Source organism: Streptomyces sp. NBC_00316 (assembly GCF_036158715.1).
Taxonomy (GTDB): Bacteria; Actinomycetota; Actinomycetes; order Streptomycetales; family Streptomycetaceae; genus Streptomyces.
Genome location: NZ_CP108023.1, coordinates 1,376,479 through 1,491,821 on the forward strand (window position 1 = coordinate 1,376,479; position 115,343 = coordinate 1,491,821).

Annotated in this window: 95 protein-coding genes, 2 pseudogenes and 1 riboswitch (2 of these 98 only partly in view); of the genes and pseudogenes, 30 read left to right on the top strand and 67 right to left on the bottom strand. The window is 70.1% G+C overall.

All coding sequences use genetic code 11. The annotated features are described in order from the left end of the window. Window positions 1-46, bottom strand: partial view of a M23 family metallopeptidase gene (locus OG878_RS06205; RefSeq protein ID WP_328885830.1) — the start only. 824 nt of this gene lie to the left of the window's left edge; only the first 46 of its 870 coding nucleotides appear in the window; the start codon lies at window positions 44-46; its stop codon lies beyond the left edge, outside the window. A 3-nt stretch (window positions 47-49) separates the two neighbouring features. Next, window positions 50-209, bottom strand: a riboswitch (cyclic di-AMP (ydaO/yuaA leader). A gap of 282 nt (window positions 210-491) precedes the next feature. After that, window positions 492-2,597 carry an alpha-galactosidase gene (locus tag OG878_RS06210; RefSeq protein ID WP_328885831.1) on the bottom strand — a complete coding sequence of 702 codons (2,106 nt, stop codon included), beginning with the start codon at window positions 2,595-2,597 and terminating at the stop codon, window positions 492-494. A 194-nt stretch (window positions 2,598-2,791) separates the two neighbouring features. Here OG878_RS06210 and OG878_RS06215 point away from each other — a divergent pair, with 194 nt between their 5' ends. Then, a complete protein-coding gene (locus tag OG878_RS06215) occupies window positions 2,792-3,604 on the top strand; it encodes a tyrosine-protein phosphatase (protein ID WP_328885832.1) in 813 nt (270 codons plus the stop codon). Between the two features lie 32 nt (window positions 3,605-3,636). Here OG878_RS06215 and OG878_RS06220 read toward each other — a convergent pair whose 3' ends face one another. The 19 genes from OG878_RS06220 to OG878_RS06310 all read right to left on the bottom strand — a co-directional run bounded on the left by OG878_RS06220 (window position 3,637) and on the right by OG878_RS06310 (window position 24,765). Beyond that, on the bottom strand, window positions 3,637-3,807 hold the full coding sequence (locus OG878_RS06220; protein ID WP_328885833.1) for a DUF6126 family protein: 171 nt from the start codon (window positions 3,805-3,807) through the stop codon (window positions 3,637-3,639). A gap of 41 nt (window positions 3,808-3,848) precedes the next feature. Beyond that, window positions 3,849-4,457, bottom strand: coding sequence for an XRE family transcriptional regulator (locus tag OG878_RS06225; RefSeq protein WP_328885834.1), 609 nt, complete (start codon window positions 4,455-4,457; stop codon window positions 3,849-3,851). 66 nt (window positions 4,458-4,523) lie between these two features. Next, window positions 4,524-5,921: an aspartate aminotransferase family protein gene (locus OG878_RS06230; RefSeq protein ID WP_328885835.1), complete on the bottom strand. Its 1,398-nt coding sequence runs from the start codon at window positions 5,919-5,921 to the stop codon at window positions 4,524-4,526. Then, complete coding sequence (gene dxs, locus OG878_RS06235; protein ID WP_328885836.1) at window positions 5,918-7,819, bottom strand: 1-deoxy-D-xylulose-5-phosphate synthase; 1,902 nt, start codon at window positions 7,817-7,819, stop codon at window positions 5,918-5,920. The genes OG878_RS06230 and dxs overlap by 4 nt, the downstream gene beginning before the upstream one ends. A 25-nt stretch (window positions 7,820-7,844) precedes the next feature. Further along, window positions 7,845-9,008, bottom strand: coding sequence for a flavodoxin-dependent (E)-4-hydroxy-3-methylbut-2-enyl-diphosphate synthase (ispG, locus tag OG878_RS06240; RefSeq protein WP_328885837.1), 1,164 nt, complete (start codon window positions 9,006-9,008; stop codon window positions 7,845-7,847). 4 nt (window positions 9,009-9,012) lie between these two features. Beyond that, a complete protein-coding gene (gene hpnH / locus OG878_RS06245; protein ID WP_328885838.1) occupies window positions 9,013-10,032 on the bottom strand; it encodes an adenosyl-hopene transferase HpnH in 1,020 nt (339 codons plus the stop codon). Window positions 10,033-10,037: 5 nt separating this feature from the next. After that, window positions 10,038-10,697 carry a phosphorylase family protein gene (locus OG878_RS06250; protein WP_328885839.1) on the bottom strand — a complete coding sequence of 220 codons (660 nt, stop codon included), beginning with the start codon at window positions 10,695-10,697 and terminating at the stop codon, window positions 10,038-10,040. Continuing rightward, the gene (gene shc / locus OG878_RS06255) at window positions 10,697-12,697 is read right to left on the bottom strand and encodes a squalene--hopene cyclase (protein WP_328885840.1); all 2,001 of its coding nucleotides are present in this window, start codon (window positions 12,695-12,697) and stop codon (window positions 10,697-10,699) included. The genes OG878_RS06250 and shc overlap by 1 nt, the downstream gene beginning before the upstream one ends. A 104-nt stretch (window positions 12,698-12,801) precedes the next feature. Continuing rightward, window positions 12,802-13,905, bottom strand: coding sequence for a polyprenyl synthetase family protein (locus tag OG878_RS06260; RefSeq protein WP_328885841.1), 1,104 nt, complete (start codon window positions 13,903-13,905; stop codon window positions 12,802-12,804). Further along, the gene (hpnE, locus tag OG878_RS06265) at window positions 13,902-15,290 is read right to left on the bottom strand and encodes a hydroxysqualene dehydroxylase HpnE (protein ID WP_328885842.1); all 1,389 of its coding nucleotides are present in this window, start codon (window positions 15,288-15,290) and stop codon (window positions 13,902-13,904) included. Before hpnE ends, OG878_RS06260 begins: the two co-directional genes overlap by 4 nt. 154 nt (window positions 15,291-15,444) lie before the next feature. Continuing rightward, window positions 15,445-16,365 carry a presqualene diphosphate synthase HpnD gene (gene hpnD / locus OG878_RS06270; protein WP_328885843.1) on the bottom strand — a complete coding sequence of 307 codons (921 nt, stop codon included), beginning with the start codon at window positions 16,363-16,365 and terminating at the stop codon, window positions 15,445-15,447. A 29-nt stretch (window positions 16,366-16,394) separates the two neighbouring features. Beyond that, window positions 16,395-17,315 (bottom strand): squalene synthase HpnC, encoded by a 921-nt coding sequence (gene hpnC, locus OG878_RS06275; protein WP_328885844.1) that lies wholly within the window; start codon window positions 17,313-17,315, stop codon window positions 16,395-16,397. A gap of 435 nt (window positions 17,316-17,750) precedes the next feature. Continuing rightward, the gene (locus tag OG878_RS06280) at window positions 17,751-18,536 is read right to left on the bottom strand and encodes an ABC transporter ATP-binding protein (RefSeq protein WP_277329998.1); all 786 of its coding nucleotides are present in this window, start codon (window positions 18,534-18,536) and stop codon (window positions 17,751-17,753) included. Further along, entirely contained in the window at window positions 18,529-19,458 is a 930-nt protein-coding gene (locus OG878_RS06285) for an ABC transporter permease (protein ID WP_328885845.1), read from the bottom strand. Before OG878_RS06285 ends, OG878_RS06280 begins: the two co-directional genes overlap by 8 nt. Before the next feature lie 104 nt (window positions 19,459-19,562). After that, entirely contained in the window at window positions 19,563-20,447 is an 885-nt protein-coding gene (locus OG878_RS06290) for a glycosyltransferase family 2 protein (protein ID WP_328885846.1), read from the bottom strand. Continuing rightward, window positions 20,444-21,223 carry a CDP-alcohol phosphatidyltransferase family protein gene (locus tag OG878_RS06295; RefSeq protein ID WP_328885847.1) on the bottom strand — a complete coding sequence of 260 codons (780 nt, stop codon included), beginning with the start codon at window positions 21,221-21,223 and terminating at the stop codon, window positions 20,444-20,446. Before OG878_RS06295 ends, OG878_RS06290 begins: the two co-directional genes overlap by 4 nt. After that, the gene (locus OG878_RS06300; protein WP_328885848.1) at window positions 21,201-22,262 is read right to left on the bottom strand and encodes an iron-containing alcohol dehydrogenase family protein; all 1,062 of its coding nucleotides are present in this window, start codon (window positions 22,260-22,262) and stop codon (window positions 21,201-21,203) included. The genes OG878_RS06295 and OG878_RS06300 overlap by 23 nt, the downstream gene beginning before the upstream one ends. Beyond that, window positions 22,250-22,987: a phosphocholine cytidylyltransferase family protein gene (locus tag OG878_RS06305; protein ID WP_328885849.1), complete on the bottom strand. Its 738-nt coding sequence runs from the start codon at window positions 22,985-22,987 to the stop codon at window positions 22,250-22,252. Before OG878_RS06305 ends, OG878_RS06300 begins: the two co-directional genes overlap by 13 nt. Beyond that, the gene (locus OG878_RS06310) at window positions 22,984-24,765 is read right to left on the bottom strand and encodes a DUF5941 domain-containing protein (RefSeq protein ID WP_443049239.1); all 1,782 of its coding nucleotides are present in this window, start codon (window positions 24,763-24,765) and stop codon (window positions 22,984-22,986) included. The genes OG878_RS06305 and OG878_RS06310 overlap by 4 nt, the downstream gene beginning before the upstream one ends. 751 nt (window positions 24,766-25,516) lie before the next feature. On the opposite strand from OG878_RS06310, the gene OG878_RS06315 reads away from it, so the two are divergent. The 3 genes from OG878_RS06315 (at window position 25,517) to idi (ending at window position 28,736) form a co-directional block, all read left to right on the top strand. Next, complete coding sequence (locus OG878_RS06315; RefSeq protein ID WP_328885850.1) at window positions 25,517-26,458, top strand: cation diffusion facilitator family transporter; 942 nt, start codon at window positions 25,517-25,519, stop codon at window positions 26,456-26,458. Window positions 26,459-26,697: 239 nt separating this feature from the next. Next, complete coding sequence (locus OG878_RS06320; protein ID WP_328885851.1) at window positions 26,698-27,993, top strand: bifunctional class I SAM-dependent methyltransferase/N-acetyltransferase; 1,296 nt, start codon at window positions 26,698-26,700, stop codon at window positions 27,991-27,993. Window positions 27,994-28,142: 149 nt separating this feature from the next. After that, on the top strand, window positions 28,143-28,736 hold the full coding sequence (gene idi, locus OG878_RS06325; protein ID WP_328885852.1) for an isopentenyl-diphosphate Delta-isomerase: 594 nt from the start codon (window positions 28,143-28,145) through the stop codon (window positions 28,734-28,736). A gap of 33 nt (window positions 28,737-28,769) precedes the next feature. Here idi and OG878_RS06330 read toward each other — a convergent pair whose 3' ends face one another. Continuing rightward, the gene (locus OG878_RS06330) at window positions 28,770-29,225 is read right to left on the bottom strand and encodes an ATP-binding protein (RefSeq protein ID WP_328885853.1); all 456 of its coding nucleotides are present in this window, start codon (window positions 29,223-29,225) and stop codon (window positions 28,770-28,772) included. A 134-nt stretch (window positions 29,226-29,359) separates the two neighbouring features. Next, window positions 29,360-29,932 carry an HdeD family acid-resistance protein gene (locus OG878_RS06335; RefSeq protein ID WP_328885854.1) on the bottom strand — a complete coding sequence of 191 codons (573 nt, stop codon included), beginning with the start codon at window positions 29,930-29,932 and terminating at the stop codon, window positions 29,360-29,362. A gap of 81 nt (window positions 29,933-30,013) precedes the next feature. On the opposite strand from OG878_RS06335, the gene OG878_RS06340 reads away from it, so the two are divergent. From OG878_RS06340 to OG878_RS06350, 3 genes are all read left to right on the top strand, one after another. Next, window positions 30,014-30,778 carry an enoyl-CoA hydratase/isomerase family protein gene (locus OG878_RS06340; protein ID WP_328885855.1) on the top strand — a complete coding sequence of 255 codons (765 nt, stop codon included), beginning with the start codon at window positions 30,014-30,016 and terminating at the stop codon, window positions 30,776-30,778. A 96-nt stretch (window positions 30,779-30,874) separates the two neighbouring features. Then, entirely contained in the window at window positions 30,875-31,738 is an 864-nt protein-coding gene (locus tag OG878_RS06345; protein WP_328885856.1) for an SCO6745 family protein, read from the top strand. 137 nt (window positions 31,739-31,875) lie between these two features. Next, a complete protein-coding gene (locus OG878_RS06350; RefSeq protein WP_328885857.1) occupies window positions 31,876-34,260 on the top strand; it encodes a Tex family protein in 2,385 nt (794 codons plus the stop codon). Window positions 34,261-34,472: 212 nt separating this feature from the next. Here the strand turns inward: OG878_RS06350 and OG878_RS06355 are convergent, their stop codons facing one another. Continuing rightward, window positions 34,473-35,924 (bottom strand): MFS transporter, encoded by a 1,452-nt coding sequence (locus OG878_RS06355; RefSeq protein WP_328885858.1) that lies wholly within the window; start codon window positions 35,922-35,924, stop codon window positions 34,473-34,475. Between the two features lie 245 nt (window positions 35,925-36,169). Here OG878_RS06355 and OG878_RS06360 point away from each other — a divergent pair, with 245 nt between their 5' ends. Then, entirely contained in the window at window positions 36,170-36,739 is a 570-nt protein-coding gene (locus tag OG878_RS06360) for a TetR/AcrR family transcriptional regulator (RefSeq protein ID WP_328885859.1), read from the top strand. 4 nt (window positions 36,740-36,743) lie between these two features. Here OG878_RS06360 and OG878_RS06365 read toward each other — a convergent pair whose 3' ends face one another. Both OG878_RS06365 and OG878_RS06370 read right to left on the bottom strand, forming a co-directional pair. Continuing rightward, window positions 36,744-38,381, bottom strand: coding sequence for an ABC-F family ATP-binding cassette domain-containing protein (locus OG878_RS06365; protein ID WP_328885860.1), 1,638 nt, complete (start codon window positions 38,379-38,381; stop codon window positions 36,744-36,746). Between the two features lie 53 nt (window positions 38,382-38,434). Then, complete coding sequence (locus OG878_RS06370; protein ID WP_328885861.1) at window positions 38,435-39,490, bottom strand: oxidoreductase; 1,056 nt, start codon at window positions 39,488-39,490, stop codon at window positions 38,435-38,437. Window positions 39,491-39,557: 67 nt separating this feature from the next. Here OG878_RS06370 and OG878_RS06375 point away from each other — a divergent pair. After that, window positions 39,558-40,521 (top strand): annotated as a pseudogene (locus OG878_RS06375) (FAD-dependent oxidoreductase). Window positions 40,522-40,580: 59 nt separating this feature from the next. Here the strand turns inward: OG878_RS06375 and OG878_RS06380 are convergent. From OG878_RS06380 to OG878_RS06390, 3 genes are all read right to left on the bottom strand, one after another. After that, window positions 40,581-41,915, bottom strand: a complete 1,335-nt coding sequence (locus OG878_RS06380; RefSeq protein WP_328885862.1) for a M14 family metallopeptidase — start codon at window positions 41,913-41,915, stop codon at window positions 40,581-40,583. Then, window positions 41,912-43,891 (bottom strand): Xaa-Pro dipeptidyl-peptidase, encoded by a 1,980-nt coding sequence (locus OG878_RS06385; protein ID WP_328885863.1) that lies wholly within the window; start codon window positions 43,889-43,891, stop codon window positions 41,912-41,914. Before OG878_RS06385 ends, OG878_RS06380 begins: the two co-directional genes overlap by 4 nt. 356 nt (window positions 43,892-44,247) lie before the next feature. Next, window positions 44,248-45,525, bottom strand: a complete 1,278-nt coding sequence (locus OG878_RS06390; protein ID WP_328885864.1) for an MFS transporter — start codon at window positions 45,523-45,525, stop codon at window positions 44,248-44,250. A gap of 310 nt (window positions 45,526-45,835) precedes the next feature. Between OG878_RS06390 and OG878_RS06395 the strand changes: the two genes are divergently transcribed. Next, window positions 45,836-46,879 (top strand): LacI family DNA-binding transcriptional regulator, encoded by a 1,044-nt coding sequence (locus tag OG878_RS06395; RefSeq protein WP_328885865.1) that lies wholly within the window; start codon window positions 45,836-45,838, stop codon window positions 46,877-46,879. A gap of 30 nt (window positions 46,880-46,909) precedes the next feature. After that, window positions 46,910-47,716: an SAM-dependent methyltransferase gene (locus OG878_RS06400; RefSeq protein WP_328885866.1), complete on the top strand. Its 807-nt coding sequence runs from the start codon at window positions 46,910-46,912 to the stop codon at window positions 47,714-47,716. Between the two features lie 120 nt (window positions 47,717-47,836). Here the strand turns inward: OG878_RS06400 and OG878_RS06405 are convergent, their stop codons facing one another. Next, window positions 47,837-48,742: an oxygenase MpaB family protein gene (locus OG878_RS06405; protein WP_328885867.1), complete on the bottom strand. Its 906-nt coding sequence runs from the start codon at window positions 48,740-48,742 to the stop codon at window positions 47,837-47,839. A 239-nt stretch (window positions 48,743-48,981) separates the two neighbouring features. On the opposite strand from OG878_RS06405, the gene OG878_RS06410 reads away from it, so the two are divergent. Next, window positions 48,982-49,713, top strand: coding sequence for a MerR family transcriptional regulator (locus tag OG878_RS06410; protein WP_328885868.1), 732 nt, complete (start codon window positions 48,982-48,984; stop codon window positions 49,711-49,713). 42 nt (window positions 49,714-49,755) lie between these two features. Here OG878_RS06410 and thrS read toward each other — a convergent pair whose 3' ends face one another. The 6 genes from thrS to OG878_RS06440 form a co-directional block, all read right to left on the bottom strand. After that, a complete protein-coding gene (gene thrS, locus OG878_RS06415; RefSeq protein ID WP_328885869.1) occupies window positions 49,756-51,084 on the bottom strand; it encodes a threonine--tRNA ligase in 1,329 nt (442 codons plus the stop codon). A gap of 137 nt (window positions 51,085-51,221) precedes the next feature. Next, window positions 51,222-53,393 (bottom strand): 3-hydroxyacyl-CoA dehydrogenase NAD-binding domain-containing protein, encoded by a 2,172-nt coding sequence (locus OG878_RS06420; protein WP_328885870.1) that lies wholly within the window; start codon window positions 53,391-53,393, stop codon window positions 51,222-51,224. A gap of 37 nt (window positions 53,394-53,430) precedes the next feature. Then, complete coding sequence (locus tag OG878_RS06425) at window positions 53,431-54,645, bottom strand: acetyl-CoA C-acetyltransferase (RefSeq protein WP_328885871.1); 1,215 nt, start codon at window positions 54,643-54,645, stop codon at window positions 53,431-53,433. 35 nt (window positions 54,646-54,680) lie between these two features. After that, on the bottom strand, window positions 54,681-55,823 hold the full coding sequence (locus OG878_RS06430; RefSeq protein ID WP_328885872.1) for an acyl-CoA dehydrogenase family protein: 1,143 nt from the start codon (window positions 55,821-55,823) through the stop codon (window positions 54,681-54,683). 10 nt (window positions 55,824-55,833) lie between these two features. Continuing rightward, a complete protein-coding gene (locus OG878_RS06435; protein WP_328885873.1) occupies window positions 55,834-56,859 on the bottom strand; it encodes an LLM class F420-dependent oxidoreductase in 1,026 nt (341 codons plus the stop codon). After that, entirely contained in the window at window positions 56,859-58,001 is a 1,143-nt protein-coding gene (locus OG878_RS06440; protein ID WP_328885874.1) for a CaiB/BaiF CoA transferase family protein, read from the bottom strand. The genes OG878_RS06435 and OG878_RS06440 overlap by 1 nt, the downstream gene beginning before the upstream one ends. A 204-nt stretch (window positions 58,002-58,205) precedes the next feature. On the opposite strand from OG878_RS06440, the gene OG878_RS06445 reads away from it, so the two are divergent. Beyond that, on the top strand, window positions 58,206-59,396 hold the full coding sequence (locus OG878_RS06445) for a saccharopine dehydrogenase family protein (protein WP_328885875.1): 1,191 nt from the start codon (window positions 58,206-58,208) through the stop codon (window positions 59,394-59,396). A gap of 37 nt (window positions 59,397-59,433) precedes the next feature. On the opposite strand, the gene mmpA is transcribed toward OG878_RS06445, so the two are convergent. Next, complete coding sequence (gene mmpA / locus OG878_RS06450) at window positions 59,434-59,577, bottom strand: morphogenic membrane protein MmpA (RefSeq protein WP_328885876.1); 144 nt, start codon at window positions 59,575-59,577, stop codon at window positions 59,434-59,436. A gap of 95 nt (window positions 59,578-59,672) precedes the next feature. Continuing rightward, window positions 59,673-60,350 carry an endonuclease V gene (locus OG878_RS06455; protein ID WP_328885877.1) on the bottom strand — a complete coding sequence of 226 codons (678 nt, stop codon included), beginning with the start codon at window positions 60,348-60,350 and terminating at the stop codon, window positions 59,673-59,675. 55 nt (window positions 60,351-60,405) lie between these two features. On the opposite strand from OG878_RS06455, the pseudogene OG878_RS06460 reads away from it, so the two are divergent. Beyond that, a pseudogene (locus OG878_RS06460) lies at window positions 60,406-60,561 on the top strand (YciI family protein); the annotation flags it as partial. Between the two features lie 167 nt (window positions 60,562-60,728). Here the strand turns inward: OG878_RS06460 and OG878_RS06465 are convergent. Further along, on the bottom strand, window positions 60,729-61,826 hold the full coding sequence (locus tag OG878_RS06465) for a WD40/YVTN/BNR-like repeat-containing protein (protein ID WP_328885878.1): 1,098 nt from the start codon (window positions 61,824-61,826) through the stop codon (window positions 60,729-60,731). 179 nt (window positions 61,827-62,005) lie between these two features. Here OG878_RS06465 and OG878_RS06470 point away from each other — a divergent pair, with 179 nt between their 5' ends. Next, the gene (locus OG878_RS06470) at window positions 62,006-62,422 is read left to right on the top strand and encodes an SsgA family sporulation/cell division regulator (protein ID WP_328885879.1); all 417 of its coding nucleotides are present in this window, start codon (window positions 62,006-62,008) and stop codon (window positions 62,420-62,422) included. A 43-nt stretch (window positions 62,423-62,465) separates the two neighbouring features. Here OG878_RS06470 and OG878_RS06475 read toward each other — a convergent pair whose 3' ends face one another. Continuing rightward, on the bottom strand, window positions 62,466-63,794 hold the full coding sequence (locus tag OG878_RS06475) for a hypothetical protein (protein WP_328885880.1): 1,329 nt from the start codon (window positions 63,792-63,794) through the stop codon (window positions 62,466-62,468). A gap of 396 nt (window positions 63,795-64,190) precedes the next feature. Between OG878_RS06475 and OG878_RS06480 the strand changes: the two genes are divergently transcribed. Beyond that, window positions 64,191-65,822: an ABC-F family ATP-binding cassette domain-containing protein gene (locus tag OG878_RS06480; RefSeq protein WP_328885881.1), complete on the top strand. Its 1,632-nt coding sequence runs from the start codon at window positions 64,191-64,193 to the stop codon at window positions 65,820-65,822. A 240-nt stretch (window positions 65,823-66,062) separates the two neighbouring features. Continuing rightward, window positions 66,063-67,037 carry an acyl-ACP desaturase gene (locus OG878_RS06485; RefSeq protein ID WP_277330037.1) on the top strand — a complete coding sequence of 325 codons (975 nt, stop codon included), beginning with the start codon at window positions 66,063-66,065 and terminating at the stop codon, window positions 67,035-67,037. A gap of 40 nt (window positions 67,038-67,077) precedes the next feature. Here OG878_RS06485 and OG878_RS06490 read toward each other — a convergent pair whose 3' ends face one another. Both OG878_RS06490 and OG878_RS06495 read right to left on the bottom strand, forming a co-directional pair. Beyond that, a complete protein-coding gene (locus OG878_RS06490; RefSeq protein WP_328885882.1) occupies window positions 67,078-68,688 on the bottom strand; it encodes a GMC family oxidoreductase in 1,611 nt (536 codons plus the stop codon). 68 nt (window positions 68,689-68,756) lie between these two features. After that, window positions 68,757-69,011 (bottom strand): WhiB family transcriptional regulator, encoded by a 255-nt coding sequence (locus OG878_RS06495; RefSeq protein ID WP_277330039.1) that lies wholly within the window; start codon window positions 69,009-69,011, stop codon window positions 68,757-68,759. Between the two features lie 451 nt (window positions 69,012-69,462). On the opposite strand from OG878_RS06495, the gene OG878_RS06500 reads away from it, so the two are divergent. Then, a complete protein-coding gene (locus tag OG878_RS06500; protein ID WP_328885883.1) occupies window positions 69,463-71,655 on the top strand; it encodes a DEAD/DEAH box helicase in 2,193 nt (730 codons plus the stop codon). A 3-nt stretch (window positions 71,656-71,658) separates the two neighbouring features. Here the strand turns inward: OG878_RS06500 and OG878_RS06505 are convergent, their stop codons facing one another. Then, window positions 71,659-72,666 (bottom strand): multicopper oxidase domain-containing protein, encoded by a 1,008-nt coding sequence (locus OG878_RS06505; RefSeq protein WP_328885884.1) that lies wholly within the window; start codon window positions 72,664-72,666, stop codon window positions 71,659-71,661. A 290-nt stretch (window positions 72,667-72,956) separates the two neighbouring features. Here OG878_RS06505 and OG878_RS06510 point away from each other — a divergent pair, with 290 nt between their 5' ends. Both OG878_RS06510 and OG878_RS06515 read left to right on the top strand, forming a co-directional pair. After that, window positions 72,957-75,395 (top strand): ThuA domain-containing protein, encoded by a 2,439-nt coding sequence (locus tag OG878_RS06510; protein WP_328891148.1) that lies wholly within the window; start codon window positions 72,957-72,959, stop codon window positions 75,393-75,395. Next, window positions 75,392-77,626: an OmpL47-type beta-barrel domain-containing protein gene (locus tag OG878_RS06515; RefSeq protein ID WP_328885885.1), complete on the top strand. Its 2,235-nt coding sequence runs from the start codon at window positions 75,392-75,394 to the stop codon at window positions 77,624-77,626. Before OG878_RS06510 ends, OG878_RS06515 begins: the two co-directional genes overlap by 4 nt. Window positions 77,627-77,641: 15 nt before the next feature. Here OG878_RS06515 and OG878_RS06520 read toward each other — a convergent pair whose 3' ends face one another. Both OG878_RS06520 and ligD read right to left on the bottom strand, forming a co-directional pair. After that, window positions 77,642-78,721, bottom strand: a complete 1,080-nt coding sequence (locus OG878_RS06520; protein ID WP_328885886.1) for an ABC transporter permease — start codon at window positions 78,719-78,721, stop codon at window positions 77,642-77,644. Then, window positions 78,718-79,728 (bottom strand): non-homologous end-joining DNA ligase, encoded by a 1,011-nt coding sequence (gene ligD, locus OG878_RS06525; RefSeq protein ID WP_328891149.1) that lies wholly within the window; start codon window positions 79,726-79,728, stop codon window positions 78,718-78,720. Before ligD ends, OG878_RS06520 begins: the two co-directional genes overlap by 4 nt. 96 nt (window positions 79,729-79,824) lie before the next feature. Here ligD and OG878_RS06530 point away from each other — a divergent pair, with 96 nt between their 5' ends. Next, on the top strand, window positions 79,825-80,886 hold the full coding sequence (locus OG878_RS06530) for an ATP-dependent DNA ligase (protein WP_328885887.1): 1,062 nt from the start codon (window positions 79,825-79,827) through the stop codon (window positions 80,884-80,886). Here OG878_RS06530 and OG878_RS06535 read toward each other — a convergent pair. The 14 genes from OG878_RS06535 to OG878_RS06600 are packed head-to-tail and all read right to left on the bottom strand — an operon-like array spanning window position 80,875 to window position 94,113. After that, entirely contained in the window at window positions 80,875-82,095 is a 1,221-nt protein-coding gene (locus OG878_RS06535; RefSeq protein WP_328885888.1) for a lytic transglycosylase domain-containing protein, read from the bottom strand. The two genes, OG878_RS06530 and OG878_RS06535, sit on opposite strands and share 12 nt — an antisense overlap. A 22-nt stretch (window positions 82,096-82,117) precedes the next feature. Next, window positions 82,118-82,837, bottom strand: coding sequence for a hypothetical protein (locus tag OG878_RS06540; protein ID WP_328885889.1), 720 nt, complete (start codon window positions 82,835-82,837; stop codon window positions 82,118-82,120). 60 nt (window positions 82,838-82,897) lie between these two features. After that, on the bottom strand, window positions 82,898-83,428 hold the full coding sequence (locus tag OG878_RS06545) for a hypothetical protein (RefSeq protein WP_328885890.1): 531 nt from the start codon (window positions 83,426-83,428) through the stop codon (window positions 82,898-82,900). 16 nt (window positions 83,429-83,444) lie between these two features. Beyond that, window positions 83,445-84,041, bottom strand: a complete 597-nt coding sequence (locus tag OG878_RS06550; protein WP_328885891.1) for a hypothetical protein — start codon at window positions 84,039-84,041, stop codon at window positions 83,445-83,447. 19 nt (window positions 84,042-84,060) lie between these two features. After that, the gene (locus OG878_RS06555) at window positions 84,061-84,579 is read right to left on the bottom strand and encodes a hypothetical protein (protein WP_328885892.1); all 519 of its coding nucleotides are present in this window, start codon (window positions 84,577-84,579) and stop codon (window positions 84,061-84,063) included. Continuing rightward, complete coding sequence (locus tag OG878_RS06560; RefSeq protein WP_328885893.1) at window positions 84,576-85,832, bottom strand: MlaD family protein; 1,257 nt, start codon at window positions 85,830-85,832, stop codon at window positions 84,576-84,578. The genes OG878_RS06555 and OG878_RS06560 overlap by 4 nt, the downstream gene beginning before the upstream one ends. Further along, window positions 85,829-86,974, bottom strand: coding sequence for an MCE family protein (locus OG878_RS06565; protein WP_328885894.1), 1,146 nt, complete (start codon window positions 86,972-86,974; stop codon window positions 85,829-85,831). Before OG878_RS06565 ends, OG878_RS06560 begins: the two co-directional genes overlap by 4 nt. Next, window positions 86,971-88,125, bottom strand: a complete 1,155-nt coding sequence (locus tag OG878_RS06570) for an MCE family protein (protein WP_328885895.1) — start codon at window positions 88,123-88,125, stop codon at window positions 86,971-86,973. Before OG878_RS06570 ends, OG878_RS06565 begins: the two co-directional genes overlap by 4 nt. A 1-nt stretch (window position 88,126) precedes the next feature. Continuing rightward, complete coding sequence (locus OG878_RS06575) at window positions 88,127-89,146, bottom strand: MCE family protein (RefSeq protein WP_328885896.1); 1,020 nt, start codon at window positions 89,144-89,146, stop codon at window positions 88,127-88,129. Further along, window positions 89,143-90,174 (bottom strand): MCE family protein, encoded by a 1,032-nt coding sequence (locus OG878_RS06580; RefSeq protein WP_328885897.1) that lies wholly within the window; start codon window positions 90,172-90,174, stop codon window positions 89,143-89,145. The genes OG878_RS06575 and OG878_RS06580 overlap by 4 nt, the downstream gene beginning before the upstream one ends. Further along, window positions 90,171-91,472: an MCE family protein gene (locus OG878_RS06585; protein WP_328885898.1), complete on the bottom strand. Its 1,302-nt coding sequence runs from the start codon at window positions 91,470-91,472 to the stop codon at window positions 90,171-90,173. The genes OG878_RS06580 and OG878_RS06585 overlap by 4 nt, the downstream gene beginning before the upstream one ends. After that, window positions 91,469-92,272 carry an MlaE family ABC transporter permease gene (locus OG878_RS06590; protein ID WP_328885899.1) on the bottom strand — a complete coding sequence of 268 codons (804 nt, stop codon included), beginning with the start codon at window positions 92,270-92,272 and terminating at the stop codon, window positions 91,469-91,471. Before OG878_RS06590 ends, OG878_RS06585 begins: the two co-directional genes overlap by 4 nt. 3 nt (window positions 92,273-92,275) lie before the next feature. Beyond that, window positions 92,276-93,127, bottom strand: coding sequence for an MlaE family ABC transporter permease (locus tag OG878_RS06595; RefSeq protein WP_328885900.1), 852 nt, complete (start codon window positions 93,125-93,127; stop codon window positions 92,276-92,278). Next, window positions 93,124-94,113: an ABC transporter ATP-binding protein gene (locus OG878_RS06600; RefSeq protein ID WP_328885901.1), complete on the bottom strand. Its 990-nt coding sequence runs from the start codon at window positions 94,111-94,113 to the stop codon at window positions 93,124-93,126. The genes OG878_RS06595 and OG878_RS06600 overlap by 4 nt, the downstream gene beginning before the upstream one ends. Window positions 94,114-94,983: 870 nt before the next feature. Between OG878_RS06600 and OG878_RS06605 the strand changes: the two genes are divergently transcribed. After that, window positions 94,984-95,916: a hypothetical protein gene (locus OG878_RS06605; protein ID WP_328885902.1), complete on the top strand. Its 933-nt coding sequence runs from the start codon at window positions 94,984-94,986 to the stop codon at window positions 95,914-95,916. A gap of 115 nt (window positions 95,917-96,031) precedes the next feature. Here the strand turns inward: OG878_RS06605 and OG878_RS06610 are convergent, their stop codons facing one another. The 4 genes from OG878_RS06610 to OG878_RS06625 form a co-directional block, all read right to left on the bottom strand. Then, complete coding sequence (locus OG878_RS06610; protein WP_328885903.1) at window positions 96,032-97,057, bottom strand: MASE1 domain-containing protein; 1,026 nt, start codon at window positions 97,055-97,057, stop codon at window positions 96,032-96,034. A gap of 57 nt (window positions 97,058-97,114) precedes the next feature. Beyond that, window positions 97,115-97,951: a PP2C family protein-serine/threonine phosphatase gene (locus tag OG878_RS06615; RefSeq protein WP_328885904.1), complete on the bottom strand. Its 837-nt coding sequence runs from the start codon at window positions 97,949-97,951 to the stop codon at window positions 97,115-97,117. A gap of 217 nt (window positions 97,952-98,168) precedes the next feature. Beyond that, complete coding sequence (locus tag OG878_RS06620; protein WP_328885905.1) at window positions 98,169-99,719, bottom strand: DUF6801 domain-containing protein; 1,551 nt, start codon at window positions 99,717-99,719, stop codon at window positions 98,169-98,171. Between the two features lie 299 nt (window positions 99,720-100,018). Further along, on the bottom strand, window positions 100,019-100,633 hold the full coding sequence (locus tag OG878_RS06625; RefSeq protein ID WP_328885906.1) for a hypothetical protein: 615 nt from the start codon (window positions 100,631-100,633) through the stop codon (window positions 100,019-100,021). A gap of 1,321 nt (window positions 100,634-101,954) precedes the next feature. Between OG878_RS06625 and OG878_RS06630 the strand changes: the two genes are divergently transcribed. The 4 genes from OG878_RS06630 to OG878_RS06645 all read left to right on the top strand — a co-directional run bounded on the left by OG878_RS06630 (window position 101,955) and on the right by OG878_RS06645 (window position 106,738). Continuing rightward, complete coding sequence (locus OG878_RS06630) at window positions 101,955-103,169, top strand: helix-turn-helix domain-containing protein (RefSeq protein WP_328885907.1); 1,215 nt, start codon at window positions 101,955-101,957, stop codon at window positions 103,167-103,169. A 222-nt stretch (window positions 103,170-103,391) separates the two neighbouring features. Further along, window positions 103,392-103,655, top strand: a complete 264-nt coding sequence (locus OG878_RS06635; RefSeq protein WP_328885908.1) for a hypothetical protein — start codon at window positions 103,392-103,394, stop codon at window positions 103,653-103,655. Window positions 103,656-103,755: 100 nt separating this feature from the next. Then, window positions 103,756-104,595: a hypothetical protein gene (locus OG878_RS06640; RefSeq protein ID WP_328885909.1), complete on the top strand. Its 840-nt coding sequence runs from the start codon at window positions 103,756-103,758 to the stop codon at window positions 104,593-104,595. A 55-nt stretch (window positions 104,596-104,650) separates the two neighbouring features. Next, window positions 104,651-106,738 carry an MDR family MFS transporter gene (locus OG878_RS06645; protein WP_328885910.1) on the top strand — a complete coding sequence of 696 codons (2,088 nt, stop codon included), beginning with the start codon at window positions 104,651-104,653 and terminating at the stop codon, window positions 106,736-106,738. Window positions 106,739-106,760: 22 nt separating this feature from the next. Here OG878_RS06645 and OG878_RS06650 read toward each other — a convergent pair whose 3' ends face one another. Continuing rightward, window positions 106,761-107,219: a YchJ family protein gene (locus OG878_RS06650; protein WP_328885911.1), complete on the bottom strand. Its 459-nt coding sequence runs from the start codon at window positions 107,217-107,219 to the stop codon at window positions 106,761-106,763. Between the two features lie 203 nt (window positions 107,220-107,422). Here OG878_RS06650 and OG878_RS06655 point away from each other — a divergent pair, with 203 nt between their 5' ends. Next, window positions 107,423-108,910, top strand: coding sequence for a membrane-associated oxidoreductase (locus OG878_RS06655; RefSeq protein WP_328885912.1), 1,488 nt, complete (start codon window positions 107,423-107,425; stop codon window positions 108,908-108,910). Between the two features lie 27 nt (window positions 108,911-108,937). Here OG878_RS06655 and OG878_RS06660 read toward each other — a convergent pair whose 3' ends face one another. The 3 genes from OG878_RS06660 to OG878_RS06670 all read right to left on the bottom strand — a co-directional run bounded on the left by OG878_RS06660 (window position 108,938) and on the right by OG878_RS06670 (window position 110,936). After that, on the bottom strand, window positions 108,938-109,747 hold the full coding sequence (locus OG878_RS06660) for an SAM-dependent methyltransferase (protein ID WP_328885913.1): 810 nt from the start codon (window positions 109,745-109,747) through the stop codon (window positions 108,938-108,940). 83 nt (window positions 109,748-109,830) lie between these two features. After that, window positions 109,831-110,073: a DUF397 domain-containing protein gene (locus OG878_RS06665; RefSeq protein WP_277330172.1), complete on the bottom strand. Its 243-nt coding sequence runs from the start codon at window positions 110,071-110,073 to the stop codon at window positions 109,831-109,833. Between the two features lie 2 nt (window positions 110,074-110,075). After that, on the bottom strand, window positions 110,076-110,936 hold the full coding sequence (locus OG878_RS06670; RefSeq protein WP_328885914.1) for a helix-turn-helix domain-containing protein: 861 nt from the start codon (window positions 110,934-110,936) through the stop codon (window positions 110,076-110,078). A 204-nt stretch (window positions 110,937-111,140) separates the two neighbouring features. Here OG878_RS06670 and OG878_RS06675 point away from each other — a divergent pair, with 204 nt between their 5' ends. The 3 genes from OG878_RS06675 to OG878_RS06685 all read left to right on the top strand — a co-directional run. Next, window positions 111,141-111,599, top strand: a complete 459-nt coding sequence (locus OG878_RS06675) for an ATP-binding protein (RefSeq protein ID WP_328885915.1) — start codon at window positions 111,141-111,143, stop codon at window positions 111,597-111,599. After that, the gene (locus OG878_RS06680) at window positions 111,593-112,039 is read left to right on the top strand and encodes a hypothetical protein (RefSeq protein ID WP_328885916.1); all 447 of its coding nucleotides are present in this window, start codon (window positions 111,593-111,595) and stop codon (window positions 112,037-112,039) included. The genes OG878_RS06675 and OG878_RS06680 overlap by 7 nt, the downstream gene beginning before the upstream one ends. Before the next feature lie 151 nt (window positions 112,040-112,190). Continuing rightward, a protein-coding gene (locus tag OG878_RS06685; RefSeq protein WP_328885917.1) for a DUF4132 domain-containing protein crosses the window boundary here: on the top strand, window positions 112,191-115,343 show its 5' portion. Its footprint extends 501 nt past the window's final position; only the first 3,153 of its 3,654 coding nucleotides appear in the window; its start codon is at window positions 112,191-112,193; the stop codon falls past the right edge of the window.

Genomic DNA, 115,343 nt, shown 5'->3' on the forward strand with positions numbered 1-115,343 from the left:
CGATGGTGCTGGACTTCGGACGGCGGTGCTTACCCGATATGGGCATGAAGTATTTCCTCTCCGGCGCCTGCGAGGTGAGCTGTCGGGTTAGGGCTGGAGATGCCCGGTCGCAGGTCGTGCGACTTCACCCCGAGCCGGCCGGATTTCCCGATCGGCGGCTTACCTGGTTCCCCCGCTCCTGCCACGCGATGAGTGGGTGTGAATTCCGGACGGCGGCAGGATTTGGCGGTCCATCCGGATTGACGGTGACCGTAAACGAGCGAGGACGGGCATAACAAGCCTCCGGTTCCGCAACGGAATCGACGCCGGGAAATCGGCGCGGAATTCCGGTCACACTCCGTGGATCAGGGATCTTGGAATTCCGCGCGGCAGACGGATTACCCACCCGCCGCGCCGCCACACACCGTCACGGATATGATCCCGCTCACGAGTCGCCGATCATCTCCCGTTTAAATGGGGCATGTTCCGCTAAATGCACCAATACGGACATGTCATGAACATTCTCCGCGGCGGAGTCTCAGCACCCGCGCGTCCAGGTCCCCCCGCAGCCCCGTGCGGAGCCCCTGATGAAGGAGCACGGAGCCGTGGTGGACCACCCCGGTGTCCACGCAGGTGTACGTCGCCGCGGCGTCGAGTCCGCGCAGCCGCAGGGCCGGTGGGCGCTCCCCGTACCTCTGCGCCTCCAGCCACATGAGCACCACCGTCTCGTCACCGTGCGTGTACTGCACCGCACTGAGACCGCCGCGCGGCGCACGCAGCCGGTACAGCGCCCCGTGCTGCACCACCGGGCGGATCTCCTTGTAGAGGTCCACCCAGCTCCGGGCCTCGGCCAGCTCCTCGTCGCTCCACTCGGTGAGATCCCCGCCGACTCCGAGCACCCCGACCATCGCGCTCACGAAACGGAAGCGCAGCGAGCTGACCCGGTTGTTGAGCTGGACGTTCGGGCTGTCGGTGACCCAGGCGGCCATCACCCGCGCCGGATGGATCTGCCCGAAGCCCTCCTGGATGGCGAGCCGGTCGAGCGGGTCGGTGTTGTCGGAGGTCCACACCTGGTCGGTACGGGCGAGGATCCCCAGGTCGATCCGGCCGCCGCCGCCCGAACAGGACTCGAAGGCGACACCGGGGTGGGCGGCCCGCAATCGGTCGATCAACGCGTACAACGCATCCACATGTGCGGTCCAGAGCCTTTGCGGATACTCCTCGCCCGGCCAGCCCGCATCGGAGAAACAGCGGTTGAAGTCCCATTTCACATAGTCGACCGGGGCACTGGAGAGCAGCGTGTCGAGCTGTTCCCACAGATAGGCCTGCACATCGCTCCGGGCGAGATTGAGCACCAGCTGATGACGGAACTCCGTCCGGGTCCGCCCGGGGAAGTGCTGCACCCAATCGGGGTGCGCGCGATACAGATCACTGTCGGCGTTGACCATTTCCGGTTCGACCCAGATACCGAACTGCATGCCGAGCGCGTGCACTTCGTCGGCGAGGGGCTTCAGCCCACCGGGGAACCGTTCGGGGTTCGGGGTCCAGTCCCCGAGTCCGGCCCGGTCGCTGGTGCGCCGCCCGAACCACGCGTCGTCCACCACGAACAGTTCGACGCCCATGGCCGCTGCACGGACTGCGAGGGCGCGCTGCTGGTCCTCCGCGATGTCGAAGCCGGTCGCCTCCCAGGAGTTGTAGAGCACCGGCCGCAGGCTCGCGGCATCCGGGACGACGTGGGCCAGCTGCCAGGCGTGCCAGGCCCGGCTCGCCCCGCCGAATCCTTCGGGGCTCCACAGGCCGGCGAACACGGGCGTGGTGTACGTCTCCCCCGGTGCGAGCCGCAGCAGCCCGGACTCGTCGTATCCGGCCCCGCCGGTGATCTGCACGAGCCCGTCGGGCAGCTGCTGCACGGCGATCCGCCACGACCCGGACCAGGCGAGCGCACAGCCGTACACCTCGCCGTGCTCCTCGGTGGCGGCTGCGTCCGCGTCGAGCGCCACCCAGGGCAGGGCCTGGTGCCCGGTGTGGCCGCGCCTGCTGGAGAGGACCTTCTCGCCGTAGGTCAGCTCCGATCGCACGAGCTGCGTCTCCGCCGCCCAGCGCCCGTGCAGATGGCTGAGGCGCCAGCCGTCGCGCGCGGGCAGGGTCCAGGCGGCCGCGTCGGCGCGCAGCAGCTCCAGCGGCGGCCCGTCGGGGCCGGCATGGGTGACGGTGGCCCAGCGCTCGATCACATCGGAGTCGTCCCGCATCCGGTAGTGGAGCGTGAGATCGAGCCGCTGCACGGAGTCCGAGAACGCGATACGGAGCTCTTCGCCGTCCACCACGGCCCCGGCGAAGGCCCATTCGGTACCGCGGACCGCGGGGGTGCGTACGGAGAGGGCGGGCCGGACGAACCGGGGGCCGCCCTCCACCGGATACTCCTCACGGCCGTCCAGCGGCGACTCGAAGCCCCGCGCGGGCGGCTCCGGCGCGGCGGCGAGGGTCTCGGCGGCCGCGAGCGAGATGCGAGGCCCCCAGTGCAGATGCAGCAGTTCGTCCCGGTCGGTCAGATGCAGTGCGTAGCTGCCCGCCGCCCCGGTCAGCAGCCAGGTCCGGCCCGTGCCACCCGTCTCGATCATCCCGCCCCCACATTCACACAGTTCCGCACATCATCGAGCGCCTGCAGGTGGCCGGGCAACGCCTGCGCAGTGGGAATTCAGCGGCGTCCCGGCGGAGAACAGCCAAGATGATTGGCTGAGGAATCGATGTCGTATCGTCGCGGGAGTGACCTCGCCGGCGAGCCGCGCCGACGTCAGACACTCCAGGAGCCACCGTGACGCAGCAGGTGCCGCAGGTCCCGTCGACGGAACCCGAACTGGCAGGCGTGCGCAACTTCCGCGACGTGGGCGGACTGCCGACCGTGGACGGCCGCCGGGTGCGGTACGGACGGCTCTTCCGCAGCGGCCACCTCGCGCACGCCACCGACGAGGACGCGGCTTTCCTCGCCGGCCTCGGGCTGCACACGATCTTCGACTTCCGCAATGCGGCGGACCACCGGCTCGACGGCCTGGACGTGGAGCTGCCGGGCGTGCGGAACGTGAGCATCCCGCTCTCGGACCCGGCCGACGGCGCCGAGTTCTGGCGGATGGTCCGCGACGGCGACATCGCGCAGCTGCGCACGATCCTCGGCGACGGCAAGGGCGCGGCCCGGATGACCGCCTCGTACAGGTCGATCGTCAGGGACCGCACCGCCGAGCACAGCCGGGTGCTGCACGCCCTGGCCGAGGACAGTGTCCCCGCGCTGATGCACTGCGCGGCGGGCAAGGACCGGGCAGGTATCTCCATCGCGGTGTCGCTGCTCGCGGTCGGTGTCGAGCGCGAGGCCATCGAGGCGGACTACCTCAAGTCCAACGACCCGCACCGCCGGTACAAGGTGCGCCGCACCGACACCTCGGCGACCGGGATGTCACCCGAGGTGATGGAGCTGCTCAGCCCTCTCTTCGACGCCCGCGCCGAATATCTGGCCCAGGCGTTCACCACCATCGAGGAGACCTGGGGCAGCACCGACCGCTATCTCGCCGAGGGGCTGAAGCTCACTCCGCAGATGCTGGAGCAGCTGCGCGGCCGCCTCCTCGACGAGGCGTAGCCGGACCACCGTCCGGCGGCGGTGGCCGGCGGTCAGCCCTTGCCGGCCACCGCGAAGAGCAGGTAGAGGAAGGCCGCGAAGACATGTCCGGCGACGAGATAGGCGATCAGCCGGATCACCAGGCCGCGCGGGAACTTCCCGTCCTGCGGGCCGTGGTCCTTCCCGGACGGGGTGAGCGGGTCGAAGTTCTCCGAATCGGACATGACAGTCCTCTCTGACGGCTGGACGGCCGGACGGGCCGGTCTCAGCGGCGGTGGATCGCGCTGCCGAGACACAGCTCGACAGTGGGGCTCTGCAGCAGGGTGTGGACGAAGAGGAGCTCGGATCCCTCGCGGTCGACGGCGGTGATCCGGTGCGGGGTGAGCGAGTCGAAGTGGGCGCTGTCCCCGGGGTCGAGATCGTGCACGGTGTCGCCGAGGCTCACCCGCAGTCGTCCGGCAAGGACGTACAGCCACTCCTCGCCGGGATGGACGCGCACGAGTTCGCCCTGGGTGCCGTACGGAACCCGGACGCGCAGCGCCTGCATCGCCCGGCCGGAGCCGCCCGCCTGCTGGTACATCCAGCCGTCGGCAGCGGCACCTTCGAACCTGGCGCCGCGGACGATCGCGTCACGTTCCGGGGACATCTCGCCGAGCAGCTCGGAGACCGTCGTACCGTAGATCCTGGCAAGTGCGAGGAGCATCGGCAGCGACGGCTGCCGGCGGCCCGTTTCGAGCCGGGAGAGATGGGCGGGGGAAAGCCCCGCGCGCTGGGCGGCCGCCTCGAGGGTGAGACCACGGCGGCGGCGCAGATCGCGCAGACGTGGCGCGACCTCGGGCAGCTCGTCGGCCACCCCTCCATCGGGAGGATTCATACGTCCATTGGGCCAGGATCCTGCCTCAGAGGCAATTTTCTTGCCTCTGAGGCAAATCCCGTGGACTCAGCGGTGGGCGACGGCCTGTTTCACCAGTGTCCTGCCGAAGTCCCACATCAGCCCGCCGCCGCTGTGCGCGTCATCCATCACCGAGGTGAACGCGGTCACGAACCGGTCCACCTCCGGCTCGCCGATGATCAGTGGCGGAATCAGCTTGATCACTTCCAGATGGTCGCCGGACACCTGGGTGAGGATCCGGTGCTTCTGCAGCAATGGCACGACCACCATCTGCGCGAAGAGACCCTTGCGGGCCGCCTGGAGCATCGTCCAGCGGCTGCGCAGCTTCAGCGAGGACGGCCGGCCGAACTCGATTCCGACCATCAGCCCGCGGCCACGGACGTCGTGCAGCAGCTCGTACCGGCCGATCAGCGCGGCAAGCCGCTCGCGCAGCAGATCGCCGGTACGGCGGGCGTGCGCGACCGTCTCCTCGTCCTCCATCGCCGAGAGGACCGCGAGCCCCGCCGCCATCGCCTGCGCGTTGGAGCCGAAGCTCGCCGAGTGGACCAGCACCCGGTCCATCGACGAGTAGACGCGTCTGAAGATCCAGTCCTTTCCCAGGGTCGCGCCGACCGGCACATAGCCGCCCGAGAGCGCCTTGGCGACACAGACCAGATCGGGTTCGACGCCTGCCTCGTGCTGGTACGCGTAGAAGTCACCGGTCCTGCCGAGACCGGTCTGCACCTCGTCGGCGATGAGCAGGGCCTTGTGCCGGTGCAGCAGCTCCTGCGCGGCGCGCAGAAAGCCGGGCGGCGCCTCGTGGACGCCCTTGCCCTGGATCGGCTCGACGACGAGCGCCGCCACATCGCCGCGCTTCAGTTCGCGGCGCAGTGCGTCGAGGTCGCCGAGTCCGATGGCGGTGTCGGGCAACAACGGTGCGAAGCCGTCCCGGAAGCCGGACTCCCCGTTGACCGAGAGCGAGCCGGTCGTCAGGCCGTGGAAGGCGTGGGTGCAGTAGAGCACGCGCGGCTTCCCGGTGGCGTACCGGGCGAACTTCAGCGCGGTCTCGACGGCTTCGGTACCGCTGTTGCCGAAGAAGACCCGGTCCAGGTGCGGGCTGTGCGAGAGCAGCTTCTCGGCCAGCAGTCCGGGCAGCGGCTGGCAGTCGAAACGGGTGAGGTCGGCGAGCGAGGCGTCCATGACGTCGTGCAGTGCCTTGCGGACGACGGGGTGGTGGCGGCCCAGGCCCATCACGCCGAAGCCGGCGAGCATGTCGAGGTAGTCGTTGCCGTCCGCGTCCCAGAAGTACGCGCCCTCGGCCCGCTCGTAGACCTTGTCGAAGCCGATGGTGTGCAGCATCCGCGGCAGCTGGTGATTGAGGTACTTCGTGTGCAGTTCGTAGCGTTCGGCGCCGCGTTCCGCGAGGAGCTGCGCCAGATCGAAGCCCTTGGGCCCGCCGTCCTTCATGCCCCGCTCTCCTCCGTCCTGTCGACCGCGTTCTTGACGGCGAGCGCGGCACTGATCCGGCCGGCGATCTCGACCGGTGTGAGCCCGATGTCGGCCAGCACCTCGGCGCGCTTGCCGTGCGCGAGGAACTGCTCGGGGATGCCGAACGTCCGCAGCGGTACGTCGACACCCGCGTCCCGCAACGCCTGTCCGACCGCCGAACCGACCCCGCCCGCACGGCTGTTGTCCTCGACGACGGCGACCAGGCGGTGCTGTCCGGCGAGCGGGGCGAGCTGTTCGTCGACCGGCTTGACCCAGCGGGGGTCGATGACCGTGCAGCGGATTCCGCCGCCCGCGAGGAGGTCAGCGGCCTGCAGACAGACGGAGGCGAGCACGCCCACCGCCACGATGAGCACCTCGGGGTCGTCGGCGCGGTGGAGCAGGTCCATGGCACCGACCCGGCCGATCGCCGGGACGGGCTCCCCCACCGACTCCTTCGGGAAGCGCAGCACGGTGGGCGCGTCGTCGACCGTGACGGCTTCGCGCAGCTCCTCCCTGAGCCGGTCGGCGTCGCGCGGGGCTGCGATCCGCAGCCCGGGCACCACCTGGAGGACGGACATGTCCCACATGCCGTTGTGCGAGGGGCCGTCGGGGCCGGTGACCCCGGCCCGGTCGAGGACGAACGTCACTCCGCACCGGTGCAGGGCGACGTCCATCAGCAATTGATCGAAGGCCCGGTTGAGGAAGGTGGCGTAGACGGCGACGACCGGGTGCAGCCCACCGGTGGCGAGTCCCGCCGCGGAGACCGCCGCGTGCTGCTCGGCGATCCCGACGTCCCAGACCCGGTCAGGAAACGCCTCGGCGAACTTCGTCAGACCAACGGGGTGCAGCATCGCCGCGGTGATGGCGACGACGTCCGGACGCTCCGCGCCGATCAGGGCGATCTCGTCCCCGAACACCGAGGTCCAGGACGGGCTCTCGGCCAGGACGAGCGGTGCGCAGGTCAGCGGGTCCATGGCGCCGACGGTGTGGAACCGGTCGGCCTCGTCCTCCAGCGCGGGCGCATAGCCGCGGCCCTTTTCGGTGAGGCAGTGCACCAGCACCGGGCCGTGGAAGCGTTTCGCCCGGCTGAGCGCGGACTCGACGGCCGCGATGTCGTGCCCGTCGATCGGCCCGACGTACTTGAGCCCCAGGTCCTCGAACATTCCCTGCGGGGCGAAGGCGTCCTTGAACCCCTTCTTCGCGCCGTGCAGCGACTCGTACAGCGGCTGTCCGACGACGGGTGTGCGCTGCAGGACGTCCTTGCCCCATGACAGGAAGCGCTCGTATCCGTCGGTGGTCCGCAGGGTGGCGAGGTGGTTGGCGAGGCCGCCTATCGTCGGAGCGTACGAGCGCTCGTTGTCGTTCACCACGATGATCAGCGGCCGGTCCCTGGCCGCCGCGATGTTGTTGAGCGCCTCCCACGCCATGCCGCCGGTGAGCGCCCCGTCCCCGATCACGGCGACGACATGGTCGGGGCGGCCGAGCACCTCGTTCGCCTTGGCCAGGCCGTCCGCCCAGCCGAGGACGGTCGAGGCGTGCGAGTTCTCGATGACGTCGTGCGCGGACTCCTCGCGGGAGGGGTAGCCGGAGAGGCCGCCCTTCCCGCGCAGCTTGGAGAAGTCCTGCCGCCCGGTGAGCAGTTTGTGTACGTAGCTCTGGTGCCCGGTGTCCCACAGGATGCGGTCCACGGGCGAGTCGAAGGCCCGGTGCAGAGCGATGGACAGCTCCACCACCCCCAGATTGGGCCCCAGATGGCCGCCGGTCCTGGCCACCGCCTCGACCAGGAACTTCCTGATGTCCGCGGCGAGTTCGTCGAGTTCCGGTTCGCTCAGTGCCTTCAGGTCGTGCGGCCCCCTGATGGTCTCCAGAATGGTCACGCTCGGGCCCCCTCTCGGTCCTGTTTCAGCTCACGGTGACGGCGGGGACCCCCGATGGCGTCCCTGCGTCCATGCCCTCGGCGATCTTCAGGGCTTCCTCGATGAGTGTCTCGACGATCTTCGACTCGGGAACCGTCTTGATGACCTCGCCCTTGACGAAGATCTGCCCCTTGCCGTTCCCGGACGCCACACCCAGATCCGCCTCACGGGCCTCACCCGGACCATTGACGACACAGCCCATCACGGCCACCCGCAACGGCACCTCCATGCCCTCAAGACCCGCGGCCACCTGATCCGCCAGCTTGTACACATCCACCTGCGCCCGACCGCACGACGGACACGACACGATCTCCAACCGCCGCTGCTTCAGATTCAACGACTCCAGAATCTGCAGACCGACCTTGACCTCCTCGGCCGGCGGCGCCGACAACGACACCCGGATCGTGTCCCCGATCCCCTCCGACAGCAACGCACCGAACGCCACCGCCGACTTGATCGTCCCCTGGAACGCAGGCCCCGCCTCCGTCACCCCCAGATGCAACGGGTAATCACACTGCGCCGCCAGCAGACGGTACGCATTGACCATCACCACCGGATCGTTGTGCTTCACCGAGATCTTGATGTCCCGGAACCCGTGCTCCTCGAACAGCGACGCCTCCCACAACGCCGACTCCACCAGAGCCTCAGGCGTCGCCTTCCCGTACTTCTTCAGCAACCGCGCATCCAGCGAACCCGCGTTCACACCGATCCGGATCGGCGTCCCCGCATCACTCGCCGCCCGCGCGATCTCCTTCACCTTGTCGTCGAACTGCTTGATGTTCCCCGGATTCACCCGCACCGCCGCACAGCCCGCATCGATCGCCGCGAACACATACTTCGGCTGGAAATGAATATCCGCGATCACCGGAATCTGCGACTTCCGCGCAATCGTCGCCAACGCATCCGCATCATCCTGCGTCGGACACGCCACCCGCACGATCTGACAGCCCGACGCCGTCAGCTCCGCAATCTGCTGCAACGTCGCACCGATGTCCGACGTCCGCGTCGTGGTCATCGACTGCACCGACACCGGTGCATCCCCACCGACCGCCACCGACCCGACCTGGATGCGCCGCGAGGGGCGGCGCACCGCGAGCGGCCGGGCCGGTAGCTCGGGGAGACCCAGTGCGACCGGCTCTCCAGTGGACATCGCGTCACCCGTTCCCGGAGACGGTCTCGCGCACGGCGCGCAGGGACTCCTTGAGGGAGCCCATCGTGGCGAGCACGGCGGTGGGCTCGTAGCCGCAGTGCGCCATGCAGTTGGCGCAGCGCGGGTCCTTGCCCCGGCCGTACTTGTCCCAGTCGGTGTCCTCGATGAGCTCCCGGTACGTCGGGACGTAGCCGTCGCTCATCAGGTAGCAGGGCCGCTGCCAGCCGAAGAGCGAGTAGTTCGGGATCGCCCAGGCCGTGCACGGGAAGTCCGCCTTGCCCTCCAGGAAGTCCAGGAAGAGCGGCGAGTGGTTCAGCCGCCAGCGGTTCCGGTTGCCGCCCGCGAAGGACTTCTTGAAGAGCTCGCGGGTCTGCTCGACGCCGAGGAAGTGCTCCTGGTCGGGTGCCTTCTCGTACGCGTAGGCGGGCGAGATCATCATCTCGTCGACCTTCAGGTCGTCGTTGAGGTAGTTCAGGACCTCGATGACGGTCTGAGGGGTGTCGGTGTTGAAGAACGTCGAGTTCGTGGTGACCCGGAAGCCGCGCCGCTTGGCCTCCTTGATCGCCTCCACCGCCTCATCGAAGACGCCTTCCTTGGCAACCGACTCGTCGTGCCGCTCACGCAGGCCGTCGATGTGCACGGCGAACGCGAAAAACGGTGACGGGGTGAATTTCTCGATCTTCTTGCGCAGCAGCATCGCGTTCGTGCAGAGGAAGACGTATTTCTTCCGTGCGACCAGCTGCCGCACGATTTCGTCGATCTGCGGGTGCATCAGGGGTTCACCGCCCGCGATGGAAACCATCGGGGCACCCGATTCCAGCACCGCGCCGACGGCCTGGGCCACCGGCATACGCTGCTTGAGGACTCCGGCCGGATGCTGGATCTTCCCGCAGCCCTCGCACGCCAGATTGCAGGCGAACAACGGCTCCAGCTCCACAATGAGCGGGAATTTCTCTCGCTTGCGGAGCTTTTGTTCAATGAGGTACGTCGCAACCTTGATGGACTGACGGAGCGGCATGGCCATCTAGCTCACCTCCTGGGGAGCAGCAAAGATCGGTGCCATTCATAGAAAGCCGGCAGGACGGCACGGAGAACACGGAAAGCCGATATTCCACCGCGTACCGTGCCGATACGGACGAGCTCATGCTCTGGAGCGTCCACGACCACCCGTACGGCCGCAACCGGGCGCATTCCGGTCCGCAGGGCGGTGCGGAGAGTGGCGGCGGACTCCATGTCCACGGCAATCGCCCCGGTGGCCCGCAGCTCGGCCCGCTCATGTCCGCGTACGACATGACCGGAGCCGATCAGCGGACCGGTGTGGACGGTGCGGCCCGGCACCGTCCTGGCGAGGACCTCGGCCAGCAGACCCGCGCCGGTGCAGGGCGTCGAGTCCCCGGCCTCCCGGGTCTCGTCGGCGACCACCAGGTCCCCGGGGTGCATGCCGGGTGCCAGCCCGGCACAGAACCCGGAGGCGATGACCGCCGCACCGTGCGCCCGGTCCTCGCCGAGCGCACGTTCCACTGCCGTCTCGGCGGCCTTCGGACCCATGCCCGTACGGAGCACGGTCACCGGGCCCGGGGCGTCGCCCGCCCTTCCTCTGCCGCTGCGCAGGGCGAGTTGCTCGATCCCGAGAGCGCAGGCGATGAGCAGCGGCGCCGCGGGGCCGTGCGGCCCCGGTGCATCGCCCATCAGGCTCCCTCCCGGGTGGCCGTGCGGTCGGCGAACGGGTCGCCGTACACGTACCGCCCAAGCGCGGTGAGCGGGAAGACCTGCCGGTAGAGGTGGTAGTTGATGGAGAAGTCCCAGGGGAACCCGGTGCCGGTGAAGTACGGCTCGTCCCAGGAACCGTCGGCCTGCTGGGCCTCGTTCAGCCAGACGATGCCACGGGTCACCGCCGTGCTGTCGTGCCGGCCGGCGGCGAGGAGTGCGAGGAGCGCCCAGGCGGTCTGGGATGCGGTCGACGCGCCGTGCCCGATCCACTTCTCCTCCCGGTACGAGCGCAGGTCCTCGCCCCAGCCACCGTCGTCGTTCTGCACGGACTCCAGCCAGTCGACCGCCCGGCGGATCGCCGGATGGGTTCCGGGCAGTCCCGCGGCGACCAGAGCGGGCACCACCGCCCCTGTTCCGTATACGTAGTTGACGCCCCAGCGGCCGAACCAGGCGCCGCACACGTCCTGTTCGGCGAGCAGCCACTCGATGCCGCGCCGGGCGGCGGGGTGGTCGGCGCGCCCCTCCATGGCGAGCATCTCCACCACATGTCCGGTGACATCGGCGGACGGCGGGTCGATGACCTCACCGAAGTCGCAGAACGGCAGCCTGTTGGGGAACGGGCTGGTGTTGTCCGCGTCGAACGCGCCCCAGGCCCCGTTGCGGGACTGCATGCCGACATTCCAGCGCACCCCGCGCTCGATGGCGGCCTCGACCCGGGCCGGGTCGGGGTGCCGGACACGGCGCAGCGCGAGGACTACCTCGGCGGTGTCGTCGATGTCCGGGTAGTTGTCGTTGTGGAACTCGAACGCCCAGCCGCCGGGGGCCAGTTGAGGCCTGCGCACGGCCCAGTCCCCGGGCCTGACGATCTCCTCGGCGAGCATCCAGTCGGCGGCCTTCACGAGCGCCGGATGGTCGGGGCTCACTCCTGCGTCGGCGAGCGCGACGGTGGCAAGACAGGTGTCCCAGACCGGTGACTGGCAGGCCTCGATCATGCGGGCACCGTCCTCGCGCCACACCGCGAACCGGTCGAGCGAGGCGAGTCCGGCCCGCATCACCGGGTGGTCGAGGTCGTAACCGAGCAGGTGCAGGGCGATGACGGAGTACACCGCAGGCGGCTGGATACCGCCCCAGCAGCCGTCGTTCTCCTGGCGTTCGATGATCCAGCGGGCCGCCGCGTTCATGGCGATACGGCGCAGCCTGCGCGGCGCCACCTTGTGGTAGGCGTGCAGCGCCTTGTCCAGGCGCTGGAAGACACCGTCCCAACTGGCCATCGCCGCAGGGAGCTTGGGCGGATTCGGGACGTGCGGGTCGGTGTGCAGTTCGTCGAGGGCGAAGGGTGCGGGTCGCACCGGCCGCTTCGCCGAGACGACGGTCAGCGGCACGATCGTCTGCCGGGCCCAGCAGCCGAAGTCGTAGATGTTGAGCGGGACCCACTTCGGGAAGAACATCAGCTCCGGTGGGAGCTCGGGCAGGTCGTCCCATTTCCACCAGCCGAAGAGGGCCAGCCAGATCCGGGTGAAGACGCGGCTCTTCGCGATGCCGCCCTCTTCCCTGATCCACCGTGCGGCGCGGGCCATGTGCGGGTCGTCCGGCAGGTCTCCGGCCAGCCGCAGCGCTACATACGCCTCGATGGTGGCGGAGAGCTCGCCCGGGCCGCCGTAGAACGTGGCCCAGGTGCCGTCGCCGAGTTGTTCGCCGCGGATGAAGCGGGCGGCCGCCTCGACGGTGGCCGGGTCCTGGATGCCGAGGAACTGGCGGAGCAGCAGATCCTCTGCGTCCATGGTGACGTTGGTGGCGAGGTCACCCTTCCACCAGCCCTGGTCGTCCTGCCTGCCGAGGAGGTGCTCCACCGAGCGTTCCGCGGCCCGCCGCGCGGCGGCGAGCACGTCGTCCGCGGCGATGGTCGATTCGGTCGTTTCGCTGGCCGAGGCTGCGCGGGGGTTCAGAGCCCCGGTGCTTCCGTCGGTCGTCGCTGTCATGGCTTCCCCTTCGTGCAGTTGGTCCTCTGCTGTGCTGGGGTCTCCGTCGGCCGGCGCCCTGTTCGGACGCCGGCCGGCGACTGCGAGTCATATGCGGATGGTGATCATCTCTTTCGTACGACGACGAAGTCCGCGAGCGCTGTGAGCTGCTCGCGGACGGTTTCCGGCATGTCGACACCGTGCAGCGCCTCGATGGCGACCGCGTGCTGCCGACGTGCCTCCTGGGCGGTCCACTCGCGGCCGCCCGCCTCCTCGATCAATGCCGCCCGGACGGCGAACTCCTCCTCGGAGAAGCTGTCGAATTCGCTGCTCTTGGCGTCCGCGGCGAGCAGCTCGCCGAGGCGTTCCGAGGCCGGTCCGCCCGCGGCGAGCGCGGCGACGACCGGCAGGGACTTCTTGCGCTGACGCAGATCGCTCCAGGTCTGCTTGCCGGTGGACTCCGGGTCGCCCCAGATGCCGAGCAGATCGTCGACGGCCTGGAAGGCGAGGCCGAGGTGGTAGCCGTACGCCTCCAGGATGTCGGCGGTGCGGTCGTCGGCGCCGCCGAGCACCGCGCCGATGGAGACGGCGCAGGCGAGCAGGGCGCCGGTCTTGTTGCCCTCCATCTCCAGGCACTCCTCGACGGTGACCCGCTCGCGGTGCTCGTAGGAGATGTCCTGGGCCTGCCCGTCGATGAGCTTGCGGGTGGCGGTGGTCAGCCGGCGGGCCGCGCGGCCCGCCTCGGCCGTGCCGAGCTCCAGCAGGATCTCGTTGGCCAGCGCGAACAGCGCGTCGCCGACCAGGATCGCCTGGGCGGGGCCGTGCACTTTCCATACGGTGTCGCGGTGGCGGCGCTGCTCGTCGCCGTCCATCAGGTCGTCGTGCAGCAACGAGAAGTTGTGCACGAGTTCGACGGCGACAGCGCCGGGGATGCCGGCCTCGGCGGCGGCTCCGGCCGCCTCCGCGGACAGCAGGGCGAGCGCCGGGCGGACGGCCTTGCCGCCGTCGCCGTCCGCGGGCCGGCCCTGGGCGTCGATCCAGCCGAAGTGATAGGCGGCGACGGTGTCCATGGGCGGTGCGAGCCGGTCAACGGCAGCCCGGAGCACCGGCGCGGACAGGGCCCGTCCGCGCTCCAGAAGCGCGGTGACGTCCGCGGTGTCTGCCACGGTGTCGAAAGCCGGATTCGCCGGGGTCACTGACTCTCCTCTTGTTCCGGTGGTACTGCTCATGCCGCCTCCTGCAGCGGATGTTCATGGATGCGGCCGAGCGCGCGCAGCGCTGCGTCCGCGGCGCTGTTCCCGCTGCGCACCGCGCCCTCCATCGTCGCGGGCCAGCCGGTGGCGGTCCATGCTCCGGCCAGATAGAGACCGGCGGCACGGGTACGGGTTCCGGGACGCAGCCGCCCGACGCCGGGTGCGGGGGCGAAGGTCGCCGTACGTTCCCGGGTGACGAAGAAGTCCCTGATGCCGGCCCCGCGGGCGGCCGGGAGGAGCCGCTCGAGCTCGGGCAGGTAGCGGCTGCGCAGTTCGGCGACGGGCAGGTCGATCTCGTCGTCGGCCGCGGACTGGGAGAGCGCGAGGTACTGCCCGGGACCGGTCAGTCCGGAGGCGTCCGTACGGTCGAAGACCCACTGGACCGGCGAGCCGAGAGCGGCGAAGAACGGGCGGCGCAGCACCTTGCGGTCGTAGACGACGTGCACATTGAGGATCGGCGAGGTGCCGATGTCGAGCAGCCGGTCCGGCTCGTCGAGTGCGCCTTCGGGCAGCAGGCCGTGGGTCTCGCGCTGCGGCGCGGCGAGGACGACGGTGTGCGCCTCGATGCGTTCGGCGCCCGTGTCGACGATCCAGCGTCCGTCGGCGGTGCGGCTGACGGCATCGGCCTTGGTGCGCAGCTCTGTCCGTACGCCCGCGGCGTCGAGCGCCTTGCGGGCGAGCGTGTCGTGCACCTCGCCGAGCGGCACACATGCCCAGCCGATGTCTGCGGCGCCGGGCTCGGACAGGAGTCCGGTCTTGAAGACCTTCGCTGCAAGGGCCAGCGAGGAGTTCGGGGCGGTGGCGTTGAGTGTGGCGACGCCGACGAGGTCCCAGAGTGCCTCGATGGTGCGCGGGGACTGGCCGTGACGGGTCAGCCAGCTGCCGAAGTCGATGGTGTCGAGTGCCGGGTCGTCCGGGTCGAGACGGCCGAGCGCGAGCGCAGCGCGCCCGACACCCGCCCGCTCGGCGAGCGAGAGATGCGGATACGCGGCGAGGCCGGCGGCGAGGTGGAACGGCACCGGGAGCGCGTTGCGGCGCAGCCGTCCGAGCCGGGGCCCCGAGGGGCGGCCGACATCGAGAACGGGCACGTCCAAACGGTTTTGCAGGGGTGCCAGGCGGGTGCCGCCGACCCGGTCGAGGAACCCGCGGTAGGCGGTGCAGCAGCGCAGATAGACGTGCTGGCCGTTGTCGACCGTCAGCTCGCCGCGCCGGAAGGAGAAGGCGAGTCCGCCGAGCCGGGGCCGCCCTTCGAGCAGGGTCACGTCAAGCCCGGCGTCGGCGAGACGCAGGGCCGCGGTGATGCCGGCGAGTCCGCCGCCGATCACGACCGCGCGGGAGGAACGCAGGGCTCCGTCGGTCATGCGCCCCCCTCCCCCCGGGTCGTTCCGGCCGGCCGGGCCGTCTCGGCCGGGCTCGTCGCCTCAGTGAGGGACGCAGTGGACCACGGAAGGGTTGCCCACGGCGTGGACCGACGGTCGGTGGTCTGCACGGTGCACGGGACATCTGCAGGACGCATCAGACACGCCCCCGGGCGGTCCGGCGCGAGATGTAGCGCGCATCCAGACCCGACAGACCACGCACCGCGACGTAGGCCTTCTCGTGGCCCGGCAGCGAGACCCGGCCGCGCAGCACCGCCTCGGGGTCGCGCTCGATCCGGTCGAGCAGCCGGCGGTAGATGCCGGCCATGGCGGCCACACAGGCGCCGCTGCGGCGGTCCAGCATCGGCAGCAGCCGGTAGCCCTCGGCGAACAGGGCGCGGGCCCGCCGCACCTCGAAGTGGACCAGGCCCGCGAAGTCGGAGCCGGGCGGCGGGGTGGCCCGGTCGAAGCCGACGGAGCAGCCGAACTTGGCAAGGTCGTCGGCGGGCAGATAGGTACGCCCGTTGGCGGCGTCCTCGCGGACGTCACGCAGGATGTTGGTCAGCTGCAGGGCGAGGCCGAGCGTGTCGGCGTACTCCGGGGCACGGTCGGCGCCGGGTGCGCCCGGTTCCGTACCGAAAACGCCCAGGCTGAGCCGGCCGATGGCACCGGCGACACACCGGCAGTAGACCTTGAGGTCGTCCCACGTCTCGTACGTGGCGCCGCGCACGTCCATCAGCACCCCGTCGATCAGCTCGTCGAGCCCGCCGAGCGGGAGCGGGAACCTGCGTGCGGCGTCGGCGAGCGCGACGGCCACCGGATCGGTGTCGTCCTCGTCGACCGCACCGTTCCGGATCCGGTCCAGCAGCGTGCGGGTGCTCTCCAGCCGGATCCGCTTGGTCTGCGCGTCCAGCTCGCCGTCGCCGATGTCGTCGACCCGGCGGGAGAAGGCGTACAGCGCCGACATGGCCTGCCGCTTCTCGGCGGGCAGCAGCCTGATTCCGTACGCGAAGTTACGCGCCTGCTGTCCGGTGACGGCCTCGCAGTAACTGTATGCGGCCTGTACTTGCGCCGACATGTATGTCGTCTGTCCCTCCACGGTCCGGCTCACCCCTCTCTACGCGCTCTTCGCAAGACAACTCCCACCTCGCGCAGCAAGCTGGGCTTGGTGGGCCTGGGCGGTCCGGGCAGTACGTCGAACCCGGCGGCCGCGATCGCGGTGAGGGCGGCACGCCCCCCTCCCACAAATCCGGCGAGAAGCAGCTTGAGCCTGCCGTGGACGCTACCCACCAGAGGGGCACCTTCATTCAGCAGGTTTCGGGCGCGTTCTGCTTCGTATGCAACCAGCGCGCGCACCGATGCGCCCCCCGAGGCGGTTGCGAGGTCGGCCTCGGTGACATGGAACCGGGCCATGTCGTCGGCCGGCAGATAGATCCGGTCGCGGCCGAGGTCCTCGGTGACGTCCTGGAGGTGCTCGACGATCTGCAGCGCGGTACACACGGCGTCGGAGCGGCGGATCCGCTCGGGGTTCGCGGTGCCGGTGATCTGGAGGACCAGCCGGCCGACGGGGTTGGCGGAGAGTTCGCAGTAGGCGAGCAGTTCCTCGTACGTCCCGTACCGCCGGACCTTCTGGTCCTGCCGGTTGGCCTCGATGAGCCCCAGGAACGGCTCGGGGTCGAGTGAGCAGCGCCGCACGGTGGGGCGCAGCGCACGCAGCAGCGGATGGCGCGGGCCGTCGCCCGCGGGGTCGAAGACGCGGTGCAGATCGGCCTCGAAGGCGTCGAGCATCGCAAGCCGGTCGTCGGTCTGCGCCGGGTCCAGTCCGAGGTGGCGTGCGTCCGCTCCGCCGGGGGCGAGATCGCCGTCGCCGATGTCGTCGACAAGGCGTGCGTAGCCGTACACGGCCATCAGATCGTCACGCCAGGCGCGCGGCAGGAAGAACGGGGCCACGGGGAAGTTCTCGTCCGCGGCCTTGTCGAGCGTGGCGGGTACGGCGGCGTCCCGGCGCGCCTGCCGGGTACGCGTCACCTCGGACCGCCCGGTGCGGGGACGGCATATACACCTCGGAGCTGGAGATTTTCCGTCATTGCCGTCACATCTCCCGTTCTACACTGCTGACCCAAAACATCTCATTCCGGACACGCCGCCCGCTCTTTCCAGTGCGGAGGACCGCCTACGGGCGGTGCTCCCAGGCGGTATGGCCCCACTTGCCACGAATCAGCACCGGTACAGCTTACGTTGTACAACGCCCAGTCATACGCCCGGGTGTGGCGCGTATGACAACAACGTCGCATTCTGCGCCAACCTTCCCCGTGCGCAAGGAGATTGACGTCATCCGGCGGGAGGAGATCCTTCCCGGGATGTGGCGCGGACACGCTCGGCGCCCGTGCTCCGGACATGCAGCGGCCTCCGCCGGAGTGCTCCGGCGGAGGCCGCTGCCAGGTCGGGCATCGCTGCGCGGGGCTACTTCCCGGTCTCCCGCTCGTACGCCTTGAGCACCTCGTCGGTCGGGCCGTCCATCAGCAGCTCGCCCTTTTCCAGCCACAGCACCCGGTCGCAGGTGTCCCTGATGGACTTGTTGCTGTGGCTGACCAGGAAGACCGTGCCGGCCTCCTTGCGCAGCTCACGGATGCGCTCCTCGGAACGGATCTGGAACTTGCGGTCACCCGTGGCCAGCGCCTCGTCGATCATGAGGACGTCGTGGTTCTTGGCGGCGGCGATGGAGAAACGCAGCCGGGCGGCCATGCCGGAGGAGTACGTCCGCATCGGCAGGGTGATGAAGTCGCCCTTCTCGTTGATGCCCGAGAAGTCGACGATCCCCTGGTAGCGCTCGCGGATCTCCTCGCGCGTCATGCCCATCGCGAGCCCGCCGAGGATGACGTTGCGCTCGCCGGTCAGATCGCTCATCAGCGCCGCGTTCACCCCGAGCAGCGACGGCTGGCCGTCGGTGTACACCTTGCCGTGCTCGGTCGGCAGCAGACCGGCGATGGCCCGCAGCAGGGTCGACTTGCCGGAGCCGTTGGTACCGATGAGGCCGATGGCCTCGCCCCGGTAGGCGGTGAAGGTGACACCGCGTACCGCGTGCACCTTCCGGACTCCGCGTGCCTCGCCCTTGCCGCGGCGCAGTATCCGGCTCAGCGCGGCGGTGGCGCTGCCCTTGCCTCCGCCGGCACCGTTGACCCGGTACACGATGTGCACATCGTCGGCGATGACGGTGGGGACACGCCCCGAAGTGTTGTCCTCAGCCACGGCCGTACCGTTCCTCTGCCTTCCAGAAGTACACAAAGCCCGCGAGGCCGATGAAGGCCGCCCAGGCGAGCCCGACGATCCACACGTGCGGCGGCAGGTTCTCGGAGCCGTAGCCGTCGATCAGCGCGTAGCGGATCAGGTCCATGTAGATGGCCGCCGGGTTGTACTGCAGCACCCTGCCGACCCAGTCCGGCTGGTCCTCGAGCATCACCGTGATGGAGAACATGACACCGGACGCGTACATCCAGGTGCGCATGACGAACGGCATCAGCTGGGCCAGGTCCGGGGTCTTGCTGCCGAGCCTGGCCATGATCAGGGCGAGACCGGTGTTGAAGACGAACTGCATGATCAGCGCGGGCACCACCAGCAGCCAGGACAGCGTCGGGTAGCTGCCGAAGCCGACGACCACGATCACCAGCACGATCATCGAGTACAGCAGCTGCTGTAGCTGCTGCAGCGAGAACGAGACGGGCAGCGAGGCACGTGGGAAGTGGAGTGCGCGCACCAGGCCGAGGTTGCCGGAGATCGCCCGCACACCCGCCATCACCGAGCTCTGCGTGAAGGTGAAGACAAAGACACCGGTCACGAGGAACGGGATGAAGACCTCTTTGCTCATTCCCCTGCTGGTGCCGAGGATCAGCCCGAAGATCAAGTAGTAGACGAGCGCATTGAGCAGCGGTGTGGCCACCTGCCACAGCTGGCCGAGCTTGGCCTGGCTGTACTGGGCGGTCAGCTTCGCCCGGGAGAACGCCGTGATGAAGTGGCGGCGGCCCCAGAGCTGGCGCACGTACTCGAACAGCCCGGGCCGGGCGCCGCTCACCGTCAGGCCGTACTTGGCGGCCAGCTCGGCGGCGCTCAGGCCGGCGTCGGCGGATGGCGGGGTGCTCAACGCGACCGCACCATCATGGGTTGTGTCACTCACCAGATGAAACTCTCGTATTCAAGATGCGCTGCCAGTCGCGTGCGCGGTTCAGGCGGACAGGTCCCGTAGGAAAAATACGTCTCATGCTCTCAGAGGAGAGCTTCTCAGATCACGGGAGGTCGGCCGAGTCTGGTCAGCCGCCATACCGTACGCCACTTCATCGGACGGCGCGGTCCGCACGGCTTCGCCCAGCCTTCCCGGAAGCCGCCGAACCATGCCTTCAGTGCCGGACCCGAGGGCTTGCGGAGCAGGGTCAGGAGCAGCCAGACACCGAGGTAGACGGGGACGAGCAGCGCGGGCAGATTGCGGCGCGCCAGCCAGACCCGGTTGCGGGCCACCATGCGGTGGTAGACCGCGTGCCGCGAGGGGGCGGTGGTCGGGTGGTGGAGCACCATGTCGGCGCGGTAGTCGATCATCCAGCCGGCGTCCAGTGCCCGCCAGGCGAGATCGGTCTCCTCGTGCGCGTAGAAGAAGTCGCCCGGCAGCCCGCCGACCTCGGCGAGGACCCGGGTACGGACGGCATTGGCGCCGCCGAGGAAGGTCGTCACCCGCGACGAGCGCATCGGGTCGGCGGCGCGCAGCCGCGGGACGTGGCGGCGCTGGGTGACACCGGTGTCCGGATCGGCGATCCGGAAACTGATGATCCCCAGCTTCGGGTCCTGCTCGAACGCCTGCCGGCACAGCTCGGCGGTGTCGGTCAGCGGCAGCAGTCCGTCATCGTCAAGGAAGAGCAGGACGTCGACGTCGGCGCCGGACGGGCCGAAGGCCTCGATGCCGACGTTGCGGCCGCCGGGGATGCCCAGGTTCTCGGGGAGCTCGACCGTCCGGACGCCCGCGGGAACGTCCGGAACCGGGGCGCCGTTGCCTACGACGACCGCCTCGATCCGGTCGCCGTCCTGCTTGGCGACCGAATCGAGGAGGGCGCGCAGCTCGTCAGGACGGTTGCCCATCGTGATGATGACCGCGCCGAGCTTCATGGGAGTGCTCACTTCAGCCTGCTCGATGCCAGCACCGAGACCAGGTGCAGCAGCGTCTGTACGAGGGCGATGCCGGCCAGCACGGCGAGGCCGAGCCGGGAGAAGAACAGGTCGTCCCTGACCGCGTCCAGGACCGCCAGGACCAGGATCAGCAGCGATGCCTCGATCCCGAGCACCAGGCGGTGGAACTTCAGCGCAGCGGCGGCCTTGCGGGCCAGCGCCATGCCGGACGAGCGCGGCTCCGACGCAGCCTCCTTGACCGGCGGCAGTCCGGCCTGGTGGCGGGCCACGCCGACGAGGTCGGTCTCGGCCTTGATCAGGACGGCGCCGAGCGCCGCGAGGGTGCCGAGGAAGGCCCACAGCCAGTCGATCCGCCCGGAGCCCCACAGGTCGGCCGCGCGCAGACCGAAGCCGACCAGCACCGCGGCGTCGCACAGGTAGGCACCGACGCGGTCCAGGTAGACGCCGCCGAGCGAAAACTGCTTCCTCCAGCGGGCGATCTCGCCGTCGACGCAGTCGAGCAGCAGATAGAGCTGGACCATCACCACCCCGAGGACGGCGCCCGCGATCCCGGGCACCAGCAGGGCCGGCGCGGCGAGGACGCCGCAGACCGTCATCAGGTAGGTCAGTTGGTTCGGCGTGATCTTGGTGTTCACCAGGTACGGGTCTATGTGCAGCGAGATCTCCCGCATGTACATGCGCCCGGCCCAGTGCTCACCGCTCCGCCGGTCCTTCACGCCCTCCGGGTGAACGACCGGACGGAGTTCAGCTACTGATGGTCTTGGCATAGTCGGCGTACGCGTCCCTGATCTGGTCGGTGGACAGGTTGAGGTGTTCCAGGATCGTGAAGCGCCCGGGGCGCGTCTGCGGCGCATAGTCGACGGCCCGGACGAACTCTTCCGCGGTGAAGCCGATCTCCTCGGGCAGGACCGGCAGCTCATGACGGCGCAGGGCGGCCGCCATGAGCAGCGACTCCTCCTTCGCGCCTCGCAGGTGCATGGCGAAGCAGGCGCCGAGGCCTACCTGCTCGCCGTGGCTGGCCGCACGCTTGGGGTAGAGCAGGTCGAACGCGTGGTTGATCTCGTGGCAGGCCCCGGAGGCCGGCCGGGAGTCCCCCGCGACCGACATGGAGATGCCGGTCAGCACCAGCCCCTCGGCGAGCACCTTCAGGAAGCCGTCGTCGCCGACCCCGCCGGGGTGACGCAGCACGGCCTCACCGGCCTGCCGGGCCATGGCGGCCGCGAGTCCGTCGATGTCCTCGCCGTTGACCCGGTGGGCGAGCTCCCAGTCGGCCACGCAGGAGATGTTGGAGACCGCGTCGCCGATACCGGAACGCACATAGCGGGCGGGCGCCTGGCGGACGATGTCGAGGTCGATGACGACGGCGATCGGCGTGGGGACTCCGTACGAGCCCCGGCCGTTGTCGTTGTCCAGCGTCGCCACGGGCGAGCAGAGCCCGTCGTGCGCGAGGTTCGTCGCGACCGCGACCATCGGCAGGCCGACGCGCGCCGCGGCGTACTTCGTCACGTCGATGATCTTGCCGCCGCCGAGGCCGACGACGGCGTCGTACCGGCTGCCCTTGATCGCGTCCGCGAGCCTGACCGCCGAGTCGATGGTGCCGTCGGTCACGGAGTACCAGTCGGCGCCGGGCAGCACCGGTGCGAGCCGCTCGCGCAGCGCCCGGCCGGAGCCCTCGCTGATCGCGACGGCGAGCTTGCCGGATGCGGAGATCCGCTGGTCGGCCAGGAGGCCGCCGAGATCGTCCAGGGCGCCGCGGCGGATGTCGACGACGACCGGGGAGGGGATCAGCCTGCTCAGTACTGGCACGCGATCTCACGCCCCTTCGCGAGGTCGTCGTGGTTGTCGATCTCGACCCACGTCACGTCGCCGATGGGAGCCACGTCGACGGTGAAGCCACGGTTCACGAGCTCCTGGTAGCCGTCCTCATAGTAGAGGTCGGGGTCGCGCTCGAACGTCGCCTTCAGGGCGTCGGCGAGGGCCTCGGCGGCCTCGGGCTCGATCAGGGTGACGCCGATGTACTCGCCGGTCGCGGTGGCCGGGTCCATCAGCTTGGTGATCCGCTGCACGCCCTTGTCACCGTCGGTGATGACCTTCATCTCCTCGTCGGCGAGGTTCTTCACCGTGTCGAGGGCGAGGATGATCTTCTGACCGTTGCCGCGGGCGGCGAGGAGGGTCTTCTCGACGGAGACCGGGTGCACGGTGTCACCGTTGGCGAGGATCACACCGCGTCGCAGCACCTCACGCGCGCACCACAGGGAGTAGGCGTTGTTCCACTCCTCGGCCTTGTCGTTGTCGACGAGGGTGAGCGTCAGGCCGTACTTCGCCTCGAGTGCGGCCTTGCGCTCGTAGACGGCCTCCTTGCGGTAGCCGACGACGATCGCGACCTCGGTGAGGCCGATCTCCGCGAAGTTGGCCAGCGTCAGGTCGAGCACGGTCCTGTCGCCGTCGACCGGCACGAGCGCCTTCGGAAGCGTGTCGGTGTAGGGGCGCAGACGCCGTCCGGCACCGGCGGCGAGTACGAGGCCGATCATGCGGGTTCTCCTTCGTCGTGAACGGCAGGTGCTCCGGAGGAGACCCAGAAACGGATGGACTCGACAAGCACCACCAGCGCCACGGCCACCGCGAGAGCGGTGAGTGCCACGGTGAAGCCCGAATGCTGAGTGAATACGGCGGCGAATACGGCCACCACCAAGGTCCGGCCCTCGTGCCCACCGATCGTCCGCACCAGCCACCGGGGCGGCGCGCCGGTGCCCCCGCGAATGCGGTACACCGTGTCGTAGTGATGGTAGGCGACGGCCGAAACCAGCCCGAAAGCCGCGGGAAGGGCGTGGTCGACCTCACTGCGGGCGGCCAGAGCGAGGATCGTGCCGTACTCCGCCGCCCTGAATATCGGGGGCACGAGCCAGTCGAGTGCGCCCTTGAGGGGGCGGGCCACGGCGACGCCCGAGCAGACCGCGTAGAAGACCGCGGCGACGATCATCTGCCGGCTGCCGAACGGCTGTGACACGGCGGCGGCGACCAGGGCGAGGGCGCCGACGAGGGCTGCCGCCGGAGCGGCCCAGCCGCCCCCGACACGGGGCCCCCGCGCCGCCACGAACTGCGCGAGGGGCCCGGAGTCCGCGAGGTCGGCGAGCGCCTGGGCGGCGCGGTCGGTGCGCTGCGCCTTGCGGGTCAGCGAACGCAGGAGGCGGCCGGCCGTGGTGTAGCAGGCGGCGACGGCGCAGCCGATCAGCAGGGCGTAGAAAACGATCCGCGGGGTGGTCACCGCGGTCAGCACCGCGATCATCGCCCACCGCTCGCCGATCGGCAGCACGATCATCCGGCGCAGCCAGACCGTCCAGCCGACACTGTCGAGCTTGTCGGAGAGGGCCGCCGTCGGACTCGAATTGGCGACCGCGTCGTGGTTGGCCTCGTTGAACGAGAAGTCGACGACGTGGCGGCAGGTCTGCAGGACCATCGCTCCGAGCGCGAGCGCCCATACGTCGTCGCCGTTGCGGGCGGCGCCGAGGGCGAGGCCCGCGTAGTACGCGTACTCCTTGGCCCGGTCAAACGTGGCGTCCAGCCAGGCGCCCATCGTCGAGTACTGCAGCGAGTAGCGGGCGAGCTGCCCGTCGGTGCAGTCGAGGACGAACGAGAGGAGCAGCAGCAGCCCTGCGGCGACGTAGCCGCCGCGGCTGCCGGTGGCCGCGCAGCCCGCCGCGATCAGCGCGGTGAGCAGGGAGGCGGTGGTGACCTGGTTCGGGGTGAGGCCGCGGCGTGCGCACCAGCGCGCGAGGTAGCGCGAGTACGGGCTGATGAAGTACGTGGTGAAGAACCCGTCACGGGCCTTCACCGCGCTCCGCAGCCGTACCGCCTCGTCGTCGACCGCCGCCATGGCGGACTGCGCGGTGGCGCGGGCGGCCTGGTCGACGGGGACGGCGGCGACGAGCGAGCCGAGCTCGGGGCGCTGCACGACGGCGCCCTCGGCCTCCAGCGCGACGGCGAGGCGGCCGGGCACGGTGCGGTCGGTGACGGGCACGGTGTCCGCGTGGCCGGCCGGCCCCACGGGGACGCCGGCGCCCACCGCCGCAGTGGTGCTGCGCAGGGCCCGGACGAGCGCAGGGCGTGTCTCCGGCTGCACGGTGAGCGCACCGGGGACGGTGGCGGCCGGGAATCGAGGGTCGGTCAGTCCGAGCCGGAGGGCGTGGACGTGCCCGACGAAGCGGGGGTCGACGAGGGCGACGCGGACGTCGGCGGGAGCCGCGGAGAGCAGCTCCGCGGCTTCGGTGACATCAGCGGCGGCCTGTACGTCGAAGCCCAGCGACCTCAGATCGTCCGCGAGCGGCGATCCGGGTACCGGCGCACCGGTGAGGATGGCGGTCGACAGACGAACTCACTCCTTGGTGCTGACGGGGTCGGCGCGCGACAGCGCGGCCCTGATGCGGGCCGGCGGCACGTCGGCAGAGGCTATCGGATGAACGGAAGCGGGAATTCATCGCCCGTTTGTGCTCCGTTCGGGGTGGACCGGCAGCATGCGATGCCGCCCGCGATCATCATCGTGGATGCCCGGCTCGGCCCACAAACCGCAGTGGCCGTGGTCCCGGCCCCGGATTACGGACCGCAGTGGTATAGACCTGGGCCGAGGGGCATGACCTGCCCGTTCACGGGCGTACCAGGACGAACCGGGGCGGGCGTGATACGCACCTCGACGGGTACCAGGGAGCGATGACCGCCCCCGACGACTCACGACCGGCGTTGCCGGCCGGCGCCGGACCGGCGGTCCTCCGAGGCGCGCCCGTGCCGGGTGGCGGCCGGACACACGGGGACGGGTGTGGTGCATCTCGCAGCGAGAGGGCAGGATGCCGGCCGGCCCGGCACGGGCGGGCACCCACGCCACCACGAAGCGCTCGGCCGCGATCTACACATGATCACGCCACCTCTCTGACCTGCGACCATTTCCCCAGGTCAGAGCAGTTGGCAACGGTGTTCAGTGCCGTGTTGCCGGATACCCCCCACCCGTAGTTGACTGGCTTTCCCAGGCCGATACGGGCCCGGGTCCGCAAGACGACCGGAGGCGACCCATGGGGGCTGGGCACGATCACGGGCACACGCACGGCGGGCCTCCTCCGACCGGCACCGCTGCCGCCGCGTACCGGGGACGGCTGCGGGTCGCGCTCGGCATCACGCTCACCGTGATGGTCCTGGAGATCATCGGCGGTCTGCTCTCGGGCTCGCTCGCGCTGATCGCCGACGCCGCCCACATGGCGACCGACGCGCTCGGGCTCGGCATGGCGCTGCTGGCGATCCACTTCGCCAACAAGCCGGCCGGGCTCAACCTCACCTTCGGCTATGCCCGCGCCGAGATCCTCGCCGCCCTGGCCAACTGTCTCCTGCTGCTCGGGGTGGGCGGCTATCTGCTCTTCGAGGCGATCGAGCGCTTCATCTCACCGGCCGAGACCCGGGGCGGCCTGACGATCGTCTTCGCCCTGGTCGGCCTCGTCGCCAACATGATCTCGCTGTCGCTGCTGATGCGCGGACAGAGGGACAGTCTCAATGTGCGCGGCGCCTACCTGGAGGTGCTGGCGGACGCGCTCGGCTCAGTGGCCGTGATCGTCTCGGCGGGCGTCATCCTGGCCACCGGCTGGCAGGCCGCCGACCCGATCGCCTCGCTGCTGATCGGCCTGATGATCGTCCCCCGCACGGTGAGGCTGCTCCGGGAGACGCTCAATGTGCTGCTGGAGTCGGCCCCGAAGGGCGTCGACATGGCAGAGGTACGGGCCCACATGACGGCGCTGCCCGGGGTGCTGGACGTCCACGACCTGCACGCCTGGACCATCACGTCGGGCATGCCGGTGCTCTCCGCCCATGTGGTGGTGCACCAGGAGCTGCTCGACTCGGTGGGGCACGAGAAGCTGCTGCATGAGCTGCAGGGCTGTCTCGGTGTTCATTTCGATGTCGAGCACTGCACATTCCAGCTCGAACCGATCGGTCACGCGGAGCACGAGGCCAGGCTCTGTCACTGAACTGCCCCTCGGTGCGCGGGTGTAGGGTCCCCGCAGAGGTGTGTGAGCCTCGCCCGTGTCCACGAGAGGAGCTGAGGTCGATGACCGTCACGACGGCGCCTGCCCGGCGCAGTGTCCGGTCCTTCTTCACCTCCCGGGTTCCCGGCTGACGCCCCGGCTCACACCGAGAGAATCGGCACCCCGGCTCGCACCGGGTCGCCGCGTTCGGCCGGAACCCTCTCATTCAAGGGTTTCCCACGTTGACCGACAGCACTCACACCGTCCGTGACGATCACGCCGCACGTCACGAGGCGTTCTTCTCCCTGCACCACGGCCTCCCCCGGCAGAGCCCGGGCTCCGACGCGACCACCCGGCAGCTGCTCGCCCTCACCGGCCCGCTGCCGCACCGTCCGCGCGTCCTCGACCTGGGCTGCGGTCCCGGCAGGGCCGCACTGCTGCTCGCCGCCGAGGCGGGCGCCGAGGTGACCGCCGTCGACACCCACCAGCCGTTCCTCGACGAGCTGCGCACAGCCGCCGAGGCACGCGGGCTGGGCGACCGGATCCGTACCGTCCGGGCCGACATGGGCCGACTCCGCGGACCCGGCACCCCGGACCTCCCGGACGGGTCGTTCGATCTGGTCTGGGCCGAGGGGTCCGCGTACATCATCGGTTTCGACACCGCACTGCGGGACTGGAAGCGGCTGCTCGCCCCGGGCGGCTCCCTGGTCGTCAGCCAGTGCGTCTGGACGACGGACGAGCCGTCGGACGAGGCGCGCGCCTTCTGGGACCAGGACGGCCCGATGCTCCCGGTGGCCGGGCGGACGGCTGCGGCCGTCGCGGCCGGCTATCACGTCCTCGGGGTGCGGGTGCAGCCGGAGAGCGACTGGGACGAGTACTACGTACCGCTCGCCCGGCATGCCGAGGCCGCGGATCCGTCGGCGCCCGGCATGGCGTGGGCGCTCGCGTCCACGCACACGGAACTGGCCATGCGCCGCGACCACGGCGGGGAGTACGGCTACGCCGCGTACGCCCTGCGCCCCGCCGACCCCCGCTGGACCACCCGGCCGGAGACTGCGGCGGACACCGGGGCCGTGCACGCGGTCAACGCCGCCGCGTTCCCCACACCCGACGAGGCCCGTCTCGTCGACGCACTGCGGGCCGATCCCCGGGCCTGGCTCCCCGGCCTGTCGTACGTGGCGCAGGACGGACCCGACGGTGACATCGCCGCGTACGCGCTGCTGACCCGGTGCCGGGTCGGCGACACGCCGGCACTGGCGCTGGCTCCCGTGGCGACCGTCCCCGACCGGCAGCGCGAGGGCGCCGGCCAGGCGGTGGTTCGGGCGGCGCTGGATGCGGCCCGGCTGCGGGGTGAACGGCTCGTGCTGGTGCTCGGGCATCCCGGGTACTACCCGAGGTTCGGATTCGTGCCGGCGTCCCGGTTCGGGATCAGGCCGGGCTTCGACGTACCGGACGACGCGATGATGGCTCTCGTTCTCGACGATTCCGCGCCGGTGCCGCAGGGCACGATCCAGTATCCGGCGGCATTCGGGGTCTGACGTGTGGTCCGGTCCCACCGCATCCGTGCAGTGCGGTGGGACCGGACATGCCAGGACCCGAAGTACGGACAAGCCGCTTTTGTACGGCAGACTTGAGCAGACTCGAGGGGACCGGCGCACGGTGCCGGGGACCATAGCGAAGGATGGGTATGCCGACCACACCAGCCACTGCGGCGAACAGCTCGTCGAACGGCACAGCAGAAGCGATCATGCTCGAACTGGTCGACGAGAACGGCACCACCATCGGCACGGCGGAGAAGCTCGCCGCCCACCAGGCGCCCGGTCAACTGCACCGTGCGTTCTCCGTGTTCCTCTTCGACGAGCAGGGCCGGCTGCTGCTGCAGCGCCGTGCGCTCGGCAAGTACCACTCCCCCGGTGTCTGGTCGAACACCTGCTGCGGTCACCCGTATCCGGGCGAGGCGCCCTTCGCCGCAGCCGCCCGGCGTACGTACGAGGAGCTCGGGATCTCGCCGTCGCTGCTCGCCGAAGCCGGCACCGTCCGTTACAACCACCCCGACCCGGCGTCCGGTCTGGTGGAGCAGGAGTTCAACCATCTCTTCGTCGGGCTGGCACAGGCGCAGCTTCGGCCGGACCCCGAGGAGATCGGCGAGACGGCGTTCGTGGCCGCCGACGACCTGGCGAAGCGGCATGCCGAGGCACCGTTCTCGGCCTGGTTCATGACGGTGCTCGATGCGGCACGCCCGGCGATCAGGGAGCTCACCGGCCCGTCCGCGGGCTGGTGACAACGGGACAGGAAGGGACGAGGGAGCGGGCGGTCAGAGAAACGGCTTCAGCGGCAGCGCCGCCCAGATGATCTTTCCGCCGCCCGCGGTGTGCTCCACGTCGCAGGTGCCGCCCGCTTCACGGGTGATCTCCCGGACCAGCAACAGCCCGCGTCCGCCCGTCTGCGCATAGTCCGTCTCCAGGGCCGTCGGCCGGTACGGATGATTGTCCTCCACGGACACTCTGACCCATTCGGCGCCGACGGCCACCTCCACTGCGAGCTCCGGGGAGAGCAGCGCGGCGTGCTTCACCGCGTTGGTGACGAGCTCGGAGACGATCAGCAGCAGACCCTGGGTGATGTCCTCGTCCATCGGGACGCCCTGGCGGTTCAGCAGATCACGTACGGCGTGCCGGGCCTGTGGTACGGAGACGTCGAGGGCCGGCGCGGTGAACCGCCAGACCCCTTCGTACGACACGGGCCGGGCCGGGACACTCCCGCGGCTCTCCATAATTCCGGCACCCGCTCTCGCCTCGTGGTCACTGCACGTCGAGTACAGAGTGCGGGGAGTGGTTGGTCCGGACCGTACTACTGAACAAAAGTCGACTCCTATCGACAGAATTTGATCGAATGGGTATGACAGCGTCAGTTCTCGGACTGCTTCTGATCTTCTTCTGATGGCATGTCCGTCGGCTCCCCGGTCACTGTCTGTTCCGACACCAGCGAGACGATGCGGCGGCCGCCGATCCCGATCGCGATCAGCCCGAGGCCGTCGAAGAGCAGCATGAGCGAGAAGAAGAGGCCGAGCACATAGAGGCTGCTGTGCGGCCAGTCGAAGAGCACGAGCAGCCCCAGCAGCAGACCGAAGGCGCCCTGCAGCAGCGTCCAGCCCATCTGCGGTCCGCGCACCACGACGCTGCCCACCAGACGGAACAGCCCGCCGGTCAGGAAGAGCAGCGCGGCGAACAGGGTGAGCGCCTCGGCCGAGCCGTGGGGGTGGCGGATGACGACGACTCCGGCGGCGATGTTGAGTGCGGCGACCACGACACTCAGCCAGAAGTAGTTGGTGCCACGGGACTCGACCGCGTGCAGCAGACCCACCACGCCGCCGATCAGCAGCAGCCAGCCGAAGAGGACCACGACGAGCAGGGCACCGAGCAGGGCGAGCCGGCCCAGGCTGCGGCTCAGTTCTCTGCCCTGGACTGCGGGATCGGCCATCGGACAGCTCCTCACGGTGCGTGCCTGCTTCGCGACCCCTTCTTGATCATAGATTCGAACAGGGTGGATAGCATCCGGCACATGGACCGCAAGGAACCGCAGCTGGAGCACGCCGTCGCGGACGGCGTCGCCACCGTCGTGATCAGCAACCCGGCCAAACGCAATGCGATGACGGCCGCCATGTGGCGGGCACTGCCCGTACTGCTGGAGCGGCTGGCCGCCGACCCCGCCGTGCGCGCCCTGGTCCTGACCGGCGCCGGGGACACCTTCTGTGCCGGTGCGGACATCTCCTCGCTGCGCGACCGGGCGCACGATCCGGCGTTCGACCCTCAGGCACTCGCGGTGGCGGCCGAGGAGGCGCTCGCCGCCTTTCCCCGGCCGACGCTCGCCGCCGTGCGCGGCTACTGCGTGGGCGGCGGCAGCCAGCTGGCGGCCGCCTGCGATCTGCGGTTCGCCGAGGAGGGCGCGGCCTTCGGCGTCACTCCGGCCAAACTGGGGATCGTCTACGCCGGGTCGTCGACCCGCCGGCTGGTCGCGCTCGTCGGACCCGCCACGGCGAAGCATCTGCTGTTCTCCGGCGAACTGATCGGTACGGAGCGGGCGCTGCGGGCCGGCCTGGTGGACGAGGTGCTGCCGGCCGGTGAGCTGGACAAGCGGGTGGAGTCGTACGTACGGGTCCTGGCTTCGCGCTCGCAGCTGACCCAGGCGGCGGCGAAGGAGTTCGCCTCGGGACGGGAGGACCGGGACGCGTACTGGGCGGAACAGGCGCGCCTCAGCGGCGACACCGCGGAGGGGGTCGCCGCCTTCCTTGAGCGGCGGGCGCCGCGCTTCACCTGGACCACCTGACCGCGGGGGCTTGGCGGGCATGCGGATCCGGTCGGTCTTCTGCCGGTCACGGTCCCCGGGGTACCGCACGTACCGACCAGTCGGTAACGTGCGGGCATGAGTACTCTGCCGCCGCGCGCCGGACGCCGCTGCCACAACGCCATCAACCCGCTGCACTCGACGGTCTACTTCTCCCCCGACCTCGGCAAGGAGCTCGGAGAGCTCGGCATCCACGACGCGAGGGCCGCCTACTTCGCCTCCCGCGGGGCGGCGCTGGGCACGGTCGGACCGGGCACGGTCACCTCGACCTTCTACAACTTCAACCACGACCTTGTCGCGGAGCACCTGCCCGCGGTATGGTCCGTCGCCTCGCCGGAGGCGGTCCTGGCGGCCCGGCTGCGCGCGGTCGACACGACGCTGCGCCGGCTGCTGGGCCCGGAGATCATCGGCTCCCCCGAGCTGGCGGAGGCGGCGGAGCTGGCGCTGCGCGCCGCCGAGGCGTGCACCCGACACGCCCGGCCGCTCTACGCCGCCCACGCCGATCTGCCGGTGCCGGACCAGCCGCACCTGGCGTACTGGCACGCCGCGACACTGCTGCGCGAGCACCGTGGCGACGGCCATCTCGCCGCGCTCCTCGCCGCCGGGCTCGACCCGGTCGAGGCCCTGGTCAGCCACACCGCGACCGGCAAGGGCATGTCGCCTCGCTGGATCCTCGGCACCCGCGGCTGGCGCCGCACCGACTGGGAGGCCGCGGTCGAGCGGCTGCGCGGGCGTGGACTGCTCGACGGCGAGGGCGAGTTGACGGAGGCGGGCGTCGCCCTGCGCGCGGAGCTGGAGGAGGTCACGGACCGGATGGACGCGGCTCCCTACGAGCATCTGGGCGCCGAGGGCGTGGCGCGGCTGACCGAACTGGCGCGCGGGTTCCTGTTCACGGCCGCCTCGGCGGGTGCCTTCCCGGCGGATCTGACCGGCAAGAGCTGAGCCGCCGACCGGTCGACAAATGGGGTGGCCGGGCGACACGGCACCCGGCCACCCGGCACAATGCTGGCGAAGGAGCCACGGCACGTCCTGGCCCCCGGTAAGCACAGCCAGTACGAGAAGGCGAGTCGGTAGAAACCGTGACGACGTCCATCGAAGGCAGGATCGCCGAGGAGCTCGGCGTACGCGAGCGACAGGTGAAGGCGGCCGTAGAGCTGCTCGACGGCGGCTCGACCGTCCCGTTCATCGCCCGCTACCGCAAGGAAGCGACCGAGATGCTCGACGATGCGCAGCTGCGCACGCTCGAGGAGCGGCTGCGGTATCTGCGGGAGCTGGAGGACCGGCGGACGGCGGTCCTCGACTCCGTGCGCGAGCAGGGCAAGCTGGACGAGGCCCTGGAGGCGCAGATCCGGGCCGCCGACACCAAGGCCCGTCTTGAGGACATCTATCTGCCGTTCAAACCGAAGCGGCGGACGAAGGCGCAGATCGCCCGGGAGGCGGGGCTCGAACCGCTCGCCGAGGGGCTGCTCGGCGACCCGTCGGTCGAGCCGCTCGTCGCGGCGGCCGCCTTCGTGGACGCCGGCAAGGGCGTCGCGGACGCGGCAGCGGCGCTGGAGGGCGCCCGCGCGATCCTGACCGAGCGGTTCTCGGAGGATGCGGACCTGATCGGTGAGCTGCGTGAGCGCATGTGGTCGCGCGGACGGCTGGCGGCGAAGGTTCGGGACGGCAAGGAGGAGGCCGGTGCGAAGTTCGCCGACTACTTCGACTTCGCCGAGCCGTTCACCGCGCTGCCCTCGCACCGGGTGCTCGCGATGCTCCGGGGTGAGAAGGAGGACATGCTCGACCTAACCCTGGAGCCGGAGGAGCCGTCGGACGTGCCGGGCCCGTCGACGTACGAGAACATGGTCGCCCGCCGGTTCGGGGTGGCCGACCGCGGCCGCCCCGGGGACAAGTGGCTCGGCGACACGGTGCGCTGGGCATGGCGGACCCGGATCCTCGTCCATCTCGGGATCGATCTGCGGCTGCGGCTGCGTACGGCGGCGGAGGACGAGGCGGTACGCGTCTTCGCGTCGAACCTGCGCGATCTGCTGCTCGCCGCGCCGGCCGGGACGCGGGCCACGCTGGGGCTCGACCCCGGTTTCCGTACGGGCGTGAAGGTCGCCGTCGTCGACTCGACCGGCAAGGTCGTCGCGACGGACGTCATCCACCCCCACGTCCCGGCGAACAGGTGGGACGAGTCGCTGGCGAAGCTGGCGCGGCTGGCGAAGGAGCACTCGGTCGATCTGATCGCGATCGGCAACGGCACCGCGTCCCGCGAGACGGACAAGCTCGCCGGTGAACTGTGCGACAAGCACCCGGAGTTGAAGCTCACCAAGGTGATGGTGTCCGAGGCGGGCGCCTCGGTCTACTCGGCCTCGGCCTTCGCCTCGCAGGAGCTCCCGGACATGGACGTGTCGCTGCGCGGCGCGGTGTCGATCGCGCGGCGTCTGCAGGACCCGCTGGCCGAGCTGGTGAAGATCGACCCGAAGTCGATCGGTGTCGGCCAGTACCAGCACGACCTGTCCGAGGTGAAACTGTCGCGCTCACTGGACGCGGTCGTCGAGGACTGTGTGAACGGCGTCGGCGTCGACGTCAACACCGCGTCGGCACCCCTGCTTGCGAGGGTCTCGGGCATCGGCTCCGGCCTCGCCGAGAACATCGTCGCGCACCGGGACGCGAACGGCCCCTTCCGGTCCCGGAAGGCGCTCAAGGATGTGGCGCGTCTGGGCCCGAAGGCGTACGAACAGTGCGCGGGGTTCCTCCGGATCCGGGGCGACGACCCGCTGGACGCGTCGAGCGTCCACCCGGAGGCGTACCCGGTGGTGCGGCGGATGGCTAAGACGGTGGGCGGCGAGGTCGCCTCGCTGGTCGGCAACTCGAGTGTGCTGCACTCGCTGCGGGCCGATGACTTCGTGGACGAGAAGTTCGGGCTGCCGACGGTCACGGACATCCTGAAGGAGCTGGAGAAGCCCGGTCGCGACCCGCGGCCCGCGTTCAAGACGGCCACCTTCAAGGAGGGCGTCGAGAAGATCGGCGACCTGGTCTCCGGGATGGTGCTGGAGGGGGTCGTGACGAACGTCGCCGCGTTCGGGGCGTTCGTGGACGTGGGTGTGCACCAGGACGGTCTGGTGCATGTGTCGGCGATGTCGAAGACGTTCGTGAAGGACCCGCGGGACGTGGTGAAGCCTGGCGACATCGTGAAGGTGAAGGTGATGGACGTCGACATCCCGCGGAAGCGGATCTCCCTGACGCTGCGGCTGGACGACGAGGCGGCGCCGCAGGCCTCGGGCGGCGGACAGCGCCGCGAGCGCGGCCAGGGCGGGACCCGCCCGCCCCAGCAGCGCGCCCCGCGCGAGCGCCGCGACGGCGGCAGCGCCCGCCAGGCGGCGGCTCCGGCCCCGGCGAACAGTGCGATGGCCGATGCCCTGCGCCGCGCGGGCCTGGCGGACGGCGGCAAGTCCGACGACCGCCGCGGCAGGCGCTGACGGGGGCATGGGCCGGACGCCGGGGCCCGGACGGTCCCCGGCGTACCCACCCGGATTCGCCACGGGAACCGGGCGGTCCCGGAGCCGCGCCCGCTGAGCACGCCGGCGGCCGGGGCCGTGCCATACCCCGCTGAACTGCGCAGTTCCTGCACGAGGGGCGGGCGCCCCAGGGATGTGCTCCCTGGGGCGCCCGCCCCTCGTGCAGGTGGCCGCTACCGGCCGGCCACTTCCGCCATCTCCTTGCGGTCCGCGCTTCCCCCGGTCGCGCGGAGCTTCAGCGACGCGCGGCGGGCCGGAATCAGCAGGGCCGCGAGGGCCGCGGCGAGGCAGAGAAACGTGAGCAGGGTGAAGCCGTGGGTGTAGCCGGTCTCGTACGGGAGTCCGGTCGGCTGGAGCCGGCCGGTGACGAGGATGCCGGTGACCGCGGCACCGATGGAGCCACCGATCGTACGGATGTTGGCGTTCATGCCGGTCGCAGCGCCGGTCTGGTCGGCCGGGACGCTGTGCACGATGAGTGTGGCCATGGAGGCGAACGCCAATCCGATACCGAGGCCGAACACCCCGGCGGCGACGGCCACCTGCCAGACCTGTCCGTGCCAGACGGTGAGCAGCCCGCAGGCCACCGCACCGAGGGCCGCGCCGGCGACGAGCAGGTTCTTGGCGCCGACCGCGGGAGCGAGACGGCCGCTGAGCACTCCGGAGGCGAACATCGCGACCAGCATGGGCAGCATCAGCAGTCCGGCCCCGGTGACACTGGAGCCGAAGCCGTACCCGGCGGCCGACGGGGTCTGCACGAAGCCGGGCAGGAACGACCACACCGAGTACATGCCCGCCCCGAAGAGCAGTGCGGCCGCGTTGGTCGTCCACACCGCGTGCAGCCGCATGATGCGCAGATCGATCAGCGGGTGTTCGGCCCGCTGCTCGGCGAACAGCCACGCGGCGAACAGCACGACGGCGACACCGAACAGCCCGAGGACCCGGGCCGAGCCCCAGCCCCACGAGCTCGCCTGGCTGAGCGGCAGCAGCAGCGCCACCAGCCATCCGGAGAGCAGGATCGCGCCGGCCCAGTTGACCCGGCCCTCGGCGCGCCGCGGCGACTCGGGCACGTGCCGGAAGGCGATCGCGGCGGTCAGCGCGACCACGATCACCGGGAGCCAGAACAGCCAGCGGTAGTCGAGCGCGGCGACGATGGGCCCGGCGAGCACCATGCCGAGACCGCCGCCCGCGGCGATGACCGCGGACAGGTTGCTGATACTGGCACCGACCCGGGAGGCGTCGAACTCGTCCCGGATGATGCCGAAGGACAGCGGGAAGAGGGCGCCGCCGATGCCCTGGACGACCCGCGCGACGATCAGGACTCCGATGCTGGGCGCGAGCGCGGCCAGCAGGCAGCCGACGAGCACCGCGACCAGCGAGGCGACGAGCGTGCGCTTCTTGCCGATCAGGTCGCCGACGCGGCCGAGGATCGGGGTGAAGATCGAGGCGGAGAGGAGGTAGGCCGTCATCACCCAGGTCACCGTCGCCTGCGAGGTGTGCATCGCGTGCTGGACGGTGGGCAGGGCGGGAGCGATCAGCGACTGGAGGAGGGAGAACACACCCGCACCGGTCGCGAGGACGGCGAAGGTGACCCGGTTCGAGGAACGCGGTCGGGATGGAGCGGACAAAGTCGGCTTCTCTCTCGGGTATGCGGGCATGCGCGCTCGGCGGAACGGCGCACATGCGGGTGTCGTCCCGGTGGGGAGTGCGGGGTGCCCTGGGGCACGGACACGGGGCGCGGCCTCGCTGCCGCGTCTGGAAGGATGGAAGCCGTCGGGCACAGCCGACGCCGGGAACTCCTCCACTGGTAAAGTGGAGGAACACCTCCAGATTACCGGAGGCGACCCTCCGTTTCAAGTCAGGGAGGCACAAGGTGGCGCACACCCCGGTGGGCGAGATCGTCGAGGCCCGGCGTCCGCGCCGCGCCGACGCCCGGCGCAACTACGACGCGCTGCTGAAGGCCGCCCGTGAGACCTTCGCCGAGCACGGCGCCGACGCCTCGCTGGAGGACATCGCGCGCCGCGCGGGCGTCGGGATCGGCACGCTGTACCGCAATTTCCCGACCCGCCTCCAGCTCTTCGAGGTCCTCTACGCGGACGAGGTCGACGCCCTGTGCCGGGTCGCCGACGAGGTCGCGGACGAACCTCCGTGGCAGGCGCTGACCATCTGGCTGCGCCGCTTCGTCGCGTACATGGTCACCAAGCGGGCCATCCGTGAGGCGGTGGACAGCGAGTCCGACGTGTTCGTCTCCTGCCGCGCCTCGATGTACGAGGCGGGCACCCCGCTGTTCGCACGGGCCCAGGACGCCGGAGCGATCCGTCCCGACATGACTTTCGACGACCTGATCCGTATGGTCGCGGGCGTCACCGGGGCGTCGTACCCCACGACCGAACAGCGCGACCGCGTCCTGGAGATCGCCCTGGACGGCGTCCGCGCCCGCTGAACCGTCAGCTCTCGGTGACCTTGCCCCCGTCCACCCGCAGCATGCGCGTGGTGCGGACGACATCGAGCATCCGGCGGTCGTGCGTGACCAGCAGCAACGTCCCGGTGTACGAGTCGAGTGCCGACTCCAGCTGCTCGATCGCAGGCAGGTCGAGGTGGTTCGTGGGCTCGTCCAGGACCAGGAGGTTCACTCCCCGGCCCTGCAGCAGGGCGAGCGCCGCCCTGGTGCGCTCGCCCGGCGAAAGAGTCGTCGCGGGACGCATGACATGGTCGGCGCGCAGCCCGAACTTGGCGAGCAGCGTGCGGACTTCGGCCGGTTCGGTCTCGGGGACGGCTGCGCAGAACGCCTCCAGCAAGGTCTCCGAGCCATGGAACAGCATCCGTGCCTGGTCGACCTCGCCGACGACGACGCCCGAGCCGAGCGTGGCATGGCCCGAGTCCAGTGGCAGGCGGCCGAGCAGCGCCGCGAGGAGGGTGGACTTGCCCGCCCCGTTGGCGCCGGTGATGGCCACCCGGTCCGCCCAGTCGATCTGCAGCGACGCCGGACCGAACGCGAAGTCGCCGCGCACGACCTCCGCGTCGCGCAGCGTGGCCACGACGGAACCGGAACGCGGGGCCGTCGCGATCTCCATCCGCAGCTCCCACTCCTTGCGCGGCTCCTCGACGACGTCGAGCCGTTCGATCATGCGCTGCGTCTGCCGGGCCTTCGCGGCCTGCTTCTCGCTGGCCTCACTGCGGAACTTGCGGCCGATCTTGTCGGAGTCGGTGGCCTTGCGGCGGGCGTTCTTCACGCCCTTGTCCATCCAGCCGCGCTGCATCTGCGCCCGCCCTTCGAGGGCGGAGCGCTTGTCGGCGTACTCCTCGAACTCCTCGCGGGCGTGCCGGCGGGCGCGGTCGCGCTCCTCCAGGTAGGCCGCGTAGCCGCCGCCGTACAGGTTGATCTGCTGCTGGGCGAGGTCCAGTTCGAGGACCTTGGTGACCGTGCGCATCAGGAACTCGCGGTCGTGGCTGATGACGACGGTGCCGGCGCGCAGCCCGGAGACGTACCGCTCCAGGCGCTCCAGGCCGTCCAGGTCGAGATCGTTGGTCGGCTCGTCGAGCAGGAAGACGTCGTACCGCGACAGGAGCAGCGAGGCGAGGCCGGCGCGGGCGGCCTGACCGCCGGAGAGTGCGCTCATCGGCAGGTCGAGGCCGACGGTCAGGCCGAGGTCGGCGGCGACCTCGTCGGCGCGCTCGTCCAGGTCGGCACCGCCGAGGGCCAGCCAGCGTTCCAGGGTCTCGGAGTAGGCGTCGTCCGCGCCCGGTGCCCCGTCGACGAGGGCCTGGGTGGCGGCGTCCATCGCCTGCTGGGCGTCGGCGACCCCGGTCCTGCGGGCCAGGAACTCCCGCACGGTCTCCCCGGGGCGGCGTTCCGGCTCCTGCGGGAGGTGGCCGACGGTGGCCGTGGGCGGGGAGAGCCGCAACTCGCCCTCCTCCGGCCGGTCGAGCCCGGCGAGCAGCCGGAGCAGGGACGATTTTCCGGCTCCGTTGACTCCGACGAGACCGATCACGTCACCGGGCGCGACGACGAGGTCGAGTCCGGCGAAGAGTGTGCGGTCGCCGTGTCCGGCGGCGAGGTCCTTGGCGACGAGAGTGGCAGTCATCAGGATCCCGATCCTAATCGGCGACCGGTGCCTTCCTCGCCGGGTCCGGCATCTCAGTGGTGCACCACCGGTGCCACCAGGACGTTCCCCGTGGTGCGTGCCACCAGGAAGGACTGCCCCTTCACGGCCCGTGCGTCCAGCGCGATGCGGTGCTCCCCCGGTTCCAGTACGCCGTCGAAGATCTCCTGCGCGTGGGTGCGGTACAGCCGGTCGAGACGGTACGCGACCAGGGTGACCCGGCAGGTCGAGGTGACGTCGACGCCGGCCGCGCCGTCCGCCGCCGTCAGCCCGACCAGCCGGCGCTGGGCGGGTGCACTGCGGTCCAGGGCGTGTTCGATCTGGGCGAGCAGCACGGGGACGACCGGGGCGAGGCCGTCCACATAGGCGACGTCCGCACCGGCCCGGGTGAATGCCTGCCGTGCGGCGGCGCGTTCGTCCTCGGTGATCGCCCGGCCGAAGGCCACGGCACGGTAGCCGCGGAGCTCCTCGGGCGACACCTGTGCGACGTCGGCGGTGACGTCGGCCCCGATGCCGATGGCGCGCAGAGCGGCGGCGAGCTTGGCGAGCACGGCGACGCGGGCGCCGATCAGCAGGACGCGGCGCCCGGCCGGCGCGTCCGGTCCCGGCCGGGCGCCGCCGTCCGCCACCGCGGCCGGGAGCAGACGTTCCAGTTCCTGCCGGTACTGGTCGCCGTCGAAACGGAACGGCCCTATGCCGTGGTAGCCGCTCCGCGCCAGGTCGACGGTCTCGTAGGTCTGCCAGGCGAAGTCACGCCAGACGATGTCGGTGCCGTCCCGTTCGATGACGGCGGTGACCGCCCCGCATTCGAGGCTCTCGCACTCGGGGCATCCGTAGATCACGTAGCGGCCGCCGGCCAGCGGGGCGTCCGCTTCGAGCAGCAGACGTCGCACATGGGTGGTGAAGATCGCGGGCGGTACGTCGGAGGCGAGCGGGGACACGGCGTCGAGGTCGGAGAGCTGGAACAGCAGCGGACGGCCGTCGACGAGGAAATCCATGAAGTCCCGGTGCACCTGGTAGTCGCCATGGGCGAGGACTCCACCGGCGCGCATCGCCGGCGCCAGGCCGAAAGTCGCGTACTCGGCAGACATGTCCCGAGTATTCCCTTCGCGCACCTGTTGTGAGCACCGCATCGGTCATTTCCGTTAGCGTCCGCCCATGAGCGAAGCAAGGGCAGCTGTGACGGGGCGGACGGGCGAGTCGGACGTGATTGTGGAGGGCGGTGGGGTCAGTGGGCTGACCACGGCGCTGGTGCTGGCCGAACGTGGCCACCGGGTGCGGGTCTGGTCGCGGGAGGCGGCCGTGACGACGACCTCGGCGGTGGCGGGAGCGCTGTGGTGGCCGTACCGGATCGAGCCGGAGGACCTGGTCGGCGGCTGGGCGCTGCGCACGCTGCGGTGGTTCGAGGAGCTGGCCGAACGCCCGGACGAGAGCGGTGTCAGGCTGGTCGCCGGCGTGCACCGGGGCGAGCGGCTCGCGGCGCTGGGGCCGTGGACGGCGAAGCTGACGGACCTGGTGGAGATCGAGGAGGGGCTGCGGGCCCGGCTGCCGCTGATCGACATGCCGGTGCATCTGAGCCGGCTGGAGCGGCGGCTCGCAGCGGCCGGGGGTGCGATCGAGCGGCGTACGGTCACCTCGCTCGACGAGGCGGCGGCACAGGCCCCGGTCGTGGTCAACTGCACCGGTCTCGGAGCCCGGGAGCTGGTGCCGGACACCGGGATGCGGCCGGTGCGCGGGCAGTTGGTGCTGGTGGAGAACCCGGGCATCGAGGAGTGGTTCACCGAGACGGACCCGGTGTCGGAGGCGTCCACGTACTTCTTCCCGCAGCCCGGAAGACTGGTCCTCGGCGGTACGGCGGAGACGGACGACTGGAACGCGGAGCCGGATGCCGGTACGGCGGAGCAGATACTGGCGAGGTGTGCGCGGGTCCGGCCGGAGATCGCGCGGGCCCGGATCATCGGACACCGGGTGGGGCTGCGGCCGGCCCGCGACGCGGGGGGGGCGGATCGAGGCCGAACCACTGCCCGGTGGTGGGCGGTTGGTGCACAACTACGGGCATGGGGGCGCGGGGGTGACGGTGGCTCTGGGCTGCGCCGAGGCGGCAGCCGACCTCGTCGGCTGAGCGAGGCCGGCTGCGGGCCGGTGGCCGCGCCCCCTGTTCACGGGATCAACGACGCGGGATCAACAAGCGGTATCGGCCTGCCCGCCGGTGAGGTGATAGGTCGCGCGCTCGTCGAGGAGGAGCGGGATCAGGTTCCGGGCCGGCTGACGCAGCGGTACGTACGCCCCGTCGCCGTCACGCCGTGAAGTGACGCCGTGCAGGGCCAGTTCGTCCTTGACGTCGGCGAACTGGGCGGCGGTCAACCGGTAGCCGCACGGCGGGTCCTGCAGGATCTCGGCGGGCTCGGCCGCGTCGTTGTCCGCACCGCCGAGGTAAACGGGACCGTGGTCCTTGAACCCTGCCGCACGGGACGCGGCCGTGGCGGCCTCGATGCGCCCGCGCCGCTCATCGGTGAAGCTGAACAGCCCGTCGAGCGCAGCGAGTTGCGAAGCGACACGACGTCGGCTGTTGAGTGCCGGGTCGGCCTTCTCGGCGTCGGTGAGCGCGTCGACACGGGATTCGATGAGCAGGCCCACCGCGTGCTTGATGCCGGCGGTGTTGCGCAGAATGCGCTCCTGTCCGTCGCCCGCGGTCTGCTTGATCGGATCACCGGTGACCGGGTCGGTCCAGATTCCGTAGAGGCCGCTGCTGTAACCGGCGTCGTGCGCGGTGGGCCGCACGTACCGCTCGGACAGGGTCTGCGATTCGCTGTGCACCCGGTCGTCGGCGTTGAGATTGCGGGGCCAGAGGACGAACAGGTCCTTGTCGTAGTACAGCGGGGTGGCACCGTACTCGTGCAGGTCGTAGATCACATCGGGCTTGCGGTCGCGGATGACCGCGGCCATGGCCCGGGCCTCGGCGGTCTGCAGGGCGATGTGGTCACGGTTGATGTCGACGCCGTCGGAGTTGCCGCGGGTGTTCGCGGCGCGCCCGTCGGGGTTGGCGGTGGGGACGACGAGGACTTCGGTACGGGAGAGGAAGGCGCGGGTCGCCCGGTCCTCGGCGTGGGCGAGATTGCGGACGGTGGTCAGGCAGGCCTCGCGGCCGGACGGTTCGTTGCCGTGCTGGCTGCAGACGAGCAGCACGGTGCCGGCCGTGGGGCGGTGGTTGCCGATACGGACGAGCTGGAGCGGACGGCCCTGTTTCGTCGTACCGATCCGGTCGACGGAGACACGGGCGCTGCCCCGGTCGACGGCGGCGAGGAATGACTGCTCCTCGGGCTGACCGGTCCAGTGGGCCCCGTTGCTGATCTCGAAGCCCGTACGGGGCGGAGTGTGCGCGGCCTCGGCGGGCACCGTGACCAGCGGTACGGCGAGCGCCGCGGCCGCGGCCGTCAGCGAGAGATGCCTGAGTCCGGGAAGATGAGGACCGGTGCCGGTGCGGAGCTGACGGACGGTCGGGATACGGGCTGTCATGAGCGGCTGCCTCCCGGGATGCGGTGTGCGGGACGCGGCGGAGCCACGCCCTCGGGACGGGATGCGCGGGGGGTGGCTGTCGCGGGTGCGTGACCCGCGGTGGCGCGCACGAACGCGGCGGCGCCGCCGACGAACGGCAGTTCCGCGGATGTGCGGGCCAGATCGAGAGTGAGCGTGGGGGTGGAGTCCGGTGGGTCGATGAGGTCCTTGTCGGTTCCCGCGACGATCAGCGCGAGGCGGTGTCCCGCCGGCACGATGTGATCGCTCGCGGCCAGGTCGACGGTGATCGTGTAGCGCCTGCCCGGTGTGAGGGGGCGTCCCTTGCCCGCGGAGGCGTACGTACCGAGGTCGGCCCAGCCGCGGCTGAAGACCGTCCGGTCGATGGTGGTGGTCCTGGCCCCGGTGTCCTTGAAGCAGGAGCTGTCCCCGGCGGTGCTCGCGCCCCAGCAGGTTCGGTCGGTGAGGGTGGTGATGCCTTCGCCGGACGCGCCGTAGTCCCGGATGGTGTCGGGACCGACGTCGACGAGGACCGCGGAGAGATGGGCGGTGGAGGTCGTCGGGGTCGCGGTGACGGTCACCTGTGACGAACCGGCGAGCCGCAGGTCGTGGGCGAGGGGCGCGGTGAGGAAGCCGGCCTTGGCACCCGTGGTCCTCTCCAGGTCGGCGGCCCAGTCGGTCTCGCTCTGCTTCGGGTCGTCGGTGAACGTCTCGGTGGCGCCGGGGCGGGCGGCCTTCCGGGTGAGGGTGCCGACCCCGGGCGTGGTGCCGGGTCCGGGGCGCACGGTGGTGGCCGCGGTGGTGCGCGGCGGCCAGACCCCGTCGGTGGACCACTGGCCGGGGTGGCGTTCGACGTCGGCCATCGGTTCGCGGTCGATGCCGTTGTCGTAGCCGAGGAGGTAGTGGTCGAACCAGCGGTGCAGGGTGTCGACCCACTCGGCTCGCCGGTAGTCGAACGGGTCGACGTGCCCGGTCTGGGAGAGCCAGATCTTGCGCTCGACACCCTGGTCTGCGAGGGCGTCCCACCACTGGCCGAGGTGCTTGGTGCGTACGTTGAGGTCCTGCATCCCGTGGGCGGCGAAGACACTGGCCTTCACCTTGCCGACGTCCTTCACGTAGTCGCGCTCGCTCCAGAGTTTCGTCCGATCACCGGTGCGGGGCGCCTCGTCGACGAGCCTCTGCTGGACGGCGGCGCAGCGCTCCCGCGCCTCGGGGCTCTCGACATAGTCGGAGAGCCATTCGGGACCGCTGTCGTAGAGGGGTGCGCCCTGGGCGAAGTAGTAGTCGTACCAGGAGGAGATGGAGCCGATCGGGACGATGGTCCGCAGACCGTCGACTCCGGTCGCCGCCACGCCGTTGGCGATGGTGCCGTCGTAACTCTTGCCGATCATGCCGGTGCGGCCGTTGGACCAGCCGGCCCCGGCGCGTTCGGTTCCGGTGCGGGTGGTGTAACCGCGGGCCCGGCCGTTCAGCCAGTCGATGACCGCCTTCGCGGACAGGATGTCGGAGCGGCCCCCGACATCGACGCATCCGTCGGAGCGATTGGTGCCGGCCAGATCGACGGCGACGAAGGCATAGCCACGCGGGACGAAGTAGTTGTCGTAGTACAACGGGAACTGGACCGGGTTCCCCTGGCCGTCGTACGTCTTCAACTGGCTCTCGTTGCCGCGCCCGCAGCAGGAGTAGTACGGGCTGGCATCCATGATCACGGGTATCCTGCGGCCCTGCGCTGCGGGTTCGCGCGGCCGCACGATGTCGACGGCGACCCGGTCGCTCTTCCCGTTGTCATCGCCGTCGAGTCCGGTGTCCACCCAGACGGACTCACGGACGGCGTTCTCGTACGAGTAGACGGGCCGGCTCTCGCGCGGGCTCACCCCCTGCGCGCCCGCCGGTGAGAGCAGTACGGCCATCAGGGCAGCCGCGGCCGCCACCACCAGCGATCTGTACGTCAAGCGGGTGCCTCGCACACGTATCGGCATCTGCGGAAGGTACCCCGGTCAACTCCTGTGCAACAGGGGGCGATCGCTCGCGAACGTGACGGGCCGGCAGTCACGATGCCATGTCGGCCGAACGGCAGCCGCGTGACAGCAGTGGCCATGGACACGCCCGGGACGGATGATGCTCCACGGTCCCGAAGAGACCGGTGGGAAGATCACCCGCCCCGGCGACGGCGGCCGCAGCCCCTGACGGCTGTCCCGTCATCCCCGGCGGGAGCACGAATACAGCTGCGGCGCCTCACTGCGTTGTCGGAACACCCGGTATGAGGACGCTCTTCCGCCTTGCGATGCACCACATCCGACGCCGCGCGCTGATCCAAGGAATGACGGGACAGCGCTCAGCCGGCCGTGCCTGCGGTCTCGGCGGCGCCGCTGGGTTCGTGCGGCGGGATCGCGCCTGCCGGCGGTGCCTGTCGCACGGCCCGGTTGGCCGTGGTGAGGAGGGCCAGGGCGAGCAGCCATGCAGCGCAGAGCCAGACGAGAGGCTCGGCGCCCAGCGCGGTGATCAGCACGCCCCCTGCGAGCGTACCGATCGACAGGGCCCCCGTGGTGAGCGTCGAGACCGCGCTCATCGCCCGGCCCCGCAGTTCATCGGGGGTGATGGCCAACTGGTGGGTCGTCATGGCCACCGCGTACACCGGAGCCACCAGCGACTCGGCGGCCGCAACCGCTGCCAGCAGCATCGGGTTGGGGGCCAGCGCGTACAACGGGAACATCAGCGCCTCCAGCCACAGCATGACCAAGGCAATCCGTCCGAGCGGGAATCGGCGCGTGACCCGGTCCGAAGCCAGCGCCCCCGCCATCGCACCGACGGCCGCGCCGCTGAAGATGACGCCTATCCACAGCGGTGAGGAGCCGAGCCGCTGGGCAAGGGTGATGATCAACAGATATCCGGCGCCGTACCGCACTTTGTCGGCGGCCGATACCAGCGTGAGGAAGCGGATGACGGGCTGCCGCCAGAGCCAGCCGAGCCCCTCCCGGATCTCGGTGGTGAGCCGAGCCGTCGTCCGCACATCCTGACGGTCCGTCTGGAACCGGGCACGCATCAGGCGCAGCGACGCCGCGGACACGGCGAAGGAGACCGCGTTGACGACGAAGGGCACGGTCCGCCCGGCGGCGTAGAGCGCACCGGCGAGCGGAGCCCCGAAGACGTTCACGGCGCCGGTGGCGGACTGCTGGTAGCCGAGCGCGGTGGACAGCTGCCGGGGATCGACAACGTTGGGCAGCGCTGCGGTGCTTGCGACCTGGAAGAGGGTCGTCAGGATCCCGGTGATCAGGGCCGTCGCGTACAGCTGCGGCAGCGTGAGCTCGTTCAGCCACAGCGCGACGGCGACACCGGCAGTGAGCACGGTCCGGCCGAGCTCGCACCAGATCATGGTGGCCCTGCGGTCCCACCGGTCGACGAGGGCGCCCGCGACCAGTCCGAACGCCAGGAAGGAAAGGGTGCCGAGGCCGAGGACGAACCCGGCCTGGGTGGCCGACCCGGTGAGGGCCAGCACGATCAGCGGCAGGGCCATGAAGTGCGCCTGGTCGCCGATGGCAGAGATCAGCTGACCGCTCAGCAGCAGCGAGAAGTCCCGGTTCCGAAGCAGGCCGGGACGACGAAGAGTAGGCATTGTAGTTACGCTCCGTAATAGCTCTAGGACACAGGGGTGACGTCGAAGCTGGTGTCCGAGCTAAGAAACACGGGGCGTGGCGGTCATGAGCGGACCGTACCCGGGGCCCGGGCGGGGCCGCAATCGAATTGGCAACGAGCGGCGCACGACACCAGCGGTTGGCGCCGGAGTCGCAGACCCGGCCTCTCCCCCGGCGGGGGCGGCGGCGCCCGGCCGTCGGACGAGCGCGCCGGTTAGGGTGGCGGGGTTCGTGCTGTTCCGCCAGTCCTGGCCGGTTCCTGCCGGTTCCCGTGCGTACGAGGAGCGTCCCTTGTCCGGTCCGACCCCCGATTCCTCCCGTGATGCCCGCCCCACGCTGGAGGCCGTGGCGGCCCGTGCCGGAGTCTCCCGGGCGACGGCCTCCCGGGTCGTGAACGGCGGGGCGGGGGTGCGGCAGCCTCTCGTGGAGCAGGTCCGCAAGGCGGTCGAGGAACTCGGGTACATTCCGAACCATGCGGCGCGGACCCTCGTCACCCGGCGCAACGGTGCGGTCGCCGTGATCATCGACGAGCCGGAGTTCCGGATCTTCTCCGACCCGTTCTTCTCCCGGCAGATCCGCGGCATCAGCCGTGAACTCAACGCGCACGACGCCCAGTTGGTGCTCCTCCTGGTGGAGGGCAGCGGGGACTTCGACCGGGTCACCCGCTATCTCGCCGGCGGCCATGTGGACGGGGTGCTGGCGTTCTCACTGCACACCGACGACGAACTGCCCGCGATCATCAGCCGGTTCCGGGTCCCCACCGTCTACGGAGGCCGCCCCGGCACCTCGGGGGACGCCTCGGAACACGCCGTCCCGTACGTCGACTGCGACAACCGCGGCGGGGCGCGCGAGGCCGTACGCCATCTGGTCTCGCTCGGCAGGCAGCGGATCGGGCACATCGCGGGGCCCCGCGACCAGACGTCGTCACTCGACCGGATCGACGGCTACCGCGATGTGCTGCCCGAAGGCGATCCGTCGCTGGTCGTGGACGGCGACTTCACCGTCGAGGGCGGCGCCCGGGCCATGGCACACCTGCTGGAGCGCCACCCGGATCTCGACGCCGTCTTCGCCGCCAACGACCTGATGGCCTCCGGTGCGCTGCGCGTGCTGGGCCGGCACGGCCGCCGGGTGCCGGAGGATGTGGCCCTGGTCGGCTTCGACGACATGGCGCAGGTCGCCGATGCAACGGACCCGCCGCTGACGACGGTCCGTCAGGATGTGGAAGGAATGGGCCGGTTGATGGTCCGGCTGCTGATGCAGAGGCTCAACGGCGACGGGGCGGAGCCCGATTCGGTGATCACACCGACCCGGCTCATCCGCCGGGCATCGGCCTGAAAAAGCATGTCCATGTGGAAAACTCGGATCATGGATAATCCTTCTCGCGCACTGTCCGACAGGCTGCAGACGGACCGGCCGCACTCGGCCCGGGTATGGAACTACCTTCTCGGGGGCAAGGACAACTACCCCGTCGACGCAGAATCCGGCGACATGATTCTGCAGGCGTTCCCCGACTTCGCCCAGATCGCCCGGCTGCAACGGGCCTTCCTCGCCCGCGCCGTGCACCACCTGACCGCTGAAGCGGGCATACGCCAGTTCCTCGACATAGGCACGGGCCTGCCCACCGCCGACAACACCCATGAGGTGGCCCAGCGGCTGGCACCGGAATGCCGGGTGGTCTACGTCGACAACGACCCCCTTGTGCTCACCCATGCCCGCGCACTGCTCGCCGGCACCCCGGAGGGAGAGTGTGCGTACATCGACGCCGATGTGCGGGACGTCGACACGATCCTCGAACAGGCTGCCAAGACACTGGACTTCAGCCGTCCGATCGGTCTGACGATGCTGGGGATCATGGGTCAGCTGCCCGACGAGGACGGCCCGCAGGCCATCGTCGATCGACTGGTGGCGGCACTGCCGTCGGGCAGCTACCTGGCGCTGAGCGACGGCACGGACACGAGCGAGACGCTGAACGAGGCCATCAGGACGTACAACGCGCATTCGGCCAGCTCGTACCACCTGCGCAGTCCGGAGCGGATCGCCGCCTACTTCCACGGCCTGGAACTGGTCGACCCCGGGGTCGTCAGGACGGCCGCCTGGCGGCCCGATCCCGGCCAGGTCCTGGACGACGCCTCGCTGGGCCACGCGGCCAGCGGAGTCGGCCGCAAGCCCTGATCGGGACACCTCCTTGCGAGACCGACGGGCGGCGCCGACCACGCCGCCCGTCGCGGGCGTCGGCATCGGCGGCATCGGCGCAAGGCTCCCGAGGCGGTCGGCGCGAAGCCCCGAGGCGAGTCAGCGCGAAAGACCCCGGACGGCCCTGCGGTGCTCCGCCCGCGCCTTGCGGGCGTACGGCAGATAGCGCAGCCGCTCAGGAAGCACGGGCACCACGACACGGACGACACCGCAGAACCGCCGCAGCCTCCGCTCCTGCGCGTCCGTCCACTCCAGACCGATCGCCTCGCGTGCGTCCGGCGGCATCAGCCCGATGGTGATGAACCTGCGGAACCGGGCCAGCGGCGGCAACAGGACCGGCCACAGGGCCTTGAGCAGGAACCTCACCGGCAGCGGGCCCCGGTTCGGCGCCGGTACGGGCCGGTCGGTGGCGACCAGCTCCTCGACGACGACGGTCGCCTCGATCTCGTCGGCCAGCACCTTGCGGTAGTACGGCCAGAACTCCTCGATCGACTGCGGCATGTCCCGGTCGTGGATGCCCAGAATCCGGCCGACCTGCAGCCACTCCCGGTACAGGGCCCGCTCCTGCGCCTCCGTGAGCGGGCGGACGAGATACCGCGTGCCGTGCCGGTAGATGGGGAAGCCCGTGGCGTGCACCCACGCATAGTTCGCAGGGGTGAGCGCATGATATTGCCGCCCTCGGGCGTCGGTTCCCTGAATGGTGCGGTGCAGGTTCCGGAGCCTGCGCCCCTCCTCGACGGCCTGCTCGCCCCCGTACACCCAGAGCTGGAGCGAGCGCAGCGACCGCTCGCCGCGCCCCCACGGGTCCGTGCGGAACACCGAATGGTCGTCGACACCCGCGCCGACGGCCGGGTGGGCGACCTGGAGCGTGAGGGCGGCGGGAAGCATGAGCAGGGCGCGGACGTCTCCGGACAGACTCCAGAGCACTCCCCCGGGCGGTGGCGGCCAGGGATCCCGCTCCCTGCCCCTGTCCCTGTCTCTGCCCCTGGGTGCTTCGCTGCTCATGCGGGTGCTCCCAGCAGTCGGCTGCGTGCGGGCTGGTGCCCGGCGGTATGAGTTCCAGTATGCGATCACGAGCAGGGGCACTTACCCACCGGACGAAGGCCGGCGGCCGACGTGCATCGATGCGGCCGGAGACTTTCACAACAATGGTGAGACAGCAATACTGTTGAACCGGAAATGGTGCACAGGAACTGCAGTGGCCACGGACAGCCGTGTCCAGCGGTCAGCAGCGAGGAGCAGACATGGCGGCCGGGACCGAGGAGCTGAAGCTCACCGTCGACGAACTGGCGGCGCGTGCCGGAGTCACCGTACGCACGGTGCGTTTCTACAGCACCCGCGGCCTGCTGCCGCCGCCGGTGATCGGGCCGCGACGGGTCGGGCACTACGGGCACGACCATCTCTCCCGGCTGGCGCTGATCGAGGAGCTTCAGCACCAGGGCATGACGCTCGCCGCGATCGAACGCTATCTGGAGCAGTTGCCGCCCGACCTGAGCGCGCACGACCTGGCGATCCACCGGGCGGTGGTGGCGTCCTGGGCCCCGGACTCGGCCGAGGACGCGACCCGGGCCGAGCTGGAGCGGCGCGCCGGACGGGCGCTGAGCGACGCGGACATCGACCGGCTGGCCGCGATGGGGGTGCTGGAGCGCGCCGAGCCGGCGGACGACACCTGCCGGGTGGATCCGGGGCTGCTGCGGCTCGGGGTCGAGCTGCTCGATGTGCCGATCGCGCACGAGACGATCCTTGCGTCGCGCACGGTACTGCTGGAGCACGCCCGGTCCGCCGCGCACGAGCTGACGCGGCTGTTCAGGGACGAGGTGTGGGGTCCCTACCGCGAGAGGGAGTCGGACCCGGAACATGTGGCGACGATGAAGTCGCTGTCGGCCCATATGCAGCCCCTCGTGCTGCAGGCGCTGGTCACCGCCTTCCAGCGGTCGCTCAAGGAGGAGCTGCGGGCCGCGTTCACGGCGGAGTGAGACCGCCGCCGGCGGCCGCAGCGCCTCCCGGAGCGTGGTCCGTCACGAGGCGGCGTCGTCCCACAGTGCGGTGGTGCGGGCGTCGATGAGTGCGCCGATGCGGTCGAGGAAGGTGTCGGCCGGCTGCGGGTCGAGACGGCGTCCGTCGCGCAGCCGTACGGCGACGTGGTCGTCGGCGGCTTCCTTCGCCCCGATCACGGCTTGGTACGGCACCAGGCGGTCCTCCCGGATGCGGGCGCCCAGACTGCCGCGTTCCGGCCCCGCGATCTCGGCCCGCAGTCCGCGGTCGGTGCACCGCCGGGCGAGCGCCACGGCGTTCGGCAGTTCCGCCTCGGAGATGGGGAGGATCGCCAGCTGGGTCGGGGCGAGCCAGGCGGGGAAGGCTCCGCCGTGCTGTTCGATCAGATGGGCGACGGCCCGCTCCACGCTGCCGATGATGCTGCGGTGGACCATGACGGGCCGGTGCTTCGCGCCGTCCGCGCCGATGTAGTGCAGATCGAACTGCTCGGGCTGATGGAAGTCGACCTGGACGGTGGACAGGGTGGATTCCCTGCCCGCACCGTCGGTGACCTGGACGTCGATCTTCGGGCCGTAGAACGCGGCCTCGCCCTCCGCCGAGTCGTAGGGCAGCCCGGAGCGGTCGAGCACCTCGGTCAGAAGGGCGGTGGACCGCTGCCACATCTCCGGGGCGGCCACGTACTTCCCGCCCGGGCCGGGGAGGGAGAGCCGGAAGCGGGTCGGCCGGATGCCCAGCGCCTCGTACGCCTCGCGGATCATCTCCAGAGCAGCCCGCGCCTCGTCGGCGACCTGGTCGAGGGTGCAGAAGATGTGCGCGTCGTTCAGCTGGATGGCCCGGACGCGGGTCAGTCCGCCGAGCACGCCGGAGAGTTCGGAGCGGTACATGCCGCCCAGTTCGGCCATGCGCAGCGGCAGTTCGCGGTAGCTGTGGGAGCGGGAGCGGTAGATCACCGCGTGGTGGGGACAGAGGCTCGGCCGCAGGACGACCTGCTCCGATCCCAGGTCCATCGGCGGGAACATGTCGTCGCTGTAGTGCGACCAGTGCCCGGAGATCTCGTACAGCTCCCGCTTGCCCAGCACCGGCGAGTAGACGTGCCGGTAGCCGGCCCGCCGCTCCGCGCTGCGGATGTACTCCTCCAGGGTGTGCCGCACGGTCGCGCCGTCGGGCAGCCAGTACGGAAGACCCGCGCCGATCAGCGGGTCGGTGTCGAACAGGGCCAGTTCGCGGCCGAGCTTGCGGTGGTCGTGCATGGCGGTCTCCTCGCGGTCATCGGGCGAGTGGCCGCAAGCAGAAGCCCCGGGGCACTCGCCCCGGGGCTTCGGACTGAGACATCGGTCAGCGCGCCGGGACACTCTCCGGCGTCGTCGTCATGGCAGCGCGCTTCATGGCGCTGACGCTAGCAGGATGTCCCGCTGTCCACCCGGTAATTTCCGGCCGGAGGGTGCGGATGCCGCAGCCTCCGGCCGTACGTGGCCCGCCGCACCGCCCGTCAGTCGTGGAAGGTCTCGCCTTTCTCGGCCTTCTCCAGCAGCAGCGCGGGCGGCAGGAACCGGTCGCCGTACTTCTCGGCGAGTTCCCGGGCGCGCGCCACGAAGCCGGGCAGGCCGCCTTCGTACCCGTTGATGTACTGGAGCACGCCTCCGGTCCACGGCGGGAAGCCGATGCCCATGATCGAGCCGATGTTGGCGTCGGCGACCGAGATGAGGACGTTCTCCTCCAGGCAGCGGACGCTGTCCAGCGCCTCGGAGAAGAGCATCCGCTCCTTCATGTCGATGAAGGGGATGTCGGTGCCGGCCTTCGTGAAGTGCTCGCGCAGCCCCGGCCAGAGCCCGGCCCGCTTGCCGTCCTCGTCGTACGCGTAGAAGCCCGCGCCGCCGCTGCGTCCGGTGCGTCCGAACTCGTCGACCATCCGGTCGATGACCGCGTCCGCGGGGTGCCCGGCCCAGGTTCCGCCGGCCTCCTCGACAGCGCGCCTCGTCTCGTTGCGGATCTTGCGCGGCAGGGTCAGCGTCAGTTCGTCCATCAGCGAGAGGACCTTGGCCGGGTAGCCGGACTGCGCCGCCGCCTGCTCGACCGACGCGGGCTCGACGCCCTCGCCGACCATGGCGACACCCTCGTTGATGAACTGGCCGATGACACGCGAGGTGAAGAAGCCGCGCGAGTCGTTGACGACGATCGGCGTCTTCTGGATCCGCCGGACCAGGTCGAAGGCGCGCGCCAGGGCTTCGTCGCCGGTCTGCTCGCCCTTGATGATCTCGACGAGCGGCATCTTGTCGACGGGCGAGAAGAAGTGCAGGCCGATGAAGTCGGCGGGACGTGAGACGCCTTCGGCGAGGACCGTGATCGGCAGGGTCGAGGTGTTGGAGCAGAGGAGCGCGTCGGGCTCGATGATGTCCTGGATCTCCTGGAACACCTTGTGCTTGAGCGCGGTGTCCTCGAAGACCGCCTCGATGACGGCGTCGCAGCCGGCCAGGTCGGCCGGGTCCCCGGTCGGGGTGATGCGGGCGAGCAGCTCGTCGCGCTTCGCCTCGGTCGTACGGCCCCGGGAGAGCGCCTTGGCAAGGAGCTTCTCGCTGTACGCCTTGCCCTTGGCGGCCGCCTCCGTGGAGACGTCCTTGAGGACGACCTCGATGCCGGCGCGGGCGCAGGAGTACGCGATCCCGGCGCCCATCATCCCGGCGCCGAGGACGGCGACCTTGGTGACCTGGCGCTCCTCGACGCCCTTGGGGCGGTTGGCGCCGGAGTTGACGGCCTGCAGGTCGAAGAAGAACGCCTGGATCATGTTCTTCGCGACCTGGCCGGTGACGAGCTCGGTGAAGTACCGGGCCTCGATGGTCAGCGCGGTCTCGAAGTCGACCTGGGAGCCCTCGACGGCGGCGGCGAGGATGTTGCGGGGCGCCGGCATGGGGGCGCCCGCGAGCTGCTTCTTCAGGTTGGCCGGGAAGGCGGGCAGGTTGGCGGCGAACTTCGGGTGGGACGGGGTGCCGCCGGGGATCTTGTAGCCCTTGACGTCCCAGGGCTGCTGGGACTCGGGGTGGGCGTCGATGAAGGCGCGTGCCTTGTCGAGCATTTCCTCGGGCGTGGCCGCGACCTCGTGGACGAGGCCGTTCTCCAGGGCGCGCTTCGGGGTGTACTGGGTGCCCTGGAGGAGGACCTTCAGGAGCGCGTCGGCGACGCCCATGAGGCGTACGGTGCGGGTGACGCCGCCGCCCGCGGGCAGCAGGCCGAGGGTGACCTCGGGCAGGCCGATGCGGGAGCCGGGCGCGTCGAGGGCGATGCGGTGGTGAGAGGCGAGCGCGATCTCGTAACCGCCGCCGAGGGCCGCTCCGTTGATGGCGGCGACGACGGGGATGCCGAGGGTCTCGATGCGGCGCAGCGAGTGCTTGATGGCGGTGCCGACATCGAAGGCGTCCTGGGCGTTCTCGGGACCGACCTTGATCATGTCCTTGAGGTCGCCGCCCGCGAAGAAAGTCTTCTTGGCGGAGGTGAAGATGATGCCGCGAATGGCGTCCTTCTCGGCTTCCGCGCGGTCGGCGATGGCCGCGATGGAGTCCTTGAAGGCCTGGTTCATCGTGTTGGCGGACTGGTTGGGGTCGTCGAGTACGAGGGTGACGACGCCGGTCTCGTCCTGTTCCCAGCGGATGGTCGTGCTCTCGGTCATTGCGGTGTTCTCCGTAAGCAAGGGGTGGCCGGGGCGGTCAGAGACGCTCGATGACGGTGGCGATGCCCATGCCGCCGCCGACGCAGAGGGTGGCGAGGCCGTACCGCTTGTCCTGGCGCTCCAGTTCGTCGATGAGCGTGCCGAGGATCATCGCGCCGGTGGCACCGAGCGGGTGGCCGAGCGCGATGGCGCCGCCGTTGACGTTGATCTTGTCGAGGGAGAGCCCCATGTCCCGGGCGAAGCGCAGCACGACACCGGCGAACGCCTCGTTGATCTCGACGAGGTCGATGTCGTCGATGGTGAGTCCAGCCTTCGCGAGTGCCTTGCGTGTGGCGGGCGCGGGGCCGGTCAGCATGATGGTCGGCTCGGAACCGGAGACCGCGGCGGAGACGATCCGGGCGCGCGGCGTGAGGCCGTACCGCTCGCCGGTCTCCTTGTTGCCGATGGCGACGAGTGCGGCGCCGTCCACGATGCCGGAGGAGTTGCCCGCGTGGTGGACGTGGTCGATCTTCTCGACCCAGTGGTACTTCTGCAGTGCCACGGCGTCGAAGCCGCCCAGCTCGCCGACCGTGGCGAACGAGGGCTTGAGCGCCGCCAGCGAGTCAGCGGTGGTGCCGGGGCGCATGTGCTCGTCGTGGTCGAGGACGACGAGGCCGTTGCGGTCCTTCACCGGGACGACGGAGCGCGCGAAGCGGCCGTCCTTCCACGCCTCGGCGGCCCGCTCCTGGGAGAGCGCGGCGAACTCGTCGACGTCCCGGCGCGAGAAGCCCTCGATGGTGGCGATGAGGTCGGCGCCGACGCCCTGCGGGGCGAAGCCGGTCTCGTAGTTGGTCATCGGGTCCATCGCCCAGGCCCCGCCGTCGGAGCCCATGGGTACGCGGGACATGGACTCGACGCCGCCCGCGAGGATCAGGTCCTCCCAGCCCGAACGGACCTTGGCGGCTGCCAGGTTGACGGCCTCCAGACCGGAGGCGCAGAAGCGGTTCTCCTGTACGCCGGCCACCGAGTCCGGGAGCCCGGCGGCAATCGCGGCGATCCGGGCGATGTCGGAGCCCTGGTCGCCGAGCGGGCTGACCACGCCGAGGACGATGTCGTCGATGGCGGCCGGGTCCAGGCCGGGGAAGCGGTTGCGGATTTCGTGGATGAGGCCGACGACGAGGTCGATCGGCTTGGTGCCGTGCAGGGCGCCATTGGCCTTGCCGCGGCCGCGCGGGGTGCGGATCGCGTCGTAGACAAATGCTTCGGTACTCAAGACAGCAGCCTTTCGAGGGTGGTCGATCGTCGGGGTCAGGCGAGCAGCGAGCGGCCGATGATCTCCTTCATGATCTCGGTCGTTCCGCCGTAGATGGTCTGGATGCGGCCGTCGGTGAACGCCTTGGCGACCCGGTACTCCGTCATGTAGCCGTAGCCGCCGTGGAGCTGAAGGCAGCGGTCGGCGACGCGCTTTTGCAGTTCGGTGGCCCACCACTTGGCCATCGACGCGTGTACGGCGTCCAGCTTCCCGTCCGAGTGGTCGACGATGCACCGGTCGACGAAGGTCCGGGTGACGGCGCACTCGGTGGCCATCTCGGCGATCTCGAACCGGATGTGCTGGAGCTTGGAGAGCGGCCGCCCGAAGGCCTCGCGCTCCTTGACGTACTGGGTGGTGATCTCCAGGAGGTACTCGGCGGCGGCGATCCCGGCGACCGCTATGCCCATCCGCTCCTGCGCCAGGTTGGTCATCAGGTGGATGAACGCGCCGTCGCGCTCGCCGAGCAGGTTCTCCTTGGGGACGCGGACGTCGTTGAAGAAGAGTTCGGCCGTGTCCTGGGACTTCTGGCCGATCTTGTCGAGGTTGCGGCCCCGCTCGAAGCCCTCCGTGCCGCGTTCGACGACGATCAGAGAGAGCCCTTTCGCACCGCCCTCCGGGGTGGTCTTCGCGACGACGACGACCAGGTCGGCGAGGATGCCGTTGGAGATGAACGTCTTGGAGCCGTTGAGCAGCCAGTGGTCGCCCTTGTCCTCGGCGGTGGTGCGGATGCCCTGGAGGTCGGAGCCCGCGCCGGGTTCGGTCATCGCGATGGCGGTGATGATCTCGCCGCTGCAGAAGCCGGGCAGCCAGCGCCGCTTCTGCTCGTCGGTGGCGAGGCCGGTGAGGTAGGGGCCGATGATGTCGTTGTGCAGGCCGAGCGCGAGCCCGGGCGTGCCGGCCCGGGTGAACTCCTCGGAGAGGACGGCGCTGTAGCGGAAGTCGGTGGTGCCGCCGCCCCCGTACTCCTCGGGCACGGCGAGGCCGAGCAGTCCCTGCCGGCCGGCCGCGAGCCACGCCTCGCGCGAGACGATGCCGTCCTTCTCCCACTGCTCGTAGTACGGAAGGACTTCTTTGGTCAGGAAGGTGCGGACGGTCTCGCGGAACGCGTCGTGCTCCTCGGTGAAGATCTGCCGCTCCACGGCGGGCCTCCTAGAGCCAGTTCTTGACGGTGGAGATCAGCCGGGCCGGATCGGACCCGACCGGGATGACGTTGAGCATGGTGACGCCCGACTCGCGGAACGCCTCGACGCGGTCGCGTACGTACCCCTCGGGCCCGCACAGTGACATGAGCTCGCAGAATTCGTCCGGGACGGCGGCCTCGGCCTCCTTCTTCCTCCCGGAGAGGTAGAGCTCCTGGATGAGCGCGGCCTCCTTCTCGTATCCGTACGCGACGGCGAGGTCGTTGTAGAAGTTCTTGCCCTTGGCGCCCATGCCGCCGACGTACAGCGCGATCTGCGGGCGGGCGAGGTCCCTGAGCGCGGCCGCGTCGTCGCCGATGGCGAGGAGTCCGCCGGCGACGGTCTGCAGCGGTCCGCGCGCCGGGTCGCGCTCGGCGGCGCCTTCGGCGAGGGCCGCGCCCCACACCTGCTGGGCCTTCTCGGGGAGGTAGAGAGTGGGCAGCCAGCCGTCGGCGATCTCTGCGGTCAGCCGGACGTTGGCGGGGCCGAGCGAGGCGATGTAGAGCGGGATCTCCTCGCGCACGGGACGGGTGAGGATCTTCAGCGGCTTGCCGAGCCGGCCGCCCTTCTCCTTGGGCAGCGGCATGTCGGTGATGCCGTGGTGGTCGATGACCTCGCGGCGCCAGATCCGGCGGCACAGTTCCACGGTCTCGCGGGTCCTGCCGAGCGGCTTGTCGTACGCCTTGCCGTGCCAGCCCTCGACGACCTGCGGCCCGGACGCGCCGAGCCCGAGCAGCGCCCGGCCGCCGGAGATCGCATCGAGTCCGGCGCCGGTCTGGGCGATCAGGGCGGGGGTGCGGGAGTAGACGTTCAGGATCGCCGCACCGATCTTCATGTGCTGGGTACGGGCGGCCAGATAACCCATGAGGGTGGGAGAGTCGAAGCCGTACGCCTCGGCGACCCAGACGGCGTCGAGTCCGGCGGACTCCAGCGCGGCGACCTGGTCGCAGGCCTCACGCGGGTCGCCCGCATAGTTCAGCGGCAGGGAGAGTTCCATCAGTGGGCGGTGTCCTTCCGGGGCCGGTGCATGCTCGGTACGTCCCAGTCGCGGGCGACGTCCTCGGTGTCCGCGCCGGGCTGCGCGGGTCCGCTGCGTACGGAGACAGGGGTGGCGGAGAAGCGTGGCGCGGGGGCCGGCTGGGTGAGGCCGCCGTGCTCGACGAAGGTGGAGCGGGCGGCGAGGTGCGGGTGGTGCGGGGCCTCGCGGAGCGAGAGGACCGGGGCCACACAGGCGTCCGTGGCTTCGAAGACCTCGGTCCACTCCGCGCGCGTCCGGGTCCTGAACCGGTCGGCGACGACCGTGCGCAGCTCCTCCCAGCGGGTGACGTCCTTGCGGTCCGGGACCCGGTCCTCGATGCCGAGGAGCTTGATGAACTCGTCGTAGAACTGCTGCTCCAGCGGGCCGACCGCCATGTACTGGCCGTCGGCCGTCTCGTACGAGCCGTAGAACGGACAGCCGCCGTCCAGCAGGTTGGAGCCGCGCCGGTCCTGCCAGCCGCCCGCCGCCAGCATCCCGTGGATCATCGTGGCGAGGTGGGCGGCGCCGTCGACGATCGCCGCGTCCACGACCTGACCCGTGCCGCCGGGGGTCCGCGCGTGCTGGAGGGCGGCGAGGACGCCGACGGCGAGGTAGAGCGAGCCGCCGGCGTAGTCGCCGACCAGATTGGCGGGGACGGTGGGCGGCTCGCCGGGCTTGCCGATCATGGAGAGCGTGCCGGTGAGGGCGATGTACGCGATGTCGTGTCCGGCCCGTTCGGCGAGCGGCCCGTCCTGGCCCCAGCCGGTCATCCGCCCGTAGACGAGCTTCGGGTTACGGGCCAGACAGGCGTCGGGGCCGACGCCGAGACGTTCGGCGACGCCCGGCCGGTAGCCCTCGATCAGGATGTCGGCGCGTTCGACCAGGTCGAGGACCCGGCCCGGACCGTCCTCGGCCTTGAGGTCGACGAGCACGGAACGTTTGTTGCGGTTGGTGAGGTCGCAGGCGGGGTCGATGCCCAGCCCCGGGCCTCCGGGCCGGTCGACCCTGACGACGTCGGCGCCGAGGTCGGCCAGGAGCATCGCGGCGAACGGGCCGGGGCCGATGCCCGCCAGCTCCACCACGCGTACGCCCGCCAATGGGCCGCGCACTGTCGTTGCCATCAAGCCCCCAGCGGTGTGACACAACTGATGTAACAGCGATGATGCTAAGAACGCGCCGCGCTCCGCACAACCCCTTGGGCCGAGCAAGCGCTTAGTTCTTCTTCTCGATCCTCCCCCACGATCGCCGCCCGGTTGCACACCGCCACGACCCCCTCGGCTACCCTCTGCCTGCTACATCGGCGCCGGCGCCCTGCGGAGGCACTCGTGAACAGGCAGAACGGGGCACAACGCCCTTATGACATAGTCCTCTTCGGCGCCACCGGCTTCGTGGGTGCGCTCACCGCCGAATATCTCGCCGCGAACGCGCCCGACGGCTGCCGCTGGGCGCTGGCGGGCCGCAGCCCGGCCAAGCTGGAGAAGCTGCGCGAGCGCCTGACCGCCGTCGATCCGCGCTGTGCGGACCTGCCCCTGCTGCACGCGGACGCCGACGACCCCGACGCGCTGCGCGAACTGGCCGAATCGGCGCACGTGGTGGCCTCGACGGTCGGCCCGTACGTCTGGCACGGCGAGAAGCTGGTCGCCGCCTGCGCCGAGGCCGGTACGGACTACGCGGACCTGACCGGCGAGGCGGAGTTCGTCGACCGGATGTTCCTGGAGCACGACGCCCGGGCCCGTGAGACCGGGGCACGCCTCGTGCACGCCTGCGGCTTCGACTCCGTACCGCACGACCTCGGGGTGTACTTCACCGTCCAGCAGCTGCCGCAGGACGTGCCGCTGACGATCGACGGCTTCGTCCGCAGCAATGCCGTCTTCTCCGGCGGTACGTTCGCCTCCGCGCTCACCGCGATGGGCCGCGGCCCGCAGATGCTGCGCACCTCCCACGAGCGCCGGCTGCACGAACCGCGCCTGGTCGGCCGCCGCGCCCGCGCCCCGCTCGGCATCCCGCACTTCAGTGGGGAGACCGGCACCTGGGCACTGCCCCTGCCGACACTGGACCCGCAGGTCGTCGAACGCTCGGCGCGCAGGCTCGCGCGGTACGGTCCCGACTTCCGCTACCGCCACTTCGCCTCGGTGAAGAGCCTGCCGGTGGCGCTCGGCGGAACGGCGGCGATCGCCGCTCTGCTGGGTGCGGCGCAGCTGCCTGCCGCGCGGAACTGGCTGATGGACCGGTACGAGCCGGGCGAGGGGCCGAACGCGGAGCGTCGCGGGCGGAGCTGGTTCACGGTGCGCTTCGTCGGCGAGGGCGGCGGCCGCCGCGTCTTCACCGAGGTGTCCGGCGGTGACCCCGGCTACGACGAGACGGCGAAGATGCTCGCGCAGTCCGCGCTCTGCCTCGCTCTGGACGAACTTCCACCGACGTCCGGGCAGGTCACCACGGCTGTCGCAATGGGCGACGCGCTGCTGGAGCGGCTGCGCGGGGCAGGGCTGCGCTTCCGGGTCGCGGCGGTCCGCTGAGCGGACCGGCGCCGGGGCGGGTGGGCCGATCCGGGGATCAGAACGCCCAGGACACGAGCGTGAAGATCATCGAGACGGTCCACACCACTCCCGCGAGGACACCCAGGGTCATGCCGATGGCGAGGCGCCGCTGGGCGACATAGACGGTTCCGGGACGTGTGTTCGTTCGATGATCGGTCATACGCACCAGAATGCCGGTCATGATCGACAAGGGATATCCGTACACATACTCAGATGCGGGGCCCGCAGGCACGCGTGGGCGCGTTTCCGCAGCCCTCAGGCGGTTGCTTCCCTGAGGGCCTGCCGGCAGAGCGCGTCGGCCCTTCGGGTGGTCTCCGGCTGGCGGAAGTCCCTGGCCAGCCGGAGCGTGTGTGCGCAGGCGTTGTCCAGACCGGTCCGGTGTCCGACGGATACGTACACCGGCTTGGTGCCGTCCTGCGTGCGCAGTGCCCGGCCCACCTCCTCGGCCCCGTCGAGGAGCGGGGAGGAGTCGCCGCGCCGGGGGCCCGGCTGTTCGTACGTGAAGGTGAACGGGTTCTTGGCGACGCCGAAGACGGGAAGCCCGGTGAGCACGCCCAGATGACTGGCGAGCCCGAAGCGGCGCGGGTGGGCCCTGCCGTAGCCGTCGCAGACGACGAGTCCGGGGTCGACCGGAAGTGCCTCCAGCGCATCCAGCACGGTCGGGATCTCCCGGAAGGCGAGCAGTCCCGGGATGTACGGGAAGGTGACCCGGCCGGTGGCGGTGGCCTCCGCGATCACGTCCAGCGTCGCCGCGTCGAGCACGACCGCCGCCGCCACGACGACATCGCGCTCGTCGTCGTAGGCGACGTCCACTCCGGTCACCCGTCCCGAGCCGGGCGGCGGCCCCGGCTCGTCGAGCACCACTCGGGCACGCAGGGTGTCCTGGATGGCGCGGGCTTCGGTTGCGTCGGCGGGCATGCGGAACGTCGTCATGGTGCCGGCCAGCTTAGAAGTCCCGCCGGAACGGGCTGTCGGCGGTGTGCCGTTCATGTGCGTACTCGCGTGGACGTGCACCGTCCCCATCGAGCAGGCCGACGCGCTGCTGCAGGCGCATGCCGCCCTGCTGGGCGCGCAGTACGCGGCCGGAGCACCTCTCGCGTCCGGCCGCAGGAACCCGCGTGAAGGCGGGGTGATCCTCGCCGTCGGGGACGACCGCGCGCAGATCGAGAAGATCGCGGCGGCCGGCCCCTTCGTCACCGGTGCGTGTGCACGTACCGGATCACGGAGTTCACCGGACGAACCCACCCCGTATCGCCAGGAGTTGCCCCGAACCCTGTCCCGTGGCGGCGCCCTGGCGACGATGACCAGGTGTCAGTGCAGGCGAGCGATCCGTCCCTTCTCGCCCGCGGCCCAGCAGCCGCCGTCGTGTGTGCAGTCCACGGTGTCGTACGAACCGGTGTCGACCGTGCGCCAGGTGCGTCCGCCGTCGGTCGTCAGATCCGTCCCGGTCGGTCCGACGGCGAGTGCCGTGGCGCGGGCGTGCGGGATCCAGGCGACACCCGAGCGGTAGGCGGCCGGCGGGGTGGTGGACCGCTGCCAGCTGCGGCCTGCGTCGCCCGTGACGGCCGCTGAGTCCGGCGACGGCTGATCGGCACGGTAGTCGCCGCCCACCGCGATGCCGTGCGTACGGTCACGGAAGGCGAGCCCGAAGACGCCGCGTGCCGGGTCCCCGGCCGGGATGGTCGATGTGGTCGCCGTCCAGTGCAGTCCGCGGTCGGCGGAGTGCAGTACCCGCGCGGTGGCCGCGCCGCCCGTCGCCAGCCAGACGTCCTTCGGCCCCGAACTGACCAGGCACTGACCGCCGGCGGCGAAACCCGCCTCGCCCGTCTGTGCCTCCGGCATCCCGGCCGTGGGCAGCACCGTCCAGCTGCGGCCTCCGTCCGCGGTGGACAGGATGCGGAATCTGCCGTCGACCGGATCGCTCATGGCGAGCCCGTGCCGGCTGTCGAAGAAGGTGAGGCAGTCGAAGAAGGCACGAGAGTCGGTGTTGCGGAAGGACTCGGTCCAGGTGGCCCCGCCGTCGTCCGTACGGAACACGCGGGAGGCCTCGCCCTCCCCGATGGCCAGTACCACCGCACGCCGCGCGTCGAATGCCTCGATGTCGCGGAACTCCAGGGCCTCTTCCGTCGCGCCGGGCGGCGAAACGTCGCTCCAGTGGCGGCCGCCGTCGGCGGTGCGCAGGACCGTGCCCCGGGAGCCCGCGGCCCAGGCGGTGCGGCTGCTGACGGCGGAAAGGCCGCGGAAACGGGCGTCGGTCCCCGTCTGTGTGAGCGTCCAGGCAGGGCGGTGGCCGGGCCCCTGCTCCCCCGGTGCCGCCTGCGCTGCTGACGGTGTGACCAGTGCTGCGGTCAGTGCCGCCCCGCACAGTCCCCATGACATCAGTCGTCTCGTCTTCCCCTTGGGCCTCATGGCGCAGGAAGCTAACGCACCGACAGAACGCCGTCCAGGGTGCGCCGCCGGGCAGGGAGCCGTGCAGCCCCGGGGGCCGGCGGTGACGAAGCTCACGTCACCTCCGGTGCACGGATCAGAGGCTTCCGTCGTCTCAGTCGGTGCCGGGTACCGTCCGCGGCCGCGAGGGGGAGCAGGTCTTGTCCACCGTTATCGAACAGTCCGTGCAGGCGCGCATGGTCGCATCCGCGCCACGGATGGAGACGCTTCCGGCCACACTGCAGTACGACCGCAGGGACCCGTTCGCCGTCCGTATGGCGTTCCCCGCCCCGGCGACGCTGGAGGGTACGGAGGTCTCCTGGGAGTTCTCCCGCGAACTGCTGGCCGAGGGCATGGACGCGGCGGCCGGTGTCGGGGACGTACGCATCAGGCCGTTCGGTTACGACCGCACGGTTCTGGAGTTCCATGCCGCCGAGGGCATCGCGATGGTGCATGTCCGCACGGCGGAGTTGCGTCACTTCCTCGAGCGGGCGCAGGAGCTGGTCCCGTCCGGGCAGGAGCACCGGTTCCTGGACCTCGACCGGCGTCTGGCGGACCTGTTCGGCGGGCCGCGCTGAGCGGAGTCCGGCGACCTGATCCGGTGGACTCCCCAGGCCCCGGTCAGTCCTTCTTCACCGCTTTGATCTCCACCAGGTTCCGGCCGTCGCAGTACGTCACCTCGCCGGGCGTCACCGCGGAGAACGGGATGCAGTCCGACGTCCCGCGCCAGCGCACCGTGCCGTCGTAGCCGACGAGCAGAAGTTTCCGCCCGTACTGGAAGAGGTCGCCGCTCACCTGCCGGGCCCCGGCCCCCAGTGCCTTGGTCCGCATGCGGTCGGCAAGGGCGGGGTCGAGCGGGCGGTCGGGGCGGCCCGGGGCCCGGATCAGGTCCGGCAGGCCCCTGCCGTCCGCCGCGACCGCGTACGCCCCTTCGGCGAGCCGCCGGGGATGGTGCTCCGGGCCGAAGTACGGGTCGACGACCAGGGCTCCGCCCCGCTCGGGCAGCACCAGGTCGTAAGCCGTCTTCAGCGGCAGACCGGGGTTCCAGCGGCAGCCGGTGTGCGGATCGCGTGCGGCCTGCGGCTGGTCCCAGACGAAGTCGTAACGCCACCCCTTGTGTTCGTCTCCCGGCGGAGCAGCTGCCAGGACGGTCGCGCGGCAGTTCCCCTTGGCCGGCGCGGTGACCAGGAAGGTCCGGTAGCTGAACCGGTCGACCCGGTCGACGGTCCCGGCCGGAGGGCGCAGACCGGGGATCCACACCGGGCGGTGCGTCTCCTCGTCCAGGGTGCCGACCCGGTCCTTGCCGACGACCAGCGGCTCGCACAGCCCTGGGGCCACATCGCGGCCGCCCAGCGCATCCGCGCCGCACGGGGTCCGTACCCGGTACGCCCCCGGAATGCTGCTGCTCCACTGCCGCGTCCCCCGGTACATGTCCCAGGCGGTGAACCGGCATCCGGCGGCGGAGCAGGTGGCCGCCCCGAGCGCCGGCCCGGTGGTGCCGGGCAGCAGCAGGACCCTGCTGTTCGGGGGCAGCGCATGCCTCCAGAGAAGGACGCCGCTGCTGGGGTCGGCGAGGGCGACGGCGGTCGGATCCGTGCGGCCGGTGCGTCCGCCGATCAGCACGATGCCTTGCCGGAGACCGGCCGCCGAGTGCGGCCGGCCCGGCAGCCGCGAGGTGATCGCGAACTCGGCGGGGAGGGTCGCCGTCCAGCCCTTCACCGGGCCGTGTACGCCCTCCGCTGCCTCCTGCGGGATCCGGGCGAGCTTGCGCCCCTCGCCGATGAGCCCCTCCCGGGCCTCGAGCAGCGACCAGCTGCCGTCCGGCCCCGGCGGAACGGTCAGCGGAATGCGCCGCTGCTCGGCGGGGACGGACACGCCGTCCCCGAACCTCGGTGGCTGTGGTGCGAAGCAGCCGGTGAGCACCGCGCCGGCGCAGAGCACCGTGAGCATCCTCAGGGCTCTGCCCGCCCAGCGACCTGTCATCCGTCCGCCCCGTCCCGTCCCGCCGCACGCACCGGCGCGGCCGGGTCCAACGTAAATCGGTTGCCGTGCCGCGCGGTCCCGTCCTACCGTTCGTGACGTCCTTGTTGTCGTCTGATCGGAGAAGGACGTTGCTCTTCTGAGGTCGTGAGACACCGCGTCGCGCGCCGTGTCCGGACGCTGCAGGCCTGTTCAGGTCTGTCAGGTCCGTCGTGTCTGCGCGCCCGAGTGTGACCTCAGCTCTTCGAGCCGTCCTCCGCGACCGGGGCTCCTCGTTGGCCATGCGCCGTGCGCCATGCCCGTGGAACGCCCTGACCGGTGTCTCACCCGTTGCCGCCCATCCGCCGTCGCAACCGGGAGATCCTCATGTCTGCATCCATGACCCACATCGCCTGTTCATCGCTCGCTTTCGCCTGGCCGGACGGCAGTGAGGTCTTCGACGACTTCCACCTGTCCGTGGGACCCGGCAGGACCGGGCTCATCGGTGTCAACGGCTCCGGAAAATCAACACTGTTGCGGCTGATCGCCGGTGAACTCGCCCCCACCGACGGCCGTGTCCGGACCCTGGGAGAGATCGGCTACCTGCCGCAGAACCTCGTTCTGGACACGGCGCTGCCGGTCGACGCGGCCCTCGGCATCGCCGCCACCCGGGCCGCGCTGCACGCCATCGAGGCGGGTGACGTCCGCGAGGAGCGGTTCGCGGCCGTGGGTGACGACTGGGATGTGGAGGAGCGCGCCCGCGCCACTCTCGATCAGCTCGGCCTCGGTCATATCGGCCTCGACCGCACGATCGGCGAAATTTCGGGCGGCGAGTGCGTGCTGCTGCGCCTCGCCGCACTTCTGCTGGCCCGTCCCGGGGTGCTGCTGCTGGACGAGCCGACGAACAATCTCGATCTGTCTGCCCGTGGGCGGCTCTACGAGGCGATCGACGCGTGGACGGGTGTCCTGGTCGTCGTCAGCCACGACCGCGAACTCCTGGATCGCGTCGACCAGATCGCGGACCTGCGGGACGGGTCGGTCACGTGGTACGGCGGAAACCTCACGGCGTACGAGGAGGCGCTCGCCGTCGAACAGGAGGCAGCGGAACGAATGGTGCGGGTCGCCGAGGCCGACGTGCACCGGCAGAAGCGTGACCTGGCCGAAGCCCAGATGAAATTGGCCCGGCGAAGGCGCTACGGGCAGAAGATGTGGGACACCAAGCGCGAACCGAAGGCGGTCATGAGCACGCGCAAGCGGGCCGCCCAGGTGTCTGCGGGCAAGCACCGCATCCTGCACGCCGGGAAGCTGGCGGAGGCGAAGGAACGTCTCGACGACGCCGTCGAGGCGGTGCGGGAGGACGACGAGATCCGGGTCGAGCTGCCGAGCACCAAGGTCCATCCGGGCCAGGGTGTGCTCGTACTGCGTGATCTGGAACTCGCCTACGGGGCGCGGGTGCGCGGCGAGTTCGAACTGCGCGGCCCCGAGCGGATCGCCCTGGTGGGCCGCAACGGTGCGGGCAAGACGACGCTGCTGCGGACCGTCGCCGGTGAACTGACACCCGTGTCGGGTGAGGCGACCGTCCATCTGCCGCTGCGTTTCCTTCCTCAGCGGCTGGATGTCCTCGACGACGGACTGAGCGTGGTGGAGAACGTGGCACGGTTCGCACCGGACGCCACGGCCAACCGCATCAGGGCGAAGCTGGCGCACTTCCTCTTCAAAGGGGGACGGGCGGACCGGCCCGCAGGCACCCTGTCGGGCGGGGAGCGCTTCCGGGCGACGCTGGCCGCACTGCTGCTGGCCGAGCCGGCGCCCCGGCTGCTGATGCTGGACGAGCCGACCAACAATCTGGACATGGCGAGCGTGCGCCGCCTGACAGAGGCCCTGGACTCGTACGAGGGGGCATTGATCGTGGCGAGCCACGATGTGCCGTTCCTGGAGTCGCTCGGGATCACGCGCTGGCTGCTGCTCGACGGCGATCTGCGCGACACCTCGGTGGAGGAGGTACGCGCCGGGCGCTGAGCAGGGGAAGGGGGTCGGGGCCGGGCCGACCCCCTTGCCCTGCCTCGGTGAGTGCGCCAAGCTCGACAGGCTCCGCGAGATACCTCTCCGTACACCGGCGCGCCCTTTGCAGTCTGAACACATAACGGTACGTAATCGGACTTCATGCAGACGGGCTTGGCGGGCGCCTTACTCGCGCTTTAACCTACGCTCTCGTAACCTACGAGGCCGTAGGTAAATCTCCCGTCCCCAGGAGCCCCCGTGACGATCACTTCTCCCCACCTCGGCAGTTCACAGGCGTGGACCGACGCCCAGCTGCTGTACGCCCTGGAAGAGGTGGTGGAGAAGGAGCTCAACCGCCATCTCAAGGTCGCCAAGGACTGGATGCCCCACGAGTACGTCCCCTTCTCCGACGGCCGGAACTTCCCCGGCATCTTCGAGGACGGCGAGGCCTGGCAGGCCGACCAGTCGAAGGTCACCGACATCGGCAGGATCGCACTGGTCGTGAACCTGCTGACCGAGGACAACCTTCCGAGCTACCACCACGAGATCGCCTCCCTCTTCGGCCGTGACGGTGCCTGGGGCACCTGGGTGCACCGCTGGACCGCCGAGGAGGGCCGGCACGGCATCGTGATGCGCGACTACCTGCTCACCTCGCGCGCGGTCGACCCGGACAAGCTGGAGCAGTTCCGGATGGCGCACATGGCGGAGGGCTTCGAGTCCGACAACCGCCACTCGATGCTGCACTCGGTGGCGTACGTCGCCTTCCAGGAGCTCGCGACCCGCGTCTCGCACCGCAACACCGGTCACCAGTCGGGCGACCCGGTCTGCGACCGGATGCTGGCGCGCATCGCCACCGACGAGAACCTGCACATGGTCTTCTACCGCAACCTGCTCGGCGCGGCCTTCGAGCTCGCCCCGGACCTGACGATGCAGGCCGTGCGCGATGTCGTGGTCAACTTCCGGATGCCCGGCCACGGCATGCCCGGCTTCGAGCGCGCGGCCGCGCAGATGGCGATCGGCGAGATCTACAACATGCGGATCCACCACGACGACGTGATCCAGCCCGTGCTGCGCTACCTCAAGGTCCTGGACATCGACGGGCTCGGCCCGGACGGCCTGAAGGCGCAGGAGGAGCTGGGGCTGTACATGGGCGGCCTGGACAGCGAGGCAGCCAAGTTCGACGAGAAGCTGGCCGCGCGCAAGGCACGGATGGCGGCCCGCGCGAACGCCTGACCCACCCTTCCCCGCAGTTCCCGACGGCCCACGAGCCCGCTCACTCGTGGGCCGTCACCCGTGCGTCCTCACGCATCATTTCGGCCGCCCGCTCCGCGACGGCCACGGTGGGCGCGTGGGTGTGGCCGCGGGTGATGCGTGGCATCACCGAGGCGTCGACCACCCGCAGGCCCGCCACGCCGCGCACCCGCAGCCGGGTGTCGGTCACCGACTCCGGGTCCTCGCCCATCCGGCAGGTGCCGACCGGATGGTAGAGCGTCTCGGCGCCGGCCCGGATCGCCTCGGCGAGGCGCGCGTCGTCGACCGGGCCGGGGTACGGGCCCATCGGACCCGACGTGTGCACGGCCAGGGGCGCGGCGGCGAACAGGGTCTCGGCACGGCGGACTCCGGCGATCATGCGCCGCAGGTCCGCGTCGGCGGTCAGATAGCCGGGGTCGATGCGGAGCCCCGAGCCGCTGCCGGAGGCGTCGGGGTCCAGGGTGATCCGTCCGGAGCTCTCGGGTTGGAGCAGGACCACGCCGATGGTGATGCCGTGTTCGGTGGGCGGGGTCAGGCCGTGGTCGATGAACGGGGCCGGCGCGAAGATCAACTCCAGGTCGGGGGCGGCGAGTTCCGGGGTGGACCGGATGAACGCGACGGCTTCGGCGAGGTTCGAGGTGAGCGGTCCGCGCCGCGCCAGCAGGAAACGGCCGACATTGGCGAGGCTGTCGGCTCCGGTCATGGTCACCGGCTGCGGACAGTGCACGGTCACGGCGAAGGAGAGGTGGTCCTGGAGGTGGCGGCCCACGTCCGGGGAAACGACCCGTACGTCGATGCCGGCCCGGGTCAGCTGGTCGGGGTCGCCGATGCCGGAGCGCAGGAGCAGCTGCGGTGATCCGATGGCTCCGGCGCTGAGTACGACCTCGCGGCGGGCTCGGAGCGTGGCCGCACCGGGGCCTCGTCCGGTGACGACTCCGGTCACGCGCGTGGAGTCGTCGTCGAAGGCCAGGCCGTGGATGCGCGTGCCGGTGAGGATGTCGAGGTTGGCCCGGCGACGGGCGGGCCCGAGGTAGCCGTCGGCGGCGCTCCAGCGGCGGCCCCGGCGGATGCTGACCGGGGTGGCGGCACAGCCGCTGTGGTCGGGGGCGTTCAGCTCGGGGAGGAACGGCAGACCGTCCAGTGAGCAGGCGTCGAGGAAGGCCGCCGTCAGCGCGCTGGGGGCGCGGGGCGGCGAGATGAAGAGGGGCCCCTCGGTGCCGTACACCGTGCCGCCGCCCGTCGGGCCCGTCCACCGCTCCGCACGGCGGAAGTACGGGACGAGCGCCTCGTGCGACCAGTCCGGCCCGGCGGACTCGGCCCATGTGTCGTAGTCGTCGCGGTGGCCGCGCACCCACATCATGGCGTTGATCGACGAGCATCCGCCGAGGGTGTGGCCTCGGGGCCAGTACAGCTCGCGGCCGCCGAGGGCCGGCTGCTTCACCGTACTGAAGTCCCAGTCGTACGCCGTCTTGAAGAGCTTCGGGAAGGCGGCCGGGATCCGGATCTCCGGCTTTCGGTCACGCCCGCCCGACTCGACGAGCGCGACCCGGACGGTGGGGTCCTCGGAGAGCCGCGCGGCCAGCACACAGCCGGCCGATCCCGCCCCGACGACGATGTAGTCGTACTCGCTCAACTCGGCTCCTCCTGGGGCTGTGGACTCAGGATCGCGCAGGTCCGAATTGTGGCACGTACAGGGGGATTTCAGCCCCGGTTGCGCTCAACTCTGCGCAGCCGCTCCCGCTCCTTCTCCGACAGTCCGCCCCAGACGCCGAACCGCTCGTCGTTGTCGAGGGCGTACTCCAGACACGCCACCCGGCCCTCGCAGGCATTGCACAGCTGCTTCGCCTCGCGCGTGGAACTGCCGGGGGCAGGAAAGAAGAACTCGGGTCCCGCTTGCGCGCAGAGCGCAGTCTCCTGCCAGGCGAGTGCGGGGTCGGTCACGGTGTTGATCAGCATGGCGCACACAGTGCCGGGTCGCGATAAACGACTGATCAACGATGCATCAATGCGGGGACGTTCAGCCTCAGGCCGGTCTGCGGGAGCCCAAGGACACGGACCGGTCGGATGAGGCCGCCGCGCGCAGAGCGTCGCCGTCCCCCCTTCTCCGGGATCGCAGGAGTTCCAGGATCTCGTCGAGGGTGGCGATCGAGGGCACGTGCGTGCCGGGAGCCCCGTCCCGGCACGCACGGCCCTCGCAACTGCGCCCCCACGCCGCGCCGGCGCGGCTACTGGGGCGTTCCCAGCAGGTGCGGCAACACCCGGCGCGGCCTGCTGTACCCGTTCCGACGCGGTCCGCCCGCCCCCCGAGCGGCCGTCGCTGTCATCGGCCCATGGCACGATATGTCTCACTCGGGCAGAGGTCGGGCAAGGCGGCAGCAGGGCTGCGCGGACAGAGGATCGTACGTACATGAAAGAGGCCGGGGAGACGGGGACCGGGGCTCCGACGGGGAAGGCCGCCCGGGAGCTGCTCGCGCAGGCCGGGCAACTGCTCGGCTCGGCGCGTGCGGTGCTGGCCGATCACACCCGCGCCGTCGACGCCGTACACGCCGTCCTCACCCCCGTCCTCGACTCGCTGATCCGCCGCGAGCTGGCTGCCATCCCGGTCTCCCGGCTCAAGGACGTCACCGAGGGCAGGTTGCGCATCGGCGCGGTCGAGCAGGCCGGTTACACCACGGTCGGCCAGGTCCACGAGGCCAACCGGTACGAGCTCCGTCAGATCCCCGGTGTCGGTGCGCAGACCGCCGACCAGGCGCTCGCCGCCGCGGGCCAGATCGCCCACGCGGTGCGGGACACGGTCGCCGTCCGGATCGACGTGGAGGCACCGGACGAGTCCGCCACCGCCCTGATCACGGCCCTGCACCGGCTGGTCGAGGCAGGCCCGGACGTGCGGCGGGCGGTGGACGCGGCACGGCGGCTTGTCAGCGGGCTGGAGCCGCTGCTGGCGGAGGCCGCACCGGCGCGCGGGCGGTTGCGCATGGTGTTCACCGGGCGGCAGGCCCGCGCTACGGCGCTCGCCGCCGTCGCCTCCGTGCGTGCCGTCGTAGCAGAGGCGACGGAGCGCGGACATCCGCTGCTGTTCGGGCAGGTGTCGGTCGATCTGCTGCGGGCCCCGGAGTCGGACCTCGCGGCCTGGGTCGACTTCGAGCTGCGCTCCGCCGAGTACTACAGCCTGCTCGCCGAGATGTCGGGCACCCGCCCCGACCGTGACGCCGCCGAGGGGTTCCTCCCGGCCAGGATCGCGGACCGGGTGCGGGGCCTGCGGCTCGACGACGCGCACCTTCGGGTCTCGCTGCGCGGCTACCAGTCGTTCGGCGCCCGTTTCGCACTGGCGCAGAAGCGGGTGATCCTCGGCGACGAGATGGGGCTCGGCAAGACCGTGCAGGCCATTGCCGCGCTCGCCCACCTCGCGGCGCGGGGCGAGACGCACTTCCTGGTGGTGTGTCCGGCGAGCGTACTGATCAACTGGACGCGGGAGGTCCGGTCCCGCTCCACGCTGCGGGTCCTGCCGGTGCACGGCCCCGAGCGGCAGGAGGCGTTCGCCGAGTGGCACGAGCGCGGCGGGGTCGCCCTCACCACGTTCGACGCGCTGCACACCCTGCCGGCCGCCCGGGACGGCGGGAAGCGGCCCGGCATGCTGGTCGTCGACGAGGCCCACTACGTCAAGAACCCGGCCACCCGCCGTTCGCGCGCAGTGTCCGGCTGGGCGGGGCGCACGGACCGGGTGCTCTTCCTGACGGGTACGCCGATGGAGAACCGGGTCGAGGAGTTCCGCAGCCTCGTCCGCCACCTCCAGCCCGAACTGGCCCCGTCGATCACCACCACCCACGGTGTCGCCGGGTCGCACGCGTTCCGCAGGGCCGTCGCGCCCGCCTATCTGCGCCGCAACCAGGAGGACGTGCTGACCGAACTCCCGGCGCTGGTACAGGTCGACGAGTGGGAGGAGTTCAGCGCGGCCGACCTCGACGTCTACCGCGAGGCGGTGGCCGCCGGGCAGTTCATGCGGATGCGCCGGGCCGCGTACGCCCGCCCCGAATCGTCGGCGAAGCTGAACCGGCTGCGCGAACTGGTCACGGAGGCGGCCGGCAGCGGGCTCAAGGTCGTGGTCTTCTCGTACTTCCGCGAGGTGCTCGCGACGGTCCGGGCGTCCCTGGGCGAGGGCGTGTTCGGTCCGGTCGCCGGAAGTGTTCCGGCCGCCCGGCGGCAGGAACTGATCGACGAGTTCAGTGCGGTCGACGGCCATGCGGTGCTGCTGAGCCAGATCCAGGCCGGGGGCGTCGGCCTGAACATGCAGGCCGCGTCCGTCGTCATCCTCTGCGAGCCGCAGATCAAGCCGACGATGGAGCACCAGGCCGTCGCCCGTGCCCATCGGATGGGGCAGATACGCACGGTCCAGGTGCACCGGCTGCTCGCGACGGACAGCGTCGACCAGCGGCTGCTGGACATCCTGGCCCGCAAGGAGCGGCTGTTCGACGCGTACGCACGGCGCAGCGACGTCGCCGAGACGACGCCGGACGCCGTGGACGTGTCGGAGGGGAGCCTGGCCCGGCAGATCGTCGAGGAGGAACAGCTGCGCCTCACGACGGGCGCGACGGAAGGCTGACCCTCAGGATGTCGCAGCCTTCGGCGGGTCCGCCTTCATGTCGTGCATGTCATGCCCGTCGTGCGGATCGTAGCCCGGGACCGTGCCGTCCGGCTTGGCGACCAGCAGCAGCCCGGCCATGCCCATGTCGGAGTGACTCTGCACATGGCAGTGGTACATCCAGGCGCCCGCGCCCACGTGTTCGCCCGCGATGACCTGGAAGCCGAACGAGTCCGCCGGGCCGACGATCTTCGTGTCGATGACCCGGCAGGGGTCGTCGGGGCCGGCGAGCAGGCCCGTGCGGTTGTCGGCCCAGCGGTGACCGTGCACATGGAACGTGTGGTAGTACTCGCCATGCGTGATCATGACGACTTCGAGCCGGTCTCCCACCGTGGCCTCGAAGTTGGGGCTCTCGGCCGCCGGCTTGTTGTTGATCGTCATGTCGTTGAAGACGATGGTGATCGTCTTGTCCGGCAGGATGTCGCCCTTGCGCCGGACGATCACCGGACCGTACAGCCCCTTGCGGATGCCGCCCGAGCCGTGGTCCGTCCCGACGACATGGTCGTGGTAGTGCCAGTAGCCCGCACTGCCCGGCTGCCAGGTGCCGTCCTTCCTGCGGCCCGGCGCGTGGGTGCGCCAGGTGTACGTCCGGGTGCCGCCCGGTTCGACGATGCTGTTGTTCATCCGGGTGCCGTCGCTCGCGATGTCGTAGTCGACGCCGTGCGCATGGAGGCTTGCGGCCACGTCCATGGTGTTCTCGAACTCGATGTGCAGGGTGTCGCCCTCGTTGAGTTCGATGAGCGGTCCCGGGACCGTCGCCTTGCCCTTCTCGAAGCCGTACCCCATCCGGCCGTCCGCCAACTTCTCCGCATACAGCTTCAGATGGCGCACCACCCCGCCTGCCGGAGCGGTCCTCGGCGAGGGCTCCGCCGAGCTGGCTTCGATCGTTCCGAGCGACAACGATGTCACTCCGGTCGCCGCCGCGACCCCGCCGCCCACCAGGAATCGGCGGTTGAAGCTCCTGCGATCCATGTCGAACTCCCCACTGTCAGACGGGTGTTGCGGAGTCTCTCTGAGGCCGTCGGGACCCAGGTGACCCCCGGGACGGGCCATACCGTAGCCCGGGGACCTTTGTTTATCCACACTAAGGACAAAGTTCGCGCCATTGCCGCCATAGCTATTGGCGAGTCGCGAAAAGAGGTCTAGCTTCGTCCGCTGTTGCAGTGACCACAGGCTATTCCCGTGACCACAGAGGAGTGGGTGACCACGTGCAGCGCACACCACACAATCGGTCCAGATCACGAAGCGGGCTCGCGGCGGCCGTGGCGGCCGGCGCACTGACCGTCTCCTTACTCGGCCAGAACGCCGCCGGCGCCAGGCCCCAGCAGGTGGACTCCGAGGCGATGGCGACAACGTTGTCGCTCCCCTCGCCGCCCGGCGGCGCCAACGTGAAGGTGCTGGTCTTCCACGCTTCGGCGAGCGACGAGTCGCCGACCGTCGACGCCGGAATCGCGGCGATCGAGAAGATCGGGCTCACCGGCCCGGAGGCCGGGCGGTTCAAAACCGTCGCCACCGACGATCCGGCCGTCTTCACCAACGGCAGGCAACTCGGCAAGTACAACGCCGTCGTCTTCCTGACCGGCGGCGGTGACGTCCTCGACCCGGAGCAGGAGGCGGGTCTGGAGGCGTACATGGAGGCCGGCGGCGGCTTCCTCGGCATCCACGACGCGGCTCGCACCGAACCGTACTCGGACTGGTTCACCGGCCTGGTCGGCGCCCGCCCGGCAGCGGACAGTCCGACCGCCGTACAGAGGGCGACGGTTGAAATCGGCGACCGGCAGCACCCGGCCACCAAGAACCTGCCGCTGGAGTGGAAGCGCCCCGACACGTGGCTGAACTGGACGAAGAACCCGTCCGGCGATGTGCACACCGTCGCGCGCGTCCGAGAGATCACCTACAAGCCGGGGGCGAGCGCCAACGGCTGGGACCACCCGGTGTCCTGGTGCCGCGACTACGACGGCGGCCGGTCCTTCTACACCGCGATGGGCGGTACGGTCGACAGCTTCGCCGAGACGGACTTCCGCGACCATCTGCGCGGCGCACTCGCCTGGACGACCCGGATCTCGCAGGCCGACTGCAAGGCGACGATCACCTCCAACTACAAGGCGGAGCGCGTCACCCAGCCCAACCAGCCCGGCCGGAACGACCAGATCGGTGAGCCGCACGGACTGGTCGTCGCGCCCGATGGACGGGCGCTGTACATCGGGCGCGGTGGCGCCGACAGCAGCAAGCCGGTGGTCACCGACTGGAACGACCCGAACGTCGGCAAGGGCTTGGGGCAGATCCATGTCTACGACCCGAAGACCAAGAAGGTCACCCTCGCCGGAGAGCTGGCGGTGTTCGGGAACAAGGGCGGCGGTGACGAGCTGGTCAAGGTCGAGGAGGGCCTGCTCGGGATCGAGCTGGACCCGGACTTCGAGACCAACGGCTGGGTGTATCTGCACTACACGCCCCACTCGAAGATCGACCGCGACAAACAGATGGCGGTCCGTCAGGTCTCCCGCTTCACCATGGATCTGACCACGAACAAGCTGGATCTCTCGTCCGAGAAGGTGCTGCTGCACTGGCCGGTCCAGATCCACAGCTGCTGCCACGCGGGCGGCGGGATGGCCTGGGACTCCAAGGGCAACCTGTACATAGCGACCGGTGACAACAACTCCTCCGGTTTCAGCGACGGTTACTCCGGCAACAACCCGGCGCCGAACTACAAGGGCGTGTCGTTCGCCGACGCCCGGCGCACCGCGGGCAACACGAACAACCTCAACGGGAAGATCCTGCGGATCCACCCCGAGGACGACGGCACGTACACACTGCCCGAGGGCAATCTCTTCACCGGCAAGGAGCCGGACGAGGGCGGCGGCAAGACCCGCGGCGAGATCTATGTGATGGGTGTACGCAACCCGGCCCGGATCTCCGTCGACAAGACCACCGACACCCTGTACGCGGGCTGGGTCGGCCCCGACGCGGGCGCGCCGAGCACCACGTGGGGTCCGGCGAAGTACGACACGTTCGCCGCGATCACCAAGGCGGGCAACCACGGCTGGCCGTACTGCATGGGCAACAAGCAGCCGTACCGGGACCGCAATCTGCCGGACCCGAGCAAGCCGCTCGGCTGGTACGACTGCGACCATCCCAGGAACGAGTCGCCGAACAACGACGGTCTGGTGAATCTGCCGCCGATCACGTCCAACACCATCTGGTACTCGCCGCAGGGCGGTGGCGTGGACTACCCGCGTGACGCCAACGGAATCCCGAGTTACAAGGTGGAGGAGCAGAAGCAGCTGCTGCCGTGGCTCAAGGGCGGCGGCCAGGCCACGATGAACGGGCCGGTGTACCGGTACGACGCGGCGAGCACCAGCGCCGACAAGTGGCCCTCGTACTGGGACGGAAAGTGGTTCGTCGGTGACTTCTACGACGACACGCAGCCGCGGCACGCCGTGCTCACCGACCCGAAGACGGTCGGTAAGGGCGGCATGCCGACCCACGCCGAGTCCCTGAAGAAGATCATCCCGGTCGGGGCGGACGGCATCCGCAACCTGATGGACTGGAAGTTCGCCCCGGACGGCTCGCTGTACGTCCTGGACTACGGGCGCGGCTTCTTCACCTCCGACTCCAAGTCCGCGCTGTGGCGTGTGACGTACAAGGGCGGCGGGCCGACCCCGGCCGCCGCGGATCTGGCCAGGAAGGCGGCAGTGCAGTGAGACACCGTTCGCTCCTCACTCAACCCCGTTACCGGCCCGTCCTGTTGTGGCTCGCGCTGCTGGGTTCGTTCCTGATGATGCTGGGACTGACCTCGACGGCCGCCTACGGCCGGGACGCCGACCGGGAGACAACGGCGGCCGATCAGGTCCTCACCTGGACCGCGGGCGACTCCATCGACCACTATCTGTCCGCTCCGACGACCGCGGTGGCCGGCAAGGCGACCATCGTCTTCGAGAACAGTGCGGCGACCGGCAACACAACGAGCATGCCGCACACTCTGACGTTCAGCGTCTCGGACCCGGAGTTCAACAACGACGTAGCGCTGAACATTCTGGCCAACCCGGGCGACGACCAGGGCGGCAGGCACACCGTCGAGGTCACGCTGACGCCCGGCCGGTACTTCTACCACTGCACCATGCCGGGGCACCAGGCGATGCAGGGCATTCTCACCGTCACCGAGGGCGGCGGCGGTGAGGACACCGCTGCGCCCGAGACGTCGGCGAAGGTCGACGGCGACAGGAACGCCGACGGCGCATACATCGGCCAGGCGACGGTCACCGTCGCCGTGACCGACGACAGTTCGGGCGTCGACACCGTCGAGTACGCGGTCGGGGCGGACGGCGCGTGGCAGCCGTACACCACTGCGGTCGTGGTGACCGAGGTCGGCACGCACACCATCCGCTACCGGGCCACCGACAAGGCCGGGAACACGGCCGCCGAGAAGTCCGTCGACTTCACCGTCGTCGCGCCGCCCACGGACGACACGACGGCGCCGGAGACCTCAGCGACCGTCTCCGGCGAGAAGGACGACCAGGGCGCGTACCTGGGCATGGCCACGGTCACCGTGACCGCGTCCGACACCGGGTCCGGCGTCAACACCATCGAGTACGCGGTCGGGGCCGACGGCGCCTGGCAGCCGTACACCGCACCGGTGATGGTCCACGAGGTGGGGACGCACACGGTCCGCTACCGGGCCACCGACAAGGCGGGCAACGCGGCCGCCGAGAATTCCGTCGACTTCACCGTCGTCGCGCCGCCGTCGCAGGACAAGACCCCGCCGGAGACGACAGCGAAGGTCGAGGGCGACAAGAATTCGGACAACGCCTATCTGACCAGCGCCAAGGTGACGGTGACGGCCACCGACGCCGAGTCGGGTGTGGACCGGATCGAGTACTCACTCGACGGCGGCCCGTACCTCGCGTACACGGCCACGGTCATCGTCGACCGCGTCGGCTATCACACCGTCGCCCACCGGGCGACGGACAAGGCGGGCAACACCTCCCAGGCGAAGCAGGTGTCGTTCACCATCGCGGAGAGCGGGGGCGTGCCCGCGCCGAACTGCCCGGAGTTCGACGAGCGGCTGACCGTCATCGTCGGCACGGTCGACACCGGCGTTCCCAACCGGATCACCGGCAACCGCTGCACGATCAATGAGCTGATCGAGGACGAGAAGGACTGGTCGTCGCACGCGCTGTTCCTCAAGCACGTCGACAAGGTCCTCGACAAGCTGCTCGCCGACGGGGTGATCGATGCCCGCGAGCACAAGAAGATCTACCGGGCGGCCAAGCAGTCGGGGATCGGCAATCCGGGCCAGGACGAGGGGTACAAGAAGCTCTTCGACGGCACGGCGGCGTCGTTCGCCAAGTGGCAGCAGGTCGGCGGTGGCAGGTTCGGGCTCAACGCGGACGGCTCGATCACCAGCTCCACGACCGTGGACGGCATGGGGATGCTCTGGTTCCCGGGACGGCAGTACGGCGACTTCTCGCTCAAGCTCCAGTGGCGCGACGACGCCCCCGGCACGGGCAACGCCAATGGAGGTGTCTTCGTCCGCTTCCCGAACGTCCACGACAACCCGGAGGAGTCCCGCCCGGAGTGGGTCGCCATCAAATACGGCCATGAGGTGCAGATCCTCGACAAGCCGGACGGCGACATGTACAAGACGGGTTCGATCTACGGATTCGACCGGATCGGTCTGGCCGGCGCCGGGGTCACGCCCAAGGGCACCTGGAACGACTACGAGATCCGGGTGGTGGACCAGCACTACTCGATCTACCGCAACGGTGTCCTGCTGAACGAGTTCGACAACAACCGCGGACAGGTCTTCGAACCGCCGCGGGGCGACGACCCGGGCACCGACGGCCGGCGTTACTCGTCCGGCTACATCGGACTCCAGGTCCACAGCACCTCGGATGTGATCTCGTACCGCGACATCCGGATCAAGGAGCTGTAACCGCTCAGGGAGATGTCAGGTGGCCGCGGCCGCATGCTCAGGCATGTGGTCGCGGCCTTCCGGGTGCCGGTGGCACCACAGCAGGAACACGGTGCAGGAGACCAGCGACCATCCGGCGAGCACCAGGTACGGAAAGACCCGCTGGTGACCGTGGTAGTAGACGGCAGCGTGCTGGGCGTTGACCGAGGCGCCCGGGGGGAGCCAGCGGCCGATGAAGCCGAGAACCGACGGCAGCAGCGGCCAGGACACCGCACCGCCTGAGGACGGGTTGCCCAGCAGCACCATCAGTCCCCAGGTGGGAATCATCGCCCAGCGCCCCATCAGGGCGTTGAACATGGTGAAGACCATGCCGGTGGTGAACATGGTGAAGGAGAGGATCATCCACGACTGGAGGAACGGCAGCTTGACGGAGCTGAGCAGCCAGTCCACCACGGCGGTGATCGCGAACCCGCCGAGCAGGGCGTAGGCGGCGGTGAACGCCATACGGTCCAGGGGCGGCAGCGCCTTGGCGTGCACACTCAGCTGGATGGCGCCGAGGAATCCGATGATCACCGCGGCGAGCGAGATGTAGAAGAGGGCGAGGCCACGCGGGTCGCCCCGCTGCAGCGGCTTCACGTCCGTGACCTTGACCTGTACATGGGCCGCTTCCCCCACTTTCAGGGTGGATTCGGCAAGCAGCTGGGCGACCGAGGCCCCGGACGCACTCGCGATGTCCAGACCGACCCCGCCGTTCTCGGACCGCAGGATGGCGAAGACCTTCTGCTCCTCCAGTGCGGTGCGGGCTTCGGCTTCGGTGGCGTACTCATGGAGTACCAGCGAGGTGTCGAGCACGTCCTCCAGGCGGCCGAGGAAGAGCTTGGCCCGCGCGGTGTCGAGGTCGCCGACCGCGGCGGCCGGGATGTTGCGCGGGGTCGGGTTGGCCATCGCGTACGTGTAGGAGCCGGCGAAGAGCCCGGCGGCGGCCGCGATGATGAACATGAGTACGACGGCAGGCAGATACGGGGACGCCTTGAACGCCGCCCATCGGTCACCGCGGGCCGGAGGCCGGGCGTGTTCCCCGTGCGGGGTGACGGGCTCCAGGTCGGGCGCGCTCATTCCTCCCCGTCCACGTCGTGCCGGGCGCGGCTCGGCTGGACCCGTTTCGGTTCGCCGGGCATCTTCGGGTACTCCGGCGGGTACGGCATGTCGCCGAGCCCGCGCTCCTGCTCGTCGCGGTCCGCCAGTTCCAGCAGACCGTCGAGCCGGAACGCGTGGTCGTCCATGTCGGCGTGCACGTCACCCACCTCCGCGTAGCGTTTCGGCATGGTCCTGATGTCGAAGTCGCGCGGTTCGGCGTCGTCGATCTCGTCCCAGCGCAGGGGTGCGGAGACCGGGGCGTGCGGGCTGGGCCGTACGGAGTAGGCAGAGGCGATCGTCCGGTCGCGGGCGGTCTGGTTGAAGTCGACGAAGATGCGTTCGCCGCGCTCCTCCTTCCACCAGGCGGTGGTCACCCGGTCCGGCATGCGGCGTTCCAGTTCGCGTCCGGCGGCGATGGCGGCGCGGCGGACCTCGGTGAACGTCCAGTGGGGTTCGATCGGTACGAAGACATGGATGCCACGGCCGCCGGAGGTCTTGGGCCAGCCGCGCAGCCCGTGGTCGTCGAGGACGGCCCGCAGCTCGTGGGCGGCGGTGACCGCGTCCGCGTACTCCGTGCCGGGCTGCGGATCGAGGTCGATGCGCAGCTCGTCGGGGTGGTCGGTGTCGGCGCTCCGTACCGGCCAGGGGTGGAAGGTGAGCGTCCCGAGGTTGGCCGCCCACAGGACGGCGGCGAGTTCGGTGGGGCAGATCTCGTCGGCGGGCCGGCCGCTGGGAAAGGTGATCCGGGCGGTGGGGATCCAGTCGGGAAGGTTCTTCGGGGCGCGCTTCTGGTAGAAGAAGTCGCCGTCGACGCCGTCCACGAAGCGCTGGAGGGTGGTCGGCCTGTCGCGCAGGGCGCGGGTGATCCCGCCGCCCACGGAGAGGAAGTACTCGGCGACGTCCCTCTTCGTGTAGCCCTTCTCCGGGAAGTACACCTTGTCCGGGCTGGACAGCCGCACCGCCCGCCCGCCCGCATCCAGTTCCACCGCTGTTCCTGCTGCGCCCATGGGGTCACGCTAGGCCGGGCTCACATATGCCGCACATCGGGAGACTCATCGAGATATCCGGGTAAGAATCGCTGCATGGATCTGCCGGTGATGCCGCCCGTGAAGCCGATGCTCGCCAAGTCCGTGTCCAGGATCCCGCCCGGGATGCAGTACGAGGCCAAATGGGACGGCTTCCGGGCGATCGTGCACCGCGACGGCGACGAGGTGGTGATCGGCAGCCGCACCGGCAAGCCGCTCACCCGCTACTTCCCCGAGCTGGTCACGGCAGTTCGGGAGAATCTGCCGCCGCGCTGTGTGATCGACGGGGAGATCGTCGTCGCGCACGACGGGCGACTGGACTTCGACCGGCTCAGCGAGCGCATCCACCCGGCCGATTCACGGGTGCGTCTGCTGGCCGAACAGACCCCGGCCAGCCTGGTCGCCTTCGACATCCTCGCGGTGGGCGACGACTCCCTGCTGAGCACCCGGCAGGCGGACCGGCGCGCGGTGCTGGAGGCGGCGTTGTCCGGTGCCTCGGCCCCCGTCCATCTCGCCCCCGCGACCACCGACCCGGTCGTCGCCCAGGAGTGGTTCGAACGGTACGAGGGGGCCGGGCTCGACGGTGTCGTCGCCAAACCGCTCGATCTGCCGTACCGCCCGGACGTCCGCGTCATGTACAAGATCAAGCACGAGCGGACCGCCGACTGTGTGGTGGCGGGCTACCGCTACCACAAGAGCGGCCCGATCGTCGGTTCGCTGCTGCTCGGCCTGTACGACTCCGGGGGCGTCCTGCAGCACGTCGGGGTGTGCGCCGCCTTCCCGATGAAGCGCCGCGAGGAGCTGGTGGCGGAGCTGGAGCCGCTGCGGACCGATTTCGCCGACCACCCGTGGGCGGCCTGGACGGACGCCACCGCGCACGAGAGCGCCCGGCTGCCCGGTACGCAGAGCCGCTGGTCCGGCAAGAAGGACCAGTCCTGGGTGGCGCTGCGTCCGGAGCGGGTGTGCGAGGTGGCGTACGACCACATGGAGGGCGACCGGTTCCGGCACACCGCCCAGTTCCGCCGGTGGCGGCCGGACCGCGCTCCCGGCGGCTGCACGTACGCACAGCTGGAAGAGGTGGTGCGGTACGACCTGGCCGAGGTGCTGTCAGCCCGCTGACGCCGACTCCGACGGCGTGGCGCAGGGGAGGTCTCCCGGGCTGGGGTCCGGCGACGGCGAGTCCGTGGCACCGGCCGTGTCGGCCGGGTCGGGCGGCGGGGTGTCCGTGGGGCAGCCGGGGTCCGTACCAGGGTCGGGTTCCGAGGTGCTGGGGTCGGGATCGGGGGTCGTCCCGGGATCGGGATCGGCCGAACCGCTCTCGGTCGGTTCGGGGCTGCCCGGGTCGGTGGAGGTGCTCGGGTCCGGCGAGGCGGAGCCCGTCGGTGAGATCTCCGGGTGCGGGGAGTCCGATGACGACGGAGTCGTCGCGCGGGTGGGCTGCGGACCGATGACGATGCCGTCGCTCGGGCTGCCGGGACCGCCCACCGGCTGCGTCGCCTCGTTCGGGCCGCCCGCACCGGGGCTCTTGGGGACCGGGCCCCGGCCGTCGGCCACCGGGTGCGTGCCCTTGCGGTAGAACTCCAGCCAGGAGAGCACCGTTCGCAGATAGGTGTCCGAATGGTTGTAGCTGAGGATCGCCCGGTCCAGATCGGCCTTCACGGACAGATTGCGCGGCCCGGCGCAGAGGTAGTACCCGGCGGCGAGGGCCGCGTCGTAGATGTTGCTCGGGTCGCGGCGTCCGTCTCCGTTGCCGTCTCTGCCCCAGTGCGCCCAGGTGGACGGGATGAACTGCATCGGGCCGACTGCCCGGTCGTAGGTCGCGTCCCCGTCGTACGCACCGCCGTCGGTGTCCGGGATGTTCGCGAAACCCGCGCCGTTGAGCACGGGTCCGAGGATCGGGGTGAGGGTCGTGCCCTGGGCGTCGACCCGGCCGCCGCCCGCCTGCCCGGACTCGACCTTGCCGATCGCCGCGAGCAACTGCCAGGGCAGACGGCAGCCGGGGTCGGTGCGGCCGAGTAAGCTCTCCGCCTTGCGGTAGGCGGCGAGGACCGTCGCGGGGATGCCCGCCTCGGACCACGAACGGGCCATGGCAGGGCTCGACTTGACGCCCGGCTGCGGCGGCACGGCCGTCTTCAGGGGCGGGAGTTCGGTGTGGTACGAGTCGTCGTTGGGCACCTCGGTCCACTTGACCTCGTCCAACGCCTGGCGCGGGTCGGGTCGGTGAGGGCCGGTGATCCCGGGTGCCTGGGACGCGGTGAGCGCGGCCATCGCGGCGACGGCGGCCGCCGTGCCGCCGAGTCCGCGGCGCATGGTGCCGTTGAACCTCATGCGTGCTCCCCTCTCCTCCGAGTCACTGGGTGAACGTGTCGATGGCGGAGATCCGCCAGGTGCCGCCGCGGCGTACGGCGTCCACGGCGAACATGGCCGCGGCGTAGGTCGTCTCCCCCGATGCACCGGTACGGGTGTTGCTCTGGTCGGCGAAGATCAGCAGCCGGGCGCGGTCACCGTCGAGGAACTGGACGCCGCTCCCGGTGACCGTGGTGGTGAGCACGAGCTTCTGCTTCGGGGCCTGCGCCCGCACCTGCGCGAGCATCTCCCGGTGCTGCTGCACGGCCTTGCCGGTGAGGTATGTCCTCGCCGCCTGCTCGGACTTGGTGGTCGCGGCGTAGTTGTACGAGAACACGGCGTCGACCGCCTCGGTGATCTGGCCCTTCACCTCACTGGTCCGGCTGATGTCGGTGAGAGCGGTGTTGCTTCGGCCGGCGTCACCGTTCAGCGCGTCCGCGGCGGTGAACGACCATGCGGCGAAGCCACCGAGGAGCACGGTGACCGCGCACAGCACGGCGGGCAGCCGGATCGTGACGCGGGGCCGTCTCCTGCGTGGCGGTTCCGGCTCCGGCGCCGCCGCCTCGTCCGCCGGCCCGGATCCGGCCGGCGTCGGCGCGGCTTCGGGATCGCGGGCGTCCTTGCCCTGCTTGCCGATGCTGCGCGGCGGCGCGGTGGTGCGCTCCACTGCGGCCACGGACGCCAACCGGCGTCGCCGGTTGACGAGGTGACGGGTCGTCGACATGTCCGGAGTCCTCTCGGTGATCGGATGGATCCAGTGGGCCCAGGGGCACCCGGTGCCCGTTCAGCCGGCCGTGCTGCCGACCGGGGCCTGGCCGAGGGCGCTCAGCTTCCACCCCGCCGACGTGCGGGTGAGCTGCCCGAGCAGCCGGCTCTCCTTCACGGCGGGCCTGCCCTTCGGCGCCGCCACGGTGATCCGCAGCGCCACCATCACCGATGCCTTGCCGGCACGGTCGTCGAGTTCGGTGACCGCGCCGGACAGCACCTCGGCGGTGCTGACGGTCTGCGCTTCCTTGATCTGTCTCTCGAACGCGCCCCGGCCGTCGACGAGTTGCTGATGCAGATCGCCGGTCGTCGACTCCTCCCAGCTGTCCAGGCCCTTGGCCAGGTCCCGATGGTCGAGCGTGTTCATGTTCTGCACGGCCTGCTCACCGGCGGCCAGTGCGTCGTCGCGGGTGTGCGCATACGCCGCGGAGTCGTCGTGCGCGGCCGCGTACCAGGACCAACCGCCCCAGCCCGCACCACCGGCCGCCGCGACCGCGAGCACCAGGCCCGCTACCACCAGCGGATTCTTCGTCGTCCGTACCCGTGCCATTGCTGCCTCTCCCTGCCTATCTGGAGGTGATGCCGACGATCTGCCAGTGCCCGCCGTGCAGTTCGGCCGTGACGGACAGCTGGGCTCCTGCCGTGGTGGCCTCCTTGCCCTGCCGCTCGTAGACCTGGTCGAGGAAGACCAGCAGATGCGCGCCGGTGCCGGACAGCCGGATGACCCCGGTGCGTACGACATGGGTGGTGAGGGTCAGCTTCTGGTCCGCGGACTGCTTCTCGACCTGCCCGAACAGGGCCGCGTACTGCTGCAGCGCCTTCCCGCCGAGAAGTTGTTTCGCCGACGCCTTGGTGGCCTCGGTGCCTCCCGGGCTGTACGAGAAGACCTTGGTGAGCGCGCTGCTCACATCACCGGCGACCCGGGCGGTCGCGGCGGTGTCGGTCAGCGCCAGGTTGTCGGTGGCCGGGGTGTCGCGCAGCTGCCGGCCCCGGACGAAGAGCCCCGTGCCTGCCACGAGGAGCGCAACGACGAGAACTGCTGCGGCGAGGGGCCGCCGGCGGCGGGCGGACCGGGCCTCCCGAGGCTCCTTCTCCACACGGCCGTCGGCCGGCTCGGCCACCGGCTCGACGGTCTCATCGACGTCCTGGCCGGTGCTCACCATGTCCGTCCTCCCCCACGCCTCATGCCGCACCCACCGGTATCGCGGTGAGTGCTTTGACCTTCCAGCCCTCGGCGGTCCGGGCGAGCGTGGCCTCGAAGCGTTTGCGCTGCGTGCCGGCCTTTCCGGTGCGCTCGGTGATCTTGATGTCGACGGTCGCGATCAGTTCCGCCGTACCGGTCCGTTCGTCGAGCGCGGTGAGCGCCGCGTCGGTGACGGTGCCGCGCGCCGTGCTGCCGGACTTCTTCAGCGCGCTCGCGTCCTTGGCGCGGGTGCGTGCCAGCTGGTCGTGCAGCGGACCGGTTGAGGCGTCGAGCCACTGCTGCAGCCCCGCGTCCACACGGGTCGCGTCCGTGCCGTCCAGGCTGTTCAGCCGGGCGAGTTGGTGCTTGCCCGCGGCGAGTGCGGCGTCGCGGCTCTTCGCGTACGCGAGGGTGTCGTCGTCGCGCGCCTGTACGTACGACCAGCCGCCGAGCACGCAGGTCAGCGCGGCGGCGAGCACGGCCGCCCACCCGCCGAGGCCCCTGGTCCGGGTGTTCATCCGCCGCTCCCCAGTCCGAGCAGTCCGGCCATGCCGGTCGTGGTGGGCGCGGGGTCCGCACCGAGCCCGAGCGCGCCGGGGAGCTGTCCCCCCGCATCGCTTCCGAGGAGCAGTGAGCCGGGTCGGGCGGGTTCGGGTACGGCTCCGCCCCTCGGCGCGTTCGCGCTGCCGCGGACGTTGATGCCGGTGCCGGGCGACGACGTGCAACGGGCCTTGGTGTTGGTCGCCGGCGCCTTCGACGTGTCGAGTCCGTTGCGGTAGGTCGTACCGCCGTATCCGGCGGTGCAGGGCAACGGCTCGAAGAAGGTGACCGACATGCCGAACCGGGCACCTTCCTCGTCCACCGCGCTCGCTCCCGCCGCGGCCACCGCCGGGAGTTTCACCAGGAGTTCTTCGAGGCCGCGCTGCCGGGTGACGGCAACCTCGGAGGTGGTCAGCAGGTTCGCCACCACGACGCCGAAGCCGGGGTCGAGATCACGCAGCAGGCCGCTGATCTGCTCGGTCGCGTCGGGGGCGGCGGAGATCAGCTTCCGCAGGTCGGTGTCGGAGCCCTTCAGCCGGGCCGCGAGTTCCCTGGCTCCGGAGGCGAAGCCCTTCAGTGCCTCGCCCTGTTCCGCCTGGGTGCGCAGCACGGTCTCGCCGTCGACCATCAGCCGGGTGTTGGTGGGCAGGGCGTCGTCCGCCGCCCGGACGAAGTCGCTCCCGGTGTCCAGCAGGACCTGGAGGTCGTCGCCACGCCCGCTGAACGCGGTGCCGAACTCGTCGACCACGGTCCGCAGCGACTCGAGGTCGACGGAGCCGGCGAGGTCGTTCACGCTGGTGAGGACGTTCGTGACCGGGGCCGGGACGGTGGTGTCGACCTGGTCGATGACCGAACCGTTCGCGAGGTACGGCCCGTCCGCCCGGGTCGGGCGCAGGTCTACGTACTGTTCCCCGACCGCGGAGAGGCTGGCGACGACGGCCTTCAGGTCGTCCGGGATGGGCGGTGCCGAGTTGTCGATCCGCAGTTCTGCCTCGACTCCGTCGTCGGTGAGTCCGATGGGTCCGACCCGGCCGACGGACACGCCCCGGTAGGTGACGTTCGCGTGCGTGTAGAGGCCGCCGGTCCGCGGGAGCTGAATCTTGACGGTGTAGTAGTCGCGCATGCCCACGTAGTGGCCGAGGTCGGCGTACCGGACGCCGAGATAGCCGAGTACCAGCACGGCGATGACGAGGAAGGCGATGTTCTTCAGCCGGACGGCGAGCGTGATCATCGCTGGGTCCCCTCCGTTCCCGAGGCGGTCACCGGGGGCAGCGGCAGCGGCAGCGCCGAGTTCGCGCCCGTGGTGCCCGCCGCGTCCGCGTCCGGGCCGAGAGGGGGAATGATCACCGTGCCGGGCACGGCCGTCATGTCCAGGTAGACGTTGAGGTAGTCGCCCTTGACACCGCGCAGCACCTCGTCCGTGAACGGATAGGTCATCAGCACCTGGAGGGAGTCCGGCAGGTCGTTGCCGGAGTCGGCGAGCGCCTTGAGGGTCGGGGCGATGGCCTTCAGGTCGGCGATGGTGTCCGCCTTGCTCTTGTCGATGGTGTCGACGGCTACCGTGGAGAGGGTGTCGAGGGCGCGCAGCATGGTGAGCAGCGAGCCGCGCTGTTTCTCCAGGACCTTCATGCCGGGACTGAGTCCGGTGAGGACCTTGCCGACGTCCTCCTTGCGGGTGGCGAGTGTCGCGGAGAGACGGTTGACGCCGTCGAGGGCCTCGGTGATGTCCTTCTTGTGGTCGTCGAGGTCCGTGACGAGCGTGTCGACGCTGCTCAGCATGGAGCGGATCTGCGGCTCCTGTCCGGCCAGCGCCTTGTCGAGTTCGGTGGTGATGGTCTTGAGCTGGCTGATGCCACCGCCGTTGAGAAGCATCGACAGGGCGCCGAAGACTTCCTCGACCTCCGGGTTCCGGTTGGTCCGGGTGAGCGGGATCCTGGCGCCGTCGGCGAGGGTGCCCTCGGCGGCGCCGGTGGGGGGCGGGGAGAGCTGGATGTACTTCTCGCCGAGGAGACTGGACTGTTCCAGGTGTGCGTAGGCGTTCGCAGGCAGTTTGATCTTTCCGTTGACGCGCATGGTGACCTTTGCGTTCCAGCTGCCCGGAGTGAGGGAGATCTTGGTGACCCGGCCCACCGCGACGTCGTTGACCTTCACCGAGGACTGCGGTGCGAGGCTGAGTACGTCGGCGAATTCGGCGGTGACCTCGTACGGATCGTCACCGAGGTCGGCGCCTCCGGGCAGCGGTAGTTGCTCGATCCCGGTGAAGGCCGGCAGGTCGGTGGTGGTGGCGACCAGGGCGAGCCCGACGCCGACGGCGAGCAGGGCGGCGAGGCCGGTGGTCGCGCGCGCTCCGGGTCTGCGCAGGGCACGGTTCATGGGGTCGCTCCCTTCTGCGTGTCGGTGGCCGCCCGGCCGCTGGTCCCCTTGTCCCCGGCCCTGTTGCCGTCCTCGGGTGTGCCGTAGACCGTGCCCACGGCGGGCAGCGGGAGTGCGGGCAGTGCCTTCTGCCGTTCGGCGTCCACCGGGGTGAGCCCGTCGAGGCCGGCGGCCGATGCGATGAGCGGCCCGCCCATGCTGAGTTCGTTGAGGTCGGTGCGGCCGTTGAGCGTGCGGTTCGCCGGGTCGTACGCGTTCAGGACATTTCCGGCGGCGAGCGGCAAGGTGTCGAGGGACTCGGCGAGCGAGGCCCGTTGGTCGACGAGGGTCTGGGTGAGCGGAACCAGGATGTCCACGTTCTTCTTCAGTGCGTCGCGGTTGTCCTTGATGAACGTCTTGACCTGGGCGAGCGCGGTGCCGAGTTCCTTGAGTGCGGCGCCGAGGTTCTCCTTGTCGTCGGCGAGGAATCCGGTCACCGAGTTGAGCTGTTGTTCGGCGGCACGGACGTTGCCGTCGTTGTCCTTCAGCATCGTGGTGAAGGTCTGCAGGTAGGACAGCGTGTCGAAAAGGTCGCCGCTGCTCCTGTCGAGGGTCTTGGTGGCCTTGCCGAACTGTTCGACGGAGTCCCCGATGGCCTTTCCGTTGCCGTCGAGGTTCTTCGCCCCGGTGTCGAGGAGTCCGGCGAGCGCGCCGTCCGCGTTGGCCCCGTCCGGGCCGAGCGCGCCGGCGAGTTCGGTGATCGACTCGTAGAGCTGGTCGACCTCCACCGGTGTGGCGTTGTGCGCGGCGGGCAGCTCGGCGCCGTCGGCCAGGACCGCTCCCCCGTCGTACGCGGGCGCGAGCTGGATGTACCGGTCGGCGACGAGGCTGGGGGCGACGACCACGGCGTAGGCGTCCTGAGGGATCTTGATGCCGCGGTCGAGCCGGAGGACGACCTCGACCTCCTCACCGCGTGGCTTGACCGATTGGACGGTGCCGACCTTCACTCCGAGGATCCGCAGGTCGGATCCGGCGTAGACGCCGGTGGCCCGGTCGAAGTACGCGGTGACGGTCGTCGTCCCCTCGTCGTCGAGGGCCATCACCCCGGTGGTGGCCGCGACGGCCACCACGGCGAGTCCGGCGCAGATGCCGACGATGCGTGCACGTCTCATGTCAGCTGCCGCCTTGCTGCTCGGGAGGCATACATCCGGTCTCGGGCGGGGTGCCGGCGGGGAGGTAGTTCTTCGGGACGACCCCGCAGACGTAGTTGTCGAACCAGCGGCCGCTGCCGAGTGTGTTGCCGACCAGCCGGTTGTACGTCCCCGCCATGGACAGCACCTTGTCGAGGCTCTTGCGGTTCTTCTGCAGGACCGCGGTGACCCTGCCGAGCGCCGTCAGCGTCGGTTTCAGCTGCTTGTCGTTGTCGGCGACGAGCCCGGTGAGCTGGGTGCCGAGGTCGCGGGTGCCGGTGAGCAGCAGATGGATGGAGTCGCGCCGGGCCTGGATCTCACCGAGGAGGAGATTGCCGTCCTCCAGCAGGGTCTCGAAGCTGCTCTTCTTCCCGGCGAGGGTCTTGGTGAGCTGCTTGCTGCCCTTGAGGAGGGTGGCGAGCTGCGCATCGCGCTCGGAGACGGTCTTCGACAGGGCGGAGAGTCCGTCGGCTGCGCTCTTCACGTCCGGCGGGGAGTCCTTGAAGGTGGCGGAGATCGTCTCGAAGCTCTTGGCGAGCTGCTGGGTGTCGATCTCGCCGATGGTCTCGCCGAGTCCGTTGAACGCCTGGGTGACGTCGTACGGCGAGGTGGTGCGGCTTGCGGTGATCCGCTCGTGCGGGTCCTGGGGTGCGTCGCCCAGCGGGTCGACGGCGAGGTACTTCTCGCCGAGCAGCGTCTTGATGGCGATACCGACGGTGCTGGAGTTGCCGATCCAGGCGTCCTTGACCTTGAAGGTGACCTTCACCTTGTTGCCGTCCAGGGCCACACCGGTGACCTCGCCGACCTTCACCCCGGCGATCCGCACCTCGTCGCCGTCGGTGAGCCCGGCGGACTCGGTGAAGTCGGCGCTGTACGCGGTGCCGTCGCCGATGAAGGGCAGCGAGTCGGCACGGTAGGCGGCGAGGGAGAGGAGCGCGAGGACGAGAAGGCCGACGAGGGCGACGGCGACGGGATTGCGTTCCCGTACGGGCTTGATTCTCATGACAGGCACCTCGGCTGGGTGATCGCGATGCCGGTCGGCGGGGCGCTGCCGTCGCTGGTGGCCACACCGCTGATCGTCGCTTCGCAGAGGTAGAGGTTGAGCCAGGAGCCGTACGAAGTGAGGCGGGTGATCGCATCCATCTTGGCCGGGGTCTTCTCCAGGAAGTTCTCGATCGTCGGTGTGTTGTCGGCAAGCCGGTCGGAGAGCCGGCCGAGCTGTTTGATGTCGTCCTTCAGCGGCCGCCGTCCGTCCTGGAGGAGATCGGCGGTGACGGTGGTGAGCGCGCCCATGGCGGTGACCGCCTCGCCGAGCGGTTTGCGGTCGCCGGAGAAGCCGGAGACGAGTTTCTGGAGGGTGACGACGAGGTCGTTGAACCCGGCCTCGCGGTCGTTGACCGTCTTGAGCACCGTGTTGAGGTTCTTGATCACCTCGCCGATCACCTTGTCCTTCGCGGCGACGGTGCCGGTCAGCGAGCCGACGTGCTGAAGGATGCTGTCGACGGTCCCGCCCTCGCCCTGGAGCACCTGGACGATGGAGCCGGCGAGCTGGTTGACGTCGGGCGGGGAGAGCCCTTGGAAGAGCGGCTGGAAGCCGTTGAAGAGCTGGGTGAGGTCGAGTGCCGGGGTGGTACGGGAGAGCGGAATGGTGGAGCCCACGGTGAAGGTCTCACCGACCGGGCCGACGCCCTGGTCGAGGTCGATGTATCGCTGGCCGACCATGTTGAGGTACTTGATCGAGGCCGTCACCGATGCCGGGAGCTCGCGTCCCTTCCGGACGGTGAAGCCGACCTCTGCGAGCCGCCGGTCGGCGACCCTGATGGACTCGACCTCTCCGACCTTGACCCCGGCGATCCGGACGCTGTCGCCGACGATCAGCCCGGTCGCGTCCGTGAACCTGGCCTTGTACGAACTGGTGTCGCCGACCCCCCGGTTGGCGATGGACAGCGCGAGGACGGTGGTGGCCAGGGCCGTCACCAGGATGAAGACGATCGATTTCGCGAGCGGTCCCGCGAGCGAGCGGCGCTTCACTTGAGCTTCACCTCCGCACCGCGGAAGGCCGGACCGATGAGCACGCTGCTCCAGTCGGGCAGGTCCTGCGGCTGGACCTTCAGTGAGGGAGCGACCAGTTCGTTGACCAGCCGGCTCTCCTGCGGCGAGTTGGGCATGCCGAGCGAGGCGTCCGCGGCCGGTACCTCTTCGGCGGCCCGGGGGGCGGCGTCGGCCGGGCGGTCCGTGTCGGCCGCGGTGCGGGCGTCCGCGGTCGGTACGGTCACACCGACGTACGGCACGGAGTAGCAGTGCGGTCCGCCGGTCGCACGGTAGACCGGGGTGTCCTTGCCGGCGACGTACTTCCCCCTGGACGGGACGGTCTTGAGGGTGACGTGGAGCCCCGGTTCACCGGTGCCCTTGCCGAGCGCCTTGTCCATCGCGGGGACGAACCCGGCGAGGGTGCGCAGGGTGCAGGGGAACTCGTCGGAGTAGGTGGCGAGGGTCTCCAGGGTGGGCCGGCCGGTGGCGGCGAGCCGGATCAGGTTGTCCTTGTTCTTCCGCAGGAACGCCGTGATGTCCTGGGCGGAGGCGGTCGTGGATCCGTACAGGTCGGCGAGTTCCGCCTGCTGTTCGGCGATCGTGCCGCTGGTGGTGGTGAAGTCGGTGAGCGCGTCGAGGACATCGGGCGCCGCGTCCCCGTAGACCTTGCTCACCTTGACGAGTTCCTTGATGTCACGGTTGAGCGTGGGGAGTTGGGGGTTCAGCTTGCGCAGATGCCGGTCGAGCGCGACCAGGGTGTCGCCGAGTTCGTCGCCGCGGCCCTCGAGCGCCTGGGAGACCGCGGTGAGAGTGGCCGAGAGCTTCTCCGGCTTCACGGCGGTGAGCAGCGGCAGGACGTTGTCGAGGACCTCTTCCAGTTCGATGGCGTTGCTGGAGCGGTCCTGCGGAATGACGGCCCCGGCCCGCAGCGTCTGCACGGACGGGATCTCCGGCGGCACGAGCGCCACGAAGCGTTCCCCGAAGAGGGTGGTGGGCAGCATCTGGGCGGTGACGTCGGCCGGGATCCGGTCGAGCTCGCCGGGCTTGATCGCGAGGGTGAGACGGGCCCCGTCCCCGTCCGCGGAAATGGCGCGGACCTGGCCGACGACCACGCCGCGGAGCTTCACATCGGCGTTGTCATGCATCTCGTTGCCGACCGAGCCGGTGCGTACGGTCACGGCGGCGTCGTGGGTGAAGTCCTTCTCGTACACCGACACCGACACCCATACGAGTACGGCGGGCACGAGCAGGAAGGTGACTCCGGCGAGTCTGCGGCGGACCGTCCGGGTACGCATCATCCGGCCACCTTCACCGTCGTCGTGGCGCCCCAGATGGCGAGCGAGAGGAAGAAGTCGGTGACGCTGATCAGCACGATGGCGTTCCGCACGGACCGGCCGACGGCGACACCCACTCCGGCGGGCCCGCCCTCGGCGTGGAAGCCGTAGTAGCAGTGGGCGAGGATCACCATCACGCTGAAGATCAGCACCTTGAGCACCGACAGCAGGACGTCGTCCGGGGAGAGGAAGAGATTGAAGTAGTGGTCGTACGTGCCCGCGGACTGGCCGTTGAACAGCACGGTGATGTACCGGGAGGCGAGGTAGGAGGAGAGCAGCCCGATCGCGTACAGCGGGATGATCGCAACGACCCCGGCGATGATCCGGGTGGTGACGAGGTACGGCATGGAGCGCACGCCCATCGCTTCGAGGGCGTCGACCTCCTCGTTGATCCGCATCGCGCCGAGCTGGGCGGTGAAGCCGGCGCCGACGGTGGCGGAGAGGGCGAGTCCGGCGACGAGCGGGGCGATCTCGCGGGTGTTGAAGTACGCGGAGATGAAGCCGGTGAAGGCGGAGGTGCCGATCTGGTCGAGGGCGGCATACCCCTGGAGGCCGACGACCGTACCGGTGAAGAGGGTCATCGCGATCATCACGCCGATGGTGCCGCCGATGACCCCGAGACCGCCGCTGCCGAAAGCGACGTCGGCGAGGAGACGCTGGACCTCTTTCAGGTAGCGGTGCAGGGTCCGCGGGATCCAGACCAACGCCCTGACATAGAAGGTGAGATGGTCACCGGACCGGTCCAGCCAGCTGAGCATCGGCATCGGTCAGCTCCCCTTCGCGGGGACGATCTGGAGGTAGATCGCCGTGAGGACCATGTTCACGAAGAACAGCAGCATGAAGGTGATGACGACGGACTGGTTGACCGTGTCGCCGACTCCCTTGGGGCCGCCCCGGGGGTTCAGTCCACGGTGGGCGGCGACGATGCCCGCGATGAATCCGAAGATCAGTGCCTTGAACTCGCTGATGTAGAGGTCGGGCAGCTGGGCGAGGGCGGAGAAGCTGGCGAGATACGCGCCGGGGGTGCCGTCCTGCATGATCACGTTGAAGAAGTAGCCGCCGAGCGTGCCGACGACGGAGACCAGGCCGTTGAGCAGGACGGCGACGAACATGGTGGCCAGCACCCGCGGGACGACGAGGCGCTGAATGGGCGAGACGCCCATGACCTCCATCGCGTCGAGCTCCTCGCGGATCTTCCGTGACCCGAGGTCCGCACAGATCGCCGAGCCGCCCGCACCGGAGATCAGCAGCGCCACGATGAGCGGGCTGGCCTGCTGGATGACGGCGAGGACGCTGGCGCCACCCGTGAACGACTGGGCACCGAGCTGCTCGGTGAGCGAGCCGACCTGGAGCGCGATGACGGCGCCGAACGGGATGGAGACGAGGGCGGCGGGCAGGATGGTGACACTGGCGACGAACCAGAACTGCTCGATGAACTCCCGCACCTGGAAAGGCCTTCGGAAGACCGAGCGGGCCACGGTCACGGCGAGCGCGAACAGTTTTCCGGTCTCGCGCAGGGGGGAGAGCAGCCGGGTCGGGGGTCTGTGGACCGGCAGGCTCTGCGCGGGCTTCTCGGTCGCGGGCGGCTGCGCGGGCCGGACCGGTATGTCGGCGGTCATGGGCGTGCACCGCCGGCGGTCGGGGTGTAGCTCTCCATGATGGCCGTGCGTGCCGCCTCCGGCAGCTGGCTCAGCATCCCGACGACGCGTTCGCGGCGGCGCAGGACGGCCTGGCGGACGGGCATCCCCGGCGAGGGCTCCAGCTGCGGCACGACGGTGCGCGGGCCCGGGACGCGTCCGTATCCGTTGCCATTCATCTGCTCGGCTGCGAGCGTTGCCGCGTCCTTCTCCTCGGACATGCCGATCGGGCCCTCGCGCCGTCCGGCGAGGAACTGCGAGACGACCGGCACATCGCTGGTGAGCAGGACCTCGCGCGGGCCGAAGGTGACGAGATTGCGGCAGAACAGCATCCCCATGTTGTCGGGGACGGTCGCCGCGATGTCGAGGTTGTGGGTGACGATCAGCATCGTCGCGTCGATCTGCGCGTTGAGGTCGATGAGGAGCTGGGACAGGTAGGCGGTGCGCACCGGGTCGAGTCCGGAGTCCGGCTCGTCACAGAGAATGATCTGCGGGTCGAGGACGAGCGCCCGCGCGAGGCCGGCGCGCTTGCGCATGCCGCCGGAGATCTCGCCGGGCAGCTTCCCCTCGGCCCCGAGGAGCCCGACGATGTCGATCCGCTCCATGACAATGCGCCGGATTTCGGATTCCTTCTTGCGGGTGTGCTCGCGCAGGGGGAAAGCAATGTTGTCGAAGAGCGACATCGATCCGAAGAGCGCACCGTCCTGGAACATGAGCCCGAAGAGTTTGCGGGTCTCGTAGATGTCCCGCTCGGGACTGTTGACCATGTCGACGCCGTTGATGAGGACGCGCCCCTGCTCCGGCTTCAGCAGGCCGATGATGGACTTGAGAAACACGGTCTTTCCGGTGCCGGACGGCCCGAGCATGACGCTTACCTCGCCGGCGGGAAGTGTGAGAGACACGTCCTGCCAGATGTTCTGTTTGCCGAACGACTTGGTAAGGCCCTCGACGACTACTTCGATTCCCATCCCACCTCCTGCATGCACTCACGAAGTGACAGAAGTGCACCGAGGGGCGCACGTTAAGTTCACCACCACCGCCAGGACAAGCCCTTGAGCAGCCAATTCATGAAAAACGGGCCCGCTTGTCATCCGGTGACAAACTCTCGCTCAAACCTTGTGAAGAACTGCGTACTCGCACCATTCGGCGCAGGCCGGGGCCGCACGGCCCAGGGGGCCTGAGCCGTGCGGCCCCGGTGTGGGAGCGTCACCCCGTGTGGAGGTTCGGGGCCGGGTCTCCCGGGCAGGGACTCCTTGCGCGGGGGGCCACGACAAGGACTCCTTTCCTGACGGACGAGCAATCTCCGGACGCAACGGCCGAGTTGCTTACGAGGGCGACGTTACGGCCGGGTAACCTGGCTCGCAATACCGGTTCTCCAAGTTTTCGCGAACCCGTGCCGCACCACCGCTTTCTTTGCAGCGGGTGAGTAATGAAGCCGGGAAACCTATCCGCAAGTGACAAGTTCTCCGGGCCGGCCGACGAGCCGTCAACTGCGGTCGCCTGCCGCCGCACCCACCGCCCGGACCGGCAGGAACACACAAGCGGGATGACATATTCCGCATCCGGCGCAGGCAACGGCGGAGACATGTCGCATGCACCGGAATTGCGCACAGATTGACAAGGATTCGGAGTCTCGTACTCACTCGTCACTCACCCCGGGAGGAACAGTCACATACGGCTGGACATTCTCGGGCGACGGGATTGTGCGTCCGTGTTTCCCGCCAGTAACCTCACGGCTCGGTGAATGGCGAGACGCATGCGCTTTTCGCACACCGGACCCCGGCACCCGCATACGCACAGGCATGACCTCCTCACCCGTCACGCTAAAAGGGGAAGACATGAGATCTGGTTCGAACCGGGCGCGTGCGGGGCTGCTGGCCTCCTTCACGGCACTCGCCGCCTTCGCATCCATCGGATCGGCCACCGCCGCCACGAGCCTCAACGGCAACTGGGCGCCCTTCACCCGCTGCCCGGTGGACGCCCCCGCCATGCTGGCCGCGGACGGGGCGACGGACACCCCTGTCTGTGTCTCGTCGCACTCTGCGAGCGGCTCCATCAAGCTCGGCAACACCCTGCTGCCGGTCGGCGGCAGCGACCTGCAGGTCGGTGTGGTCACGCATCCCGGCGGCGGAACCACAGTGGTCGCGCCCCAGGGCGGCGCCCTGGTCGCGGACTCCGCGCAGATACCAGGCGGACTGCTCGGGCTGATGTGCCCCAGCGACATTCCGGTGATCACGGGGATCTGCAATCAGCTGACCGACGTCAGCCTGAACCGGGTGACCGCGACCATCGAGTCGGTGAACAACCCCAGCGACTTCCAGCTCCTCGCGGGGACCACGACCGGGAAGCCGATCATCACCTTGCCGGTACGGATCCACCTGGAGAACCCGTTCCTCGGCACCACGTGCTACATCGGCTCCGCCTCGGACCCGATCCTGCTCCGCCCCCAGAACCTGACGCGCCCGGCCATCAGCGACCAGCGGTTCGACGGCGACGGCACCACCGATACGGCCGGCCCCATGGGCCGGATCAGCCTGCTCGGTGCCGACCAGACCGACACGGCGTACGCGGTACCCGGCGCCAGTGGCTGCGGGCTGGGCCTGCTCAACTGGGCGGTGAACCTGAAGACGGGACTGCCCTCCGCGCAGGGCGAGAACAACGTGGTCCTGAACAACGCCCAGACGTACGTGGCGACGATCAACGACGCCGGCAGCGCCGCGCCCGACGCCGGCAGGCTGCTGTCGCAGTACTGGCACTCGGCGGCCCAGTAGGCGCTGCCGGGTGCGGCACGGGAAAACATGGTGGGACCACGCTCCTGGTGGAGGTGGCCCCATCAGGGCGTACGGCCGCAACGCGGGACACAGACCTTGTGCTCGGGGGCCGGAGCTACGGCTGCGCGTCGTCGGCCCGGCCGCCAGGGTCCTCGGGGTCGTCGGACGTCTGCCACTGGTCGCTGACCGCACGGTCCGGCAGGGCCGCCACCACGTCGTTGAGCCGCGCGCAGAGCCGCTTGATCTGCTCATGGGTGCGGTTCCGCTCGGTGATGACCGCCGCGAGCAGCAGCGCGGTCAGCGCTGTCGCCCCGTTGAAGGCCTGAAGCGTGACCATGTTGGTCAAGAGGTCCTCATGGGCGAACGGGCCCTCCCCGCGGCTGGCGGCCAGGATCGCCAGCGTGGAGACACCCAGTGCGCACAACGCAGCGCCGGCGCGTTCGAACCGGAACGCGGCCCAGATCAGGAACGGGAAGACGAGGAAGAGCAGGGAGGCGCTCCGGCTGCCGGTCGCCAGGAGCGTGGCCGCAAGGGTGCCGATCAGCAGGGTGCCCGCTTCGGCCCACCGCCGGAGTGCCACACCCCGTGGCCACCGCGCCCCGCGAAGGACCAGCAGAAACGGTGCGACGACCAGTACGCCCATGGCGTCCCCCGTCCACCACACCGACCAGGTGGACCAGAAATCGCCCGCGGGCACGGCACCGGAGAGCACGAGCACGCTGCTACCGAGGGTGGAGCTGATGAGCATCCCGCCCAGAGCCCCCAGGAAGACCAGCGCCAGCGCGTCGCGCAGCCGGTCCAGGTCGTTGTGGAACCCCGCACGCCGCAGCAGCATGTAGGAGCAGAGCGGTGCCAGCGTATTGCCCACCGCAATGGCCAGAACGGTGAGAATCGTCGGCCCGATGGCCACATTGGCGACAAAGGCGCCGAGCGCGATCCCCGGCCAGATCCGGAGTCCGAAGACGAGCAGCCCGGCCACGGCGATGCCGGTCGGGGGCCAGAGCGGCGTGACCTGTCCGCGCACCAGTTGCTCGAGCAGGCCCAGCCGGGCAGCCCCGTAGTAGACGGCGGCGACAGCCAGGACCAGGAGAGTTGCAGCGGCGCTGCGCCGGAGCTTCTGATCGGTCACCACGGCAGCCATGAGACACCACCTGGAAGGGCCGGCCGGCCAGGACGCACCGGGGAAGAAGCGGTGTACTCAATCCTCGCAGTGCCCGGGGAGACCGGCATACCGGACGACGAGCACGGCGGCGTCGTCCGAGTGGCCCGTCATCTCGGCCACCGCGATCACGTCGTGGGCCAGCTCGTCCGGATCGCTGTCGCACCCCTTGCGCACCAGCCGGGCCACCTCTTCCAGCCCCTCCTCCATCGGACAGGACGGCCCTTCCACCACACCGTCGGTGACCAGGACCAACGAACCCGGCTCGGTCAGCCGTCGCCGCGTCACCGGGTAGGTCTCTCCGGCCAGGATGCCAAGGGGCGGACCACCCTTTTCGAGGACGATGCCGGAGCGGCCGTCGGTGGTGGCCCAGACCATCGGAATGTGCCCCGCACGGGAGACGACGAGCGCGCCGGTCGCCGGGTCGAAGTTCATGAAGCAGCACGTGGCGAAGAGGCCACAGCACATGGAAATGAGCAGATCATTGGCGCGGCTCAACACCTCGCCCGGGTCGGTCGTGGAACAGGCGCAGGCCCGCAGGCTGGTGCGGGCCTGCCCCATGAACGCAATCGCCTCCACGTCATGGCCCTGTACGTCACCGATGGCGATCCCGACCGACCGGTTCATCATCGGAAAGGCGTCGTACCAGTCGCCCCCCACATCCAGGCCGTCGCGCGAGGGGGCGTAGCGGGCGGCGATGGCCAGTCCGGGCATCTGGGGAAGGCGTGGCGGGAGCAGATGACGCTGCAGGGCCATGGCCAGTTCCACCCGAGCCCGCTGGATCCTGATCCGCTCCAGCGCCTGGTCGACAAGACGCCCGAGGGTGAGCAGGGCTTCTTGAGTGCTGTCGGGATGGCTGGTCCGGTGTGCGCGCATGGCCCCTCCGGGGCGCTCTCACGTGTCCCTGTACCACCTTAGTTCTCTTCGCACGGGCGGGCCGGACGGCCTCTCCCCGGGACAGGCCCGTCCCACCTGCGTGAGCCCGTCGTCCGGGCGGATATGGACGCGCTTCCGGGCTGCTACGACTACGTACCTTTGCCCGGGGCTGTCCCGTAACCCCTGGCGGGCGCACCAGGGATTACGGGACAGCCCTTCAGGGAGCGGGGAAGGTGGTGGGGAGTGGGGCGATGGCCGGGGGGCAGCCGTTGGGGAGCGCAGCGGGTGGGCTGCAAGCGGCCGCCTGGTTCATGACGAGGTAGTTGTCGGGTCCGCTGATCGCAGCCGTGAACAGGGGGTCCAGGTCTTCACCGAGCGTGCCGCAGCCGGCGAACGCGGGGATGTCGATGCTCCCGGTCAGCAGACCGCCGGCCAGAACGTTGAGATACGTGCCGGATGCTCCGTTCGGACCGAAGCTGCCCCGAAGGACGACCTTGAACGGAGCGCTGGTCCTGCACTCGTCGCCCACGTCCAGGGGGGTGCCGTTCACCTTGACGTCATGAATGCGGAGCGACTGCTTGAGGGAAACAACAGCGAAGTTCACCCTGTTGGGGCTCACACCGATCGTCCCCGTGGAGATGGAGACGGGGCCGTTGTCGAACGACACCTTCGCCGTGACCGGCGTGAAGCCGAAGCTCAGGAAGGTGGATTCCGCGTCGGGCAGCTTCAGCGAGCCGATCGAATCGTTGCGGCCGTAGAACCCGCCGGGAGCATTCCGCGACCGTGAGTTGACGAACTTGTTCGCCCAGACATTCATCAGGGCAGGGTGCTTCGCCGGGTCGTTGATGATCATGGCCCCGTTCTGCTTGCGCACAGTCGCCAGGCCCACCGCGTAGGCACAGACGGAGGTGAAGGGCAGCTTCGTCACACCGAGCGGACCCCCCGGCGGAGGCGGTGGGGCGTCGGACGAATCGGGGTCACCCTCAGGGATGTCGCTCGAGCATGTCGTCTCACCACCCGGCGTCTCGGCCCTGGGCTGAACCTGAATGCCCGTGCCCGGCAGGTCGCCGGGGCCGCGCGGCTCGCCGGTTCCCGACGCGCCCGGGGACGGCCGACGGCTGCCCGGCACGGAAACGGTCGCCAGAAGTCCCGTCTGCCCGGGCGTCGGCTCGCAGGCCAGCGAAACCGGTTCCGCGGTCCCTCCGGGGCTCTCCGCGGCCTGTGGGCTTTCCGTCGGCTGATCGGACGCCACGGGCGTGAGCTCCAGCGTCAACCCGCCTGCGGTGAGCGTGACATCGCCGGGCGTGGCCACCGTCACCGAGGGGACCTCCCCGGCATGGGTGAGCCGTCCATCCCCCTCGGACGGGACCGGGGTGGTCGGGGCCACCAGCCCCGACCAGGTCGCGTCGGCGGTACGGCCGTTGTGCGCGACGCGGACGGCCAGGGTCGCGGTGCTCTGCACGTGCGTCGTCCCGGCGGGCAGGAGGGAGGCGACCGCGTCGTGCGCGAGCGCGACGTCGACCGTCACCGCACCCGACGAGAACGGCCGGCCGACCTCCCCTTCCTTCGGGAAGCTGGTGGAGACGACGACCTTCGCCGTGCCCGCTCCCGACGGAAGTCGGCAGGCGTAGTCATAGGGAGTGTCCGGTCCACTCCCGTTCGCGGCCGACCCTGGTCCGGCCAGGAGGCCGACGAGGAGCGCGACCGACACGATCACGGCCAGGCGTGCGGGGTGCCGCGCGCCGACGGGATTCGCCTTCGTTCTCATGTCGCTCTGGTCTCCCCTTCGTCATGGTGGTGCTGGTGCGGTGCGGGAAACGACCGGACCGCCGCCGAAGTCGGGGCTTCGGCGGCGGGCTCGGGGTGACTGCGCGGTGACGACGGGGCGCCGTCCGTGCGCCTGCTAGTGCTGTGACCGGAAAGGTTCACCGGCTCGCGCCGCCCGGCACGGCACCTCGCCGCGTTGTCGCATCACCTGAGTACATCCAGTACGCGGGCGATGCTCCGCCTTGCGATGCGCCGCACCGGACGCCGCGAGCTTCCCGGCAAACCTTCCCGGTCACAGCACTAGTCGACGGTGATCGTCTGCGCCGGGGTCACGACGTAGTCGCCCGTGAACGACGCGTGGTTACCGACGTTGATGAGGCCGAGGCAGTTGGCGGCCGTGGCGGCCAGGGTGCCGCCGCCGTCCAGGCTCAGCGTGTGGGTGGTGTTGTTGTACAGACCGGTCACGCTGCCCTCGAAGGTCGCGGTGCAGAGAGTGCCGGAAATGCTTGCCTTGATACCCGTGATGGAGCCGTCGACGGCGTCCGGGTCGCCGGCGTTCGGACCCGACACGTTGAGAGCCCACGGAAGGTTCGCCGCGGTCACGTCGAAGTCGATTCCGGCGAAGCTGCAGTCCCCAGGGTCTCCGGAGCCGAAGGTGATGCCGGTGATGCTGCCGATCCCGTCCCCGGCGAGGCCTGAGCCACTCTGCAGCGTGCCCGAGGCCGTCGACGTGTCGCAGGTCAGCACACTGCCCGACACGGAGAGCTCCGTATTGGTCGAGGTGGCGCTCCAGTTCCCGCCCGGCGAGACGGTGAACGTCGACTGCGCCGTGGCCGAGGCCGACGAGATGGAAAGGCCCAGCGCCGCGACGAACGCAGCGGTGGCTATGGCGGTGTTCTTGGCGATGGTGCGCACGATGCATCCCCTCCAGGGATCGGTACGTACGGATGGATCGCCTGCCCGGCAATGAGGCCGGAAAGGCACAACAGCGAATTCATTCGGACTGCCGCGAAGTCGGGATCAGCGGCCCTGCTCCTCACCTGCGGATGGACGCTACGAGCAAGTAACCAGCCCTGCAGGGGGAAAGTTCGGGATTCCTCTGGCTTGTACGGAGTCAGCCCATTTCCTGTCGGCGCCGAGTGCGAGGGCCGCGGAAGCCACGCCGGTGGGGACGGCGATCTTCTTGCGAGTACTACGCACAGTGAGTTCCTCCGATTCGACAATGCGGGTGGCACTGTTCGCGGGGACGCGCTCCATCGCTGCCCAACGGCAGGAAGCACGACGACGAACCACTTCGCCGAGGGGAGACGCATAATCTCGGCCACATCAAAATCTGTGACAGGCCGTGACGTTACTTACGAGAAACATCCAGCGCAATCCTGTCGGCCAAGATTCTCTTGCGGCATTCGATTCCTCATCCGCACGTCACTAATTCACTCGGCGCAGTTATCATTTGGTGCGCAGAATCTCGGCCAGGACCGGCCCGTGCGGCACCGGCGACCGGGACCATGCCGGTGAGCCCGGCACCCGTCGGGAGTGCCTCGCACCGATGCCTGCACCGTCGCGGCTAAGGGCTGTCCCGTGATCCCTGGCGGGCGCACGACGCCAACTGCGGCACCACGCTGCGTTGTCGGAGCGCCCGAATACGCCCAGTATGAGGACGCTCCTCCGCCTTGCGATGCACCGCATCCGACGCCGCGCGCTGATCCACCAGGGATTACGGGACAGCCCTTTCCGGCGACGTGCTCACGGCACACGAGACGCCGAAGCCGGCCACGTCACCGTGGCCGACGAGACCGAGGCAGCCGGCGGCGGCGCAGGGCGCAATCGGGTCCGCGCCCGAGCCGTCGACGACGAGGGCCCGGCTTTGCTCCGGTACTGCCCGTAAACCGCGCCCGTGAAATCGGCGCGACATCCGATTCCGGCCGAACAGCCCTTTACAGGTGAGGCCCCGCAGGTAATTCTCAGCACTGCGGTATTTTCCTGTCGCCCCGTTCCGGACCTGCTTGCGCGCCCCTTCCCGGCCGCCGGAACCCCCCGCAGACCCGGTGCGGGAGCGGCCCGGCCCCGGCACGGCGATACGTGCCCCATGCATTTCGTCCTGTCACGCCTGTGTGCAGGGGCCCCGGCGTGGACTATCTTCAACAGCCCACGTTGGTACGCACCTGACGGCACATGGGAGCGCTCTCCCATGGCCCACCTCCCATCGGGCGTTGGAGAGCAAGGGGGCACAGGTATGCCGGGCGTCGCACGACCGTCGGACATCGGAGAACCACTGGGACCACTGCCGCAGGAGTTCGCCGCCTTCGTGCGCCCCGAACTCCCCAGCCTGATCAAGGAGATCGGGCTGGAGATCACCCGCGCGTACCCGGAGTACGCGCGACTGCTCGACGGACCGTACGGACAGGGCATTCGCGTCGGCGTGGAACAGAGCATCTCCGTCTTCGTGGACCAGGTTGCCGAACCGGCCGCCCCCTCCCCGCTGCGCGACGAGATGTGTCGCAGGTTCGGCCGGTTCGAGGCGTACCAGGGGCGGAGCCTGGACCAGTTGCAGGGCGCGTACCGGCTCGGCGCCAGGATCGCGCTGCGTCGGGCCAAGAAGGTCGGCCGGCGTTACAACCTCTCCCCCACCATGATGCTCAGCTTCGCCGACGCGCTGTTCACCTACGTCGACGAGCTCGAAGCCCTGTCCCGTGAGGGCTACATGGAGGTCGGTGCCGCCTCCCTCGACCACACGGACACTCTGCGGCGGCGGCTGCTGCATCTGCTGCTCGCCGGCCCGCCGGTACCCCGTACCGCCATCGCCGAGCTGTGCGAACAGACCGGCTGGGTGCTCCCTGAGCAGGTGACGCTGGTCGCGGTGCGCGGACCTGCGGACCTCGAACGGCTCACCGCGGACCGTGACATCCTGGCCGACTTCACCGACCCCCAGCCGCACTTACTGGTCCCGGGACCGCTCACCGACGTGCGAAGACGCATGCTCGACCACGCGCTCCCGGGTACCCACGCCGCCATCGGCCTGACCGTTCCGACCGTCCTCGCCCCCGACTCGCTCCGCTGGGCCCGCCGCGTCATCGAACTCATCGACTCCGGCATCATCGACGATGCCCCGATCGTCCTCTGCGAGGACCACCTCATCACCCTGTGGCTCCTCTCCGACCCGGTCCTCCTCGACCAGCTCGCCCGGCGCGAGCTCGCCCCGATCGCCAAGATCGGCGCCAGCCGGCGCGAACGGCTCATCGAGACGCTGCGGATCTGGCTCGACACCCGCGGAACCGCCGCCCAGATGGGTGAACTGCTCGCCGTTCACCCGCAGACCGTCCGCTATCGGATGCGCAATCTTGAGACCATCTTCGGCGAGCAACTCGTCGATCCCGAATCCCGGTTCTCGACCGAGGCCGTACTCCGCGCGATGCAGTTACGCGCCCGAGGCGGCGAAGATCCGCTCTGAGCGACGCGGTGCGGAGTGGATCCCGACCCGAGCACGTGCCCCACGAGGTGTCAACTTACTTACGAGTAAGGGGAAATAGCCGGTCACTCCTGAACGGTTGCCAGACGGAGACGTACTCAACAAGAAACCTGGAACTGCGTCCCGTTACATAAGGAGGAGGCGACCGCCCACACGGCGGCCGTCCAGCACCACCTCCTGGTCGACCATCCGAGAGGGAACCCCATGACCGCCTCGCACCTCCTCGTCCCGGTGCCGATCCCCGACCGGGTCGCCGCGCTGATCGGGTCCTGCATCCCGTCGCACATCCTGCAGGCGGAGATCGACGCCGCATGCGCCGCCCGCGAGATCCGCCGGTTCCGCGGGCCCCGGCTCGGCATCGAGGACCAGGCCGACCGCGAGCAGGCCCTGTCCGAGCTGGCACGGGCCAACAAGATCCTCGCCGCGCACCACCCCGGGCTGGCGGTGCGTGCCGGAAGCTCCTGGTGACCGCGACGGACCGGGGTGACCGGGGTGCAGCGGACCGCGAGAGAATGTACGGCGGCAACGCTGCCGATCCGCTGTTCGCACACACCCCCTGGGAATCGCCATGCCCGCCGGTCCGCGCCCGTCCGTCCTCTTCGTCACCGATCTTGCCTATGAGGCGCGCGGCCGACGCTACTGCGACGAGGACATCTTTCTGACCTCGCGGCTGCGCGAGGAGTTCGATGTCGCTCTCTGCCATCCGCGGGACGCCGCCGCGCTGCTGGACGGCTTCGACGCCGTCGTCGTACGCAACAGCGGTCCGGTCCTGCACTACCAGGAGGCGTACGACACGTTCTGTGCCCGCGCGCGCGATCGGAACGTGGCGGTGTACAACCCGCTGACCGGGCGCGGTGACATGGCGGGCAAGCAGTATCTGGTCGATCTGAGCGCCGCGAAGTACCCGGTGATCCCGACCGTGGACCGGGTCGGCGACCTGGGCCTGCTGCCCGAGGCCGCGCAGTACGTGATCAAGCCGAAGCTGGGCGCGGACTCGGTCGGGCTGCGGTTCGTCGCCCCGGACCGGCTCGCGGCCGAGGTGAGCGCCGAGCCGGACGGGACCGTGCTCGTGCAGCCGAAGATCGACTTCCGCTACGAGGTGTCCTTCTACTTCATCGACCGGGACTTCCAGTACGCGCTGTACGCCCCGCACACCGACCGACGCTGGGTGCTGGAGCCGTACGAGCCTTCGGCGGAGGATCTGGAGTTCGCCCGGCGGTTCGTGGAGTGGAACGACCTCGCGCACGGCATCCAGCGGGTCGACGCCTGCCGAACGGCCGACGGCGAGCTGCTGCTCGTCGAGTTGGAGGACCTCAATCCGTATCTCTCGCTCGACCGGGTGGCCGAGCCGGTACGGGAGGCGTTCGTGGCCCGGATGAAGACGTCCGTACGTGAGCTGATCCGCTGACCCGTCCGGCCGTCCCCCGCATGCGGGGTGCCGGGGCCGGTGTGAGGGTGCAAGCGTGACCACTGCCAGCGAGACCGCATCCGCCGCGCAGAGTGCCGTCGCGCCGCCCGTGCTCGACCCGCGTCGCCGGAACATCGTCTTCACCACGATCGTGCTGGGGATTCTGCTGGCTGCTCTGGACCAGACGATCGTGGGCACCGCGCTGCCCACGATCGTCTCGGATCTGGGCGGCGCCGCCCATATGTCCTGGGTGGTCACCGCGTATCTGCTCGCCGAGACCGTGTCGACGGTCCTGGTCGGCAAGTTCGGTGATCTCTTCGGCCGGAAGATCGTCTTCCAGGTCTCGGCGATCATCTTCGTCACCGGCTCGTTCCTGTGCGGTCTCGCGACCAACATGACGATGCTGATCATCTGGCGCGGGCTGCAGGGCATCGGCGCGGGTGGACTGATGGTCACCTCGATGGCGCTGATCGCCGATGTGATCCCGTTGCGCGAACGCGGCAAGTACCAGGGCGCGATGGGAGCGGTCTTCGGGCTGGCCACGGTGGTCGGGCCGCTGCTCGGCGGGCTGTTCACCGACCATCTCTCGTGGCGCTGGGCGTTCTACGTCAATGTGCCGATCGCGATCGTGGTGGTGATCGCCGCAGCCCGGACGATCCCGGCGGTCAAGGCGTCCGGGCGGCCGGTCATCGACTATCTGGGCATCACCATGGTCACGGTCGGTGCGAGCGCCCTGATCCTGGCGACCAGCTGGGGCGGCAACCAGTACGCCTGGGCGTCGCCCGTCATCATCGGCCTCTTCGTCGGCGGTGTCGTCGCGCTCGCGCTGTTCTGCCTGGTGGAGCTCCGGGCGAAGGAACCGATGCTGCCGATGCGGCTGTTCCGGAATCCGGTCTTCACCGTCTGCTCGGTGCTCAGCTTCATCGTGGGCTTCGCGCTGCTCGGCGCGATGATCTTCCTGCCCACGTATCTGCAGTTCGTGGACGGGAACTCGGCGACCCTGTCGGGCGTGCGGACGCTACCGCTCATCATCGCTCTGCTCCTCGCCTCGATCTTCAGCGGCAATGTCGTCAGCAAGACCGGCAGGTACCGGATCTTCCCCATCGTCGGCTCGCTGATCATGGCGGCAGGGCTGTTTCTGCTGTCCCGGATGGGGCCGGACAGCGGGGTCTGGCTGGAGTCGGTGTACATGCTGGTGCTCGGTGTCGGCATCGGGCTGTCCATGCAGGTGCTGACGATCGCCGTGCAGAACACGGTCGACTACGCGGACCTCGGCACGGCGACGTCGGGTGTGACGTTCTTCCGTACGCTCGGCAGTTCCTTCGGTACCGCTGTCTTCGGCACGATCTACGCCAACACGCTGGGGCCGAACCTGACCGAGGGGGTCGCCGCCGCCGCGCGGGCGGGTGGCGATCCCGCGGTCCTGGCGGAGGCGGCGCAGAGTCCCAAAGGACTGCACAGCCTGCCGCCCGGGCAGTCCGCGCCACTGGTCCAGGCGTACACGGACACGCTCCACACCGTGTTCCTGTGGACGGTGCCGGTCGCGCTGCTCGGGTTCGTCGTGGCCCTCGGCCTGAAAGAGGTGAAACTGCGGGACACCGCACGGGCCGGCTCGACCGACATGGGCGAGGGGTTCGCCTCCCCGAGCGACGGGGACTCGGCGAAACTGCTCGAGTTCTCGGTGGCGAAGCTCGTGCGGGGTATGGGCCCGGACACGGCCCGGCGGATCGTCGCCGCCTCGGACACCCGGCTCGACATGGCGGGCGCCTGGGCGGTGATGCAGGTCGAACTGTTCACCAGGATGGTCGGCCATGCGGGCCTCGGTCTGATCGCGACCCGGCACCGGGTTCCGCCCGAGGTGCTGGTGCCGGTCTTCGACCGGATGATCGAGGAGGGGTATCTCAGCGGGGACGGCCACCTCTTCACGCAGACCGAGGCCGGCCGCCGGGAGTCGGCTGCGATCTCCCGCGCCTGGGCCGACTGGCTGGGTGAGCAGCTGGACCACGACGGCACACGCCCCGACGACAAGCAGCTGCGGGCCGCGGTCGATGTGATCGCCAAACGGCTGCTGGCGGAGGACCTGGAGCAGGAGCTGTCCCCGGCGGGCACGGACGGGTCGCCCCGGGTACGTGTCCCGGCCTGAGCCGGGCGCCGTCATCCGCAGATCAGTCGACGAAGACCGGTTCCGTGTAGACCCAGGCGCCCTCGTGCCGGACGAATCGGCTCTGCTCGTGCAGCGAGTCCGCCCGGCCGCGGTCCGTGTAATGGGCCCTGAAGGTGACCGTGCCGGTGGTGTGGAAGGCACTGCCGTCCGTGGTCGCGAGGATCTCCAGACGCTCCCAGCGCATTCCGGGATCGAAGTCGATGGCGGGCGGCCGGGTGTCCGGGTGCCAGGTGCGGAGCAGATACGCCGCGTCCTGGACGACGAAGGCGGCGTACCGCGAACGCATCAGCGCCTCGCAGCTCGGCGCGGCGGCGTTCCCGGCGTGCAGCCGTCCGCAGCAGTCGGCGTACGTGGCGGGCAGGCCGCACGGGCACGGCGAGGCCGGCGTGATCGCGGTGGCCTGGGCGGTCCGGGTGCGCGCGGCAGCGGTCTGCCGGGGGCGTGAGCTGCGTCGGGACATGGATCCATTGTGACCCGCGGCGGGATCGGACCGGTGGGTCAGGGTGGACGCAGCCGTGCGGGACCGGCGTGTCACCGCGTCTCCGTGAAGCCGCGGCGGCACTCGGTGGGGCCGAGCCCCGTGCAGCGGCGCAGCTGCGCCCGCACAAGGCCGGGGGAGGCAGGGCTTGACACTCTGTCGGGCCACGGGTCAGAGTCCCGCCGATGGAGATCACCGCGCTGACCCCCGCCGAGCGCCGTGTCCGGGACGCTTTCCCGCGCGGTGTCCCCGTCGATTTCCGTACCGGAGTGGAAGCCGAGGACGACCCGGAGACCGGGCAGGGCTGGGGCCCTGAGCGCACCGTGCGCGCCGACGTGCTGAGGGCGCTGCTGATCGGCGGCGCGCGGGAGGACGGTCAGGTGCCCGCGCTGCGCATCCTGGGCGCACGGATCACGGGCGCGCTCGATGTGCGGTACGTGATCTCCGAATGCGCGGTGCTGCTTGCCGGATGTCATTTCGAGGAGACCCCGAATCTGTACGGCTCGCAGCTGCGCCAGCTCAATCTGAGCAATTCGGTGCTGCCCGGGCTCACTGCCGCGACCGTCCGGATCGACGGGGTGCTGCGGCTGACCGACTGCCGGATCTCCGGCCCGGTCCGGCTCGGCGGCTCGAAGATCACCCAGGCGCTGTTCTTCGACCGGGCCCGCATCGGGGTGAACGCGGACGGCACGACGGCCCCCCATGACGAGGCCGTTCTGCAGCTGAACCACGCGGTCGTCGAGGACGACCTGTGGTGGCCGGGGCTGGTGGTGCACGGTGAGGTCCGGCTCGACGGAGCCGCCGTCACCGGGCAGATCCGGCTCGACGACGCCGAACTGCACCACCCCGGGGCAACCGCGCTGCAGGCCGAGAACCTCGGTGTCGGCTCCGACGTCCACGGGGTGCGGATCCGTATCCGGGGGCGGGTCGATCTGCGTGGCGCCCGGATACCGGGTCAGCTCGATTTCGCGTACGCCCGGCTGTCCAATCCCGGCGGCATGGCGCTGCGTGCCAGCGGTGCCACGATCGGCGAGCTGTGGCTGCGGGAGGCCGCCCCGGTCCGCGGCGGAATGAATCTCCGCCGGGCGAAGGTCGATCTCATCCACGCCGACCCGGCGGTCTGGCCGCAGTCGGCCCAGCTGGACGGGCTGACGTACACGGCCCTGCTCCCCCATCTGCCGGCCGGTCAGCGGCTGCCCCTGCTCGAACGGGACGCGGAGGGCTATGTGCCGTACGCGTACGAGCAGTTGACGGCGGCGTACCGGCGGATCGGTGACGACGACGCCGCGCGTACGGTGCTGCTCGCGAAGCAGCGCAGACACCGGGCCACGCTGCCCGGGTACGCCCGGGTGTGGGGCTACCTCCAGGATGTCACCGTGGGATACGGCTTCCGGCCGGTGCGGGCCGCCGCCTGGCTCTTCTCGCTGCTGCTGGCGGGGTCACTGGCCTACGGGCTGCATCATCCGCCGCCGCTGAAGGCGGACGAGGCGCCGCCGTTCAGCGCGCTCTTCTACACGCTGGACCTGCTGCTGCCGATCATCGACTTCGGACAGGAGAAGGCGTTCAATCCGCAGGGCTGGTACCAGGGGCTGTCGTATCTGCTGATCGTGACCGGGTGGCTGCTCGCGACGACGATCGCCGCGGGCATCACCCGGTCGGTCAGCCGGCAGTGACTGCGCCGAGGCCCCACCGGGCCGGGGTCACGGCTTACGGGCCACTCCCGCGTACCCCGGGATCGGCTCGTCGCCCGGGACGTCGATGACCTCGCCGAGTTCCGGGTGCCAGTCCGCGGAGAGGGTGACACCCGGCTCGACGAGCTCGAGCCCGTCGAAGAACGCGCTGAGTTCGGCGTGCGAGCGCGGACGCAGCGTCATCCCGCGGGCCTTGTACATGGCGGACGCCTGGGCCGCGCCCTCGGGGTTGAAGTCCCCGGTGGTCTGCGAGAGCACCAGATAGCTTCCCGAGGGGAGCTGCGCCACGAGCCGGTCGACGAGCTCGGCCGCACCGTCCTCGTCGTCGAGGAAGTGCAGCAGGGCGAGCAGGGACAGCGCGATGGGACGGCTGAAGTCGAGGACCTTGCCCGCCTGCTCGAGGATGGCCTCCGGCTCGCGGGCGTCGACCTGGATGTACTCGGTGGCGCCCTCGGGGGTGGAGCGCAGCAGGGCGGCCGCGTGCGCGAGGACGATCGGATCGTTGTCGCAGTAGACGATGCGCGCGTCCGGGGCGGTCTGCTGGGCGATCTGGTGGAGGTTCGGCTCGGTGGGGATGCCGGTGCCGATGTCCAGGAACTGGCGTACACCCTGCCCGGCGAGCCAGCGTGTGGCACGGTGCATGAACGCCCGGTTCACCCGGGCCATGTCCCGACCCCGTGAGTCGAGGGCGAGGAGCTGCTGGGCCATCTGTTCGTCGACCGGGTAGTTGTCCTTGCCGCCGAGGAACCAGTCGTACATCCGGGCAGGATGCGGCTTACTGGTGTCGATCTCGATCGGCTGCGGGTCGTGCCCGGTCATAGCGCGCTCCTTGGGTCCCTGGATCGGCGAACAGAGGCTGGTGGCGCGGACAGGCGCCGGCTCTTCGGGGTCCGGTGTGCGCGTCAGGTTCCGGTCAGGAGGAAGTCCGCCTGACCGGCCTTGGCGCCCTGGATGAATGCGGCGATCTCACGGGGGGTGTAGATCAGGGCGGGGCCGTCAGGATCCGCGGACTGGCGTACGGCGACTCTGCCGTCGGCGAGCTTCATGGCCTCGACACAGTTGCCACCGTTGCCGCCGCTCCACGGCTTGTACCAGCCTTCGGAGCCGAGTTCGGCGGCCGGCATGCCGTTGTATATGGGTTCCATCATCACAGCTCCTTGCGGAAGTCCCGGAGGATTTCCTTCGTGCGTTGTGCAGTTGCGGCCTGGGCCGCCATGCGGTCCATGACTTCGAGGTAGGAGGCCACCTCGGGGCGCGCGTCGAAGTAGACGGCACCGGTCAGGTACTCGCTGAACACCATGTCGGGCAGTTCGGGGACGGCGAAGCGGAAGAGGACGAACGGACCGTAGGTGCCCGGGTGGTGGCCGGTCGCGAACTCCGCGATCTGCAGCGTCACATTGGGCATCTCGGTCGCCTGGAGCAGCCGGTCGGTCTGCTCGCGCATGGCGTCGGCGCTGCCGACGGGCCGGCGCAGGACCGTCTCGTCCATCACCACCCAGAGCCTCGGCGCGTCCGGCCGCGTCAGCAGGGCCTGGCGTTCCATCCGCAGCGCCACATGACGCTCGATGTCCTCGGGCCGGGTCTGGCCGATGGCGCCGCTGCGCATCACCGAACGTGCGTAGTCCTCGGTCTGCAGGAGTCCAGGGACGAAGTGCGGTTCATACATGCGCAGAAGGCTCGCGGCGCCCTCCAGACTGACGTACATGCTGAACCAGTCGGGCAGGACATCGTGGAACCGCTGCCACCAGCCGGGCTTGTTGGCCTCCTCGGCGAGCTCGACGAAGGAGTCGGCCTCCTCATCGGCGATCCCGTAGGCCTTCAGGAGCAGTTGCACATAAGGGATCTTGAGCGCGACCTCTGCGGTCTCCATCCGGCGAATCGTCGCTGGAGCGACCCGCAGCACCTTGGCAGCCTGCTCACGGCTCAGGCCGACACGCTCCCGCAGATCCTGCAGGCGCTTGCCGAGAACGACCTGACCCACGGTCGGGGCGGACCGCGGTTCGCTCACTTCAGACCTCCGATGCGCTGTTTGCGAGCAGTGTGCCATGCGTATGCCGTCAAAGACACAGCCACTCTGGAAATTTCAGAGTGCCCCTTGCCAAGTGTTCGCGACAGGGGGAGAGTTGGTGAGTGAAGCAGTTCACTTGCTCATGCCCGCTCTCTCCCCCCGAGATGCGAAGCGTGACGTTCCCCCCACTGTGAGGAATCGGTCGTGGCACCTGGCAGTGCGCTCATCCCCCGGCACATCGATCTCAGCCCCGGGACGGAAGCGCTCCGGTACTGCTTCGCGCTGCCCGCCCGACCGGAGTCGGTGGCAGGCGCGCGGCGGTTGACGCGCACCCGGCTGGACGAGTGGCGACTGAACACGGATGCCCAGGAAGCGGCGGTCCTGATCGTCTCGGAGCTGGTCACCAACGCAGTGGTGCACACCGCGAGCGCGCGCGTCGTGTGCGAGCTGCGCTGCCTCGAAAGACGGCTGCGCATAGCCGTACAGGACCAAGGACACCAGCCCGGCGGCCCGAAGCTGTGCCCTACCGCCGATGACGAACACGGACGTGGCCTGCTGCTCGTCGACGCGATGAGCCGCGCCTGGGGGTCCCGCGACGCCGGTGACGGCTCGGGCCGCATCGTCTGGGCAGAATTGCCGCACAGCATGGAGCAGTCATGTTGAGGAACGCGATGTCACAGTTGCTCGGAACGCGCCGCTCCCGTGAGCCACAGCCGCCCGGCGCCGGTGACGGCGGGGTGCAGCTCCCCGTACCGCCCGCGCTGTCGGCAAGTCTGGGCTGCGACGCCGTGGGGGTCCCGGCCGGGTACGGCTTCCGGCTGATGTCCCACCTTCCGCGCACCGGTTGCGTCTTCGCGGACGCCGAGCGCTGGTGGTGGATCGTGCCGGCGGGCTCGGACCAGGATCTGGGCTGGCCGGCTCAGGTCGCGTACGCGAGGGGCGCCTATGTCCCCGCGGTGCGGCCCCGGCTGATCCATGCACCCGACAGCCGTACGCCCTACACCCCGCCCATTCCGCTGTTCCTGATGGTGTGCCAGATCACCGGGGTGACACCGTCCTGGGTGTCGACCGCCGATGGCCCCCGCGTGGTGCCCGCCGGCTGAGCCTCAGCCCCTTCACTACACCCTTGACCTGGGGTTATTCCCGCTCGGTGCACCGTCACGCTGCGTTGTCAGTGGCGCGATCTAGTGTGGCAGCACTGATCGAGAAGCCCGCCGGGGAGCGGGCTGTCCGGAGTGTGGAGGGGGCGGGCCGGTGCGGCGCTGGGAGTACGTCGAGGGCAGTGCGTCGAAGTTCTGGGAGACCGGGGCCGACGGCGCCGTGGTGACGGTGCGGTACGGGCGGTGCGGAAGCGACGGGCGCACGCAGAGCAAGGAGTACGCGTCGGCGGACGCCGCGCGGGAGCAGGTGCGCAGAACGATCACCGAGAAGGAGCGCAAGGGCTACCGGGAGGTGGGCGGGGCCGATACCGAGGTGACGGAGGCACCCGCGAGGGCGGCAGGGGCCGGTGGGACCGAGGGAGCTGCTCGGACTGACGGAGCCTCCGGCGGCGCTCAGGGGGCGCTCCCCGACGAGGACACCTTCGAGCTGCCGAGCGCCTGGCGGCGACAACTGCACCCGCGGCGCGGGGGCGTGCGGCGCCCGCCCGGCAAGGCCTCGCAGGAAGCGCTGGACGTGGTGGAGCGCCGGCTCACCGAGGAGCGCGAGTGGATCCGCGAGTTCCTGACGGCTCCGCGCAGCGACGACCGGCTCGTCGAGGCCGCACAGTCGCATCTGGCGGGCAGTCCGGACCCCGTCGGCGCGGCAGTCCTCGCCGCGGCGGTCGGGCTTCATTCGCTGAGGTTCGAGGCATGGGCCGACAGCTGGGCCCAGGCGTACGGACTGCCGTTCGCCGCCCGCGCGGTCGTGGAACTCTTCACAGTGGAAGCGCGATGGGAGCAGTCCGGCAGACGCCGTTACGACCCGTGGGTCACGGCCGCTTCGGCGCGTGGCAACGGTTACTGGACATCGACGCGCCGACCGGCCGCCGACCGCGTCCGTGCCCTGCTCGCCGACGCCGACGCCGAGACCTACCGGACGACGGTCGCCGCACTCGCCCGCTGTCGTACCGATGTGGTGCGCCGCGTCGTCGTGTCGTATCTGGTGCCGAGCGAGACGGAGTGGGTCGCCGAGATCTGCACGGACCCGGAGGTGATTGCCGAGAGCGATCAGACCCTGCGCTCCCTGATGTTCTGTTCACTCAACTCCCCGGAGCAGGTCGGCGAGCTCGCCGAGCGGGCCGGCTCCAGCTGGTCGATCGCCCTGATCGGCACGGTCGCCGAGGGCATCGGTGTGGCGGTCGCACCGCTGCTGGCCACCGCCCTGGACAACCGGTACAGCAAGGACTATGTGAAGCTGATCGCCAACGCGCTGGTGGAGCTCCCGTCGGACGAGTCCTTCGGCCTGCTCCTCGCCCACGCGGACGCGAAGCCTGTGCGGGCCGCCCTGCTCGAGGCGGCACACCGCTATCCGGTCCGTGCGCTGCGCCTGCTCGCCGTCGCCGTGCGCGACGGTTCGGCGCCGTGGTCCGCCGAAGTGAGCAGACTGCTGCTCACCGGGCACATCGGCGCCCACCGCGAACTGGTCGCAGCGGTGATCCCCACGCTCGACGCCGGCCTGGCCGCACTGGTCGAGCCCCTTCTCAACCCTGTCGGGCGGATCGCCGACGCACCCGCACACACACTCCCGGAGCTGCTGGTCTCACCACCGTGGTCCCGTCCGCGCAAGCCGGCCGGCACCACGGTCATCGGCGGGCTGACGGCCGAAGCCGAGCCGGGCATCGTCTGGCTGCCGGGCGAGAAGGAGAAGTGGGCGTCCTGCCGCACCTGGTACAACCGCGAGCGCGAGCGTGACCCCCGGCAGGCGAAGTACTGGGAGGAGCAGGCGGCTTCGTACGCGGCGCAGGAAACCCTGACCAGCCTCGAACCCGCCTGGATGTTCCTGCACGGTCCGGAGGAGACGGTCCGTCCGTGGCTCGGCAAGTGGGCACCGGACGATCTGTGGGACACCGAGGAGACGCTCAAGCCGATCGCCGCCCGTTTCGGGCTCGACGCGCTGCAGGTGCTGCTCCGCGCAGCGCTCCATCAGCCGAGTTCGCTCGCCTCGCTGTTCCTGCCGTACGTGGACGTCACGGTGGCCCGGCACATGGCGGACTGGGCCATGCGCCTCAAGTCGACCGCCGCGACGGCCCGGTCCTGGTTCGCCCGGCATGGCGCCGTGGCCGCCGCCTTTCTGGTGCCGGACGCGGTCGGCAAGGCCGGGCCCGGCCGTCGCGCCGCCGAGCAGGCACTGCTGCAGATCGCCGCGGTCCACGGGGACGCGGTGGTGCGCGAAGCCGCCGCCGGATACGGTGCCGGCGCGTCGGGCGTGATCGACGAACTGCTCTCGGCCGACCCGCTGGAGCGGGCGCTGCCCGCCAAGCTGCCGGCTGTGCCCGCATGGGCGCAACCGGCCCTGCTGCCGCAGATCATCGTCCGGGCAGGGGGCGCGCTGCCGGAGGAGTCCGTCCGGCACGCCCTGATGGTGCTGGCGCTGTCCAAGCCCGGGGAGACATATCCGGGGGTGGCGCCCCTCGTGGAGACGGCGGACCCGGAATCGCTCGCCGAGTTCGCCTGGGCTCTGTTCGAGCAGTGGCGGCTGGCCGGGATGCCCGCCAAGGAGTCCTGGGCGCTGCACGCGCTCGGGCTGCTCGGCGACGACGGGACGGTGCGGAGGCTCACGCCCCTCATCCGGGCCTGGCCGGGCGAGGGCGCACATCACCGGGCGGTCGAGGGTCTGAATGTGCTGGCCGCCATCGGCACCGATGTCGCGCTGCTGCATCTGCACGGCATCTCGCAGCGCGTGAAGTTCAAGGCGCTGAAGGTCCGGGCCCAGGAGAAGATCGCCGAGGTGGCCTCGGGGCTGGGGCTGACCGGCGAACAGCTCTCCGACCGGCTGGTGCCGGACTTCGGGCTGGACGCCGGGGGTTCGACGGTCGTCGACTACGGCACCCGCCGTTTCACCGTCGGCTTCGACGAGCAGCTGCGGCCGTACGTGCTGGACGGCGACGGCAAGCGCCGCAAGGATCTGCCGATGCCGGGTGCGCGGGACGACGCGGAGCTGGCCCCGGCGGAGCGCAAGCGGTTCATGGCGCTGAAGAAGGACGTGCGGACGGTCGCCTCCGACCAGGTGCGGCGGCTGGAGGCGGCGATGGTGACGCGGCGTTCCTGGACGATGGCGGAGTTCCGTGAGCTGTTCCTCCAGCACCCGCTGCTCTGGCACCTGGTGCGCCGGCTGGTGTGGCTGAGCGAGACCGACGGAGTGACCAGTACGTTCCGGGTGGCCGAGGACCGTACGTTCGCGGACGTCGAGGACGAAGCCTTCGAGCCC

Excerpts from the sequence above, each read along its gene's own strand:
- OG878_RS06540 (WP_328885889.1), bottom strand. The coding sequence starts at position 82,837 with ATGTCGACGACCCGTCACCTCGTCAACCGGCGACGCCGGTTGGCGTCC.
- OG878_RS06660 (WP_328885913.1), bottom strand. The coding sequence starts at position 109,747 with ATGACCGGGCACGACCCGCAGCCGATCGAGATCGACACCAGTAAGCCG.
- OG878_RS06655 (WP_328885912.1), top strand. The coding sequence starts at position 107,423 with ATGGAGATCACCGCGCTGACCCCCGCCGAGCGCCGTGTCCGGGACGCT.
- shc (WP_328885840.1), bottom strand. The coding sequence starts at position 12,697 with ATGACAGCGACGACCGACGGAAGCACCGGGGCTCTGAACCCCCGCGCA.
- OG878_RS06665 (WP_277330172.1), bottom strand. The coding sequence starts at position 110,073 with ATGGAACCCATATACAACGGCATGCCGGCCGCCGAACTCGGCTCCGAA.
- OG878_RS06615 (WP_328885904.1), bottom strand. The coding sequence starts at position 97,951 with ATGCGCGCACACCGGACCAGCCATCCCGACAGCACTCAAGAAGCCCTG.
- OG878_RS06440 (WP_328885874.1), bottom strand. The coding sequence starts at position 58,001 with ATGGCAACGACAGTGCGCGGCCCATTGGCGGGCGTACGCGTGGTGGAG.
- OG878_RS06380 (WP_328885862.1), bottom strand. The coding sequence starts at position 41,915 with ATGACAGCCCGTATCCCGACCGTCCGTCAGCTCCGCACCGGCACCGGT.
- OG878_RS06570 (WP_328885895.1), bottom strand. The coding sequence starts at position 88,125 with ATGAGACGTGCACGCATCGTCGGCATCTGCGCCGGACTCGCCGTGGTG.
- mmpA (WP_328885876.1), bottom strand. The coding sequence starts at position 59,577 with ATGACCGATCATCGAACGAACACACGTCCCGGAACCGTCTATGTCGCC.
- OG878_RS06505 (WP_328885884.1), bottom strand. The coding sequence starts at position 72,666 with ATGGATCGCAGGAGCTTCAACCGCCGATTCCTGGTGGGCGGCGGGGTC.
- OG878_RS06550 (WP_328885891.1), bottom strand. The coding sequence starts at position 84,041 with ATGGTGAGCACCGGCCAGGACGTCGATGAGACCGTCGAGCCGGTGGCC.
- OG878_RS06345 (WP_328885856.1), top strand. The coding sequence starts at position 30,875 with ATGAGTACTCTGCCGCCGCGCGCCGGACGCCGCTGCCACAACGCCATC.
- OG878_RS06420 (WP_328885870.1), bottom strand. The coding sequence starts at position 53,393 with ATGACCGAGAGCACGACCATCCGCTGGGAACAGGACGAGACCGGCGTC.
- hpnD (WP_328885843.1), bottom strand. The coding sequence starts at position 16,365 with ATGTCGGCGCAAGTACAGGCCGCATACAGTTACTGCGAGGCCGTCACC.
- hpnH (WP_328885838.1), bottom strand. The coding sequence starts at position 10,032 with ATGGCCATGCCGCTCCGTCAGTCCATCAAGGTTGCGACGTACCTCATT.
- OG878_RS06335 (WP_328885854.1), bottom strand. The coding sequence starts at position 29,932 with ATGGCCGATCCCGCAGTCCAGGGCAGAGAACTGAGCCGCAGCCTGGGC.
- idi (WP_328885852.1), top strand. The coding sequence starts at position 28,143 with ATGCCGACCACACCAGCCACTGCGGCGAACAGCTCGTCGAACGGCACA.
- OG878_RS06385 (WP_328885863.1), bottom strand. The coding sequence starts at position 43,891 with ATGCCGATACGTGTGCGAGGCACCCGCTTGACGTACAGATCGCTGGTG.
- OG878_RS06640 (WP_328885909.1), top strand. The coding sequence starts at position 103,756 with ATGCCCGCCGGTCCGCGCCCGTCCGTCCTCTTCGTCACCGATCTTGCC.
- OG878_RS06250 (WP_328885839.1), bottom strand. The coding sequence starts at position 10,697 with ATGGGCGATGCACCGGGGCCGCACGGCCCCGCGGCGCCGCTGCTCATC.
- OG878_RS06565 (WP_328885894.1), bottom strand. The coding sequence starts at position 86,974 with ATGAACCGTGCCCTGCGCAGACCCGGAGCGCGCGCGACCACCGGCCTC.
- OG878_RS06230 (WP_328885835.1), bottom strand. The coding sequence starts at position 5,921 with ATGAAGGACGGCGGGCCCAAGGGCTTCGATCTGGCGCAGCTCCTCGCG.
- OG878_RS06365 (WP_328885860.1), bottom strand. The coding sequence starts at position 38,381 with ATGACTGCCACTCTCGTCGCCAAGGACCTCGCCGCCGGACACGGCGAC.
- OG878_RS06305 (WP_328885849.1), bottom strand. The coding sequence starts at position 22,987 with ATGATCGGCCTCGTACTCGCCGCCGGTGCCGGACGGCGTCTGCGCCCC.
- OG878_RS06340 (WP_328885855.1), top strand. The coding sequence starts at position 30,014 with ATGGACCGCAAGGAACCGCAGCTGGAGCACGCCGTCGCGGACGGCGTC.
- OG878_RS06455 (WP_328885877.1), bottom strand. The coding sequence starts at position 60,350 with ATGACGACGTTCCGCATGCCCGCCGACGCAACCGAAGCCCGCGCCATC.
- OG878_RS06520 (WP_328885886.1), bottom strand. The coding sequence starts at position 78,721 with ATGAGCGCGCCCGACCTGGAGCCCGTCACCCCGCACGGGGAACACGCC.
- ispG (WP_328885837.1), bottom strand. The coding sequence starts at position 9,008 with ATGTCCACTGGAGAGCCGGTCGCACTGGGTCTCCCCGAGCTACCGGCC.
- OG878_RS06560 (WP_328885893.1), bottom strand. The coding sequence starts at position 85,832 with ATGATCACGCTCGCCGTCCGGCTGAAGAACATCGCCTTCCTCGTCATC.
- OG878_RS06635 (WP_328885908.1), top strand. The coding sequence starts at position 103,392 with ATGACCGCCTCGCACCTCCTCGTCCCGGTGCCGATCCCCGACCGGGTC.
- OG878_RS06610 (WP_328885903.1), bottom strand. The coding sequence starts at position 97,057 with ATGGCTGCCGTGGTGACCGATCAGAAGCTCCGGCGCAGCGCCGCTGCA.
- OG878_RS06605 (WP_328885902.1), top strand. The coding sequence starts at position 94,984 with ATGAGATCTGGTTCGAACCGGGCGCGTGCGGGGCTGCTGGCCTCCTTC.
- OG878_RS06315 (WP_328885850.1), top strand. The coding sequence starts at position 25,517 with ATGGGGGCTGGGCACGATCACGGGCACACGCACGGCGGGCCTCCTCCG.
- OG878_RS06555 (WP_328885892.1), bottom strand. The coding sequence starts at position 84,579 with ATGAACACCCGGACCAGGGGCCTCGGCGGGTGGGCGGCCGTGCTCGCC.
- OG878_RS06620 (WP_328885905.1), bottom strand. The coding sequence starts at position 99,719 with ATGAGAACGAAGGCGAATCCCGTCGGCGCGCGGCACCCCGCACGCCTG.
- OG878_RS06650 (WP_328885911.1), bottom strand. The coding sequence starts at position 107,219 with ATGTCCCGACGCAGCTCACGCCCCCGGCAGACCGCTGCCGCGCGCACC.
- OG878_RS06585 (WP_328885898.1), bottom strand. The coding sequence starts at position 91,472 with ATGATGCGTACCCGGACGGTCCGCCGCAGACTCGCCGGAGTCACCTTC.
- OG878_RS06405 (WP_328885867.1), bottom strand. The coding sequence starts at position 48,742 with ATGAGCAGCGAAGCACCCAGGGGCAGAGACAGGGACAGGGGCAGGGAG.
- OG878_RS06465 (WP_328885878.1), bottom strand. The coding sequence starts at position 61,826 with ATGAGGCCCAAGGGGAAGACGAGACGACTGATGTCATGGGGACTGTGC.
- OG878_RS06225 (WP_328885834.1), bottom strand. The coding sequence starts at position 4,457 with ATGAATCCTCCCGATGGAGGGGTGGCCGACGAGCTGCCCGAGGTCGCG.
- OG878_RS06330 (WP_328885853.1), bottom strand. The coding sequence starts at position 29,225 with ATGGAGAGCCGCGGGAGTGTCCCGGCCCGGCCCGTGTCGTACGAAGGG.
- OG878_RS06475 (WP_328885880.1), bottom strand. The coding sequence starts at position 63,794 with ATGCTCACGGTGCTCTGCGCCGGCGCGGTGCTCACCGGCTGCTTCGCA.
- OG878_RS06370 (WP_328885861.1), bottom strand. The coding sequence starts at position 39,490 with ATGTCTGCCGAGTACGCGACTTTCGGCCTGGCGCCGGCGATGCGCGCC.
- OG878_RS06400 (WP_328885866.1), top strand. The coding sequence starts at position 46,910 with ATGGATAATCCTTCTCGCGCACTGTCCGACAGGCTGCAGACGGACCGG.
- OG878_RS06590 (WP_328885899.1), bottom strand. The coding sequence starts at position 92,272 with ATGCCGATGCTCAGCTGGCTGGACCGGTCCGGTGACCATCTCACCTTC.
- hpnE (WP_328885842.1), bottom strand. The coding sequence starts at position 15,290 with ATGACCGACGGAGCCCTGCGTTCCTCCCGCGCGGTCGTGATCGGCGGC.
- OG878_RS06600 (WP_328885901.1), bottom strand. The coding sequence starts at position 94,113 with ATGGGAATCGAAGTAGTCGTCGAGGGCCTTACCAAGTCGTTCGGCAAA.
- OG878_RS06295 (WP_328885847.1), bottom strand. The coding sequence starts at position 21,223 with ATGCCAAGACCATCAGTAGCTGAACTCCGTCCGGTCGTTCACCCGGAG.
- OG878_RS06410 (WP_328885868.1), top strand. The coding sequence starts at position 48,982 with ATGGCGGCCGGGACCGAGGAGCTGAAGCTCACCGTCGACGAACTGGCG.
- OG878_RS06260 (WP_328885841.1), bottom strand. The coding sequence starts at position 13,905 with ATGAGCAGTACCACCGGAACAAGAGGAGAGTCAGTGACCCCGGCGAAT.
- OG878_RS06495 (WP_277330039.1), bottom strand. The coding sequence starts at position 69,011 with ATGCTGATCAACACCGTGACCGACCCCGCACTCGCCTGGCAGGAGACT.
- OG878_RS06595 (WP_328885900.1), bottom strand. The coding sequence starts at position 93,127 with ATGACCGCCGACATACCGGTCCGGCCCGCGCAGCCGCCCGCGACCGAG.
- OG878_RS06575 (WP_328885896.1), bottom strand. The coding sequence starts at position 89,146 with ATGAGAATCAAGCCCGTACGGGAACGCAATCCCGTCGCCGTCGCCCTC.
- OG878_RS06435 (WP_328885873.1), bottom strand. The coding sequence starts at position 56,859 with ATGGAACTCTCCCTGCCGCTGAACTATGCGGGCGACCCGCGTGAGGCC.
- OG878_RS06220 (WP_328885833.1), bottom strand. The coding sequence starts at position 3,807 with ATGTCCGATTCGGAGAACTTCGACCCGCTCACCCCGTCCGGGAAGGAC.
- OG878_RS06390 (WP_328885864.1), bottom strand. The coding sequence starts at position 45,525 with ATGCCTACTCTTCGTCGTCCCGGCCTGCTTCGGAACCGGGACTTCTCG.
- OG878_RS06500 (WP_328885883.1), top strand. The coding sequence starts at position 69,463 with ATGAAAGAGGCCGGGGAGACGGGGACCGGGGCTCCGACGGGGAAGGCC.
- OG878_RS06210 (WP_328885831.1), bottom strand. The coding sequence starts at position 2,597 with ATGATCGAGACGGGTGGCACGGGCCGGACCTGGCTGCTGACCGGGGCG.
- OG878_RS06545 (WP_328885890.1), bottom strand. The coding sequence starts at position 83,428 with ATGGCACGGGTACGGACGACGAAGAATCCGCTGGTGGTAGCGGGCCTG.
- OG878_RS06480 (WP_328885881.1), top strand. The coding sequence starts at position 64,191 with ATGTCTGCATCCATGACCCACATCGCCTGTTCATCGCTCGCTTTCGCC.
- OG878_RS06630 (WP_328885907.1), top strand. The coding sequence starts at position 101,955 with ATGCCGGGCGTCGCACGACCGTCGGACATCGGAGAACCACTGGGACCA.
- OG878_RS06535 (WP_328885888.1), bottom strand. The coding sequence starts at position 82,095 with ATGAGGTTCAACGGCACCATGCGCCGCGGACTCGGCGGCACGGCGGCC.
- OG878_RS06680 (WP_328885916.1), top strand. The coding sequence starts at position 111,593 with ATGTTGAGGAACGCGATGTCACAGTTGCTCGGAACGCGCCGCTCCCGT.
- OG878_RS06530 (WP_328885887.1), top strand. The coding sequence starts at position 79,825 with ATGGATCTGCCGGTGATGCCGCCCGTGAAGCCGATGCTCGCCAAGTCC.